Origin of the sequence: Microcoleus vaginatus HSN003 (genome assembly GCF_022701255.1) — a bacterium.
Lineage (GTDB): Bacteria > Cyanobacteriota > Cyanobacteriia > Cyanobacteriales > Microcoleaceae > Microcoleus > Microcoleus vaginatus_B.
The window spans coordinates 5,079,896-5,195,238 of the sequence record NZ_CP031705.1; the positions used below are offsets into that span (position 1 = coordinate 5,079,896).

Annotated in this window: 98 protein-coding genes and 5 pseudogenes (2 of these 103 running past the window's edge); 41 read left to right on the plus strand and 62 right to left on the minus strand. The window is 45.3% G+C overall.

Annotated features, from left to right (window positions below; genetic code table 11):
* From D0A37_RS21985 to D0A37_RS21995, 3 genes are all read left to right on the plus strand, one after another.
* Positions 1 to 4 carry the 3' end of a hypothetical protein gene (locus D0A37_RS21985; protein WP_242717532.1) on the plus strand. 221 nt of this gene lie to the left of the window's left edge, so 4 of the gene's 225 nt are visible here — the last part of the coding sequence; the start codon falls outside the window, past its left edge; its stop codon occupies positions 2 to 4.
* Between the two features lie 6 nt (positions 5 to 10).
* The gene (locus tag D0A37_RS21990) at positions 11 to 706 is read left to right on the plus strand and encodes an IS630 family transposase (protein ID WP_242717534.1); all 696 of its coding nucleotides are present in this window, start codon (positions 11 to 13) and stop codon (positions 704 to 706) included.
* 1,145 nt (positions 707 to 1,851) lie between these two features.
* Complete coding sequence (locus D0A37_RS21995; RefSeq protein WP_445242432.1) at positions 1,852 to 3,120, plus strand: cation:proton antiporter; 1,269 nt, start codon at positions 1,852 to 1,854, stop codon at positions 3,118 to 3,120.
* A 108-nt stretch (positions 3,121 to 3,228) separates the two neighbouring features.
* Here D0A37_RS21995 and D0A37_RS22000 read toward each other — a convergent pair whose 3' ends face one another.
* The 7 genes from D0A37_RS22000 to D0A37_RS22030 form a co-directional block, all read right to left on the minus strand.
* Positions 3,229 to 3,825 carry a ferric reductase-like transmembrane domain-containing protein gene (locus tag D0A37_RS22000; protein WP_242717536.1) on the minus strand — a complete coding sequence of 199 codons (597 nt, stop codon included), beginning with the start codon at positions 3,823 to 3,825 and terminating at the stop codon, positions 3,229 to 3,231.
* A 107-nt stretch (positions 3,826 to 3,932) separates the two neighbouring features.
* Positions 3,933 to 4,787, minus strand: coding sequence for an AraC family transcriptional regulator (locus D0A37_RS22005; protein WP_242717538.1), 855 nt, complete (start codon positions 4,785 to 4,787; stop codon positions 3,933 to 3,935).
* Positions 4,788 to 4,858: 71 nt separating this feature from the next.
* Entirely contained in the window at positions 4,859 to 5,494 is a 636-nt protein-coding gene (locus D0A37_RS22010) for a class I SAM-dependent methyltransferase (protein WP_242717540.1), read from the minus strand.
* A 6-nt stretch (positions 5,495 to 5,500) separates the two neighbouring features.
* Positions 5,501 to 5,962, minus strand: coding sequence for a cupin domain-containing protein (locus D0A37_RS22015; protein ID WP_242717542.1), 462 nt, complete (start codon positions 5,960 to 5,962; stop codon positions 5,501 to 5,503).
* Positions 5,963 to 6,114: 152 nt separating this feature from the next.
* Positions 6,115 to 6,492, minus strand: coding sequence for a HEPN domain-containing protein (locus tag D0A37_RS22020; protein WP_242717544.1), 378 nt, complete (start codon positions 6,490 to 6,492; stop codon positions 6,115 to 6,117).
* A 2-nt stretch (positions 6,493 to 6,494) separates the two neighbouring features.
* The gene (locus D0A37_RS22025; protein WP_242717546.1) at positions 6,495 to 6,983 is read right to left on the minus strand and encodes a hypothetical protein; all 489 of its coding nucleotides are present in this window, start codon (positions 6,981 to 6,983) and stop codon (positions 6,495 to 6,497) included.
* Between the two features lie 46 nt (positions 6,984 to 7,029).
* Positions 7,030 to 7,530: a hypothetical protein gene (locus D0A37_RS22030; protein WP_242717548.1), complete on the minus strand. Its 501-nt coding sequence runs from the start codon at positions 7,528 to 7,530 to the stop codon at positions 7,030 to 7,032.
* A 127-nt stretch (positions 7,531 to 7,657) separates the two neighbouring features.
* Between D0A37_RS22030 and D0A37_RS22035 the strand changes: the two genes are divergently transcribed.
* The 3 genes from D0A37_RS22035 to D0A37_RS22045 all read left to right on the plus strand — a co-directional run bounded on the left by D0A37_RS22035 (position 7,658) and on the right by D0A37_RS22045 (position 11,867).
* Entirely contained in the window at positions 7,658 to 9,112 is a 1,455-nt protein-coding gene (locus D0A37_RS22035; RefSeq protein ID WP_242717550.1) for a folate/biopterin family MFS transporter, read from the plus strand.
* A 129-nt stretch (positions 9,113 to 9,241) separates the two neighbouring features.
* The gene (locus D0A37_RS22040; protein ID WP_242717552.1) at positions 9,242 to 10,756 is read left to right on the plus strand and encodes a carotenoid oxygenase family protein; all 1,515 of its coding nucleotides are present in this window, start codon (positions 9,242 to 9,244) and stop codon (positions 10,754 to 10,756) included.
* Positions 10,757 to 10,967: 211 nt separating this feature from the next.
* The gene (locus D0A37_RS22045; protein ID WP_242717554.1) at positions 10,968 to 11,867 is read left to right on the plus strand and encodes a DUF8686 domain-containing protein; all 900 of its coding nucleotides are present in this window, start codon (positions 10,968 to 10,970) and stop codon (positions 11,865 to 11,867) included.
* A gap of 123 nt (positions 11,868 to 11,990) precedes the next feature.
* On the opposite strand, the gene D0A37_RS22050 is transcribed toward D0A37_RS22045, so the two are convergent.
* Positions 11,991 to 12,845: an SGNH/GDSL hydrolase family protein gene (locus tag D0A37_RS22050; RefSeq protein ID WP_242717556.1), complete on the minus strand. Its 855-nt coding sequence runs from the start codon at positions 12,843 to 12,845 to the stop codon at positions 11,991 to 11,993.
* A gap of 361 nt (positions 12,846 to 13,206) precedes the next feature.
* Between D0A37_RS22050 and D0A37_RS22055 the strand changes: the two genes are divergently transcribed.
* The 9 genes from D0A37_RS22055 to D0A37_RS22095 all read left to right on the plus strand — a co-directional run bounded on the left by D0A37_RS22055 (position 13,207) and on the right by D0A37_RS22095 (position 22,060).
* The gene (locus D0A37_RS22055; RefSeq protein ID WP_190658612.1) at positions 13,207 to 13,449 is read left to right on the plus strand and encodes a DUF7219 family protein; all 243 of its coding nucleotides are present in this window, start codon (positions 13,207 to 13,209) and stop codon (positions 13,447 to 13,449) included.
* Positions 13,450 to 13,557: 108 nt separating this feature from the next.
* On the plus strand, positions 13,558 to 14,091 hold the full coding sequence (locus tag D0A37_RS22060) for an RDD family protein (protein ID WP_242717558.1): 534 nt from the start codon (positions 13,558 to 13,560) through the stop codon (positions 14,089 to 14,091).
* Positions 14,092 to 14,129: 38 nt separating this feature from the next.
* Complete coding sequence (gene rpmG, locus D0A37_RS22065) at positions 14,130 to 14,318, plus strand: 50S ribosomal protein L33 (protein ID WP_172186750.1); 189 nt, start codon at positions 14,130 to 14,132, stop codon at positions 14,316 to 14,318.
* A 181-nt stretch (positions 14,319 to 14,499) separates the two neighbouring features.
* Positions 14,500 to 14,715 carry a 30S ribosomal protein S18 gene (gene rpsR / locus D0A37_RS22070; RefSeq protein WP_006631377.1) on the plus strand — a complete coding sequence of 72 codons (216 nt, stop codon included), beginning with the start codon at positions 14,500 to 14,502 and terminating at the stop codon, positions 14,713 to 14,715.
* A 312-nt stretch (positions 14,716 to 15,027) separates the two neighbouring features.
* Entirely contained in the window at positions 15,028 to 17,034 is a 2,007-nt protein-coding gene (locus tag D0A37_RS22075; protein WP_242717560.1) for a ribonuclease catalytic domain-containing protein, read from the plus strand.
* A gap of 453 nt (positions 17,035 to 17,487) precedes the next feature.
* Positions 17,488 to 18,930 carry a lysophospholipid acyltransferase family protein gene (locus tag D0A37_RS22080; protein WP_242717562.1) on the plus strand — a complete coding sequence of 481 codons (1,443 nt, stop codon included), beginning with the start codon at positions 17,488 to 17,490 and terminating at the stop codon, positions 18,928 to 18,930.
* A 157-nt stretch (positions 18,931 to 19,087) separates the two neighbouring features.
* The gene (locus D0A37_RS22085; RefSeq protein ID WP_242717564.1) at positions 19,088 to 19,975 is read left to right on the plus strand and encodes an ATP-binding protein; all 888 of its coding nucleotides are present in this window, start codon (positions 19,088 to 19,090) and stop codon (positions 19,973 to 19,975) included.
* A 235-nt stretch (positions 19,976 to 20,210) separates the two neighbouring features.
* Positions 20,211 to 21,671, plus strand: a complete 1,461-nt coding sequence (locus D0A37_RS22090; protein WP_242717566.1) for an IctB family putative bicarbonate transporter — start codon at positions 20,211 to 20,213, stop codon at positions 21,669 to 21,671.
* A gap of 251 nt (positions 21,672 to 21,922) precedes the next feature.
* Positions 21,923 to 22,060, plus strand: coding sequence for a hypothetical protein (locus D0A37_RS22095; protein WP_242717568.1), 138 nt, complete (start codon positions 21,923 to 21,925; stop codon positions 22,058 to 22,060).
* 729 nt (positions 22,061 to 22,789) lie between these two features.
* Here the strand turns inward: D0A37_RS22095 and D0A37_RS22100 are convergent.
* On the minus strand, positions 22,790 to 28,459 hold the full coding sequence (locus D0A37_RS22100; protein ID WP_242717570.1) for an ATP-binding sensor histidine kinase: 5,670 nt from the start codon (positions 28,457 to 28,459) through the stop codon (positions 22,790 to 22,792).
* Positions 28,460 to 28,664: 205 nt separating this feature from the next.
* Positions 28,665 to 29,408, minus strand: a complete 744-nt coding sequence (locus tag D0A37_RS22105; RefSeq protein ID WP_242717572.1) for a hypothetical protein — start codon at positions 29,406 to 29,408, stop codon at positions 28,665 to 28,667.
* 570 nt (positions 29,409 to 29,978) lie between these two features.
* Here D0A37_RS22105 and D0A37_RS22110 point away from each other — a divergent pair.
* Positions 29,979 to 30,167, plus strand: a complete 189-nt coding sequence (locus D0A37_RS22110; RefSeq protein ID WP_242717574.1) for a hypothetical protein — start codon at positions 29,979 to 29,981, stop codon at positions 30,165 to 30,167.
* Positions 30,168 to 30,197: 30 nt separating this feature from the next.
* Positions 30,198 to 30,365 (plus strand): annotated as a pseudogene (locus D0A37_RS22115) (IctB family putative bicarbonate transporter); the annotation flags it as partial.
* Positions 30,366 to 30,452: 87 nt separating this feature from the next.
* Here the strand turns inward: D0A37_RS22115 and D0A37_RS22120 are convergent.
* The 4 genes and pseudogenes from D0A37_RS22120 to smpB all read right to left on the minus strand — a co-directional run bounded on the left by D0A37_RS22120 (position 30,453) and on the right by smpB (position 33,935).
* A pseudogene (locus D0A37_RS22120) lies at positions 30,453 to 31,408 on the minus strand (IS630 family transposase).
* Between the two features lie 406 nt (positions 31,409 to 31,814).
* Entirely contained in the window at positions 31,815 to 32,042 is a 228-nt protein-coding gene (locus D0A37_RS22125) for an Osc7112_2153 family protein (RefSeq protein WP_242717576.1), read from the minus strand.
* Positions 32,039 to 32,725: a tetratricopeptide repeat protein gene (locus D0A37_RS22130; protein WP_242717578.1), complete on the minus strand. Its 687-nt coding sequence runs from the start codon at positions 32,723 to 32,725 to the stop codon at positions 32,039 to 32,041. Before D0A37_RS22130 ends, D0A37_RS22125 begins: the two co-directional genes overlap by 4 nt.
* Before the next feature lie 742 nt (positions 32,726 to 33,467).
* Positions 33,468 to 33,935, minus strand: coding sequence for an SsrA-binding protein SmpB (gene smpB, locus D0A37_RS22135; protein ID WP_006631384.1), 468 nt, complete (start codon positions 33,933 to 33,935; stop codon positions 33,468 to 33,470).
* 127 nt (positions 33,936 to 34,062) lie between these two features.
* On the opposite strand from smpB, the gene xrtO reads away from it, so the two are divergent.
* The 3 genes from xrtO (at position 34,063) to D0A37_RS22150 (ending at position 39,488) form a co-directional block, all read left to right on the plus strand.
* The gene (xrtO, locus tag D0A37_RS22140) at positions 34,063 to 35,649 is read left to right on the plus strand and encodes an exosortase O (protein ID WP_242717580.1); all 1,587 of its coding nucleotides are present in this window, start codon (positions 34,063 to 34,065) and stop codon (positions 35,647 to 35,649) included.
* On the plus strand, positions 35,627 to 38,530 hold the full coding sequence (locus D0A37_RS22145) for a TIGR02921 family PEP-CTERM protein (RefSeq protein ID WP_242717582.1): 2,904 nt from the start codon (positions 35,627 to 35,629) through the stop codon (positions 38,528 to 38,530). The genes xrtO and D0A37_RS22145 overlap by 23 nt, the downstream gene beginning before the upstream one ends.
* An 83-nt stretch (positions 38,531 to 38,613) precedes the next feature.
* Positions 38,614 to 39,488, plus strand: a protein-coding gene (locus D0A37_RS22150; protein WP_242717584.1) for an IS630 family transposase whose coding sequence is annotated in 2 segments (ribosomal slippage) — positions 38,614 to 38,943 and positions 38,946 to 39,488 — 873 coding nt in all. Because the reading frame shifts where the segments join, the coding sequence is not laid out codon by codon here.
* Between the two features lie 220 nt (positions 39,489 to 39,708).
* On the opposite strand, the gene D0A37_RS22155 is transcribed toward D0A37_RS22150, so the two are convergent.
* The 5 genes from D0A37_RS22155 to D0A37_RS22175 form a co-directional block, all read right to left on the minus strand.
* Positions 39,709 to 40,011, minus strand: coding sequence for a Rieske (2Fe-2S) protein (locus tag D0A37_RS22155; RefSeq protein WP_242717587.1), 303 nt, complete (start codon positions 40,009 to 40,011; stop codon positions 39,709 to 39,711).
* Positions 40,012 to 40,153: 142 nt separating this feature from the next.
* The gene (locus tag D0A37_RS22160; RefSeq protein ID WP_242717589.1) at positions 40,154 to 40,822 is read right to left on the minus strand and encodes an HAS-barrel domain-containing protein; all 669 of its coding nucleotides are present in this window, start codon (positions 40,820 to 40,822) and stop codon (positions 40,154 to 40,156) included.
* A gap of 153 nt (positions 40,823 to 40,975) precedes the next feature.
* Positions 40,976 to 41,167 (minus strand): NAD(P)H dehydrogenase subunit NdhS, encoded by a 192-nt coding sequence (locus D0A37_RS22165; protein ID WP_006631389.1) that lies wholly within the window; start codon positions 41,165 to 41,167, stop codon positions 40,976 to 40,978.
* A gap of 63 nt (positions 41,168 to 41,230) precedes the next feature.
* Positions 41,231 to 41,533, minus strand: coding sequence for a hypothetical protein (locus tag D0A37_RS22170; RefSeq protein WP_242717591.1), 303 nt, complete (start codon positions 41,531 to 41,533; stop codon positions 41,231 to 41,233).
* A gap of 146 nt (positions 41,534 to 41,679) precedes the next feature.
* Positions 41,680 to 42,750 (minus strand): Mrp/NBP35 family ATP-binding protein, encoded by a 1,071-nt coding sequence (locus D0A37_RS22175; RefSeq protein ID WP_006631390.1) that lies wholly within the window; start codon positions 42,748 to 42,750, stop codon positions 41,680 to 41,682.
* 190 nt (positions 42,751 to 42,940) lie between these two features.
* Between D0A37_RS22175 and hemF the strand changes: the two genes are divergently transcribed.
* Both hemF and D0A37_RS22185 read left to right on the plus strand, forming a co-directional pair.
* Entirely contained in the window at positions 42,941 to 43,984 is a 1,044-nt protein-coding gene (hemF, locus tag D0A37_RS22180; protein ID WP_242717593.1) for an oxygen-dependent coproporphyrinogen oxidase, read from the plus strand.
* A 57-nt stretch (positions 43,985 to 44,041) separates the two neighbouring features.
* Positions 44,042 to 44,404 (plus strand): STAS domain-containing protein, encoded by a 363-nt coding sequence (locus tag D0A37_RS22185; RefSeq protein ID WP_006631392.1) that lies wholly within the window; start codon positions 44,042 to 44,044, stop codon positions 44,402 to 44,404.
* A gap of 256 nt (positions 44,405 to 44,660) precedes the next feature.
* On the opposite strand, the gene D0A37_RS22190 is transcribed toward D0A37_RS22185, so the two are convergent.
* The gene (locus D0A37_RS22190; protein WP_242725694.1) at positions 44,661 to 45,281 is read right to left on the minus strand and encodes a chromophore lyase CpcT/CpeT; all 621 of its coding nucleotides are present in this window, start codon (positions 45,279 to 45,281) and stop codon (positions 44,661 to 44,663) included.
* A gap of 336 nt (positions 45,282 to 45,617) precedes the next feature.
* On the opposite strand from D0A37_RS22190, the gene psb29 reads away from it, so the two are divergent.
* Positions 45,618 to 46,331: a photosystem II biogenesis protein Psp29 gene (gene psb29 / locus D0A37_RS22195; protein ID WP_242725698.1), complete on the plus strand. Its 714-nt coding sequence runs from the start codon at positions 45,618 to 45,620 to the stop codon at positions 46,329 to 46,331.
* Between the two features lie 240 nt (positions 46,332 to 46,571).
* Here the strand turns inward: psb29 and D0A37_RS22200 are convergent, their stop codons facing one another.
* The 10 genes from D0A37_RS22200 to D0A37_RS22245 all read right to left on the minus strand — a co-directional run bounded on the left by D0A37_RS22200 (position 46,572) and on the right by D0A37_RS22245 (position 56,062).
* Positions 46,572 to 47,108, minus strand: coding sequence for a late competence development ComFB family protein (locus tag D0A37_RS22200; RefSeq protein WP_242717595.1), 537 nt, complete (start codon positions 47,106 to 47,108; stop codon positions 46,572 to 46,574).
* A 207-nt stretch (positions 47,109 to 47,315) separates the two neighbouring features.
* The gene (locus D0A37_RS22205) at positions 47,316 to 48,257 is read right to left on the minus strand and encodes a M23 family metallopeptidase (RefSeq protein WP_242717597.1); all 942 of its coding nucleotides are present in this window, start codon (positions 48,255 to 48,257) and stop codon (positions 47,316 to 47,318) included.
* A gap of 858 nt (positions 48,258 to 49,115) precedes the next feature.
* Entirely contained in the window at positions 49,116 to 49,343 is a 228-nt protein-coding gene (locus D0A37_RS22210; RefSeq protein ID WP_242717599.1) for a hypothetical protein, read from the minus strand.
* A gap of 52 nt (positions 49,344 to 49,395) precedes the next feature.
* A complete protein-coding gene (locus D0A37_RS22215; RefSeq protein WP_242717601.1) occupies positions 49,396 to 50,922 on the minus strand; it encodes a phosphomannomutase/phosphoglucomutase in 1,527 nt (508 codons plus the stop codon).
* Positions 50,923 to 51,254: 332 nt separating this feature from the next.
* Positions 51,255 to 52,160 carry a D-hexose-6-phosphate mutarotase gene (locus tag D0A37_RS22220; RefSeq protein ID WP_242717603.1) on the minus strand — a complete coding sequence of 302 codons (906 nt, stop codon included), beginning with the start codon at positions 52,158 to 52,160 and terminating at the stop codon, positions 51,255 to 51,257.
* Positions 52,161 to 52,188: 28 nt separating this feature from the next.
* Entirely contained in the window at positions 52,189 to 52,482 is a 294-nt protein-coding gene (locus D0A37_RS22225; RefSeq protein WP_242717605.1) for a hypothetical protein, read from the minus strand.
* A gap of 64 nt (positions 52,483 to 52,546) precedes the next feature.
* Entirely contained in the window at positions 52,547 to 53,284 is a 738-nt protein-coding gene (locus D0A37_RS22230; RefSeq protein ID WP_242717607.1) for an SDR family oxidoreductase, read from the minus strand.
* Positions 53,285 to 53,343: 59 nt separating this feature from the next.
* Complete coding sequence (locus tag D0A37_RS22235; RefSeq protein WP_242717609.1) at positions 53,344 to 54,405, minus strand: NADH:flavin oxidoreductase/NADH oxidase; 1,062 nt, start codon at positions 54,403 to 54,405, stop codon at positions 53,344 to 53,346.
* Between the two features lie 35 nt (positions 54,406 to 54,440).
* Positions 54,441 to 54,590 carry a hypothetical protein gene (locus D0A37_RS22240; RefSeq protein WP_445242557.1) on the minus strand — a complete coding sequence of 50 codons (150 nt, stop codon included), beginning with the start codon at positions 54,588 to 54,590 and terminating at the stop codon, positions 54,441 to 54,443.
* A 377-nt stretch (positions 54,591 to 54,967) separates the two neighbouring features.
* A complete protein-coding gene (locus D0A37_RS22245) occupies positions 54,968 to 56,062 on the minus strand; it encodes an acyltransferase family protein (RefSeq protein ID WP_242717611.1) in 1,095 nt (364 codons plus the stop codon).
* Positions 56,063 to 56,183: 121 nt separating this feature from the next.
* On the opposite strand from D0A37_RS22245, the gene D0A37_RS22250 reads away from it, so the two are divergent.
* The gene (locus tag D0A37_RS22250; protein WP_242717613.1) at positions 56,184 to 58,499 is read left to right on the plus strand and encodes a cation:proton antiporter domain-containing protein; all 2,316 of its coding nucleotides are present in this window, start codon (positions 56,184 to 56,186) and stop codon (positions 58,497 to 58,499) included.
* Positions 58,500 to 58,639: 140 nt separating this feature from the next.
* Here the strand turns inward: D0A37_RS22250 and D0A37_RS22255 are convergent, their stop codons facing one another.
* Positions 58,640 to 58,852 (minus strand): Hfq-related RNA-binding protein, encoded by a 213-nt coding sequence (locus D0A37_RS22255; RefSeq protein ID WP_242717615.1) that lies wholly within the window; start codon positions 58,850 to 58,852, stop codon positions 58,640 to 58,642.
* A gap of 312 nt (positions 58,853 to 59,164) precedes the next feature.
* On the opposite strand from D0A37_RS22255, the gene dapF reads away from it, so the two are divergent.
* The gene (gene dapF, locus D0A37_RS22260) at positions 59,165 to 60,007 is read left to right on the plus strand and encodes a diaminopimelate epimerase (protein WP_242717616.1); all 843 of its coding nucleotides are present in this window, start codon (positions 59,165 to 59,167) and stop codon (positions 60,005 to 60,007) included.
* A 215-nt stretch (positions 60,008 to 60,222) separates the two neighbouring features.
* Positions 60,223 to 61,368 carry a hypothetical protein gene (locus tag D0A37_RS22265; RefSeq protein WP_242717617.1) on the plus strand — a complete coding sequence of 382 codons (1,146 nt, stop codon included), beginning with the start codon at positions 60,223 to 60,225 and terminating at the stop codon, positions 61,366 to 61,368.
* A gap of 115 nt (positions 61,369 to 61,483) precedes the next feature.
* Here the strand turns inward: D0A37_RS22265 and D0A37_RS22270 are convergent, their stop codons facing one another.
* From D0A37_RS22270 to D0A37_RS22305, 8 genes are all read right to left on the minus strand, one after another.
* Entirely contained in the window at positions 61,484 to 62,911 is a 1,428-nt protein-coding gene (locus D0A37_RS22270; protein ID WP_242715793.1) for an IS4 family transposase, read from the minus strand.
* 281 nt (positions 62,912 to 63,192) lie between these two features.
* Entirely contained in the window at positions 63,193 to 64,374 is a 1,182-nt protein-coding gene (locus D0A37_RS22275; protein ID WP_242717618.1) for an aspartate aminotransferase, read from the minus strand.
* Positions 64,375 to 64,473: 99 nt separating this feature from the next.
* On the minus strand, positions 64,474 to 65,619 hold the full coding sequence (locus D0A37_RS22280; protein WP_242717619.1) for an iron-containing alcohol dehydrogenase family protein: 1,146 nt from the start codon (positions 65,617 to 65,619) through the stop codon (positions 64,474 to 64,476).
* 169 nt (positions 65,620 to 65,788) lie between these two features.
* Positions 65,789 to 66,118 (minus strand): type II toxin-antitoxin system PemK/MazF family toxin, encoded by a 330-nt coding sequence (locus D0A37_RS22285; protein ID WP_242717620.1) that lies wholly within the window; start codon positions 66,116 to 66,118, stop codon positions 65,789 to 65,791.
* Positions 66,105 to 66,512, minus strand: a complete 408-nt coding sequence (locus D0A37_RS22290) for a DUF2281 domain-containing protein (RefSeq protein WP_242717621.1) — start codon at positions 66,510 to 66,512, stop codon at positions 66,105 to 66,107. Before D0A37_RS22290 ends, D0A37_RS22285 begins: the two co-directional genes overlap by 14 nt.
* Positions 66,513 to 66,624: 112 nt before the next feature.
* Positions 66,625 to 68,097 (minus strand): WD40 repeat domain-containing protein, encoded by a 1,473-nt coding sequence (locus tag D0A37_RS22295; RefSeq protein ID WP_242717623.1) that lies wholly within the window; start codon positions 68,095 to 68,097, stop codon positions 66,625 to 66,627.
* Positions 68,030 to 68,985 (minus strand): IS630 family transposase gene (locus tag D0A37_RS22300; protein WP_242715677.1). Its coding sequence is split into 2 segments (ribosomal slippage): positions 68,030 to 68,652 and positions 68,652 to 68,985, totalling 957 coding nucleotides; the frame shifts between segments, so codons are not numbered across the junction. Before D0A37_RS22300 ends, D0A37_RS22295 begins: the two co-directional genes overlap by 68 nt.
* 98 nt (positions 68,986 to 69,083) lie before the next feature.
* The gene (locus D0A37_RS22305) at positions 69,084 to 69,863 is read right to left on the minus strand and encodes a hypothetical protein (RefSeq protein ID WP_242717625.1); all 780 of its coding nucleotides are present in this window, start codon (positions 69,861 to 69,863) and stop codon (positions 69,084 to 69,086) included.
* A 309-nt stretch (positions 69,864 to 70,172) separates the two neighbouring features.
* On the opposite strand from D0A37_RS22305, the gene D0A37_RS22310 reads away from it, so the two are divergent.
* The gene (locus D0A37_RS22310; protein WP_242717627.1) at positions 70,173 to 70,817 is read left to right on the plus strand and encodes a peptidase M15; all 645 of its coding nucleotides are present in this window, start codon (positions 70,173 to 70,175) and stop codon (positions 70,815 to 70,817) included.
* A gap of 78 nt (positions 70,818 to 70,895) precedes the next feature.
* On the opposite strand, the gene D0A37_RS22315 is transcribed toward D0A37_RS22310, so the two are convergent.
* Entirely contained in the window at positions 70,896 to 71,108 is a 213-nt protein-coding gene (locus tag D0A37_RS22315) for a P-loop NTPase family protein (protein WP_242717629.1), read from the minus strand.
* 137 nt (positions 71,109 to 71,245) lie between these two features.
* Positions 71,246 to 71,551 (minus strand): hypothetical protein, encoded by a 306-nt coding sequence (locus D0A37_RS22320; RefSeq protein WP_242717631.1) that lies wholly within the window; start codon positions 71,549 to 71,551, stop codon positions 71,246 to 71,248.
* A 447-nt stretch (positions 71,552 to 71,998) separates the two neighbouring features.
* Here D0A37_RS22320 and D0A37_RS22325 point away from each other — a divergent pair, with 447 nt between their 5' ends.
* The 4 genes from D0A37_RS22325 to D0A37_RS22340 all read left to right on the plus strand — a co-directional run bounded on the left by D0A37_RS22325 (position 71,999) and on the right by D0A37_RS22340 (position 76,970).
* Entirely contained in the window at positions 71,999 to 73,423 is a 1,425-nt protein-coding gene (locus D0A37_RS22325; RefSeq protein ID WP_242717633.1) for an aspartate ammonia-lyase, read from the plus strand.
* 172 nt (positions 73,424 to 73,595) lie between these two features.
* Complete coding sequence (locus D0A37_RS22330; protein ID WP_242717635.1) at positions 73,596 to 73,922, plus strand: hypothetical protein; 327 nt, start codon at positions 73,596 to 73,598, stop codon at positions 73,920 to 73,922.
* 125 nt (positions 73,923 to 74,047) lie between these two features.
* Positions 74,048 to 75,007, plus strand: coding sequence for an Npun_F2552 family protein (locus D0A37_RS22335; protein ID WP_242717637.1), 960 nt, complete (start codon positions 74,048 to 74,050; stop codon positions 75,005 to 75,007).
* A gap of 703 nt (positions 75,008 to 75,710) precedes the next feature.
* Complete coding sequence (locus D0A37_RS22340) at positions 75,711 to 76,970, plus strand: glycosyltransferase (protein WP_242717639.1); 1,260 nt, start codon at positions 75,711 to 75,713, stop codon at positions 76,968 to 76,970.
* A 36-nt stretch (positions 76,971 to 77,006) separates the two neighbouring features.
* On the opposite strand, the gene D0A37_RS29170 is transcribed toward D0A37_RS22340, so the two are convergent.
* Complete coding sequence (locus tag D0A37_RS29170) at positions 77,007 to 77,135, minus strand: hypothetical protein (RefSeq protein ID WP_278187102.1); 129 nt, start codon at positions 77,133 to 77,135, stop codon at positions 77,007 to 77,009.
* A 25-nt stretch (positions 77,136 to 77,160) separates the two neighbouring features.
* Positions 77,161 to 77,313 carry a hypothetical protein gene (locus D0A37_RS22345; RefSeq protein ID WP_242717641.1) on the minus strand — a complete coding sequence of 51 codons (153 nt, stop codon included), beginning with the start codon at positions 77,311 to 77,313 and terminating at the stop codon, positions 77,161 to 77,163.
* Positions 77,314 to 77,730: 417 nt separating this feature from the next.
* Between D0A37_RS22345 and D0A37_RS22350 the strand changes: the two genes are divergently transcribed.
* Positions 77,731 to 78,669, plus strand: coding sequence for a class I SAM-dependent methyltransferase (locus D0A37_RS22350; RefSeq protein ID WP_242717643.1), 939 nt, complete (start codon positions 77,731 to 77,733; stop codon positions 78,667 to 78,669).
* Between the two features lie 473 nt (positions 78,670 to 79,142).
* Here the strand turns inward: D0A37_RS22350 and D0A37_RS22355 are convergent, their stop codons facing one another.
* The 9 genes from D0A37_RS22355 to D0A37_RS22395 all read right to left on the minus strand — a co-directional run bounded on the left by D0A37_RS22355 (position 79,143) and on the right by D0A37_RS22395 (position 89,461).
* The gene (locus tag D0A37_RS22355) at positions 79,143 to 79,988 is read right to left on the minus strand and encodes a WecB/TagA/CpsF family glycosyltransferase (protein WP_242717645.1); all 846 of its coding nucleotides are present in this window, start codon (positions 79,986 to 79,988) and stop codon (positions 79,143 to 79,145) included.
* Between the two features lie 78 nt (positions 79,989 to 80,066).
* A complete protein-coding gene (locus D0A37_RS22360) occupies positions 80,067 to 81,149 on the minus strand; it encodes an NAD-dependent epimerase/dehydratase family protein (RefSeq protein WP_242717647.1) in 1,083 nt (360 codons plus the stop codon).
* Between the two features lie 59 nt (positions 81,150 to 81,208).
* Complete coding sequence (locus tag D0A37_RS22365) at positions 81,209 to 82,438, minus strand: glycosyltransferase family 4 protein (protein ID WP_242717649.1); 1,230 nt, start codon at positions 82,436 to 82,438, stop codon at positions 81,209 to 81,211.
* Between the two features lie 99 nt (positions 82,439 to 82,537).
* Positions 82,538 to 83,698, minus strand: a complete 1,161-nt coding sequence (locus D0A37_RS22370) for a glycosyltransferase family 4 protein (RefSeq protein WP_242717651.1) — start codon at positions 83,696 to 83,698, stop codon at positions 82,538 to 82,540.
* 1 nt (position 83,699) lies between these two features.
* Positions 83,700 to 84,608 carry a glycosyltransferase family 2 protein gene (locus tag D0A37_RS22375; protein WP_242717653.1) on the minus strand — a complete coding sequence of 303 codons (909 nt, stop codon included), beginning with the start codon at positions 84,606 to 84,608 and terminating at the stop codon, positions 83,700 to 83,702.
* A 62-nt stretch (positions 84,609 to 84,670) separates the two neighbouring features.
* On the minus strand, positions 84,671 to 85,924 hold the full coding sequence (locus D0A37_RS22380) for a glycosyltransferase family 4 protein (protein ID WP_242717655.1): 1,254 nt from the start codon (positions 85,922 to 85,924) through the stop codon (positions 84,671 to 84,673).
* A 24-nt stretch (positions 85,925 to 85,948) separates the two neighbouring features.
* Positions 85,949 to 86,890 carry a glycosyltransferase family 2 protein gene (locus D0A37_RS22385; protein WP_242717657.1) on the minus strand — a complete coding sequence of 314 codons (942 nt, stop codon included), beginning with the start codon at positions 86,888 to 86,890 and terminating at the stop codon, positions 85,949 to 85,951.
* A 19-nt stretch (positions 86,891 to 86,909) separates the two neighbouring features.
* The gene (locus tag D0A37_RS22390) at positions 86,910 to 88,127 is read right to left on the minus strand and encodes a hypothetical protein (protein WP_242717659.1); all 1,218 of its coding nucleotides are present in this window, start codon (positions 88,125 to 88,127) and stop codon (positions 86,910 to 86,912) included.
* A complete protein-coding gene (locus tag D0A37_RS22395) occupies positions 88,124 to 89,461 on the minus strand; it encodes a flippase (RefSeq protein ID WP_242717662.1) in 1,338 nt (445 codons plus the stop codon). Before D0A37_RS22395 ends, D0A37_RS22390 begins: the two co-directional genes overlap by 4 nt.
* Positions 89,462 to 89,922: 461 nt before the next feature.
* Between D0A37_RS22395 and D0A37_RS22400 the strand changes: the two genes are divergently transcribed.
* From D0A37_RS22400 to D0A37_RS22420, 5 genes and pseudogenes are all read left to right on the plus strand, one after another.
* Entirely contained in the window at positions 89,923 to 90,846 is a 924-nt protein-coding gene (locus tag D0A37_RS22400; protein WP_242717664.1) for a glycosyltransferase family protein, read from the plus strand.
* A 133-nt stretch (positions 90,847 to 90,979) separates the two neighbouring features.
* Positions 90,980 to 91,876 (plus strand): polysaccharide pyruvyl transferase family protein, encoded by an 897-nt coding sequence (locus D0A37_RS22405; protein ID WP_242717666.1) that lies wholly within the window; start codon positions 90,980 to 90,982, stop codon positions 91,874 to 91,876.
* A 300-nt stretch (positions 91,877 to 92,176) separates the two neighbouring features.
* A pseudogene (locus tag D0A37_RS22410) lies at positions 92,177 to 93,326 on the plus strand (ISAs1 family transposase).
* Between the two features lie 19 nt (positions 93,327 to 93,345).
* Positions 93,346 to 94,134 (plus strand): annotated as a pseudogene (locus tag D0A37_RS22415) (transposase); the annotation flags it as partial.
* Positions 94,121 to 94,597: a hypothetical protein gene (locus tag D0A37_RS22420; protein ID WP_242717668.1), complete on the plus strand. Its 477-nt coding sequence runs from the start codon at positions 94,121 to 94,123 to the stop codon at positions 94,595 to 94,597. The pseudogene D0A37_RS22415 and the gene D0A37_RS22420, both read left to right, overlap by 14 nt.
* 100 nt (positions 94,598 to 94,697) lie before the next feature.
* Here the strand turns inward: D0A37_RS22420 and D0A37_RS22425 are convergent, their stop codons facing one another.
* Together D0A37_RS22425 and D0A37_RS22430 are read right to left on the minus strand one after the other, a co-directional pair.
* The gene (locus tag D0A37_RS22425; RefSeq protein WP_242717670.1) at positions 94,698 to 96,044 is read right to left on the minus strand and encodes an NF041680 family putative transposase; all 1,347 of its coding nucleotides are present in this window, start codon (positions 96,042 to 96,044) and stop codon (positions 94,698 to 94,700) included.
* Positions 96,045 to 96,050: 6 nt separating this feature from the next.
* The gene (locus tag D0A37_RS22430; RefSeq protein WP_242717672.1) at positions 96,051 to 96,488 is read right to left on the minus strand and encodes a hypothetical protein; all 438 of its coding nucleotides are present in this window, start codon (positions 96,486 to 96,488) and stop codon (positions 96,051 to 96,053) included.
* Between the two features lie 224 nt (positions 96,489 to 96,712).
* Between D0A37_RS22430 and D0A37_RS22435 the strand changes: the two are divergent.
* Positions 96,713 to 97,669, plus strand: a pseudogene (locus D0A37_RS22435) (IS630 family transposase).
* On the opposite strand, the gene D0A37_RS22440 reads toward D0A37_RS22435, so the two are convergent.
* Together D0A37_RS22440 and D0A37_RS22445 are read right to left on the minus strand one after the other, a co-directional pair.
* Positions 97,635 to 98,345 (minus strand): hypothetical protein, encoded by a 711-nt coding sequence (locus D0A37_RS22440; RefSeq protein WP_242717674.1) that lies wholly within the window; start codon positions 98,343 to 98,345, stop codon positions 97,635 to 97,637. The pseudogene D0A37_RS22435 and the gene D0A37_RS22440 overlap by 35 nt on opposite strands.
* Before the next feature lie 836 nt (positions 98,346 to 99,181).
* Entirely contained in the window at positions 99,182 to 100,603 is a 1,422-nt protein-coding gene (locus D0A37_RS22445) for an O-antigen ligase family protein (RefSeq protein ID WP_242717676.1), read from the minus strand.
* Between the two features lie 205 nt (positions 100,604 to 100,808).
* Between D0A37_RS22445 and D0A37_RS22450 the strand changes: the two genes are divergently transcribed.
* The 3 genes from D0A37_RS22450 to D0A37_RS22460 all read left to right on the plus strand — a co-directional run bounded on the left by D0A37_RS22450 (position 100,809) and on the right by D0A37_RS22460 (position 105,426).
* A complete protein-coding gene (locus tag D0A37_RS22450) occupies positions 100,809 to 102,281 on the plus strand; it encodes a polysaccharide biosynthesis/export family protein (RefSeq protein ID WP_242717678.1) in 1,473 nt (490 codons plus the stop codon).
* Between the two features lie 120 nt (positions 102,282 to 102,401).
* Positions 102,402 to 104,738: a GumC family protein gene (locus tag D0A37_RS22455; RefSeq protein WP_242717680.1), complete on the plus strand. Its 2,337-nt coding sequence runs from the start codon at positions 102,402 to 102,404 to the stop codon at positions 104,736 to 104,738.
* A gap of 322 nt (positions 104,739 to 105,060) precedes the next feature.
* Positions 105,061 to 105,426: a response regulator transcription factor gene (locus D0A37_RS22460; RefSeq protein ID WP_039886668.1), complete on the plus strand. Its 366-nt coding sequence runs from the start codon at positions 105,061 to 105,063 to the stop codon at positions 105,424 to 105,426.
* A gap of 65 nt (positions 105,427 to 105,491) precedes the next feature.
* On the opposite strand, the gene D0A37_RS22465 is transcribed toward D0A37_RS22460, so the two are convergent.
* The 6 genes from D0A37_RS22465 to D0A37_RS22490 all read right to left on the minus strand — a co-directional run.
* Positions 105,492 to 105,989, minus strand: a complete 498-nt coding sequence (locus D0A37_RS22465; RefSeq protein ID WP_242717682.1) for a hypothetical protein — start codon at positions 105,987 to 105,989, stop codon at positions 105,492 to 105,494.
* Between the two features lie 328 nt (positions 105,990 to 106,317).
* Positions 106,318 to 109,236, minus strand: coding sequence for a response regulator (locus D0A37_RS22470; protein WP_242717684.1), 2,919 nt, complete (start codon positions 109,234 to 109,236; stop codon positions 106,318 to 106,320).
* 423 nt (positions 109,237 to 109,659) lie between these two features.
* Positions 109,660 to 111,132, minus strand: a complete 1,473-nt coding sequence (locus D0A37_RS22475; protein ID WP_242717686.1) for a sensor histidine kinase — start codon at positions 111,130 to 111,132, stop codon at positions 109,660 to 109,662.
* Between the two features lie 251 nt (positions 111,133 to 111,383).
* On the minus strand, positions 111,384 to 111,830 hold the full coding sequence (locus tag D0A37_RS22480; protein ID WP_242717688.1) for a response regulator: 447 nt from the start codon (positions 111,828 to 111,830) through the stop codon (positions 111,384 to 111,386).
* Positions 111,793 to 113,751: a sensor histidine kinase gene (locus D0A37_RS22485; RefSeq protein WP_242717690.1), complete on the minus strand. Its 1,959-nt coding sequence runs from the start codon at positions 113,749 to 113,751 to the stop codon at positions 111,793 to 111,795. The genes D0A37_RS22480 and D0A37_RS22485 overlap by 38 nt, the downstream gene beginning before the upstream one ends.
* Before the next feature lie 702 nt (positions 113,752 to 114,453).
* A protein-coding gene (locus D0A37_RS22490; protein ID WP_242717692.1) for a 4-hydroxy-3-methylbut-2-enyl diphosphate reductase crosses the window boundary here: on the minus strand, positions 114,454 to 115,343 show its 3' portion. It continues 316 nt past the right edge of the window; 890 of the gene's 1,206 nt are visible here — the last part of the coding sequence; its start codon lies beyond the right edge, outside the window; it ends in the stop codon at positions 114,454 to 114,456.

The following is a 115,343-nucleotide window of genomic DNA, read 5'->3' on the forward strand; positions in this document are numbered from 1 at the left end:
GTAGACCTTTTTGTCACCCCCCCAGTCAGACCGGAATCCTTACTTAAAAAGTAAATTAAAAATTCCCCGACCTCGCAGTATTTCTCAGAAATCTACGGCAATTAATAAATTCAAAAATAACTTGCATCAACAGATAAAAGCTCTACTAGACCAAGCTTTACCTCAAGTAAACAAATATAAAAAAGTCATCTTTTGGTGCAGTGATGAAACGCGGCTAGGACTGCATACAATTCGTCGGCGTAAGCTGACGCTTTCAGGCGTAAAGCCCGTCGGGAAGCATCAATGGAAATTTGAGTGTTTTTGGCTGTATGGGGCAGTAGCGAGCGCTACTGGAAAAAGTTTTTTTTGGGAGTTTTCCCATTTAGACAAAGTTTGTTTTGGAGCATATTTACAACTTTTGTCAATACAATATCCTGAGCAATTACACATCATTCAAGTTGATAACGCACCAGCTCATAAGTTGGACTCATCTGAATTACCAGACAATGTTATTTTACTATTTCAGCCTCCGGCTTGTCCGGAAGTAAATCCGACAGAAAGAGTGTGGGAATATCTGAAATATTTTTTAGCTTGGTCGGTGTTTAGTAATCTTGACGAACTCCGCATAAAAGTCCAGGAAATTTTGGCATCTTTCACCGAGCGTGTCATTGGTTTTCTCACCGGATGGTCTTGGATCTTACATTCTCTATCTCTATCACATCTTTAAAAAAATGGTATAATGTCTATCTCGTCTTCTTGTCAAGGGGGTTGAGCAATTACAATCGACTCAACATTTAACACTCAACCATTCAGTTTTTCGACCCGCCCGTCAACAGTCAACAGTCAACAGTCAACAGTCAACAATAATTCCGGTGCAGTTAGAGAGTCGATGGCAGAGTGTCCCCTACCATCTCTCCTACAAAACCGTGCTTGCGACTTTCACCGCACACGGCTCCTGAGTGGTGTAATCCTGGTTATGGATACAGTAAGATCGCATCATGATCTGATTGCTACGGCTTGATAGTTTTCCTTTTACCCCTACATCCCACCATCAGATTTTTCTGTGGCCGACGGCTTTTAAAGGGCTACTTGGTCTCTATCTTTTACACCACCCGGTGCTGTCAGCATATCTCTGTCATTACAACAAAGCATTGGCTTCTGCGACCATCCCTCACACTCACAGCTTACGGCTAGCAACCTACTTATTTTTAAGGGCTGTGAGAGCTTTACTTCGTTCCGATTACACATTGGTTGAACATGACAGCGTAATGCTTTCCACGCCCGTTTTTGGGCAGTGCTAATAAGTCAATCCGATAATTGCTTATGCCCTATCCTTGCCTTTTGGCGGGCGTCAGTCAGCCGTTTGACCATCTATCATAACGGTGGTTCAGACACATTTTTGCTTTCGCTACGCATAAGTTCTTGCTCGACAGCTACCCCATTCGGCTAGGAGTCTTCTGCCTTTTATCCCCGCTTTATCCTGTTAGTTGCTATCCAACAAAATAGGGGATATGCTTTTACCGCTGCACCTGCGGACTGGGACTTGACTTAATGCCTCACCCAGAAATGTAATCAGTTATCACTAACTCCTCGGAGTCAGGCTAACCGTCCCTGGATAGGAGAACCTATCCATTTAGGCTAAACGAATCGCACACCGGAATTGATATCATGAGTCATTAGTTATTAGTCAGATGAATGAAATAAACAATTCCGGGCGATTGTCAGTCACGGAGTTTAGGGGCCCCAAAGACCAAGCCCGCCGCCGCAGCCTAAAAGCATAAAGAATTTGGTATAACAACTGCAACTTTCGGAGGATAGGTGAATCTAGCGGGCGGTGGATGCGCCCGAAGCTTTTACCTGTCAAAATCGCACTTGGTAAACCTGATTAAAAGTGCGATCGCTATAGTGGATATTTACATTCTCGACTTGCTAGCTATTGGCATCCTCCTGCTGACCGTCACGTTGGGTTCCGGATGGATTTCGCGATTCCCTGTATCTTATGCCTTAATTTATCTAGTTGTCGGTATCGGATTGGGACCCTACGGCTCCAAGCTGATTAACTTGCGTCCCGAAGCTCAATTTGTAGAAAGACTTACAGAATTTGTAGTTATTGTTTCTCTGTATAGTTGTGGCTTAAAAATGAACCGCCCGCTGAAATTTTGGGCTTGGAATTCCACAGCCCGGTTAATCGGTTTTTTAATGCCAATTTCTATTTTTGCGGTGGCCGCTGTGGCTCATTGGTGTGTGAAATTAGATTGGGGCCCAGCGATTTTACTCGGAGCAATTCTCGCTCCCACCGATCCAGTTTTAGCCTCAGAAGTTCAGTTAGCTAATCTAGACGATCGCGATGAATTGCGCTTTGGTTTAACATCAGAAGGCGGTTTGAACGATGCTTTAGCTTTTCCCTTTGTTTATTTCGGCATTTATGCGCTAAAAGATAACAACTGGCAGAACTGGTTTGCGAAGTGGGTGGCAGTTGACTTGATTTGGGCGATCGCAGCAGGTCTCGTTATGGGTATTTTAGTAGCTAAAGCCGTCACCTGGATCGATCGCCGACTCCAACGCTATCAACCGGCCGATCAATTAATGGAAGATTTCATTGCTCTGAGCACAATTCTGATCACATATTCCCTCACAGAATTAGTCAACGGCTACGGATTTCTCGCAGTTTTTGTAGCAGGAATTGTCGTGCAGCGGACTTATAGCAACTCAGAAAAACCGCTTTCCCAACTGCACTTTACCGAGCGCATAGAAAAGTTAATGGAAGTAGCAACTATTTTACTATTAGGTTCGCTTTTGCGCTTAGAACCTATCTTGGCATATGGAGGCTACTCCCTCTTAGTAGCTGGATTGTTAATTTTTATAATCCGGCCTGTGGGAGCTTGGATTAGTACGATCGGCAGTCCTTTGCATCGCGCCAGCCGCTTGCTCTGCGGTTGGTTCGGGATTCGTGGTGTCGGTTCTATCTATTATCTTACCTATGCTTTCGGTCAGGGTTTGAAAGGCGAAACAGCCGAAAAAATCGCCTGGATTACCTTTACAACCATCGTAATTTCTGTGATTTTGCACGGCATTACTTCCACTCCATTAATGAACTGGTACGAGCGCCGAATCAAACCTAAAGTACCAGATTTAATTTAATTAAAACTTACGCATCGGGGTCAAAAAACCGGGTTTTTTACGAACATACTTCGTTATAGCCCCCAGATTAGGCAAAAAATCCGGTTTTTTGGTGGGAGTGGGTAAGTCCTAACTAACTAATTTTCTGTGTAGTCTAGGAGGAAGTAGGCGAATCATAATTGCTACAACTAGCAACATTGTCAAAGGTAAATATACGAGCATTGAGTTAAAAATCTTGGTACTGAATTCAAAGGTAAAAGCCAGCCAGAAATAGTGCATTCCAGCATGGTGCAAAATTTTCCAGGCTCGTTGACCTATCCATGCTGCCGATCGCTCAAAAGATGTTACAGTCATCGCGAACAGGAAGACATAGCCTAAGACTCCCAGAGGGTCAATATTAGGCAATGCTCCAGAGGTTGCAAACCACAAACCGCTCCACGCGATCGCGTGATACGTATGCGACACTGCCATCGAGACCCCCAAATAGCGACGATTTTTTAAGAGCCACTGTGTAAATGTAGTTGGCCAAAGCCTGCGAAGTGCAGAAGCAACAAAAGCAGTGAGAAATAAAATACACGAAGTACGAGCAGTTGCTCGAATAGCCATCCGCATCCCTTGTTCATCAACACCGTGAATCAGCCAGATAACAGCAAGCATAACGCCAACTATCAACGCAGACAAACCAACGATGCTCCATCCTTCAAAAGCAAATTTAGTACCTTTCATCCCTGGTTACTCCTTAAAAAAAAGTGTGGGTAGGTACTAAATTTAGCGATCGCACCTTGTCGCTGTCTTGCCCAATCTTCCCAAAAATGTCCTAATCTTCCCAACCTTCAAAGCCCATCTCTATATGCCTTTGGCGTAGTGTTGGCGTATTGGCGAAAGACTCTGGTGAAATGACTCTGACTTTGAAAGCCGACTTGGTGACAGATTTCTACAAGTGTCAACTCCCGGCGCCGGAGTAACTGCTTTGCTCTCTGTATTCGGCATTTCATTACATATTGATGAGGTGTCATTTGTGTAGATTGCTTGAATAAGCTAGCAAAATAATGCGGACTTATCTGGACGGTACTACTCAGTTTTTCCAAACTTAAATTCTGGTCTAAATGTTCGTCAATATAATTGAATACTTGCCTGAGCTGATACTTGCATAATCCGCCCGTATAGTTTTTAATCTCCTTTTGAAAGGAACAGTAGCGCCTCAGCAAATGCACAGAAAGCGCTGTTGCCATTGACTCTGCATAGAGGCGGCTGTCTGCACCTCCGGCTGCTAGTTCTTCCTTCAAGGCTAGCCCCATATGCTGAATTAATGGGTCGCGTAGCTGCAATTGTGGCACTAACTCAATGCGATCGGCATCCACAGATTCAAAAGCAGCGCGCGCAAGCATTGCAGGTTGGAGAAATAACTCAATTAATGGAACTTCCCGATCGACTAATGTTCTAGGAAAAGTTTGAGTAGCAGGAATAATAGCAATATCACCGTGGGCATAATCTACGTGCTGCCAACTTCCATTAAACATAAAACTAGCCCGAAAATCATTCTGAGCGATGATGATAAAGTGCTGACCTAAATCAGCTTCCGGCATTTCGTCAGCAGGTTCTAGTTCGTAGATGAGATTCAAACCATCCCATCCGGCTTCAAAGCTAGAAAGGAGGTGCAAGTGTGGTGCAGGTTCGTTATTAGACACGGCTAGTATCGAATTTGATTGACTATTTCCAATTTTAAAAGGACACGGCAGTTCCGTGTCCTTTTCCGCAGCTAAACTGGTTTCACCCCAACTAATAAAGCGAGTTCCCGCCACTTCCAATAACAGTCTGCATCGATAAAACCAATTTCTCTAAACCAGCGCAGTTGCGTTTCGACATCAAGCAATTTATTAGAGGGATCGTCGGGTCGATCGCCCATACCGACCGCCTCTAGAAACTTCTGATGCAAAGCCTCTGTTGCGGACGCTACGTGCTCGAAATTGCAAAAAATGCCTCCGGGTTCCAAAAGCTGGAAAATTTCGGTGTAAAGGGAACGTTTGCGATCGTCTATTACGTGATGAATCGCAAAACTAGAAACAACCGCATCAAACTTGCCCAAATCCGGTAGCGATTCATCAAAATTGTGCTCGATAATCGTGACATTCTGGTCATCAGCAAAGCGAATTCTGGCTTTTTCCAGCATTGTCGGCGAAAAGTCGATCGCCACACATTCCACATTTGGTCGATCGCACTTTAGCAAGCCCAACAAACGCCCGTCTCCCGTACCCACATCTAGAATTCGCTTGACAGTTTTCGGCACTTCCCCCAAAAGTACCGCTTCACCTTCAGTGCGCTGAGGAACGCTATCAGCCTTAGCAAGATACGACAAAGCGTGTTCGGCTGAAGTCCAAAGATTGACTTGACTCATAATTTTTTAATCCTCATAAATTTCGCCGTTTTTGTGCGTAAAAATCCAACCATTGTCGCTAGCCTTCGCGATTAAGTCATCATCTGGGTAATTAGCTGAATCACCAGAAGTGCGATCGCCAATTTCGAGATAAACAACATCTGCACTTGATCGGTTGACTAAATGATGCCCATCTGAATCACCCGCCGGAAAACCCACCGCCATACCCGGTTTCAGCACTTGCTCTCCAGAATCGGTAATCAGAGTAACTTCCCCTTCCAGAACATAGATTAACTCATCTTGACGAGTGTGCCAATGTCGAAGAGCAGAACAACTTCCCGGCGCAAGTCTCACCAAATTTACCCCAAAATTCTGCAACCCGGCAGCATCGCCCAAGCGTTTTTTAACTCTTCCCGCAACAGCCGATTGAAATTGTTGGGGATAATTCGAGCCTGTACTTTCCGGGACATTTTCAGGATTGAGGATCATATAGTCGCCTTAAATAAAATAGGAACATCTTCCCCACATTACCTATCAATTTTAGATGGTAAACGAACTAGGCTAATCCCAATTTGCCACCCGCTGAAATTAATAAAATAATTGTCGAAACAGTGGCTCGCTCAGGCTTAAAAGTTGACTTTTTATAGGTTGATTAACTGAGAGATCACCCGCTGCGATCGCTTGACTGCTATTTTGCTAATTTTGAAGAGTTCGGGTACACTATTGTTATAATCTGCTTCGTTTCGATCCCTTCTCAACTTTTCCAAGTTCCTCCCTATATTTTGACGCTCGGCCTCAGAACTCTGTTTGAACTGCTGCACCACATACTTGTGAGCATCTGCCGTTTTCGGAATAGAATGTCCTTCTGTTTCCTGCAAGTAATTTCTAGCACTGATAAAAGCTGCATAATATGCCCGACTGATAGCCGAACGCATTTTGGCTTCTTGATTTGCAGGAGGAGTAGGTTGACCGAGAAATTCTTTTGCTAGATTCAGGTACTGCGACCAGTCAAAAGTCATTATTAGCGCACGCCACAACTAAAAACTCTCCGCACCTCATACGGCAGAGGTAAATACCAATCCTCTGACAATTTTTCTTCTTTGTCAATTGCCTCGTCTATGATTTCATCGGCGTCACCATCAATAATAATATCCAGAAATAGCTGCGCGGAGTTAATAAATTCAGAGTCGGCCTCAACTTCAAGGCACAACTTTTTACCGGGGAAGTAATTGAAAATTTGGTCTGGTGCTTCCAGCAATACGGGCATCAAAAAATGATGTTTTTCCAGAAACTGTAATATTTCTGTTTTTCCCCGGAAGCTGTACAATTTTTCCAGAGATTCAATATCGGCATCAGCAACAGGCTTTAGCTCAGTTAAGCTTTCATGCAGCAGTATCTCAGCTAGGCTGTGGGCATCAAGTTGACGACGTTTCGCTTCTGCTAAAAGCCTTTCGCTGTCTTCAGGAGACAGTTGGATTGTCAGGGTTTGAGAATTGCTCGCGGTTTGCATATAAATTGTATAATCTAAGGTTTGTTTTTGCTGTTTCCCTTGTGCCTTATTCTAACGGTTTTAAAGTCGTGGGGTTTTCCCGAATCGGTTTAATAAAACGGCTGTTAGCCCGCACAAAACAATTGCCTTTTTGCGTGGAAACAGGCAGCCAACCCTTGCCTTGATTGTCAGAAATCATAATTTGATTAGCATTATTTCCCGTCACCGCTTCCAAGCGCTGTCCCCGCCGAAAAACAGTCACCACAGGCCACTGCGAAACATTATGTTTATTTTTTTCAAACAACTCAGCAGGCGCATCCAAACCGTCTACAGAAATTGAGCGAAATCTCTGAGCCATCCGGCAATTCAACCCTTTAGGATCAGAGTCAACAACCAACCAATTTACCTGCCTGTTGCCCCGCTGTCTCGCAGGTGGCACCGGATAATCACCTTGCTTATTAGCAACAGGTATTGCTGAGGCTAAATTAACCTGCATTCCTAAAATCCAAGCCGCTGCGAGAAAGACAATTCTAATTTCTGCTTTCATTGCTACCCAAAATCCTTTCATTCGAGCTCATCATAATTTTATAGTACGTGCCACCTCTCCTTCACTTTCGCATCCCACCTCCGACAGTTCCCGCAACCCATTAAGAATGTGTTATAAATATTGAGATTCATTAAGAAATATTGCTCAAATGCTCGTTTCCCCCTCCGGCGTCAGCAAACTCAAAGAATCTTTAAAAGAAAAAGTATTCTTTGGGAATGAGCCAACCCCCGAACTCATAGCCATCTTACTGATTTACTTCGTCCAAGGTATTCTTGGACTCGCCCGCTTAGCCGTCAGCTTCTTCCTCAAAGACGAACTCGGCATGAGTCCGGCAGAAGTCTCCGCCATGCTGGGCGTCGTAGCCCTGCCTTGGATTATCAAACCCGTGTTCGGCTTCATGTCGGACGGCTTGCCGATATTCGGCTACCGCAGACGCCCTTACATCGTCCTCTCCGGGTTTCTGGGAACGTCAGCATGGGTGAGCCTCGCAACAATTGTACACACACCGCTTGCAGCTACAGGCGCGATCGCCCTGAGTTCCCTCTCCCTCGCCGTCAGCGACGTAATCGCCGACTCCCTGGTAGTCGAAAGGGCCAGAAAAGAATCCGTTACCGACGCCGGTTCCCTGCAATCCTTGTCTTGGGGCGCTGCAGCCCTCGGCGGACTAATTACCGCCTACCTCAGCGGTTCCCTGCTGCAACACTTCAGCACTCATACTATCTTTTTAATCACCGCATCTTTCCCGCTAATTGTATCAGCAACAGCTTGGTTAATTGCCGAAGAAAAAACCCACAAAACCACCGACTTTGAAACGGTCAAAGACCAATTCAAACAACTGCGCCAAGCTATTACCCAAAAAACAATTTGGCTGCCCACCGCCTTTCTCTTCCTCTGGCAAGCCACCCCAAGCTCAGACTCCGCCTTCTTCTTTTTCACCACCAACGAATTAGGCTTTCAACCAGAATTTCTCGGCCGAGTCCGCCTCGTTACCAGCATGGCCGCCCTCGCGGGCGTCTGGCTGTTTCAACGCTTCCTCAAAACAGTTCCATTTCGAGTAATTTTTGGCTGGTCAACCGTCCTTGCGACTGCTTTGGGCATGACTACTTTATTATTAGTAACTCATGCCAACCGAGCATTAGGAATTGACGATCAATGGTTCAGCATCGGAGACAGCCTGATCCTGACAGTAATCGGACAAATTGCTTATATGCCGGTGCTGGTACTCTCCGCCCGGTTGTGTCCCCGCGGCGTAGAAGCTACTTTATTTGCGCTGCTGATGTCAATCACAAATTTAGCAGGACTTTTGTCCCACGAAGGCGGTGCACTTTTAACCCACTTGTTAGGAATTACCGATCGCAATTTCGATAACCTCTGGCTGCTAATTGTCATCACAAACCTCTCCACACTTCTGCCGCTACCGTTCTTAAATTGGCTGCCCGCCGATAGTACAGAAAGCGGCGATCAAAACAATCAAAAGTCTCTTCCCGTATTAGAACCAGAAATCGGCAGTTCCAAACCAGGTGGACAGCATTTCATGCCTGAATACTTTCCTGACTTAGTACCAACAGTAAGGTCACAAAGCCGCACCGCAGACAGCAAATAAAGGCAGGCACACAAGGATTTTGACACGGATACACAGATAAATTTAACTGTGTTTCCCCATTCTCCGAATTTCCTTCTCTCTGCGCCCTCTGTGCTCTCTGCGGTTAAAAAATTCGCTCCCCTAACACCAATGCAAAACTTACAACTTTCCGCATCTCAAACAGCCGCCCAAAACGTATCATACGATCGCACAGACTGGCAGCGCGGCTACGAATCCCAACCCAACGAATCCGACTACTGGATTGACGACATAGAAGGCGAAATCCCCGCCGACTTGCAAGGCACATTCTTTCGCAACGGGCCCGGATTATTGGATGTCAACGGCCAGCGCATCCACCATCCATTTGACGGTGACGGGATGATTTGTGCGATCGCAATATCCGAAGGCCGCGCCCATTTCCGCAACCGATTCATACACACAGAAGGCTATCTCGCCGAACAAAAAGCCGGAAAAATTCTCCACCGAGGCGTTTTCGGCACACAGAAGCCGGGCGGTTGGCTAGCCAACATCTTTGATGTCAAAATCAAAAACATTGCCAACACCAACATCATTTATTGGGGCGACAAACTGCTAGCGCTTTGGGAAGCAGCACAACCCTACAGACTCGACCCCCGCAGCCTAGAAACACTCGGCTTAGACACCCTAGACGGCATTTTACAACCCGGTGAAGCCTTCGCCGCCCACCCGAGAATTGAAAAAGGGAAAAATGGCAAAGGAGACAGATTAGTAAACTTTTCGGTCAAGCCCGGTTTGTCGAGTACCATCACGATTTACGAACTCGACGAAAGCGGCAAACTTTTGCAGCGTCACGCCCATGCAATACCGGGTTTTGCCTTCCTGCACGACATGGTAATTACCCCGAATTACTGCATATTCTTCCAAAATCCCGTCAGCTTCAATCCGCTGCTTTTCGTGTTAGGATTTCGCAGTGCATCCCAGTGCATTCAATTTTCGCCAAACAAGCCAACGCAAGCAATTTTAATTCCCCGCAACGGCACTGACGAGGTGAAGATATTAGAAACCGAACCTTGTTTTGTCTTCCACCACTGCAACGCCTGGGAAGAAGGAGACGAAGTTTTTGTTGACTCAGTTTGTTACGACTCATTTCCCACTGTAGAGGCGGACGGCGATTTTAGGGAAATTGATTTTGAGAGCGTTCCGGCGGGCGAATTGTGGCGCTTTAAGTTAAATTTGCAAGACAAAACCGTGCAGCATCAAGTTGTTGAAACTCGGTGCTGCGAGTTTCCAACTTTGCATCCCAATAATGTCGGACAACCTTACCGATATCTTTACATCGGTGCTGCTGATGCTCCCACGGGAAATGCTCCTTTGCAAGCTATCCTCAAAATTGATTTCGTGACTGGTGAAAGGCACATTTGGAGTGCGGCACCGCGCGGTTTTGCGGGGGAACCGGTGTTTGTTCCCCGTGGTTCAGGCGTCTCGCCTGAAGCTGCAACGGCTGAGGATGACGGCTGGCTGCTGCTTTTAATGTATGATGCAGCTAATCATCGATCGACCTTAGTGATTTTAGATGCTCGCGACATCACCAAAGGCCCGGTAGCGCGCTTGCATTTAAAACAGCACATTCCCTACGGTTTGCACGGAAGTTTCACACCAAATGTATTGCTTCCTATCGGTTCGTAGTTCGGCTACTATGGGCGGGCAGGATGCCCACCCCACAAAAAGGAAAATTCATCTCTTGTGGAACAGGCATCTTGCCTGTTCCTAAACAAGTAATTGAGAATGGTGCAATATCTCACTTTTAACCGACTTTAGCTAGGAGCCAGGGGTTTAAACCCCTGGCGGAGTGCGGCGACTGCTAACAACTATTCAATATGTAAAATATCCATAATAAATGCCAACTGTCAACACATTTAATCTCAAAAAAATACTTATTTTAATTTGCAGTCTGGTCGTAATTTTGGCAATTATCTTATCTATTTACTCTTACAATGCTAACGCCCAAGAGCCTTACAATCCCTCTCCCGAAAGCGCTGTAGCGTCCAAAGGCTTGGTTGAGGTCAAAATGACCGTAATTGCCGTTGATCCCATTAAAAATGAATTAGAAGCCCGCTTGCAGTTTGAACTCACAGGTATCTATAAAAAAGGGCCAACTTACCCCGCTCAAGACTTGTTAATGACAGTTAACGGCGCAAATGTACAGGATTCGGAAATTACCTTTAAAGAAGGCAAACCGATGATTGTCCCTGCATTGAAGTTTAACTTAGTCAAAGGAAAAATTAACAATTACCCGTTTGACCGGCACCTTGCTAAAGTAGCTATTTCGATTGACCCGCTGCCTTCAATTGGTAAAAAGTTTGCTCCATTTGAACTGAATCCCGTGCCGCTGGAATTTAAGTTTCATGCCGATGTTCCAGGTTTCGACATCAGTTATAAGCCGATGGAAGAGAATTCCTCTATCTTTATTTATATCGATGTGTCTGCAACTCGCTCCATCCCGGTGAAATTCTTTGCCTTAGTGATTATTGTCATCATGTGGGTGCTGTCAATTATGGCGCTTTTGCTAGCCTTAAAAGTGATGAAATCGGGGAAGTTGCCGGAAGTGGGAATGCTGAGTTGGACTGGTGTGATGCTGTTTGCTTTTCCCGCGATTCGCAATGCTCAACCGGGGGTGCCTCCGGTGGGAACTGCCAGCGATTTCCTTTCGTTTTTTTGGACGGAAATTATTGTTGTGGTAGCGTTGGTGATTATCGGTAGTTGTTGGTTGAAGCGGTATCATCCGCCAACGGAATGATTTTAGATTTTAGATTTGAAGAATTTAGCCCAGAGATAAATCAGGGGGCTTTTACCCTGGATACTTTCAATTAACAGTCAACAGTCCACAGCTAACCGTCAACAGTGAACTAAATTCACCAATTCACTTTTTGATTTCCAAATTCTCAATGTCCTTTGCGGGTACTCCCAAACCTCGCAAAATAGTAAAAGCCATAATTCGATACCCCGACGGATTCGGGTGAACTCCATCTGCAGCCAACAAATTCAGAGTTTTACCTGCGTGCTTTTGATACGTGCCAATAACTTCCTGAAAAGGTGCATTCAAATCGATAAATAAGCACTGATTCTGCACCGCAATTTCTCGCATCTCGGCAATATACTCTTGCAACCGGAGATTTGCTGGGCCGTCGAGAATTTCGCTTATCGGAGTAGGAGAAAGCAGTACAACTCGAATTCCTGCGGCTTTTGCCGCCAGCACCATTTGAGTTATTTTCTCCCGATATTCTGCCAGTGGCACTCCGGTGGGCAAGTTGCCTTGCGGATAAAACTGAAGGTTTTGGAAGTCAAAGAAAGCGTGCCAAACGTCGTTGACTCCGACATTAATCATCACTAAATCTGGCTTTTGGTCGATCGCATCTTTCTGGAAGCGGGCTTGCATATCAGCCGCCTTGTTACCGGAGATTCCGGCGTTGACGATTTCGATTTTGCGATCGGGATAAAGGGCATTCAGATAGCGTTGCAGCAGCCAAACGTAACCTCCGGGGTATTTCCCGGCCTCGGTGATGCTGTCGCCCACTATCACAATTTTGCGCTTGCCTGCGAGCACGTTCTGGATTTCTGGTGGCGGCGTTGCTTCGGATACGGATTCTTTAAACACGGGAATTAAGGAGTGAGGAATGTTCAAGGCGATAACAGCAGCAATTACGGCGATGGCAAGTGTGATTAAAACTTGCCTCAGCCGGGATTTGGGACGTGGCGATCGCGCATTTGCAGACATTATGCAGTTTTTTACTAAAAATATAACTATTGATGTCTGCAATAATATTATCCATTTTTGGTTTTTTTGTCACTTATTTCAATAAGTCAGTCCTGAAGTAACAAAAACCTGGTTTGGACGCCAAATCGGAAGTTATAAGCCTTAAGCCATAAACCTAGTTGTTGACCCCGCCTGCGTAAATTGTACAGGTGAAATTACTGAGGTTTTTGTTGCCCTGATCTGTCCGTGTAATTGCCATCACAAAAAAGTTCGCCCAAGGTCACATGATTTCTGCTACTTACAACACAACTTTAGCAGGTGATCGCGGTTTATAATATTATTGATTAGTTCAGGAAACAAGTTTTCATGCGAGGTTAAAGCAATGGTAGCAAATTCAAATTTTTTATATCCTCAAAATCGCTATTACGGTGAAGTAAAGCCAGAGAATTTGGTATTTAATGCGAATTTACAAGAGTTTTCTCAGCGAGTGGGTTACATCAGTTCCTTGACATCTAACGGTAAAATCTCTGTGGAACAGGCATTTACTCAGATCCAAACACTGTGGGAACAGGTGGAAAAGTCGAAAAAACAGTTGGGAATTGGCGAAAATCCATTTTCAGCTTGAATAATTAGCGGTTGGCTTTGACGTTGATTTACGCCGATTGCTGAAGATCGATTAATCCACAGCTTAAGATGATGAAAAAGTAGCTAGTGGCGATCGACCTTTTTGCCTATGAGTTCCGATTTAGTACCCCTCCTTCCCAAAGTATCAGTCGGCCGCCGCGCAGCGGCCTTCTGCATCGACGGAATCGCAGTTTGGCTGCCCAGTTTGCTTCTGGGCACTAATGCGATCGTCCAAACCATATTTTTTGTTTTGCTGTGGCTGGTCATGCGCGTAGCCATCGTCAGGAAAAACCAAGGTCAAAGTCTCGGGCGCTGGGCTTTGGACATGAAAATTGCCGATACCAGATTCCTACGGACTCCCGGAGTGCAAGAACTGTGCAAGCGCGAGGCATTGCTGGGCATTTGCGCCGCCTTAGCCTTCGCAGGTATAGCTGGGCTCACATCTACCAACGCCGCCGTCTTGCTGCTGATGCTGCCCCTGGCGATCGACTGTAGCGTTGCCCTCAACTCCGGCGAAAGGTTTCCCCAAGCTTTCCACGATCGCATCGGCCGGACGATGGTCGTCGGAACCCGCCGTGGCTACTCCCTCGACATCAAAGTTAGAAGATTGCTTGACCAAGTGCAGAGCAATGTGAGAAGATAATAAATTGTGTTTAAATTAGTCGAAATTTATTTAGAATTATGGCTAAAGGCGTCCGCATCATAATTACTCTAGAGTGTACTGAGTGCCGTACAAACGTAAGCAAACGCTCGAAAGGCGTGTCTCGGTACACCACCACCAAGAACCGTCGCAACACGACGGCGCGGCTGGAACTCAAAAAGTTCTGCCCTCATTGCAACAGGCACACTGCCCACAAAGAGATCAAGTAGTGATTAGTCATTAGTCCTTAGTCATCAGTCATCAGTTGTTGGCAACTGAATATTGACCCACAAAAAGCAGATAACTAACAAATGCTTTACTGACAGCTAGCAACTAACGGCTAATAACTAAAAACTAAGTCAACAGTAAACAGTCAACAGTCAACAGTCAACAGTCAACAAACAACAAACCATGACTTACTTTCGCCGGCGCGTTTCGCCCATCAAACCAGGAGACCCGATCGACTACAAAGATGTCGATTTGCTCAAAAAATACGTCACAGAACGCGGTAAAATTTTGCCCCGCCGGATTACCGGTTTGACTGCCAAACAGCAGCGAGACCTGACCAGAAGCATCAAAAGAGCAAGAATTGTAGCTTTGATGCCCTTCGTAAACCAAGAAGGTTAACAGGATTTGGGATTTTGGGTTTTAGATTTTGGACTGGGACTAAGACTTGCGCGAAAACAAGGTCTTTCTGCCATTAAGAGTGCAGCAAGAATGCAGCGAAATAATCGTGAAATAGGGTTAAGAGTCGCCGCAGCGCAAGTCTTAATCAAAAGTCAAAAGTTAAAAAATAAGGAAGGAAAAGAACAACTTTTTAGATTTTAACTTTCACAATTGACCAGAAAAAATGCCAAGATCCAAAATCTAAAATCGCAAGCTCGAAACTCGATAAGTGGCTATTGTAAAAATCCAAAATCTCAAATATAAAGCTGGCAAGTGGAGAAGGGAACGTTAGTAGAATTTAGAGTGCACGGCGACCGCCGTCTGGCAGTTGCCGATCGCCCCGACGGCAAGAAAAACTGGGTAGTGGTAGACGAAAACGGTCAACCGCACAGCATACCGCCCAAACAAATCACCTACGAAGTAGTCGGAGAAACTTACAAACCCTCTGATATTCCCAAATTTCTCAAAGAAGTAGAAGCATACTCAGATCCGTCGAGTCTGGAAGTCGCTTGGGAACTTTTAGTCGGTGACGGAGAAACAGCAGATCCCGAATCCTTGGCAATGCTGCTATTTTCCGATCGCAGTGCGGCGCAGTGTTACGCGGCTTACTGTTTGCTATCAACAGACAAACTGTATTTCAAACAAAAGGGCGATCGCTACGAACCGCGATCGGCCGCCCAAGTAGCCGAAATCAAACACCAGCAAGAAGTAGAACAGCAGCGGCACCAAGAATCCCAAGGATTTTGGGATCGAGTCAAACAGCGGCTGGCAGGGGAAAATGTAGATTGGGAACACAGCGATCGAACTCGCCTCGACGCCCTAGAACGCTTTGCCCTCCTCGGAGAAGAAGCAACGCACCGCACCCCAGCCTTAGAAACTTTAGCCAGCTTACAACGATCCGAAAACCCCGAAGCAGCATTTGGCCTCCTAGTCGATCTCGGCCTCTGGAGTACCCACGAAAACCTGTTTTTGCGGCGCAGCCAAATTCCCCTACAATTCTCCGCAAAGGTATTAGAAGTGGCCCAACGCTGCCTAGAAAATCCCGCAACCGACTCCGACACAAATCGTCTCGATTTAACTCACCTCAAGGTTTACACGATCGACGACGAAAGCACCACCGAAATCGACGACGGCCTCAGCTTAGAATTTCTCGAAAACGGCCAGCAGCGCCTGTGGATACACATCGCCGATCCCACCCGCCTGCTTTCCCCCGGAGACGAACTCGACCTCGAAGCCAGAAAGCGCACCACTACGGTTTATCTGCCAACGGGAATGATCCCCATGTTTCCCCCAGCTTTGGCCACCGGGCCAATGAGTTTAATTCAAGGCAAAGAGTGCAGCGCGCTCAGCTTCAGCGTCACCTTAGACGAAATCGGCGCGGCTCAAGATTACAGCATCCACATCAGCACCATAAAACCCACCTACCGCTTGACCTACGATGACGTAGACGAAATGCTGGAGTTGGGAATCGAAGCAGAACCAGAAATAGCAGCGATCGCCTCTGCGGCCAAACTGCGCCAAAAATGGCGGGAAGCCCAAGGCGCAATCAGCATTTTCATGCCCGAATCCGTCATCAAAGTCAACGGCGACGACATCAAAATCCACGTCATCGACGACTCCACAGCCCGGATGCTAGTAGCCGAAATGATGATTTTAGCCGGCGAACTAGCCGCCCGCTACGGTCAAGCTCATAGCCTGCCCATACCCTACCGCTATCAGCCACAGCCCGAACTCCCTCCCGATGAAGAACTGCTAGCCGTACCGGCAGGCCCCGCCCGCGCTTGCGCCGTGCGCCGGTGTATGCCCCGCAGCGAAATGGGCCTCACGCCCGGACGCCACGCAGGCTTGGGTTTGGAATTATACACTCAAGTTACTTCCCCGATCCGTCGCTATACCGACTTGCTGACTCACTTCCAAATCAAAGCCCACCTGCGGGGCGAACCACTGCCTTTTTCCGCTGAAGAAATACAGGACATTGTGATGTGTCTCGGCACCGCAGTTAAAGAAGCATCCACCGTCGAACGCCAAACTAACCGCTATTGGGGATTGGAATATTTGCGGCGCAACCCCGATGAAGTTTGGGAAGCTTTAATGCTGCGCTGGCTGAGGGAAGACAGCAATCTCGGATTGATTTTATTGGAAGATTTGGGTTTAGAATTGGCAATGCGATTTGGTCGATCGGTCGCCATAGGCGATCGGCTAGAAGTCAAAGTCACGCACTGCGATCCGCGATCGGATGTCATTAACTTCCAAGAAATGATCTTTGAACCGGCACAATAGGATTTTAGATTTTAGATTTTAGATTTTGGATTCAAAAATCTGTGTTGAAGGCTGAAACTGAGGATAAATCTCGTTTTTAATCCAGTTTCTGACCCCCTCGCATCCCCCTTGTCAAGGGCAGGGGGGTAAAAAAGATGATGGGTTTCTATCTAGTCCTGTAAAATAATCGTAATTCTTGTCAGGGGTAGTTCACCCCCGATCTGTAATATCAGCCAGAAATCCCGTAAACCCGCCCCGACCAAAATATTGGCGTCGATCGACTCGATATGATATCCGATCCAAGACGGGTAATACTTTTGACGTTAAATTGACACGCTTTGCTATCTCCTCTCTTCCTCCGTGTCCTCTGCGTCCTCTGCGGTTAATAAAAAAAACTTCAGCATTGTAAAAATTGGAAGTTTTTACCGCAACCTAGTAATCTACAATCTAAAATTTAAAATTTAAAATCGCAAAATGCCCAATTCAATTAGCCAAGTTCAGCCGCCGCTGGAATTCATACCCCCAGCCTACAACTCGCTAGTGATGCAAGGTTGTAAGCAAATATTCCCCTGGTGGCTGCGATTTCGGACAAATATCAGCCACATTCAAGCCGAAAACGTCGAAACCCTCGCCGAACTATTCCACCAATTTCAAAATCAGAAAGTTCGCTTCTTGCTAGCCTTCCGCCACCCCAACTCAGACGATCCCTACTGTTTGGGACAACTAATTTGGAAACTCGTTCCCCAGGCGGCGCGGGCCAAAGGCATTCCCCTGCAATTCCCGGTACATTCCCACTTTATCTACGATCGTGGCATTCCCCTGTGGGCCGGTGCTGGAGTCGGCTGGTTGTATTCCCACCTCGGCGGCACTCCCATTGTTCGCGGGAAGATCGATCGCGTCGGATTGCGATCGGCCCGCGATTTATTTGTCAACAGCCAATTCCCGATCGCCGCCGCCCCAGAAGGCGCTACCAACGGTCACAATGAAATAGTTAGCCCCCTCGAACCGGGAATTGCTCAAATGGGCTTCTGGTGCGTTGAAGATTTGCTAAAAGCCGGACGCACTGAAAAAGTTTTAATTGTGCCGATCGGCATTCAATACCGCTATGTCAATCCACCTTGGCAACCCCTAGAAAAACTTTTAACTCAATTAGAAATTGATTGCGGACTGCCACGCTTAGATCGCACTGAGATCGCAAATTTAGAGACAACAAATCCAGCTTCCGAAAACCAAAATCACCAATTCCAATATCTGCGCCTGATTCGATTGGGAAGTCATTTACTAGCAGTAATGGAAGAGTTTTACAGCCGCTTTTATCATAAAGAAATAAACCCAAAAACATCTATTTTAACATCATTATCGCTCCCCAACAAAACGGAAAATAATTCTGGCAATGAAGTAATGATGGCTCGACTGAAAGCACTGTTAGACGTGGGTTTGCAAGTAGCAGAAGAATATTTCAACTTAAAGCCCAAAGGCAGTTTAATAGACCGCTGTCGCCGTCTGGAACAAGCAGGCTGGGAGTATATTTATCGAGAAGATATCAAAGATATTGCAGCACTTTCTCCCTTAGAAAGAGGATTAGCCCATCGCCTCGCTGAAGAAGCAAGTCTTCGGATGTGGCACATGAGACTTGTAGAAAGTTTCGTGTCCGTTACGGGCAGGTACGTCGCAGAACAACTGACAGCAGAACGTTTGGCAGAAACAACTTTACTGCTGTGGGACGTACTGGCTCGCATCAAAGGAGGAAATCCTTTCGGCAGACCGAAGTTGGGCAAACAGCAGGTACAAATGACCGTGGGCGAACCCATATCAGTGAGCGATCGTTGGGAGGGATATCAAACCAGCCGCAGGTTAGCAGTTGCCCAACTCACTCAAGACTTGCAATCAGCTTTAGAAGCAATGATTAAATCTTAATTACTCAGATAAGGAAGAGCTTCTAGGTAAGAAGGAAGATATATTTTTCTTCACTACGTTTTTTTGTGGTGAATTATAAACAGATTGTTATAGACTTTTGGAATAGGTGTAATGAACCGCAAACGCTCGCTCGACACTGAACCAATAAAAACTACCGATGACTAACAAACCTATCGATTTGTCTACTAACTCAATTAAGGTAAAACTGCTGAATAATTTAGCGCAGGAATTGCTCACGCCGCTCACTTCTGTCCTCGGTATGGCAAGCGTGTTGAAACAAGAAATTTATGGCCCCTTAACGAGCAAGCAAAAAGAATATATTGACGTGATCCAAGACAGCAGCCGGTCTTTGCGATCGCTAGTTGAAGAAATTTTGGAACTGTCAGAACTAGATGATTCCGCTTTTACCTTGAAGCGAACCGCAGTCGATATAGAAACTTTGTGCCAGCAGATTGTGACAATCCTGTCGTCGGCGGCAAGTAGACGAGAGCAAGAAATTAATTTGTCGATGGGGCCCGGGCCCCGCATCTGGTTGGTAGATAAAGATAAGGTTCAGCAAATGCTGCACCACTTAATTTTTAGTATTATTCAATCTGCTGGGGCAGGCAGCGTGATTCGAGTCCACGTTTCTCGGAAAGAAGACGGTATCAACATCGGAGTTTGGGTTTTTCATCCTTGGTTAGGGGAAAGTTTGCCCCATGCTAAACTCTACACCGACTACTTGTTGAAGGCCGGGTCTGGTAGCGGTTCGCCCTCGATCTCGGAAACCGACTCCCTCGGGCTCGAAGGGCAACTCCCAACACAGGGTTCGCAGCGCTTAACGCTGGCGTTTTCTGAGTTGGCGGCTTTGGTGGCCCAGAATGCCGAGGATACCGCACCGGTGTTAGCTGGTTACGGGGCCAGGGAACGCTTGGGGCTGCTGCTTTGCTGCCAATTGGTGGAAATTCAAGGCGGCCAACTCTCGATTCAAGGAGCCCCGGAATCTGGATATCGCTACGTGCTCTGGCTGCCCTGCACAAATGCTACGGAATTGTTGGAAGGCTAAAGAAGGAAGAAGGAAGAAGGAAGAGGGAAGAAGGAAGAAGGAAGAGGGAAGAAGGAAGAAGGAAGAAACAGTGTATAGGACGTAACTACTGAAAGAAGGAAGAAAAATAACTCAACTTTTTTCAATTACCAATTCCCGATTACCAATTCCCGATTACCAATTCCCGATTAGCGATTAGCGCTTCCCAATTCCCAATTACCAATTACCCATTACAAAGTACAAATCTAAAATAGCAATGAATTCAGTTTGGCAACAGTTAACTCTGGCAAATTTGCCGCTATCTCAGTGGCAAAGTAGAAGTTATTTATTCAATTTGGCGATCGGCTCTTTACGCAGTTGGCGACAAAGTAGCTGGCTGATGCAGTGGGCAGAACCCTTGGGTTTTGTTTTGCTGGCGTTGACTTTCGGTTTTGCGCCGTTTGTAAACAATGCCTTGGTGGGGGTATTGATGGCGGCTAGCGCTGCATTTTGGGTGCTGCTGACTGTTTCGGACGATCGCGAGAGTCCCTTCACGCCGATTCACTTGCTGGTTCTGCTGTACTGGGGCATAGCCACAGTCGCAACGGCGATGTCGCCGGTGAAAGTCGCCGCTGCTAATGGTTGGAGCAAGCTAACGCTGTATTTGCTGTTTTTTGCGCTGATGGCTCGGATATTGCGATCGCCCCGTTGGCGATCGTGGTTAATTGCCGTATTTTTGAACGTCTCTTTAATTGTCAGTTTCTACGGCGTGCGGCAGTGGATTGACAAAGTGCCGCCATTAGCTACTTGGAACGATCCGACTTCTACTCAAGCCAATGTCACGCGAGTTTACAGTTTTCTTGGAAATCCTAACTTGCTTGGTTCCTATTTACTGCCAGCCATTGCATTGAGCGCCGCCGCACTTTTTGTGTGGAAAGGATGGGGAACAAAAATTTTAGCGCTGACAATGTTGGTGGTGAATTGCGCGTGTTTGCGCTACACCGATAGCCGGGGTGCTTGGATCGGTTTTCTGGCTCTACTGGTGGTATTTTTAGTGCTGCTGTGGTACTGGTACAGCCCTTCGATGCCTCGGTTCTGGCGAACTTGGGCGCTGCCGTTAGGGTTAGGAGGTTTGGCTGGAGCTTTAATTTTGGGAGTGGCTTTAGTGGAACCCCTGCGCGATCGAGTTTCGAGTATGTTTATCGGCCGAGGTGACAGCAGTAACAATTTTCGGATTAATGTTTGGACAGCGGTGATTGACATGATTCGCGATCGGCCAATTCTCGGAATTGGGCCGGGAAACACTGCTTTTAATAAAGTTTATCCGCTTTATATGAAGCCGAAATTCACTGCTTTGAGCGCTTATTCCGTGCTATTGGAAATTGCGGTGGAAACCGGTTTTGTGGGTTTAATGTGTTTTCTGTGGCTGATGACTGTCACCATCAATCAAGGTTTGTTGCAGATCAAAAATCTGCGGGATTCACAATTTAACATCTCTAATTTAGAGGAAGAATCCCGAAATCCCCAATCTAACATCCCAAATCTCAAATCGAATCAGGGGTTTTGGTTGATTGGGGCGATCGCAACTTTAGCCGGCATGATGGCCCACGGTTTGGTCGATACAGTTTGGTACCGGCCGGAAGTTAATATGCTGTGGTGGTTGATGGTGGCGATTATTGCTAGTTTTTACAGCAACTCGCAGCAGCAGCAAGATCCAGCTTTGACGGAGGGCGAGTAGATAGAATTGCTGGCGGGGCTTTCTCCCCGCCCGGTGCGGATGCGAGCAAGAGGGATGCTGTCAATGGCGACGCGAGACTAATTCCTGCCAAGAAAAAACGACTCCTTTAGGAGTTAATGACGATGGGGCTAGAAGGCAAGGGTATTCGTCGCCACCTTACCGATGCTATCAAAAGCTACATTGAACGGCATCGAGAACTATCAGAAAACAACCGCAAATGACTTTACCTTAATACCAGTCAACCAGTAACTTTGGTAGTGTTTGGACGCAAAGCCAAGAAATTAGCTGAGGAATTGGGTGTTGTTCCTGACAATCTTCGAGATGCTTGGACTCCCGTTGACATCCACCCCGACCTGAAGGTACGGGGATTCCCAAACCTCACGATTTGAATTTCTGCTTCTTCGCAACTGCCTCCACCCTCAAAGAGATTTGGTCTTATGTTCGCTCCACAGACTAACCCCGCAAGAGAAAGCGGTTTTTACGTGTCGAATACCAAACGGAATTCTTCGTAGTTTTGATTTTAGGGATGTTTACCATTGCCCTATCCTCTTTTCCCGGTCTACCGATTTTGCTTCGCCGTCAGCACAAAGCTGAACTTCGCTCGTATAGGCTGTTTGATCCATCGTCTCGGGTGGGTCGTTGACCAATTATATTGTAACACAAAGCCGTCCTAAAAGGACGGGGTTTCTACCCAATTTCTGGATGAATGGATTCTGCTTCAAGAATTAGAAGATAGGGGGGTGCGATTAATTGACATTCAGGATAGGCACCCTAATGATGCCATTCCACAAAGCGCTGAAAGATTGCTGATTCAGGTACAAACAAGAGCCTCGAAGCTGAAGTAATGGTTTCACGCTAGCTCGCATACTCTGAATCGCCTTCACACTCCTTCAACGTCCACCCGCAACTCATACACTCGCTCTCCTGGGATGTTTGCCAATCAGCGGCCAGCAATATCCCTCAGCGGTTGGTGAAGGTCGCACTCCCTAGCGGTACAGGAACATGACCCAGAAATAGCCCCGCTGACACCATCCGCTTTCGTAGCACTTGAAACCTTTGTCCAGCAAGGATTCCAGCCCTTATTTCCCAAATACCGCTCCTCCAAGCCCTACGAATACTCAGTTAGCCACGGCAGTACAGTCACTACTGCTTTGGCTAACAGGAATTTCAATCGAGAATTCAGCCCCTTGACCGGGTTCAGAAAAGCATTGGAGGGAGCCACCATGTTTAGCAACTACAATTTGATAGCTAATTGACAGTCCTAATCCAGTCCCTTTACCAATAGGTTTTGTGGTGAAGAAGGGGTCAAACAACTGTTGTCTAACCTGTTGCGTCATCCCCGAACCGTTGTCTTGAATTTGAATCACCACTCTTTTAGAATGACTAGGCTGAGTATTGTTAGTCAATAACTTAGTCCGAATTGTGATGCAACGGGGATTATGGAGTGCGTCTTTCGCACAACGCTGAGCGTTGTAGTTATCTAAAGCATCAAGCGCGTTTGCCAGAATATTCATAAATACCTGGTTCAACTGGCCTGCATAGCACTCTACCCTTGGTAAATCGCCGTATTCTTTGATAACTTCAATGGCAGGACAATCGGGTTTTGCTTTCAGCCGATTTTGCAAAATCATGAGTGTGCTGTCAATTCCCTCATGGATGTCAACAGGCTTCATTTCTGCTTCATCCAGTCGCGAGAAGTTTCGCAGGGATAGGACAATTTGACGAATGCGCTCGGCCCCTACTTTCATTGAACTCAGTATTTTGGGCAAGTCTTCAATCAGGAAGTCCAAGTCGATTTCTGTAATCTTCTCCTCAATTTGGCGGTTGGTCGCTGGATAGGTCTGTTGATAAAGCTCCACTAAGTCCAGTAAATGCCCCGTATACTCAGCAGTATGGATCAGATTGCCGTAGATGAAGTTCACTGGATTGTTGATTTCATGAGCCACTCCAGCCACCAGTTGCCCCAACCCTGACATTTTCTCAGTTTGAATTAATTGGGTTTGCGTGCGTTGCAGTTGCTCTAGGGTGGCAGAGAGATGTTGATTTTTCTCGTGCAATTCCTGAGTTCGCTGATCCACTCGCTCTTCCAGCGTGTGGTTTGCTTGCTCCAGTTGCGCTTTTGCCACGGCAAGCTTGTTGTATAGCATTGCATTTTGCAGCGAGATCGCTGCCTGCGCCGTGAGCAACCGCAGAACTTCCAGACAGTTGCGGGTGAAAGCGGCGATGGTCAAATTATTTTCCAGATACACCATGCCAATCAGGTTGCCGCGATTACAGATTGGCATACACAGCAAGCTTTTGGGCTGTTGTTGAATCATGTAGGGATCGGTGGCAAAGGTCGTTTCCAGTCGGGCATCATCCAGCACTAAAGGCTCGGCAGTGCGGGAAACATAGTTGACAACGGAGTGGGGAATGTCGCGGCTCGATCGCAGGGGTCGCGAGCGCAAGCCAAACGCCGAATTTTCACCGAGTTGGGAGCGCTGGGTCGCCAGTTCTAACCGAGTTTCGATCTCAACATTGGTCGCGGTTTGGGCCGCAATCACCCAATTTTCCTCATGTCGCAGCAGCAGTACACATTTTTCGGCTCCGGCATTTTCAACCACTACCTGCATCAACGTTGCCAGTAGCTTCTCCAACTCAATTTCTCCGGCCAGCGCATGAGATGCTTTGATCACCGTTGCCAAATCTAGAGCTTCGGAAATGCTGGAACTGCTACTACGTCCCGCCCCGGTGGTGGTGGAGCGAACGGCCCGGATGGGAGAGCTTGCGTCCTCGCACTGCATGATCGGAGCCAAGAGTTGGGGATAGCGGTGTTCCAGGTCATCTAGCTTTGCCTTCGCGCCCCAGCGTCCGTAGGCATAATAGGCATTCGTCAGGTAAACCTGAGCGATCGCTTCTTTGCCCCAGTCTAGATAGAATCGAGCTGCAAGTTCGTTGGCAAGGGCTTCTTCTTGCGTGTATTCGTTGGCTTTGGCGGCCGCGATCGCGCGATCGTAGTGATTGAGCGCGACCGCCGTTTGACCCAACACCCGACACCGTTCCGCTGCCACCAACTCAAATTTATGCAGATAATTCATGGGCGCATGACTGGCCAAGGTTTGCATTTTTTGCTGGTTCTCAGTCACTCGTTGCAGCAATTCTGCCTGTTCAAACGGTGTAGCAGTAGGATAGGCAGCCAGCGCAGTGAGCGAATCATAAAACTCAAAGACCGGAATCGTGGCGTATCCGGTGCCTGCTCCTAGATACTGTCTGGCTTGAGTAGCAGTTGCGATCGCCAAAGACAGATCCCCAAACAGATAGCAGAGAATTAGTTTATGAACGTAGAAATAGTGAAGTCCTGTAAATTCATTTGCAGCAATTAGCTGAGGTAATAATTCTTCCTCGTTCAATGCTTGACCAGTCAGAACACAAGCATTCTGGGCCTTGCCTAGTAAGTTAAGAACCGCTTGATGATAGATCCGGCAGTAGTTGAGGGTGGTAGTTAGTTGGAAATTCTCCAGGACAAGACTATAAGCCTGCATATCTTCCTCTAGCCGAGGCAGTTCCCGCCCCAGGAAATAGGAATACTGACAAATATCTTTCGCATTGAAGCCGACGTAGTAGATATTTCCCGTGTCGAGCGCAATTTTATAGCCTTCCAACATCAACTGCACAGCATTCTGGAGATGAGATTTCAGATACATGATGAAAGCACCCACGACATATAAAACCGTGGGCTTGATGACGTTGATATTCAACTTGGCATTCAACCCTAACGCCAATTTGCCCACCCGAGCGGCCACTTCAACGTCTTGCAAAATCCCGTTTAGAAGAATTCCGTAGCAGGCATAGCAGAACGCAGAAAAGGGCGCATTACCATACTGAATCGAGGCTTTCACCTGCGACAAAATAAGCAACGGAAACAGATTTGGGGCGGCAATATAAACAGCGGGAGCCACACTAGCCACAATTTGAACAACCGCCAGTTTGTCTGCCGCCGTCATCATCGGCAAATCGACCAGTTCTTCTGGATTACGCCCGCCCAGCAGAACAGCCGTTTCTTGGAGGGCTGCCTGAATGTCAGCCGGGGTGGGTTCAAGAGGAAAAACGAGGCCGAACTGTGCCATCGCTTGCCGAGCGATCGCGATCGCAGCCAGCACATTATTTTGGGCTGTATAGGCCTGAATTTTGATGTCGTAAATGCCCACGCGATCGAGCAAAGTCTTGGCTTGCCGCATCACGGCCTCACCCAGTTCCTCCATCTGCTCATAGGCTCCGCAGAGATAAGCCGCTTCAGCCGCTGACTCATGCAGAGACAAGGTTAACGCATACTGACTATGCCAGCAGTCCGATCGCAGCAAGCGGATTCCCCCGGTCAAATACTCAATAGCAGCTTTGTGTGCGGTGGAAGCGAGGGCTTTTCGTCCTGCGATCAGGTTGAGTTGAGCGAGTTGCTCCCGTAGCGGAGCGGGGCGCAAGCCATCGTCCTGCGATCGCATCAACTCGATACCGATATTCAGGTGATTCACAATCTCAAAAACGTTGGCTTCTCGCTCGGCTTCGGGCACATTGTTCAACAGCCGTTGCCCGATTTTGAGATGAGTCGCCTGTTTGTCATCGTCTGGAATCAACGAGTAGGCTGCTTGTTGGACGCGATCGTGAAGAAAGTTGTAGGAGACGATCGGTTTTTCCTGAGTGCTAGGGATGGGTGCATTTTCTGTCACAAGTGTCCAACCATCGGTCGGGAATAATTTGTATCCCTCGCCGCCCAAAGGCAAAATCACTCCTTCTTTGAGGGCTGGCCACAAAGCAGCAGCCGTCTCTGTGGGAGATTGCTCATACACGATCGCCAACGTTTCCAGGTCAAACTGGTTGCCAATACAAGCCGCCAGTTTCAAGACATTTTGGGTTTCCAGCGACAACTTCTGCAATTGCTTGGCCACAAATTCCACCACATCCTCAATCAAGCTCATAGCGCGGATTGGGGCGATGTCATAATCCCAACGGCCCACCGAGGCATCAAATACAATCAGTCCATCGTCATAAAGCGATTTAACAAATTGATTGCTGAAAAAAGGATTCCCCTGGGTCTTTTGATGCACCAACTTTGTCAAGGAAATTGCTTGCTCTGGTGAGGCATTTAGAGTATCGGCAATCAAGTAATTCAGGTGGATGGGGGTCAAGGGAGCTAGAGCAATTTTATTGACAGTGACCGATGCCTGCAGCAGTTCTTCGATCATCTGCATTAACGGATGCGCGGGCGAAACTTCGTTATCCCGATACGCAGCCACCAGCAGCAAATAGTGGCTTTTTGCTTCGCTCATCAGCAGTTGCATCAGCTTGAGCGAGGCGGAGTCTGCCCATTGCAGGTCATCCAGAAAAACCACCAGGGGATGCTCTTGCGTGGTGAAAACCTGGATGAACTTTTGGAACAACAGATTAAAGCGATTTTGGGCTGCACTGCCGGACAGTTCCGACGCAGGAGACTGTTCGCCAATGATTCGTTGGAGTTCTGGAATTACTTCGACGATGACCTGGCTATTCTCGCCCAGTGCAGCCAAAATCTTGGTCTTCCATAGATCGATCTGGGCATCGCTCTCGGTCAGCAGTTGCCCCATCAAGTCGCGGAACGCCTGCACCAACGCCGAGAAGGGGATATTGCGTTGGAATTGATCGAACTTGCCTTTGATGAAGTACCCGTGTTGGCGCACGATCAGCTTGTGCACTTCGTGGACGACGGCCGTTTTGCCCACGCCGGAAAAGCCCGCCACCAGCATCAGCTCGGTGGCACCCTGCTGCACCCGCTCAAAGGCTGCCAGCAGCATGGTCACTTCCGCTTCCCGACCATACAGCTTTTCAGGAATCACGAAGCGATCGCAAGTATCCCGGTGTCCCAGCTTAAACGGCACAATGATGGCCGTTGCGTTCCATTGATGCAAACAGGTTTCCAGGTCGTGCTTCAGTCCCCAGGCGGTCTGATAGCGATCTTCGGCATTCTTCGCCATCAGTTTGCTCACCACCTCCGAGAGGAGCGGTGGCACGGCAGGATTCAGGTTATGGACGGCGGGGGCTTGTTTGGCGATGTGGCAATGTACCAGTTCGAGCGCATCGTCCGATTGAAACGGTAACTGGCCAGTGAGCAATTCGTAGAAGGTGATGCCTAGCGAATAGAAATCGGTGCGGTAGTCAATGCCCCGGTTCATCCGCCCGGTTTGTTCGGGGGATAAATACTCCAGCGTCCCTTCCAGCACTGAAGGACTGGTCAAAAGTTGCGTTTCTCTGGGTAGCAGGGAAGCGATGCTAAAGTCAATCAGCTTAATCTGCTTGGTGGTGGGATGAATAAGAATATTGGCAGGCTTGATATCTTTATGAATAATGCGATGACGGTAGAGATTGTTGAGCGATTGGGCGAGGGCGATCGCAATCTGCAAAAATTCGGTGAGAAACAGTGGCTCGTAGCGAGGAGCCTTATGAAGTGAGGTGTTCACTTCAGACTGCTGGCCCCAAAGCGCTGCATACTCCTTGAGTGAAATTCCTCCGAAGTCCTCCATAATTAGAGCAAGCTGATTTTGGTAGGTCTCCAGACTATAGAAACGGACACCATCAGTCATGTTCAAAATTTGGGCGATCGCATATTGGTTCTTGAATTGTGCTAATTCAACCAGGCTGGGATAAGCCGTTTTTAGAAGTTTGATCACAACGGGGGTTTGATCCCACTCTCGCCAGCCCCGGTAAACCACCGTTCTGGAACTGGTGTAAATCGTTTCATGAATTCGATACCCTGGAATTCCCATCAAGCTCTTTAGCATAAACCCTGTTCAAGACAATGGATTCATTCTATCCACTCTCAAGGTTACTTTCACACTACACTCATATTTTTTTCAGCATAAACCGATCGAATAGATAGAGCACAAGCCATTTGTAAGTATAAACGTAATACTACTGAAAAATGATGGTAGAACAGAAGCGTTATCCCCTCTACCATCGCTACAAAAACTGACAAATTGCAATAAATTAGACGGCGCTCAACGCTCGCTCTGAAAGAGTCGTCTTGCCAAACTGATTTTCGTAGGAATGAGTTTTGATGTAAACCAAAAATTCATTGACCAGCTCTGCAAAATAGTCAAAGGCGACATCAATCAACTCCATCGCTTGTTGGCGAATCTCCTCTGGAACTTCAATATCTCTGATGGCTTGCAAAGAAGCTGGAGTATGGAGCGTGTGGGTATTTTCAATGTGATTGTGACACATACCAAAATAGCGGAACTCATGGCAGGTCATGGCTTGCAGTTGCATTGCCACCGGATTGGTTGCCCGGAAAAAAACATTGGCTGTGACTTCAGAAACCTCGATCGCCACCAGCTTCATGATCGGATCGGCTTGGTAGGTGTAGCGTTCAAACAGAGGAAGCATGGAGCGAGATACCTTGGTGTGATCACTCCAAATGAATCGTACAAAGTCGCTGAAAGGCATGGAATAATTCATGCCCATCTTCTCCATGTCTTCCAACAGCCATTGCCAGTGAAAATGTTCTTCATAAGTGTGCCGATTCACCATTTCTTGAATCTTGTTTGTCGTGGGTTCCTGTCGCAAAACCCGCTTGCACAACTCGCTGAACTCCAGCGCCAGTGGGGTAATCACTGGCGCAAATGCCAGTTTTTGGCGAGGCTCAACACTTTCATCTTTCATATACTCGAAAAACGGCAACTGAGCAAACTCCTGATTTTTTTTCTCTATTATATCTAGAAGGGTTTTCATCTCAATTTTCCTCAAGTAATGGACAACAAGTTAGTAGTTGAATTTAGCTAGAGCCGAATTCCACCTCTTCCAAGTAATTTGAAGTAGGGGCTTATCCCTAACATGGAATTCCTTAAAATCTCCTCACATTGATGGCAACCAGTCAAAGGAAATCAGACTGCTGCGGTCACAACTTGGAGTCCCTACGAAAGAGTGAAGGTACTTTCATCACCGGAATCAAATCGTAACTTAAAAGTTTTGTTATAGCAATCGGCAAAACTACTGTTTAGCCAACTCTCAAAACTGCTCATTCAATACTCAGTATTTCTCAGTATTTCTCAGTATTCAGTAATTAGAGTGAGACTACTGATTGCTTTTTATCTATCTGAAGCACTTTGAAAATTAGAGTCTCTCCGTAAAATTTGAATTTCTAATTTATATAATTCAGTTGCCGTCTAGGTTGGGTTCTGCCTTAATTTGTTAGCCTAACTAAGTAAATCTACGATTCTGTAGATTTACTGACACGGACTACTCTGATAGGAGGACAGAGACTTTTATCCTAGAGCAGACTCAAAAAAAAAAGTCTGGGTCATGTCAGATATTACAGTAAAATATAGAGTCTTAAAGGCCGTAGAGGAAATGCCACCAGAGATTACTTTTGAGGAAGTTATGAAGAGGGTTTACTTTCTTGAGAAAGTTGACCGAGGTTTGAAGCAAGTTGAAGCCGGTGATATTATTTCCGGCGAAGCAGCGAAAAAAGCGGCTCAGAAGGTGGGATGAGTAAATTTGACAAATCAGCCTTTAGCGGATATCGAAGCGATCGCAACTTTAGCCGGCATGATGGCCCACGGTTTGGTCGATACAGTTTGGTACCGGCCGGAAGTTAATATGCTTTGGTGGTTGATGGTGGCGATTATTGCTAGTTTTTACAGCAACTCGCAGCAGCAGCAAGATTCAGCTTTGACGGAGGGCGAGTAGATAGAATTGCTGGCGGGGATTTTCTCCCCGCCCGGTGCGGATTCCAGCAATAGCCGATACAGCAATGATTAAGAGTTATAGCCTTTCTCAAAAAGATGAGGTACAATAACAGCAGTGTGTAAACCAGTTAAAAATATTTGACGATGTAACTTGTCCGAACGCAAAATCTATGGCTTTTCCTAATTCTTGATAATTAGTAGTCTTGATAGAACGGAGAATGATTTTAAGTTTTGACCACAGATTTTCAATTGGTGAAAAATCTGGTGAATAAGGTGATAAGTATATTAATTTTGCCCCTGTTTTTTCGATCGCTTTTTTCACTTCTTCTCCCAAGTGAATGGGACAATTATCCATCACTACACAAGCACCTTTCCAGAGTTTTGGCACAAGTTTTCTGATAATAAAAGCTTCAAATGTAATTGCATCAGTTCCGCCTCTTAGATTAACCGATGTCAAAATCTCATTGACTGACATTGCTCCAATTATTGAGACATTTTTGCCACGTTTAGTTGGTTTTGACCCCTTGGCTCTTTCACCTTTTTGCATACCTAGCATATAACCTAACCATTGCCAAATTAACTCCCGATTCGTCAATGAATATTAAGTCTTTCAAACTAATCTCTTTAATTGTTTTCCAGAACTCACATCGCAGGATTTGAACTCGCTCTGTCCCTTTCCCTGAAGGGAAGAGAGTTTTTTTTGACAGTAATGTCTAAGAGTTTTATCATTCTTCCTATTGTTGCTCTACTAACAGAAAATCCAATTCTCCCATAAAGTAAATAACGGAGTTCTTCAAGAGTTGCATCATTATTTCCTTCAATCAATTCCGCCAAGATGAGTAGTTGCTCCGCATTCAGTTTGCCTTTGACTCCACATCGGTCAGTTCTCGGAGTAATGTTTTTTGTTTCACGATATTGTTTAAGCAATTTTTGTACAAAACTCAGGGCTACAGAAAAACGCTTAGCTATTGCTTTTTGTGAAATGGGTTCAGTATGATAAGTATCAAGGATTTTTTGCCTAAAATCAATCGAATAAGCTTTCATTTTTAACAATGTATGAAGTTTGGTACAAGTAAACGTGTTGTGAGTCAAGCATCGTGTGCTTTCAAAAAAATGCTATTATGTGTGGTATCGCTTTCGCGTGGCTTTACTCAACCATGTAATTATAGTTCATTTGATCTTATCTTCTCTGTTTGACCCTCACGAGTGAGTGTCAGTAACATCATACCTCATCTTTCTGAGAAAGGCTATATATCAGTGCAAAAAAAGAATGCAGCTTTATGCAAGCTGCAAACCCTTATAGCCATAAGTTATTTCCAATTCTTCAATTCTTAATTTCAAATCTCAAATGCTATAAGGTGCGGACGGCGCACCCTACATACTACATACTACATACCTGTTTGTGTAAAGTTGTGATGGTACACTCTACAAAATTTATTGAAAATAACTCTTATTCTTCGCTCTCCGGAGGCATGATGAATCTCGGACACGCATATTTTCCACCATTTTTATCTTTGCACTGTCGCATCGACTGATTCGAGTTGAACAGCATCTCGACTGATTCATTGACGGCAGATTTAACAGTCGGAGGAGTTGGCACTGCTTTTGGGGCTTGACTTAGCTCCAGTACCGTTATAATTGCCAGTATGGTTGATGAAAGCAAAACTGTGCGTTTCATTTATTTGTTTTTTCCTCGTTTAATCGTTGACGCGCCATTCCTATCCATATATCCTCATCGAACTCTTGGGAATCCGCATACTTTAGACAAATTTTCCACTGCGGTAGCGCTGCCTTAGTATTTTTCATCTTTTCTAGGACTTGCGCTTTTAAGCAGTAAGTTGCTGGCCCTTCACTATCAAGTTTAATCGCTTCATCCAGATGTTGCAATGCCTCTGAATATCGCCCCTGTTCCAGGCGAGCCCATCCCAAGTTTTTGAGTAAAGAATATTTGACCCGATCGTCCTCAGCTAATTTCAAACCTTGCCACAGGAAGTGAACGGCAGCCGGATAGTTTTTTTGATCAACTATATATAATCGAGCCAGATTGCTGTAAGCAGCAGGCAGACCGAGTTTTGCAGCTTGCAAATATTTTCTTCGGGCGCAGTCTAAATCTTGCACCTCTTCGCAAAGCCATCCTAAATTGTAAAGAGCTGTTCGGCTTTTTGGATCTACCCAGAGCGCTAACTCATATGCTTTTTGAGTATCCGCCAATCGATTGGCTTTGTAGTTTTCAAACGCAATATTATTAAAAAAAGATGCCAGTTCCGGCAAAGCAATTTTCCAGCCGCCAAAGCCTACTGCTAGCATCAGCAAGAAAGCTCCCCACTTGGAATTCTGATGCTTTTTTGCTGGCTCTTTCATGGCATTGAAAATGTTAGCTAATGGTGTCATTTTTAGCATTTTTTAACTTGAGAGTTGAGCGATATTTTGTTTGCCAGATTTAATTGCCACCCTAATGGCATCAGAATCTTACGAAATGACTCAGGTTTGAGCTTATTTCTCATAAGAGTTTGTCAGTCCACAGCCAAATGCTTGGGTAATGCCCCACTACCCAGATGTATTCGAGCATAGGTTAATCATTCATGGGGCTCCACAAGCCATCCGGATATTTGTAGAAAAAAAGAACCAGGAGGTCGGAACCCCGAAGAAGGCACGACCGTGGGCGGTCGATAAGTAATAATACTTACTGTGGAGGCGAGGATCGCCAATAGGCGACTGTATTAGGAGATAAGATGGCTCACCTCAGTTTTAGGCGATAATAAAAATAAAACTTCTTGTGGTACGAGTCCGACAGCCTGGGTGAGGGAGACGCTCACACGAGCGTTTCCAGCACAACCCGAGGAGAGCAGATGGGATGGACTCCGGTGAAATAACTCTAATTAAGTTCGTAGTGACGATGGAAGCCCTCAAAATCCTAAACGGGAGATATTGAGAAATATTATGATGAGTAATTAACCGAACGCGAGCTAAAATAATCAATCACCAATTACTAATTACTCGTGACTAATAAACATCTTCCGAAATTAAATTTCAACCTTTTAGTAGCAAAGGTTTCAGTTTCTTTTCCGGAGATGTCTAATAACTGATGACTAATGACGGATGACTAAAATTGCTTCATCGCTCTTTCCATATCCCGCTTATCTTCGCGTTTCTTCAAATCTTCGCGCTTGTCATACAGTTTTTTCCCTTTACCCAAACCGATATCAAGTTTTACCCAGCCACCTTTCAAATACATTTTTAACGGCACTAAAGTCAACCCTTTTTCTTCGACTTTGCCGATTAATTTGCGAATTTCCTGCTTGTGCATCAGCAATTTACGGGTGCGGCGGGGTTCGTGATTAAAATAGTTGCTAGCACTTCTCCAAGGCGAAATGTGAACGTTGATCAGCCACAGTTCCCCGTTCCGAACTAAGCCATATCCGTCCCGCAAATTGGCTTTTCCTTCCCGAATTGATTTGACTTCGGTTCCCTTCAATTCGATTCCCACTTGATAGGTCTCTATAATTTCATAGAGATGGCGCGCTTGTCGGTTATCGCTAACAATTTTGTATCCTGGGCTTTTTTCGCTCATTTTTACCTCCGATAAAATTAATTATTATAACGCTAGCCTCTCTGTAGAGAAAATCGAAGCTTGACAAAACTTAAATAATCCGTCTAGACATTACCAATTTGGCTGAGCTAAGATCTCACCAACGTGAATGTCAAGCGGTATCATGCAGCGCACCAATATAACTGATTCTGCAATTCCCGATTCTGTTACTCCTCATCCTACGGTTAATTTGGTTTGGCTGGCTCCTTTTTTGCTGGCACTTGCTTGGTTTTGGGCCAATATCTCGGCTGTTAAGTGGCTGTTATCCTCGTTTGTTGAGATACCCACACTGTACAAGATAGTAATTGGTTTTTTGATTGTAGCATTAGTAGTGCGATCGACTGGGAACTCCGTTAGCGCAGCCCTCGAAGAGGATCGCCCGCCGGGATTTTCCCCAAATTTCGTTTTGAGGCGATATCCGCTGCTGTTGATGTTGGGTGCGGGTATTTGCTCGATCGCCCTTCAGTACATAATTGATATCAAACAAGTTACTGTCCTGCTATTTATCCTCGGAACTTACGGGCTGTGCGGCTTATTCGTCGAGCAGAACTTTTGGCAAAAAAACTTGCCTGTGGCGGGCTTGCTGGCTTGTATTTTACCATTCAACAGTCAGTTTAATAGCGGCTTAGGTTTGCCGGCGCGAGTGCTGACTGCTCAGGTAGTAGAACAGTTGCTCTCAATGCTGCACGTTGGCGCTATTTCTTCTTACGATATTATCGTTTTGGAAAACGGCATCGCTCACGTTGACGTGCCTTGTAGCGGCATTAAAACCCTCTTAGTCGGAACGCTATTTTTGCTCGCTGCTACCTGGCTGGAAGGGCGTAAATTAAGTTTAAGATGGCTAGCAGTCGGCGCTGCTAATCTCTTAATGTTAGTGTCTGCTAACGCTTTGCGGGTGGCCGTGTTAGTCCTGGTTTCAGAAGTGTTTAACCAGCCAAACATAGCAGAAATTATTCACGTTCCTCTGGGAATTGTCGGTTTAGTAGGTGCTTCTTTTGTGACCTGGTTAATGCTGCAACGAGTACCGAAATTTCAGCCAGAAAAAACCAGCGGTATTTCTGCAAAAGCCAACTCAGAAATACTCCTGAATCACCCTTTAGCCAAACCAGGAATAATTGCAGCAGTCACAGTTTTGGCAGTCATGGCTCAACTGTCTCATGTAGAAACGTCAAAAATGGCGATCGCACCTTTAAGATTGCCTGAATATATTAAATCCGAGTCGATTCCCTTGAATCCTAGCGAACAAAAATTCTTTGGCAACTATCCGGACACGCAAACACAAAAAATCAGATTTGTCGCCGGCAACTTGCGCGGTTCCATGCTCACAGTAGCCAGCACATCCTGGCAAACTTATCACGCCCCCGAGTTGTGTTTTGTAGCGAGCGGAATTCCCGTCAATCGCATAGAAAAAAAACAGCTAACTCATGCTGTAACGGGGCGCTGGCTGTCTCTCCAAGACAACCAACTATCCGCTACATACTGGCTGCAATCTGCACAGCAAACTACCGATAACTTCTTGTCGCGCATCGGCAGCGATCTCACTCACAAAAATCACAATTGGGTGCTAGTTTCTATTTTATTTGACAGTTCCCTAAAAGCAGAAAATCATGAAGTAAAAGAGTTTGCGGGTAACGTATACGATACCGTTAAACAAAGCTTACAAGGAGAAATTAATGAAAATCAAACAGGTATTTGATGGAATTTTTGAAACAATTTTTTTGGTGTGGAATTTGACATTTTTATCGATTGTTTACTTGGGGATTTTGCCGATTATAGGAGTGCCATTAGTTATGGCGACAATCGATGGCATCATCCCGCTAGAGTTTTCATTGACGATGGCAGCTACGATCGCAGTACCCACTGTATGTACAGTAATAGGAGTTGGGCGTTTTAGCGGCGAGCAACCCCTACAGCTAATGCGTTGGTTTTACGGCGTAGAAGCACCGCTATTTTTGCTGTGTTTGCTCCGCTTGTTCGTGCTGCGAGAACTCACCCCAGCTAGTTATCAAATCATCGCTACTATTGCTTTGTGCATTGCAGCATTTTCAGTGGAAATGCTGTACGGCTATCTGGGTAAAAAAGAAAATGTTCAAAATATCTCAGATTCTCAAACTTCCCATAATAAACAGCCTCTTTTTTTAAGGTTAATCGGAGAAAAGCGAAGTGCGTGGCTGCAATTAGGATGTCACAGTTTAATGGTAGTAGTTGGCATTTGGGCGGCAACATTGCTGCTTTATTACGCTGTACCTGTGGCATGGTATACACTTTATGGATTCTTCACTGTAGTCATTGAATTTTTCAAGTTTACATGGGTATCAGCATTTTGGGATATCTTTAGATACGGGGAGTGGATCTGGGGTTTAATTTGGATACCGCTATCCTTTATATTGTTTGGTTTAACCTGTAGCTTGTTCGTTGTCATGCCTTCGCTGTACGGCTTTCTCTACATTCATTCCGGGCGGAAAATATGGCAGAGTTTTGCTGCACAATACGGGAAAAATAAAGCGCTAATCGGAAGTTTGGGAGTCATAGCAGCTTGGCTGGCTATTTTCTCCGCTTTGCAGCAGCAGCCGCAAGTTGCAGCGCTGAAAATGCTGGCAACTCCCCCCGCAAATGACACGGTTCGCCAAACTTTATTAGCCAAGTCTGATATGATTCGATCGGGCTTAGTGAATGCTTATTTGTCCCCTTACCGCTACCTCAGCACTGTAGGAGAAAACAACCACATTTATGAGATGTACAAAAACACTTTGAATTTGCCTGACGGAGCGGCTCACACCTTGCAGAACAGCTATAATTTTTTAATGTCGCCGTTTTTGTATCAAGGCTCTAGTGCTGATGTGGAAAAAGCCGAAAAACTCTACGGCGAATTCTTCGATACGGAACTGCAAAAAGGCGACACAGAAGCAGTAAAACACGCGGTGCAGTCAACCTCAAACCAGGAAGAAGCAAAAGCTGGTTTGCTGAATGTCAGTGAGGAAAAAGTATGGTTGCAGTCGCAAGAAGTGACAGTCAAAGAAAACGGCGACTGGGCTGACGTTCAACTCTACGAAGTTTACAAAAATCAAACGCCGAACTTGCAAGAAGTATTTTACTACTTTTCCCTGCCTGAAAGCGCCGCAGTTACAGGAGTTTGGCTGGGCGATACTGGCGATTTAAACAAACGTTTTGTATTTACCGTATCGCCTCGCGGTGCAGCCCAACAAGTCTACAACCAACAGGTGAGAGAAAGAGTCGATCCGGCTTTGCTAGAACAAATTGGCCCCAAACAATACCGTTTGCGGGCTTTTCCAATCCCGGCTAAAAGAGAATTCCCCCCAACTGGCGGGCCAACGGAAATGCACCTGTGGCTTACTTACAAAGTCATGCGGCAGCCGCAGGGTTGGGCGATGCCTGTTTTGGCTGAAAAACGCAACATTTTTTGGAACCCAAATACTCGCCGGACGATCGCCGGAAAAGAGGTAAAATACAGCGGGAAAGAAGCAAGAGAAACTTGGCTACCACCCTTTTTGCCCGCAGTCGCACAGCAACCTCTAACAGCGCAGCAGGCGATTCTACCGGGAGGAAATATCATTTCTGCTAAGCCGCTGGCTGATGCAAATTACTCCCTACCGCAAGGCAAGAAATTTGCAGTTATTCTGGATACTTCCCGCAGCATGGCGGCGGAAAGTAAGGAAGTAAAAGAGACTTTTGAATGGTTGAAAGCTAATGCAGCAGGCAAAAATGGTGTTGATTTGTATGTCGCCAGCGCTGCGGGAATGCCACCTAAGTTGGTGGAAGATGTACGCAATTTCGATGCCGCAAAGGTGACGTTTTACGGTACAATCCAGCTCAAAGATATGCTGCAACAGTTGGCACAGTTGCGTGGCGATAAAAGTTACGATACTGTATTTGTGGTGAGCGATCGCCACAGTTACGAATTATCGGACGATCGCAAACTTAAACTTTCCATCTCTGCACCCCTATGGACAGTGCATTTGGGTGGTTTGCCCCCCGGCTACGACGACGCAACTTTAAAGGTGATTCAAGATAGCGGCGGCGGAGTTTCTACAGATATGAAAGAGGCAATGCAGCGAGTAGCAACCACAGCAGCTTCGGGCAAATCTACAGTTAGCGTTGTTGACGGCTATGTTTGGAGTTATGCCAAAACCCCGCCGTCGAAAAAAACCGCCAAATCGACGCCAGTTGCAGAGTCCAAAAATGCCGGAAATGAAGGCTTTAAACCGATAGCTGCGCGGCAGTTGATAACTGCACTTAGCAAGCAGAAAAGTTCAACTCAACTGACGCAACTGGATGCCATGCACGCAGTAGCTAAAAATTTCAAAGTGGTGACGCCTTATTCTTCGATGATTGTGTTAGTTAATGACGCGCAAAGGGAGCAGCTAAAAGCAGCGGAAGCTAAGAGCGATCGATTTGAACGCGAGGTAGAATCGGGTAAGGAACAGTTGAGTAAGCCGAATAATCCTCTGAATGTTTCGGGGGTTCCTGAACCCGAAGAATGGCTGCTTTTGGCAGTAGGTGCGATCGGGCTTTTGGCGATTTTCTTCCGTCAGCGGCGCGCGAAAATGGTAGGTTGAAACATATAGCAACCGCCAAGGCGGTTAAGCCCTATACTGGAAGTATTTCTTAATCTTGCTCCGGCTGTACCGGAGCGAAATCCATGCCCAAACCCTACAGTTACGACCTCCGTCAAAAAGTGATCCAAGCAATCAAGCTTGATGGCTTAAAGATTAGTGAAGCTTGCCTTATATTTAGCATTAGTCGTAACACTATTCGTTTATGGTTGAAGCGGGAAGGCGAGACTGGGGACTTTCAAGCCTTGCCTAATCAACCACCTGGTAATGGACACAAAATTACTGATTGGGAAAAATTTACCAAATTTGTCGAGGTTAATGGAGATAAAACTCAAGTAGAGATGGCCAAACTATGGACGGAAGAAATTAGTGATCGCACTATATCACGGGCATTAAAAAAGATTGGGTTTACGCGTAAAAAAAAACTTATGGTTATCAAGAAAGAGATGAAGTTAAACGACTTCTCTTTAAACAAGAGATAGGGCTGTATGTACCACAGGATATAGTGTATATAGATGAGTCTGGGATGGATAGTAGAGAAGATTATAGCTATGGTTGGAATGCTAAAGGGAGCCGCTTTTATGCTTTAAAAAGTGGCCGAAGACAAGGGCGAGTTAATATGATTGCTGCCTATTGTCATGGTGAGTTATTGGCTCCATTTACTGTTGAGGGTTCTTGTAATCGAACCGTGTTTGAAACCTGGCTAGAAACTTGTTTAATCCCAACGCTAAAACCGGGACAAATAGTCCTTGCAGATAATGCCACCTTTCATAAAGGTGGGCGGATTCTTCAATTAATTGAAGCTGCAGGTTGTCAGTTAAAATACTTGCCCCCCTATTCACCGGATCTTAACAAAATTGAGCGATGCTGGTCATGGTTAAAAAGTCGAATTCGTAAACAACTAATTAAATTCGACTGTCTCAGGGATGCCATGGAAGCCGTGCTTCGCACAGCGGCTTAACCGCCTTGGCGGTTGCTATAGATCGGCGCTTGAAACTGCTTAAGAGTCAAAATTTAGTCCGCATAAGCGCTTCGCGCCAGCTACGCCAACGCGGACTAAAAGGGCGAGGGGCTATTTAAGCCGGATTGAATATCCAATATTAATCTACAGTCGTCTTTAGACGACTTTAGCTATGAGACAGGGGTTTAAACCCCTGTCGGACTTAACGAATAACCAATAACTAATCTATTTCCACAAAAACCCGATCGCCCTCAATCTTTACCGGATAAGATTCCAGAGAATCGCTGGGTGCATTCAAACACTTACCCGTATCTAATTGGTACTGATATTTATGAAACGGACAGGTAATAATGCCGCTGCTTACCTTACCCATGTCGATCGGATATTCTAAATGAGTGCAAGCATTACGGTAACAAGTGACATTCATGCCTTGACGATTCAAAATCACTGAAGTTTCGTCAACTTTTACCTTCAACACACCCCCTTCGGGAACTTGATTTAGCGCTGTTACCTCTACCCACATAAAATATTTTGCCTCCAAAAAACCTGATCGGGACTGACGCAGAACCTAATTATCTAGGGTGCACATTGCACACCTTACTGCTATCCGTAGCGTGTCAAACCACTTTTTGCGTAAGTCCAGATTATCTTATTCCAGCTTTTCCCTACGGATGAATCTGACTCAAAATCACCCTCAACCTGTCATAATCATCCTTCAACAAAACACTCAAACTCCTCCCCGCTTCCACCAACCAAGATCGATCGCGCATCCGCAACTGATAAATCTCCCGAATCGCCGCCGCCGTCAGCGCCTCCACCGGCGCATTAGCCACCCCCAGCAGCGTCCTCAAAAAATCCAACTGCACGGTAAAATCAACCACCTCATCCGGTTCGCAGCGATAAACCGCCTGGTGAATTTGTGGCGGGCGCGGCGGCAAATACTGATAAATTTTACCCCTCGATGGGCCGTGACCGTTGAACCTTTCCGGCGCAGCCTCAAACCCCACAATCGCCACTCGAAACTCGGTTTTGAGCATCGCAAAAATCTGTGGTTGTTCTTCCCGCAACTCTTCCAGCGACAAACCCAAAGCGCGAGCTCTGTGCACCGAGTCGATCGGGCTAGTCGTAGCGTAATAAACCACGCCGTAAATTTGATTTTTTGACTCTTCATCCTCGGCCTTCACCCAACTCCCAAAAGGCGGCATCACAGGAAAGCTTAAGTCTTCCGGTTCCAAACATTGAGCCAAAAACTCCGAAGTTGCCGTCTCGATTACCTCAGCAATGCGATCGGGATGGCGCTCTTTTGTAGCAAATTGGGGTAGAGGTAAACGCATAGTTTTAGTGATTAGTCATTAGTCATTAGTCATTAGTCATCAGTTATCAGTCATTAGTCATTAGTCAAGGGTTTTCATTTAGTAGCCGGGTCTGGGGTACTTTACCAATTACAAATTACACATTAACCCTTACCAATGACTAATGACCACTGACTATTTCACGCGACCAGCCGTCGCATCCACAAGTTCCAATTGCGACAGCCGGAACGTGATCAGCTTGTCCCAATTGCCACCTTCAAACAGTACCGCGACCTTCCCATCGCTAACTCGCTGAACTTGTCCTTGAAAGGCGTAGTAAATCTCACCCTTATCTTTAACTCGAACTGCCGAACCTGGAAAAATCATAATTGTTTGAATGTTATGTTTGCTGTTTATAGTTTACCTTTTCTTGGCGATCGAGACTTGATGCTAAAACAGGCATCTTGCCTGTTCCACAAACCAAACAGGCATCTTGCCTGTTCCACAAACCAAACAGGCATCTTGCCTGTTCCACAAACCAAACAGGCATCTTGCCTGTTCCACAAACCAAACAGGCATCTTGCCTGTTCCACAAACCAAACAGGCATCTTGCCTGTTCCACAAACTAAACAGGCATCTTGCCTGTTCCACAAACCAAACAGGCAAGATGCCTGTTCCACAAACTAAACAGGCATCTTGCCTGTTCCACAAACCAAACAGGCAAGATGCCTGTTCCACAAACCAAACAGGCAAGATGCCTGTTCCACAAACCAAACAGGCAAGATGCCTGTTCCACAAACCAAACAGGCAAGATGCCTGTTCCACAAACTAAACAGGTTTCTTGTGGGGTGGGCGTCCCGCCCGCCCATCAAAAGCTGATTAACAATGCAAGATGTGAGTTAGGCTAAGGCTGCTACGGAAACTTTACCGGCGATGCGGCCCGCGATCGCCCGCAACTCCCTAGCTGAAGCAGAACCCGGTTGCCCCACTACGATCGGCACGCCCGAATCGCCACCTTCCCGCAACGGAATTTCCAGCGGAATGCGGCCTAAGAGGGGCACTCCCAACTCAGCAGCAGTCTTTTCCCCGCCACCAGAACCGAAAATATCGTATTGCTTGTCGGGCATATCCGGTGGCACAAAATAGCTCATGTTTTCCACAATTCCCAACACCGACACTCCCAACTGCTGGAACATCTTTAAACCCTTGCGAGAGTCCAACAAAGCCACAGTCTGTGGGGTCGTCACGATCACGACACCAGCCATCGGTACCGCTTGCGCCATTGTCAACTGCGCGTCTCCAGTACCCGGAGGCATATCGACAATCAGATAGTCTAAATCCCCCCAATTCACCTGATAGAGGAACTGCCGGATGATCCCGTTCAACATCGGGCCGCGCCAAATCACGGGTTGGTCTTTGTCAATTAAAAACGCCATCGACACCAATTTGACGCCGTAATTAAACGCGGGTTCGAGGCTTTCCCCGCTTTTTCCGTCCCTAACCATGACTTTCGCGTCCCCCAGACCCAACATTGTCGGGTCGTTGGGCCCATAGATATCCGCATCCAGCAAACCCACCTTAGCGCCGGTTTGCGCCAGCGCTACTGCCACATTTACCGCCACCGTGCTTTTGCCGACGCCGCCTTTGCCGCTGGAAATTGCGATAATATTTTTAACGCCTTCAATGCCTTGGCGATCGACCACTCCCTTCTGCTGTGGCGTCTCGGCTGTCACCTCCACCGCCACTTTTTCGACTCCTGGCAACTGTTTGACCGCTTTTTGGCAATCTTCGACAATAAATTCTCGCAGCGGGCAAGCAGGCGTTGTCAGCACTAAAGTAAAACTGACGACACCGCCGTCAATTTTTATGTTACGAATCATGTTCAATTCCACCAAACTCTTTTGCAGTTCGGGGTCTTGCACGGGTCGCAGGATTTCTAAGACTGAACTAACATCGAGTGTATTGGGCATTGTGTTCTCCACCATAGCTCTGCAATTGGGTTAGCGAATTTTCGATCGCAGGTTTAAGTATATTTTTATTGCTATTTTTTAATGTAACTTCATAGCGATCATTTGCCGACCTACGGTGGCATAATTACATGACGACTGGATTTGGGATTCATCGCCCATCTAAAACTCAAATCTGACAACAGAAAATTTTATGACAGTTTCTACAACACTTAAAACCGCCACTTCCCCGTTTTTGCCACCCGCTGACTCTAGAGCTAGAATCAGCGAATTTATGAAAAGCCTACAAGACGAAATTTGTCAATCCCTCGAACAGCTCGATGGCTTGGGCAAATTTAAGGAGGACTCTTGGGAACGCTCCGAAGGCGGCGGCGGACGTTCTCGCGTCATGCGCGAAGGCGATGTGTTTGAACAAGGGGGAGTCAATTTTTCCCAAGTGTGGGGCGAAAGTTTGCCGGCTTTGATTCTGGCAAAGCACCCAGAAGCTGCGGGTCACGATTTCTATGCAACGGGCACTTCGATGGTGCTGCACCCCCGCAATCCCTACTTGCCTACGGTTCACCTGAATTACCGCTATTTTGAGGCTGGGCCGATTTGGTGGTTTGGTGGCGGTGTAGATTTGACTCCTTATTACCCGTTGGCTGAGGATGCAGCTCATTTTCACAAAACTCTGAAAGCAGCTTGCGATCGCCACCATCCCGGATATTATCCGACCTTTAAACTCTGGTGCGACGAATATTTTTACCTCCCCCACCGCCAAGAAACCCGCGGCGTGGGCGGCCTGTTTTTTGACTACCAAAGCGCTCAAGGTGCGCTTTACCGCGACCATCATGTCAAAGGCAAGGCCGCTGAGTGCAGCAACAACATCGGCGTGCCGGAACCGAGGACTTGGGAGTCGCTGTTCGCCTTCGTACAGGACTGTGGCCGGGCATTTTTGCCGGCTTACACCCCAATTGTGGAAAAGCACCGATCGAAAGAATACGGCGAGCGCGAGCGTAATTTCCAACTTTACCGCCGCGGCCGTTACGTTGAATTTAACTTGGTGTACGATCGAGGCACGACCTTTGGCTTACAGACCAACGGACGTACCGAATCGATTCTGATGTCCCTGCCACCTTTGGTACGCTGGGAATATGGCTACGAGCCAGAACCCAACTCTCCTGAAGCCGAACTCTACTCCAAGTTCTTAAAACCGCAAGATTGGGCGAATTGGATGCCTCAGCAGTCACCGACCTGAGTTAAACTACTGGGACAGTAACCACCGCGATAGATAATAAATTTGAGGGAAGGGTCAGTGATTCATATTGATCAAAAAACCCACACGCTTCAAGACGGTACAACAGTTATCGTCTTAGCACCGACAGGACGGTTGGACATCACTACAGCTTGGCAATTCCGCCTCAAGTTGCAAGAGTGTATTTCCAAACTCAGCCGTCATGTCGTAGTGAATCTTGGTCAGGTTAACTTTATCGATAGTTCTGGCCTGACCTCACTTGTAGCAGGTATGCGGGATGCGGATAAAGTTAAGGGAAGTTTCCGCATTTGCAATGTTCATCCCGAAGCCAAACTGGTGTTTGAAGTCACCATGATGGATTCTGTGTTTGAAATCTTTGAAACGGAAGAAGAAGCTCTAGAGGGGGTGCCGCGCGCAAGTTGACCACCAAGCTTGCATCCGTTGCGGTGTAAGCCCAATTCAAGCTTGAGGCTCACAAAATGCGCCGGCGCCCTGCACAAGAACAGGAAGCAGGTAAATTCTTGCCAGCTTCCTTATGCTTTCTTCCTTTGTAGAAAGGTTGAGAGGTTCACCAAAACACTAAAGTAGAAGAAAAAGTAGAAGAATAGGTCAAGGTAAAGTCTTGCCTTCTATCCTAGATAGCTAAATCTTTCTTTCTTGTTTCTTGTTGCTTCTTGCTTCAAACGCATATCTCAGCAGCAAAATCCTGACGCTTGACAAATCTAAAAGGGCCCATTAAAGCTCCCCAGATAGCCTTACCTGTCGTGGGGCTTATTCCTTTGTCGTAGCTGAGAAATTCCTCGCCTGCGGCTTCAAATCCCAAGTCTACTTGGTAATTTTGCCCCCCGTAGGCAAAGCCGCAGCGAGTGCCCTCCGGCAAAGATGCGCGAAAGCGATAGCCATTTGAGGCTAAATTTTGCACTGCAACCGAGAGGGTGCAGCCGGGAAGGAGTTGGATTTGCTCGTTCGTTAGCTTTCCAAGCAAGTCGGGGTTGCAACCGGCTCCTTTGACGGCTGCGATATTCTTGAACATATAATACTGAGCTTCAATCAGTCCTGGCGCTATCGGTGAGTGCCTCAGTTGCACGATGCGGGGGCGGTATGGCTTGTCTAATTCCAGAATGTTGGCTTGTTCGGCAAACAGGGCAATGCTGGGTTCGGAAAATAACCGAACCGGCAGGGGTCTTTGCCACAAACGAAGGTGGACGTACCAAGCCGGGTCTGCTAGCGCTTGTTCTCGGTTGTCAAATTCGCCCGCCATGTACTGGGCTAAAGCTATTAATTCTGGAGAAATTGTCATGTTTGTTGGATTTTTCACGATTATGACTTGACAAAAAAACTTAATTATGATATAGGGCTAGCGGATCTGGGCAAGTCAGAAGATTAGATTTATGAGCGATCCCAGAAGAGCTATGATTGTAAAGATACTGGGGTTTTACCCTCCTATTGCGACATATTAATTGTTGCTGCCGATCGCGCGTAAAATCTTTTTGATAAAATTTTGTCTCGCAGGGAGGCGGCAACGCTTAAAAAACTGGCAATCTTTGTCAGCCCGATCGCAAAATTGACTCCCCGACTTTACTCACGCCGCGCTGGCACGCCCGCTACGGCAAAATTATTTATCTATAAGACTCAGGTGAACAATAACCGTACTGTTTCAGATACTAAGCGAAGTTTCTATACGATTCACACTCGACCGATCAACTCAATTTACCGTCGAGTGGTGGAAGAGTTGATGGTAGAAATGCACTTGCTTTCGGCGAATGCCGATTTTCAATACGACCCGATTTATGCTTTGGGTGTAGTCACAGCTTTCGATCGATTCATGCTTGGGTACGCCCCAGAAGCAGACAGAGTTTCGATTTTTAACGCTTTGTGCAAGTCCCTAGAAGACGATCCAGAGCGCTACAAGCAAGACGCTCAGCGATTGGAAAGCTTGGCAGATAGACTTTCCGGGCAAGAGTTGCTCTCGTGGATCGATCGCTCGACCAGCTATGGAGATACAGCAGATTTGCAAGCGTCTTTAGGGGCGATCGCCAGCAACCCTCAATTTAAGTACAGCCGCTTGTTCGCGATCGGTTTGTTCTCGCTATTAGAAAAAGCTGACCCTAATTTGGTAAAAGACCAAGAAACGCGAAACAACGCGATCGCCAAAGTCAGCGCGGCATTGCACCTCCCAGAAGACAAAGTTAGCAAAGATTTAGATTTGTACCGCAGCAATTTGGAAAAAATGGCTCAAGCGCGAATAGTGCTTCAAGATGTCATCCAAGCGGAACGGAAAAAACGCGAAAAGCGAGAAACACAAGTTATCGCTGGCCCTTCGGCAGACTCTTCTGACAGCAACAATTAATCGTTTGAGGGAAGAAGGAAGAGGGAAGGAGGAAGAGGGAAGAAGGAAGAGGGGATTTTTTATTTGATGTAACAAATAAAGAAAACTCTTAAATTTTAATTTTTTTTCTTGAATTCTGGCTTCGGTCTTGTGCCTTCTGGCTTCGGTCTTCAGATGAATCTTGCTGACTCAGAAACTAAAAATCCCGCTTTCTGAATTGAGCGGGATCGACTTAATCAAAATAGAGGTGTTGGGGTGGTACTAAGGCTGTGGCTCAAAATTAGTGGCGTTGGCTTGCAGCCAAGTGCTTAGCTGTGAAAGAACTTCGTTTCCCGAAGACTTGCCCAAAGCTGTGGGGTTTGGGGTGTCAGGGCGATCCAAGTTGCGGGCGATCGCTGCGTTGACTTCTTTGGAAATCAAATCGTGAAGTTGCTCTTTAGCCCTAGCCCTTTGAAAGTGAGCTCCCTCTTCCGTCGTAGCGTACAGAGGTGGCAGCCTATTTAAAGCATAAGCTGCAATATCTCCCACATCCAGACTTAGGTCGCTCGTCGCCTCAATTTCGGCCACCCTAGCGATCGCCTCGCTCAGCACCAATTCTTCCATCACGTTGATGAACTGTTTGCGTGGCAGAACCACAACTTCGCCAGTCAACAAAGATCCCATCAGACGATCGAGAGCCATGTACTCTTCGATCGACAATTCCGAAGCCGTATTGCAGATCCGTCCCACCTCAGCTTCCATAGACGGCGTTAAATAGCCATCCTGCAAAGCCTGTTCAACAATTTTTTCAATACTCATATATGCGTCCCCACTCAACGGCATCATCAATAAAGTTTTGTTAAGACGCGATTGTTAGCGTCTTGAGATTCGAGTTTGGAGGGTTGAGTTGAGAAATTTTATACAAATCCTAACTCAATACTGATAACCCATAAAGTTATCTGCACACCCCCGCCACAAACTTACCCCATAATTGACTGATAAATCCGTCAAAACCTGTAAAAACTCCTACTCAACTCCCTGAAGCCGCCAAGGTACAGGATCGACGGACTGCCCATGCACGTAAAGTCCCCAATGTAGGTGAGGGCCTGTAGAAGCCCCTGTTGACCCTAGAGTACCAATTACTTGACCAGCTTTCACCACATCGCCCTCCTTGACCTCAATCCGGCTGAGGTGCATCAAAATACTTGCTACCCCCTGACCGTGGTCGATACCAACCACGTTCCCGTGAATTTTGAAGCCTTGCGATTCGCGTCCCACTAGAGACACGCGACCTGCTGCTGGTGCGACTACAGGGGAACCGTAAGCACCCGCGTAATCAACGCCGCGATGGTAGTAGTCTTGAGCAAATACCCCATTATAATAACGTCGCACCCCATAAATAGTAGTAATTTCGCCGGAGTTGGGGCGCAACAATTTGCCATCCCAAAATTTTTCGGGTGTCACCAATGCTTTAAATGCGTCTACGCGATCGAATTCGGCATCTGTACCTTCGCTGTCTTTCCCAGGCGGTAGCCAGATAGATTGAGTGGGAAAATTGCGCGATCGAACTTGTACGCTCAATTTCTGCACTTGTCCGTCACCTGCGACTTGAAGAAGGCGGGCACCGGGTTTCTCTAGCGGCGTCGTCGGTAGCAAGGCCCGAAAGCGGCCGTTGCCGATGGGAAACGCGGGGTAGTTTTTTTGCTGTAGAGACACTTTGGGATTTTCCCCGCCGTTACCATCAACCTGAATTATTACTGACAGGGTATCTCCCAGTTGGGGATTTTGCGGCGTCACAACTACCTGCAAAGCTTGTACCGGCAGGGCAAAACTTAGAAGGCCAGCAACAATTCCCCCGATCGAACTGGCGGTTAGCTTGTTGGCTTTCAACTGCCCCCACCGCAAAATCCGACCTGTAATTATTTCCGTACTTAGCCCGCAATTGTCTCGATTTACAGTCATTACCATCACTAGCTGTCCTTAACCTTTCTCTCGCTGAGATATTTTCAACTATCTAGACTAACTATAGCAATCCTCAATCGGTCGATAGAAACAGCCCTAGGTAAAAAGCTTGGGAAACTCAAAAATTTGGATAGGACATCAATTCCGATTATATCGGAATGATTAAACCACAGAGGACGCAGAGAAGACAGAGGAAGGGAAGAGAGATGAATAATTCCGATGAAGGGCGGATTTGATATAAGAGACTAACTTAAATAAATACTTAACTTCAGGTGATAATAATCATAAAAATTACCGCAGTCCCAGAAGGCAAGCCCGCTTGAGCCAGACTCTCACACTACTGTTTACAACACAAATCCACGAGAGGCGAAGTTTTAACATATAGCAATCCTCGCATCATTTGTGAGTTTCTTACTTTCTCAGAGCGGGTTCGGGGAGGGTTGGGTGGGGTAAAAAATTTACTACTCCTGCAAGGATTGCTATAAACACTCTTCATCTATAAGCGGATGGGATTATATTTTATCGGGCTACGGTTGAATAACTTTTAAAAATTACTATTAGTTTTATTTCGCTGTTTTTACCAATTTTTTTTTAACTTGTCGGCTGTTAAATTAATTATTTCTTAGCCGTTCACTTTTCTAAAAATTCGTCGCAATCTCTAAGCTAATCCGCCTTTAAATTGGATAGTAAAATAAATTTTAACTTTTGTGACGTGGACAGGATGCCCGCGCTCAACACCCAACTTAAACGCACAACAGCTTACTTATTGTAGCCGGATTATAGTATTAATTACCAAGTTTTTAATCTCACATCTAAAATGGTAGGAGATAAAAATAGAGAAGGGCTATAATCTATCACCTAGAATTATAGAGATTCAAAGGTACCGGTGAAGCCATTTAAGGTTAAGCATTCTTCTATAAATTCCTCTACCTCATTCACATCCTCAAGCTGATATTCCATGATGCGTTGAGCATCACCTTTCATCTTTTTGGAAGAAAGAAGCGTGGCAGGATATTTGGCAGCAATCGCTTTGAAAGTTTTGGAATGGATCTCCCAGCTTTCAGCAGAACATTTTATGGTTAAACGCCACATAATTAAATTACTCCTTGGGTTTGGTTTACTAATAGTCTGACGACAGTGAAAGTTAGCTCAATAGTGCCGACAAATCAAGGGATTCTGTTGTTTGGAAAAAAGTTAAAAGCCGAGCCACTATGTGAGCGACACCACCCTTAACATTCGACTCCACATTCAAAGGCATTACGGGATCGTGGAGTGATAAGCGTAACAGAAACCAGCCGGATTCGCTAGCTGAGGTGCAGGAAATTCGCAAACCTTCGTAGTTATTGGGAACTATTTTCCAGTCTGCTTGGGTTGAGACAAATTCTTGCAGTTGTTCAATAACGCGCTCGCCGTGAGCCTTGAAATCATCTACACCAAGTTTAATCCTAAATTCTGCACTTTCTTCGGGTTCTTTTAAATTCGCAATTAAATCTGGCAAAGATTGATTTGCTAGCTTTGACTTAGCCAATTCAATCAATAATTTGCTGACCAAATAAGCGCCATCATCCAAAAAGTAATTTTCTTTCAAAGCTCCATGTCCAGAGGTTTCAATCGCCAGCCATGATTCCTGTCCGGCTTCATTGAGGCGAATCGACTCGTCAATCACATTTTTGTAGCCTCGTTTAAAGCGATGGTGAATCCCTTTTAGATCCTGTTCGATGAATTGTGTCAAGCCATCGGAGGTGATAGAATCGGTAACAATGGTAGAGCCTGGATGTTCTTTTAAGACGATCGCAGAAATCAAGGCAATTAAGCGATTGCGATTGAGTTCCTTGCCCACTTGATCGACGGCTGCGCTGCGATCGACATCGGTATCAAAAATAATCCCAAAATCAGCTTGGTGTTCAATTACCGCTTGACCAATTGACTGCATTGCCTGTTTATCTTCGGGATTTGGCACATGATTCGGGAAAGTACCATCTGGTTCTAAAAACTGACTGCCCGTAGTGTCTGCACCTAAAGGTTTTAAGACTTTATCAACATAAAAACCGCCAGCACCATTGCCTGCATCCACAACAATTTTTAGTCCTGTTAGTGGTTCCTCAAAATTATCGGGATGATTGACTGATTCCCTAATCTTGGTGACAAATTGGTTAGCATAAACTGAGATAAAATCATGCTTTGTAATCTTACCGGGCGAGGCGGCTGGCTCAAAGTAATTGCTTTGGGCTAGTGTTAAGATATCTGTAATATCCTGCTTTTGTAACCCACCTTTGGCCGTGAAAAACTTTAAGCCATTTCGATTAAATGGCAAATGGCTAGCAGTGAGCATAATCGCGCCGTTGCAATCAAAACCAGGGGTAATGGTACTCATAAACATGGCGGGGGTGGAGGCCATTTCAAAGTCGTACACGGTTGCACCAACTGAGACGATTCCCTCCATGACTGCTTGCATTAAGGTTGGCCCTGATAGGCGACTGTCACGCCCGATCGCGATCGTTAATTCTGCCGCTGGCTTATTGACTTTTTGCACCAGCCAACTGACAAAGGATTTACCTAAGATTGTCGCAATTTCGGGCGTTAGGTTGACTGTTTCATTGGGAACGCCTTCGAGGGCGATACCGCGAATGTCTGAGCCATTTTGAAGTTTTGTCCAGTTGAAGATTTGCATAATAATTGATGGTAAGTAAAAAGATCGGAGTCGGCGCTTGAAACCGATCATACAAAGTTTTTTCTGTGGCTATACGGTTCGAGTCAGCTTAGCCGAACGTCTTTCGCGGACTCAGAAATAAACAGGGGAGAAATTGGGGATTTGGTATTATTAGTCATTAGGGTGACAGAGTTTTTCAATTCAATCAGCTAATCGGCATTTAAGTTGTATTTAAAGAAACAATCCCAGTCTTGTGGATGGGATTTCAGCTACGCCAAAAATATCCAATTGAAATGTTGAACAGCTTACTGAGAATTTTTGCCCCATCACCGCTAAGATTAAGCTCTAATTCCTTAGTCGCGTTCAACGCTGTAAATTGCCTGCAAGCGGAACTCACCATGAGGGGGAACTTCCACAATATCTGTAGCTGCATTGGTCGTTTCTACGCAGAGTAAACGCTGATAATCTGCATCATCAAGGTCGGCCATATTTGCAGAAATTGTCACCCAGGGATTCCACACTACGACGGATTTACTACCAGACGATTTAATGCGAATCCGGCGATTGAGGGCGCTATCGTCAATGACTAATTCATTGGTGACATCCAGATAAATGCGATCGACTTCACCTGTTACTACCACTGCACCCACTTGAGTTTTTTCCACACCACCATCAGCTTTATCAAGATACTGGCTATTTTCTAAGCCTAAAACCTGCACGCGGTTGATATCGCCGACTTGGAAATAGGTGTGCAAAGCTTGGGTGAGGGGAAATGCTTTGTCGCCTAGATTGCGGGTGATTAATTCTACAGTGAGGCTGGTGCCGATCGTAATTGCGATCGCCAGTTCAAAGGCTTGGGGCCAAATTGCTCTAGTTTCATCGGTATCCTTGAGTCCTAGAGTGACTTGGGTTGCGCCATCTGGGGTTGTGGCGGTTTCGAGCACATTCCAGAGGCGATTCCGCACAAACCCATGACTCGGACGCCCCAAGGCTTCGGGATCTGGGCCAAACCAGGGCCAACAGATGGGTATACCGCCTTTGATGGCTTTCCCTTCGGCGTAGTAGGCTTTGTCGCTGACGAACATCAAGTCTGTGGCTTCGGTGGCTGGTTGAAAGGAGAGCACTTGACCGGAATACACAGAAATTAAGGCTTTGGCTTGACCGTTGTCGATGTGAATCATCGGGAAACCACCGTTTCCGGTGGCGAAGGTGAGGTGGCCGGCAATGCCGTAGTCTGTGTTTAATTGGTCAATACTCATGCTTTTGGCTCGGTGAATTGCTTTACAATTATCCGATATTATGGTTGCGATATTGATTAGATTGTTGGGTTTGACGGGGGAAGGTGCGATCGACACAACCATGCCCTCCGACAAACAGATTGGAAGTGCCAACTGATCGCGAGGGGATGTGCGATCGAACCCACCGACGCGCCTTGCGGAGTTCTTCGTAAGCAAGCTGATCCTGTTTAGCAGCGAGCTCGTTGAGGATGGGATGCCCCGATCGCCAGCTTCGGGCCAAACTATGAATCAGCAGTAACGGCTTACCTGTGCAACCTCGAATGTAGTGCTTTTCACCAGCCATTCGGTCTCCAGTTCAGCCGTTAGGTTAAATTCAGTTGAGTCGATCGACTCTCAAGCGCGCAACTTCACAACTCCTGACGAGTCGGACGGATGATCATTTCGTTGACATCCACATCACCGGGCTGCTCAATGGCATAGGCAATCGCCCGGGCGATCGCATCCGCATCAATGGCGACTGAATACAACTGATCCACCCCTGATGCCGTATCACCATGAGTGATGGTACTGGTTAACTCAGTCGCAACCGCACCGGGTGAAATGTTGGTAGAACGAATTTCACCGTTTGACTCCAGCCGCAGCCCTTCGGAAATCGCTCGCACCGCATATTTGGTAGCACAGTAAACTGCCCCCGCCGGAAATACTTTGTGTCCTGCAACAGATGACAAGTTGATTACGTGGCCAGACTTCTGTTGGCGCATAGTCGGCAGCACTGCTGCGATGCCGTAAAGTACGCCTTTAATGTTGACATCAATCATTTGATCCCACTCATCGACCTTAATCTGGTCAAGGGGAGACAGTGGCATTAAACCCGCATTGTTGACCAGCACATCAATGCGTCCATAGGTTTCAAGGGTTGCGTCCGCCAATGCTTGCACTTGGGCGCGATCGGCAACATCGGTGACTCGATAGGCAACGGTGCCACCTGTTTTTTCGATTGCAGCCACCAAGTCCTTGAGTCTATCTTCGCGGCGGGCAGCAAGCATCAGTTTGGCTCCGCTGGCGGCTAAACGATGAGCGGTGGCTTCACCTAAACCGCTACTTGCTCCTGTAATGATGACAACTTTGTTTTGAATTTCAGACATATTCACTCCTGTTAATTGATTAAATCGGCTCACCTAAAATCGATCGCAAATTCGCTTAATTACCAAGCGCGATCGTATTGAATTGGAGCAGGCACGGATTGACGTAGTTGCTTCGCAGCCCGCATCGGCCAATAAGGATCGCGCAGCAGTTCTCTGGCAAGTAATACCATATCTGCTTGACCTGTACGGATGATGTGATCGGCTTGGGCGGGTGCAGTAATCATACCAACTGCTCCGGTGGCGATGTTCGCGGAGCGTCGAATGCTCTCAGCAAAGGTAGTTTGATAACCTGCACCCGTCGGAATCTTTTCACCCGGTACAATTGCGCCTGAAGAACAATCGATTAAATCAACGCCCAGTGACTTTAATTTATAGCTGAGTACAATACTTTGTTCAATGTCCCAACCATTTGGAACCCAATCGGTTGCAGAGATGCGAACCCAAAGCGGTGTTTGATCCGGCAAAACATTTCGCACCGCTTCTACGACTTCACATAAAAACCGGATGCGATTCTCAAAAGTGCCACCATAGTCATCAGTCCGTTGATTGCTCAAGGGAGACATAAATTCATGCAGTAGGTAGCCGTGAGCGGCATGAATCTCTATTACGTCAAATCCGGCTTCGAGGGCGCGTTGAGCTGCGTTGACAAAGGATGCCGTCAACTTTTGAATGTCTTCGATACTCAGAGCGACTGGGGCGGGGCTATCGGGAGCAAATGGAATGGCGCTAGGGGCGATCGAAGTCCATCCTCCGTGAGATTCCGAAAGCACATCCCCGCCATCCCACGGAGGTGCTGTACTGGCTTTTCGACCTGCATGAGCAAGTTGAATTCCAGCAACCGCACCGTTGCTGTGAATTAACTCGACGATTCGCGCCAACATTTCAATGTGAGCATCTTGCCAGATTCCCAAATCTTGCGGCGTAATTCGTCCTTCAGGCTCTACTGCCGCTGCTTCAGTCATGACAAGCCCTGCCCCTCCTACGGCTCGACTGACGAGATGAACCAGATGCCAATCATTCGCGAATCCATCAACGCTTGAATATTGACACATGGGAGAAACTGCAATGCGATTGCGGAAGCTAACGCCACGTTGATCGAAGGGCTCAAATAAATGCGGCATGGTTGTAAACCCGTGAGTTATAAAATGCACAGATGTCAAGTACAGACTTTCTTGACACTGGGAAGTTGACTGACTTCATTCCACCAAGTCCGCAGTTTCGGAGTTTGAGCGATCGTTGCTTCGTACTCTGGGGTCTGCGATAGGCAGGTGAAGACCGGAATTAGGTAGAAATCGGCCCTACTCAGTTCGTGACCGAGCTAATACGGGTGTTTTACACTTAGGGACTCGATCGCCTCTAGCGCAGTCTTTACAGGTGCTACGGCAGCTTTCACCTAATTCTCGTCAGTTTGACTTTCCTGGCTGGACACAATCAGACGTTCAATGGCAATTGACTCGATCGCCAGTGCATAGAGATGGCTGTGCATAATCCCCATAATCTGGGGCATCCGAGGGCTTGTCACTATAGAGTTCAAATATCTCAACTGAGTGGGTTTTTGAGGAATAAAATCACAGTTTAGGCTTGGGAGTCCGAAACTAACAATAACCCGTTAGAAGGAGATTAATTTCACAGCAGACAGTATCCGAATTCTTAGCTTCCAAGGGTGGCTAACCTTCGGATTTTTTAAATTCCGCCTTGTACTTTGGGACGAAACATTTTTTCAACAATATTTTTCCGCAGAAAAACTGTTAATGGTTTTTCTATCAGAGAGTAGAATATACAACCGAAAACTACGGCGAACAATGCCAGTAGAGCCGGAGCAAAGAAACCGTCAAAATATTTTCCTAAATTCGCCTTTTGCAGAATTTTTGTACTTGCTGAAATCAGCGGCCCGTGGGTTAAAAATATCGAGTATGAGGCATCTCCCAAGAAAATTAAAAAAGCAGGAAGTTTTGGGGAATCCTTGAGGTCTATGGAAGTGGCAGCAATGATTAACAAAGCTGCTAGCACTGCAAAAGTAGTGACGCGCTCCAAGTCTGTGTTTCCCCATGCGACGAACATTCCTAAAATAACATATCCTACATTTGCTATTCCAAATAATATCCACCTGTACTTGCTGATCTTATTATTATATTTAATCACAATATAGGCAGCCAAGCAGCCCAAAACAAATTCTAGATTCATATTGCCAAATACTTGATTTAGCAAGAAAAAAGATTTGGGAAAGTTTATAAGTTTACAAGAATTTAAAATCGTTACCAATAACCAAGCCGAAAGTATAGGCGCAGAATGTTTGGGTTTCAGCCAAATAGCTATGCTGAATAATATATAAAAATATATTTCGTAAATTAAAGTCCAACCTACATCGAGAATGGGCTTGTCCTTTTGAGGAATCAAGAGCAGCGACAAAATTAGCTGTCCCAAACTTAAATCTTTATTGTTAGCAAAACCGGGAATTACGAGAAAGAAACACAAAACTGTTAGAGTAATTATCCAGTAGATGGGGTAAATTCGCACGCCACGTTTGACTAAAAACGATTTTAACTGGTCTTTTTTACCGATCGCCGATCGGTGAACGTACACCATAATAAAACCGCTCAATACAAAAAAGTAATCAACACCGCTCCACCCAGCCTGAAATAAATTAAAAAAAGTAACTTGATTTAATCTCTCGGCGCTCATCTCGTTGAGGTGAAACATTACCACTAATACAGCCGCAATCCCTCGATAAACTTGCAAGAGGTTAAGCTTTTTGTGAGGAGTTGAACTCTGTGCCATGAGAAAATACCTGGGTCAAGGGTGGCCGTTGTGCTGGTTTCTCAACTATAGTCAACCCACTAAACATAATCAACACATTAGACACTATAATAATATAACTTTATATTTTTTTCATAAAGTTGTGCAAGAAGACTTCCGACTGATCGTTGACTTAGTTGTAGTTCTCGCTGCTGCCGCAGCAGGAGGACTCTTTGCATCGCTGTTGCGACAGCCGGTAATTCTCGGCTACCTGCTGGGAGGGATCGTAATTGGGCCGGCAGGTTTGGGGCTGATTAAAAAATTAATTCAGGTAGACACCCTGGCTGAATTCGGGGTTGCCTTTCTGTTATTTGCCTTGGGAGTGGAATTTTCTTTCGCCGAACTCCAGAAAGTTAAAACCATTAGTTTGGGCGGGGGGGGCTTGCAAATTGTACTGACGATCGCCATTACTACTGCAATTTCCTTGGCTGTAGGCTGGGTAGAATCCCCCGCTCAAGGCGTGTTTTTAGGAGCGATTCTGTCGCTTTCTTCGACAGCAGTTGTACTGAAATGCTTGATGGAGCGCAATGAAGGCGGTACTTCCCACGGTCAAGTCATGCTGGGAATATTAGTAGTTCAAGATTTGGCCTTGGGGCTAATGCTAGCAGTTTTGCCGGCACTCAATCAGCCAGCAGAAGAGATCGGCATGACGGTAGCGTGGGCCCTGCTGCGGATCGGGTTATTTGCTGTCGGTGCTGTAGTCGCGGGCATTTGGCTCGTACCCCAGTTGCTGCGCTACCTGGCGAAAACAGAAAGCCGCGAACTGTTTTTGCTGGGAGTTGTGGTTTTGGCTTTAGGGATTGCGCTACTGACAGAATATTTGGGTTTTTCGATCGAGATGGGCGCATTTGTGGCGGGTTTAATGATTTCGGAGGTGGAATATGCCGACCAAACTCTAACTTACGTCGAGCCTTTGCGAGATATTTTTGCATCCTTATTTTTTGTCACCATCGGAATGTTAATCGACCCGGTGTTTCTGTGGAACCATCTAGAAGTAATTCTGGGACTGGTATTTATAGTATTTGTCGGCAAATTCTTGATCATCGCGCCGATCGTCCGACTATTTGGCTATCCGTTAAAAACAGCATTAATCACAGGTTTGGGCTTAGCTCAAATAGGAGAATTCTCCTTTGTACTCGCTAGTTCCGGCCAAGTTATGGGGCTGGTTTCGCGGGACGTTTACCTGTTAATTTTAGGAACGACGGCAGTCACCCTCGTGCTGACTCCGTTTGTGTTGAGAAGCGTGCCACAGTTATTGAAATGGGCGGAAAATTTCGGGCCTTTGCAGCGCTATTTTGACGAAACATCTCAACCTGTAGCAATAGCTGAAAATTTGCCGGAACAAAATTATGTTGTGGTTTGTGGCTACGGGCGAGTCGGCAGAATTTTAGTCAAAATGCTGCAAAGCCGCAACTGTTCAGTTGTGGTGATCGACGAGTCAGAAAGTAGAATTCAAGAGTGCAGAATGCAGGGAATTCCTTACATTTACGGGAATGCTGCTAGCTTGCACGTATTGGAAGCCGCCCGGGTGGAACGGGCAAAAGCAATGGCGATCGCCCTTCCCGATCCCATGAGCACTCGCTTGTGTCTGAAGCGGGCTTTAGAATTAGTCCCGGATTTGGATATTGTGGTGCGCGCCAACCAAGATAAAGACATCGAACTGCTTTACCAACTGGGGGCGTGGGAAGTCGTGCAGCCGGAGTTTGAGGCGAGTTTAGAACTGTCTGCCCACTTGTTAGCTAGTATTGGCATCTCGGCAATGGCGATCGGGCGGGAAGTGCAGCAAATTCGCAGCAGCCGCTATCTGGAATTGCGGCCACCGCGCGAACCTTTGGCGATTTCGCGGGATTTGAAAGTGGCGGTTCGAGATATGAACAGCGAGTGGTACAGCTTGCCGTCGGGTTCTCCCATCGCCAGCATGACTCTGGAAGAAACTAACCTGCGCCAGTTGACAGGCGTTAGCGTGATGGCGATCGTCCGCGAGAATGGCGAGGAAATTGATTATCCCAACGGGAAGACAGCTTTGCAGTCGGGCGATCGACTTTTTGTAGTGGGAGAACCGGAAGAACTCATCAGTTTTGAGTTGCTGGCGAAGGGGGAAGTTGCAGTGCCGCAGGGCGACAGTTCTTGCCAGTGGCTGAGGTTGCCAGCAAACAGCCCTTGGGCGGGCAAAAAACTGTCAGAGGTAGATGTGCTGGCCCAGTACGGGGTGCAGGTTCGGGCGATCCGCCGGGAAGGGAAATTTACTCGCTGGCCCGACGGAACTACGAATTTGCAAGAAGGCGATCGTTTGCTGCTGTGTGGCGGCTTCTACGAGCTCGGCTTGATGCAGCGGACGGCCTCACCACCGGTGCCGCAACCTGCTTTAAAGCTGCCTTTGGTCAAGGCCCAAGTCATCGAAAAGCTGTTTAGCGATTAGGGAAGGAAGAGGGAAGAAGGAAGAGGGAAGAAGGAAGAAGGAAGAGGGAAGAAGGAAGAGGGAAGAGGGAAGAAGGAAGAGGGAAGAGGGAAGAGGGAAGATTTGTTCCACTGTCTCCCTCTCCCACTCTCCCCGTCTCCTCAGCCGTTGGGTTTGAGATAAGCAATTGCTGGCCGCGAGATCAGAATTTGTGTTTCTGAGGCATCGACGAGGCAAATGCAGCTATTATCCTGCCAAAAAATTCTACCCGCTAGTGAGTCGCCGGTCAGGAGTTTGATCTCCACCTGTTGTTTGTCTTTGATGTAGCTTTGTATTAAGCGAACGCTGGGCAATCCGGTTTCAAATTCAGACATAGTTCAGAAAAATATAGTCAAATATTACCTTAAACCATATTCTTCTGTTTATACCGTTTAACCGATACTGGCGCAATTACAAGCGCCTCTACTGGATGAGAGAGAAACCCCTTGGCCGCTACTTTTCGACGGATATTCAGTGAGCCATTGACATCAGCATTAATTAGATATCCCTGGCGAGTTATAAAAATTATATTTGTTTATATTTTACTAGAAAGGACTATAAATTGCATAAAGTTTTATAATAGTGGGAAATGGGTAATTTGGTCATCAAATTATCTAATCAGTTTTAACCAAAAGAGGTTTGTTTTTATGCCGATCGAGTTTGCGAAGTATCACGGACTGGGAAATGATTTTATTCTGATTGACAACCGCCACTCGTCAGAACCGGTGATCACGCCAGAACAAGCTGTGGATTTGTGCGATCGACATTTCGGGATTGGCGCAGACGGTGTGATATTTGCTCTTCCGGGTCAAAACGACACTGATTATACGATGCGGATTTTTAACTCCGATGGTTCGGAACCGGAAATGTGCGGCAACGGGATTCGCTGTTTGGCTAAGTTTATCGCCGATTTGGAAGGGTCACAGGCGAAAACTCAGTACCGCCTCCACACTCTGGCTGGTGTGATTAGCCCGGAATTGCGATCGGACGGTCAGGTGAAGGTGGATATGGGGGTTCCCCGGCTGCTGGCTGCGGAAATTCCGACAACTTTGGCTGCAGCGGATGCCAAAGCTATAGATGTGCCGATCGAAGTTGCTGATAAATCTTGGTCTGTTACCTGTGTCAGCATGGGTAATCCTCACTGCATTACGTTTGTAGAGGATGTTGCGGCTATTGCTTTAGAAACTGTCGGGCCTCAATTCGAGCACAACAAAGCATTCCCGCAGCGTACCAATACGGAATTTATTGAAGTGGTACGTTCGGACTATGTAAAAATGCGGGTGTGGGAAAGAGGCGCGGGTGTTACTCTAGCTTGTGGGACTGGTGCTTGTGCTGCTGTGGTAGCTGGGGTGTTGGTAGGGAAGTGCGATCGGGCAACTGCGGTTGAGCTCCCCGGTGGCGTTTTGGAAATCGAATGGGCAGAAGTTTCTGGACGGATTTACATGACTGGGCCGGCACAGCGAGTATTTACTGGTTGTATTAGTGATTAGTGATTAGTCATCAGTCATCAGTCATCAGTCAGAAGGTTTTTTTGGTGGAATTCACAAACAATAAAAATTATTGACTTCCAAATTTTTATTGAATTCTGACCAAGGCCTTCGGCCTTCACAAATTATTGACTGCCGACTGAAGACTGAAGACTAATAACTAAGCCTGAAATCTAAAATCTAAAATCTAAAATCTAAAATTAAGTAGGTGGGCTTGCATGGCTGGAGGTATTTATCTCATTCAGGACGACGACAGGCTGGTAGAAATGATGGAACAGCCCTACGACTCGGAAGACCAGTTACAAGACTTGCTAGTAACTTATCCTAATTTGATCGCGGGAGACCAAATCGATCGCGCGACGGCGCGCAGGTGGCTGTTAATTTCGCGGGAAGCAGCAGTGGCCAGCGATGAGGAAACAGCGGTACAGTGGTCGCTGGATCATTTGTTTATCGACCAAAATGCTGTTCCTACTTTGGTGGATGTGCGGCGAACTCCGAATGCCGAACTGCGGCAAAAAGTTTTGGGTCAGTCGATCGACTATGCTGCTAATGCGTTGTTTTACTGGCCCATCGATTCAATTATTGCTCTGTTTGAAGCTAATTGTCGCGATCGGGGTCGCGATCCTGAACAGATTTTTGAAGAGTTTCTCGGTGCGGATGCTAATGAAGACCGATTTTGGCAGAAGGTTAAAACTAATTTGCAAGCGGGTAAAGTTCGCTTAGTGTTTGTAGCTGACGAGATTTCCGCTGAAATGCGCCGAGTTGTCGAATTTCTCAACGAACAAATGGACCCGGTTGAAGTTTTGGCCTTGGAAATTAAGCAGTATGTAAGTGAAGACGGTTTAAAAACGCTGGTTCCCAGAGTGATCGGTCAGACAGCCGAAGCACAGCAGAAAAAATCCAGCGCAACGCGCGAAAGAAGGCGCTGGGATGAATCTTCATTTTTTGCAGAAATCCAAGCTAGACGAGGCGCGGACGAGGCGCATATGGCAAAAGCAATTTACCTGTGGGCGAAAAGTCAAGAACCCGAAGTTCAAATCCAGTGGGGAACGGGGGACGCCTACGGCGGTTTCGCCGCTCAATTGCCTCAAAAGGGCAGAAAACCCTATCAGTTATTCACTGTAGATATTGCTGGCAGAATGGAGATTTCTGCTGATAATTATGGTTCCCAGCCGCCTTTTAATGTGGAACAAAATTGGCTGGAATTGAGAAGTAAGCTAAGTTCGATCGGTCTGTCGCTACCTACAGAACCGGGCGAGAGAAGGTCGCCGAGTCTGCCTTTGTTTACTTTGCAAGACGAATCGGATCTCAAGCAAGTTCTAGAAACTTTTGACTGGGTGATTAAACAAATTAAAACCTTATAGTCAGTTGTCAGTTGTCAGTTGATAATTGGTTATTATCACCAACAAATAACCAATAATACCAATTTAATGTGAAGTTGCACATATCTCGATCCCCCTCTAAATCCCCCTTAAGAAGCTATGCCTTACTCACATCTTTCTTAACAAAATCAGGCTTGACATCCGGGGGGGAATGGGTGGAAACTAATTTCCATGTACCAGCAATGTCATGCAAACGTTGCCAGCCTCGCCACAGGGTCTTGACACCCGGTTCACCATCACATGAACGTCCTAAAAATCCACCTAATTTTGCAATCCAACGAATGCAATTACTTAAAGTTGGGGGTGATTCACTAGGGATAGGAGTCCCATGAATTGTGCAGTAAAGTGCTTGCCATTCATGGGTTTCGAGAATGGTGTCCCCTCCCAGCTCAGGATGATGACGAGATTCGTAAATCATCCACAATAACCGCCATGCCACAATTGTGTAGGTTGAGATTGCCCGTTCGATGCGCTCGGCAGTTTCTAATTGTAGCTGTTCTAAACCGCATCCACTTTTAAGAACGTAATGATAGCGTTCGATTAACCAACGGTAACTGTACCAGCGTAAGCACTGGACAAGATCAGAGAAACCATTAATGGGCAAGGTGGTCAATAACAACCAGCTTACAGGCTTCTCTGTGGTCGGTGGGTTGTTTTCACTAGCCAGAATCACTTGCACTGTCAGCGGCTGTAAATTTTGGTGGTGAGGGTGGCTTTGAGGAGGTAGAATTTCGACTGTTGTAGCCTGCAGGTTCAGAGTCGCTTTACGAGCTTCTCGCTGCGGATTAGCTCGCAATTCCAAGTCCAGTTGTCCGGCGATCGGTACTTTGGCGATCGCACCTTGTAGTCGCTCTACTTCTTTTGTACCATCAGAGTTCTTGACTTGACGGTTGTGATAGGCGCGAATTAACAACTGAGAATTCTCAGGTCTTTCAGTCGCTAAAAAGTCATAGATGTCGGCTTCGCGATCGGCTACCGTTAGTACAGTAATTGATTCTGGCATCACCTTCTGGGTCGCATCAAGAGCTGTTAACCAACGTTGGCTTTCTTTGTCTTTGGTTTCGGTTTGATTTCTGGAATGCTTCTTACCAATAGTCGCAGGATCTCGCGCCCATACTTGTTGGTGCAACACTCCTAATGGTACTCCATTGGCAGAGCTACAAAATACTGAGTGAACTTTCAGACCCCGACTGGTGGCACTATCCAAGTGTCCCATTCCTTTCTTGCTGGGATGGTGGGTGAAATTCAGTTCTGTGGTGTCCTGAATCGCCAGAACCATTGGGTGTACTTTGATTCGTTCGATGGTACTTCTTTGGTGGGCTTGGCGAATCGCATCTGACGAGACTCGTGGAGATGACCAAAAGTCATAAGCCCCTTGGGTGGCTGCCCAATCCCCTGATGCTTGTGGCACAGTGGCATGGGGCTGTGAGGCTAAGTCTGAGACAATTCGCACCAGTCTTTTCTGGCGACGCCGATCGCCTAAACAAGCAAATTGTAGTTCTGCTACTGCCCATTCTGCCGTCATAGTTCCTCACTCGCCTCTGATACCGTAATTTCAGGCTTACTTGATTCGGTTCCTGGTTGTCAATCCTACTCCAAGGGAGCGAGCGCCCGGAGGTCGCTCCGGCTTGAGCCGGAGCGCCTTTGTTAAGAAAGATGTGAGTAAGGCATAGCTTAAGAAGGGGGACTTTGAGCGGAATCTTGTCCCCCCCTTATTAAGGGGGGCTAGGGGGGATCTGATTCTATGCAGCCTCATAAAAAATTGGTATAACAACTAACCAATAACTACTGACTAATGACTATTGACTAATATCGAATATTAGCTTGTTTCATGCGCCGCAAGGCTTCTCCCAGTCGATCGCAATCTGCAATTAAACTAATTCTCACATATCCTTCGCCGCCTGGGCCAAAAGCATTGCCAGGAGTCACCACAACACCCGTTTGCTGCAAAACATTCAGGGCAAAATCAGTAGAACTCATGCCGCGAGTGCAGGGAACCCAAAGATACATTGCAGCCAGAGGTTTAGGAATATTCCACCCTAATTCTGCCAATCCTTCCACCATGAAATCCCGGCGAGTCCTGTAACGATTCTGCACTTCGTGCAAGTAACTATCGGGCAATTGCAGTGCTGTTTCGGCTGCTGTTTGCAAAGCCGAAAATATACCGTAATCTAGGTTAGTTTTTAATGTCCGCAAACCTTGAATAATTTTGCTATTTCCTACTACAAAACCGACGCGCCAGCCGGCCATATTGTAGGTTTTTGACATCGTGTGAAATTCGACGCCGATTTCTTTACCGCCGGGAATTTCTAATAAACTTGTCGGTTGATAGCCGTCAAAGGCTAATTCCGCATAACACAAATCGTGAACCAGCAAGATTTGATGTTTGTGTGCGAAAGCCACAATATCTTTGTAAAATTCGCGGGGTGCAGTTGCTCCAGTCGGATTACTGGGATAATTAAAGTAGAGTATTTTGGCTTGTTCGGCTACGCTGTCGGGAATGTCGGCTAAGTCAATTACCCAGTCATTTTCGGGTTTGAGGAGGATGTTGTGAACTTTTGCACCGGCGATAATTGGGCCGCGAAATAATACGGGATAAGCAGGACTGGGTACTAATATTAAGTCCCCTGGATTGATATAGGCGATCGCAAAATGTGCTAAACCTTCTTTAGAACCCAACAAAGGCAATGCTTCGCTTTCTGGATCGAGTTCAACATTGTAGCGGCGGCTGTACCATTTAGTAATAGTACGGCGAAAACTGGCAGTTCCTTCAAAGGGTGGATAGCCGTGATTTGCAGAATTTTGGATGGCTGCGACAGCGGCTTCTACTACTGGTTGAGGAGTGGCACCGTCGGGGTTTCCCATTCCTAAGTCTATTAAATCGAGTCCTTGTTCGCGGGCGCGGGCTTTGAGTTCGTCGAGACGGGCAAATACGTAGGGCGGTAGTTTTTGCAACCTGTCAGCAGGGGTAATCCAATCCAAGGTCATTTATTTTTTGTCAGTTGTCAGTTTTCCTGGTTTGTAGTAAGGACTTTCGTCCTTGCTAGCACAGCCTTTTCAGGACTTTAGTCCTTACTACAAACTGTTTTAATTCTTAATCTTTAATTCTCCCACAGGTGCGGTGGTAGAAACCATCGCTGCCATTAATTGTTGGGGAACAACTTTAAAAGGCAGTCGGTGGATGTCGGAATTGGGATTGCAGGCGATATCGGCGGCGCGCTGCAATTCTGTGATGGTAATGTCTCCGAGTCCGAGGTTGTCTAAAGTTTGAGGCAATCCAATCTCGCTGTAGAATTTTAGCAGTTGCTGTCTGGCGCTAGCGGCGAGTTGATTGTTTTGCAGCATTTCTTCTAGTCGCAGTTGTACTAAAATGCCGTAGGCAACTTTTTCGCCGTGCAATGTGCCGTGACTTGCTAATAGATGAGTTAGGCCGTTGTGGACGGCGTGGGCGGCGACGGTGCGACATTGGGCGCCGCCAATTCCGCCGATTACTCCTGCTAGCAATACGGCTGCATCTGTGACTTCTTGCCAGGTTTCGCTACCGGGTTCTTTGAGGGCGGTGGCTGATTTTTGGAATAATATATCGCGCAGTATTCTAGCTTGTTGAACGGCGGAAATGATCAGGGTTTGTTCGGAGTGTCCGCTGCTGACTGATGCTTCGTACCATTTGGCGATCGCATCTCCAATTCCTGCTACTAATGTCCGCTGTGGTGCGGTTTGAATTAAGCCGTAGTCGAGTATTAATAAGTCGGGACATCTGGCTAATGTGACATCGTATTGGAATGCACCTTGTTCTGAATAAATGTTAGAAAGGGCTGTCCAAGCGGCACAGGTGGCGGCTGATGTGGGTATGGTGACGATCGGGATTTTGCACTGATGGGCGAGGAGTTTGGCTGCGTCTAAGGCTTTGCCGCCGCCGACACCGATGATGAAATCGGCTTGATGGGTTTGGGCTGCTGCGCGGAGGGTTTCGAGGCTGGTTTCGCTGCAATCCTTGCCGTATGCTGTTTCGGCGGATTTTAACTGCTGCTGTTCGAGGATTGGTTGCAGGTAGGGTTGGGCGGCGGCGAGGGAGTTACTGCCGCCGACGATTAGCGGCCGCTTTCCGAAACGGGCGATCGCATCTCCGGCTTGTGCGATGGCCGATAGACCTCGCAATACACAGGCGGGAGCAATTGTCAACGAATAAATTGCAGTTGGGGTGGCGGTTTTAGTGCTTTGGGTTTGAGTCATCGAACCACTGGATAAGTGACGAGAAGGTTGACGCTTTGCAGGATTGCTGGATTTTCTAGGATAACTCTAATCTATGCGAAATGGTAAGTTTTATAAACTTTTTATTAAGTATTGTTGGGCTGTTGGGGGATGGGAGGGCCCAGTTGAGCGGCGGGCGATCGAACTATCATTAGAATTGAGGCTTAACGTACAAATCCCAGACTCGTTTCACTTCTGCTACATCCGGTTGAGAAAATTGCCCGATTTTCGCTAGCAACAAAGACTTTTCCAAACAATCTAATCTAGACAAACGCACTGTTGAAGCAACGCGCAAACCGCTGACAGACCAATCATTAAGAAATACATCAGTTTGGCTGCGGGGTTTTGCAGAGGTGACGACTGCTGCTACCACATCCTCGCCATCCAACCACAGTAAAAGTATGGGGCGTTTTTTAGAGCCTGCGCCGCTTGTAAAGGGAATATTTGCTACCCAAAAATCACCAGGCTCAATAGTCGTCATAAAGTCCTTCGTCTTCGGGTGCGTAACCTTTCAAAAAAGCGTCGTGGCTGCGAGTAGTAGCTGGGTCAATTAAATACTCCTCGCCATCGAGTACCGAAAACTCGCTTAATTCAGGATATGTCAAAAAATCTTCGGCTGTAGCAGGTATAAATGCTGCTAGTATTTTATGGCGTTCTGCTATTGGCAGGGTAGCAATTTCTCTAAGTGATAGCTTGAGAGTAGGTTCGGTTATTGACGAACTGTTAGACTCACAACTTTCGCTGGATAACTGCTGTTTCTGTTCCGCTTTTTGCACGAGGAATTGTGCAAAGTCGAGCAATTCTTGTTGTTTCTCCCTTGGCAACTGTCGCAGATTATCTAACACTGCTTGCTCAAAATTAATTGTTTCTGACATTTGAATTACCTTTCTTAAGTGTTTATCGGTTGATTTCTCACGCAGTCAAGTTTTGTAGGGCCATACTTGCAAATAGCACAGAGCATAATTTTCATCTTTCCCTGTTAGTAGTTCACTCATCACGCCGCCAAATTTTGATAGTCCCATCACAACTGCCACTAACTAGAGTGTTTCCATCTGGGTTAAAGGTGACAGAAATAACCCAGTGCCCATGTCGAGCAAGAGTACAAATTTCCTGTCCAATTTTCAGATTCCACAATTTGATAGTATTATCCATGCTGCCACTTGCAATAGTTTCTCCATCCGGGCTAAAAGCCACAGAATTAATACACTTTGAATGACCAGGAAAAGTAAAAGTTTCCCGTCCAGTTTTCAGATTCCACAGTTTGAGTTTTCCGTCATCACTGCCACTCACAATGGTTTCTCCATTCGGGCTGAAAGCAACAGAAGTAATGCAATCTGAATGCCCTGTGAGAGTGCAAAGTTCCCGTCCATTTTTTATGTTCCACAGTTTGATATCCTCATCACTACCACTCGCAATAATTTCTCCATCCGGGCTGAAAGCCACAGAGTTGACACCCTTTGAATGCCCATTAAAAGTAAGAATTTTCCGTCCAGTTTCCAGATTCCACAGTTTAATTTTTTCATCGTCACTGCCACTTGCAATAGTTTCTCGATCCGGGCTGAAAGCCACAGAGCTTACACCCTTTAAATGTCCATTAAAAGTAAGAATTTCCCGTCCAGTTTTCACATCCCACAGTTTAATTCTTTCATCATCACTGCCACTTGCCATAGTTTCTCCATTCGGGCTAAAAACAACAGAAATAACGCTGTCTGAATGCCCAGTAAAAGTAAGAATTTCCCATCCCTTTTGCAGATTCCATAGTTTGACTTTTCGGTCATAACTGCCACTCGCAATAGTTTCTCCATCCGGGCTGATGGCAACAGAAGTAACGCAAGCTGAATGTCCCTTGAGAGTGCGTACACATCTCCATTTCTGCTCTTTAATCCTGAATACCTTTGCTGCTTCTGCTTCAGCCAATTTTTTCAACTCTTGTTCATACACTTCTCGCTGCCTCAATCCTTCTAAAGCTTGTAGTTCAGCATCAGCTAGCTTTTTTAACTCCTCTTCATACACTTCTCGCTGTCGCCTATGAATATCCTGAAGAATATCAAAATAAGGTTTCACCCACTCTTCTGCTAATCCATATTCAGCCAATTCATCCTTTAAATTAAATAACAAAGGTTCATAGCTAGGGTCAATATTGATATAATACAAATCTGCTAAAAATCCCGCCAGTAACTTGTGAATCGCTACAATCAACTGCCGAATGATGCGGAGGGCTTTTTTCTCACTTACTCCCGATGCTAAAAGTGCATCTTTCGCCTCTTCCCAGTCAAAAACTTTGGTAGAAAACAGGGAGACTTCCTGATTATTCAGGAATCCCCAAAACCCGACGCGGAAAGTTACCGCATAGTCGCTGATATCGCTATATAAAATTGTAGTATAGCATTTCTTACAAAGGTGAGGTACAATAACAGCAGTGAGTAAACCAATTCCAAATATTTGCTGATGTAACTTCACTAAATGCAAACTCTATGGCTTTTGCTAACTCTTTATAATTAGGTGTCTTGATAGAACGGAGAATATTTTTAAGTTTTGACCATAAATTTTCAATTGGGGAGAAATCCGGCGAATAGGGCGACAAGTATATTAATTTAGCCCCTTTTTTTTGGATGGCTTTTTCTACTTCTTCTCCGGTATGAATAGTACAATTATCCATGACTACACAAGCACCTTTCCATAACTTTGGCACTAATTTTCGGATAATAAAAGCCTCAAATGTAATTGCATCAGTTGTACCTATTAAATTAACTGATGTTAGGACTTCTTTGACCGATATAGCTCCAATTATTGAGACATTTCTTCCGCGTTTATTCGGTTTTGATCCCTTGGCTCTTGAACCTTTTAGAGATCGAGCATATAACCTAACCATTGCCAAGTTTACTCCACATTCATCAATGAATATTAAGTCTTTGAAACAAACTTCTCTAATTTTTTGCCAGAACTCGTATCGCAGGTTCTGAACCCTGTCAGTGCCTTTGTCTGACGGGAAAAGAGTTTTTTTTTCAAAGTCATGTTTAAGAGTTTTGCCATTCTTCCCATCGTTGCTACGCTGATGGTAAAACCAATTTTTTGGTACAGTAAATAACGGAGTTCTTCGAGAGTTGCATCATTGTTTGCTTCAATCAATTCCGCTAAAATTAGCAGTTGTTCTGCATTCAGTTTTAATTTGACTCCACATCGCTCAGTGCGAGGAGCAATGTTTTGGGTGTCACGATACTGTTTAACCAATTTTTGGACAAAACTTAGGGCTACACAAAAACGGTTAGCTATTGCTCTTTGTGACAGCGGTTCATTATGGTACACATCCATAATTTTTTGTCTAAAATCAATCGAATAAGTTTTCATTTTTACTAATGCGTGATCCTTGCTAAAATTTGAGATAGTTGTCATTCTAGTGACTGCTGCGGGTCGAGGGACTACTGCTCGAAGATCGCCCTATTTAATTAGAGCTGTATAACATTTTGAAGTTCTATATTTTTCACTCCGTTTAAGTCAGTTATATTATACCTCATCTTTCTAAGAAATGCTATAGGAACCGGAGATAAAATTCGCTGTAAGCGTTCCACATCAATATCACCAATCGACTCAGTGAAATAGTCGCTATAAAACTTAACTGGGCGTAAGACATCCTGTTGAGGATAATGCTGTCTGAGAAAATCTCCCACACTTCTCATCTCAATGGGCAAATCTTCACAGAAGGTTTCCGGGCATCGCTTGCTAATTTTGGGCGGTGATAGTAAGATTAAGAGGCGATGTTGCTGCTGAAGTAAAATCTGCTTAGTTTCCTCTCGATTCAACTTAGAAAACCAAGTATCTTTATCCCAAATCGTTTGAATTTCCGCCAGCTTGATCTGAATATCCTTTGCTTGCAATTCCCGCATCAAATCCCGCTGCAAGGCTGCCAGCTTCAGTCTGTCTTCCTGTTCCTGTGCCTGCAACTCAAGGCGGCGTGCTGTTTGTGCTAATGTCAGGTTTAACAATTCGTTATCTCTGGCATCTTTCGCTTTGGCGTATTCGAGCAGTTCTTGGGAATAACTCTGTTTTGCTTGCTCTATCTCAGTCGAATCGGAGGATATCTGATTGGGATCGGGAATCAGAAATTCTACCCATTCTTGAGATTTATTGCCGAGGGTTTCTCCTAGTTTGTGGCCGATATTGCTGGCAATGAGTGAGAGCACTTCCGAGATGTAGGGAGCGATAGCGCGGATGGCGTTTGCGAACATAAATGTGGTTGAAGATACGGTTATTAATAGTGTAGCAGGATGTTAGAGAGTATAATTCGGATGGTTGCCAGATGTTCTGCACTTGTTGATTTTTAAATTTAATTTCATCATTGATACTCCTGGACGCAGAAACCAGGTTTTTTACGGACATACTGCATAACAATATTTTTAGACTTTATCATGTATTGTACCGCAGATGCGGTACAATTATCAGTTAGCTGGCTTCGCTTTGGGCTGAAACAATGCTTCTAAATTATCTGTCAGTGTTTAACATTAAGCTATTCACCTCTAATTGCTGTAGTTCATTTTATGAGAAAGCCACAAACTGTTAAAGCTTTGGAAGATCTAGGACGGGTTCAACTCTCTAAGAGTTTTTTCATGCGTGAGTTTCTTTATTCAGAAATCTCTCAAATTGAAGGTATCCCTAACATTCCTAGCGATCCTGACTTGGCGATCGCAGCAGGAAAGAATTTGTGTGAGAGGGTGCTTGAACCAATTCAAGATGCGCTTGGTCGGATTAGTATCCGCTCAGCCTATCGTTCTTGTGCGGTGAACGCCAAAGGAGCAGAGAATAAAAATCAGTACAACTGTGCCAGTAATGAGTCCAACTATGCAGAACATATCTGGGACGTAAAAGATTCAGATGGGTATATGGGAGCAACAGTATGTATTATTGTTACATCATTCATCCCTTACTATGAACGCACTCACGATTGGACAGCATTGGCATGGTGGATACATGACCACATTGATGCTTATGCAGAAATGACCTTTTTCCCAAACTATGCAGCGTTCAACATTCGGTGGAGCGAGAATCCTAATGTTTCAAAAGTAATTTATAGCTACGTAAAAAACCCGCACACTGGTAAGAAGAGCGGGTATCTGACAAAGGAGGGGATGGATAATTTCTCAGGTTTGCATGAGCAGTTTTACCAAGAATTTATCGATCGCTGACTAAACATCTTTTTGAACTTCTATGCGATAGTTGTAGCCCTGTTCGGTGAGGAATAGTTGGCGGTGTCGGGCAAAATCTTACTCGCAAGTTTGTAGCGAGACTAATGTATAAAAACTCGCAGTATGTCTGTCAGATTTCGGGCGTAGAATTCGTCCGAGGCGCTGCGCTTCTTCTTGGCGAGAACCATACTTTCCCGATACTTGAATTAACACATCGGCATCGGGTAAATCGACGGCAAAATTGCCCACGCGAAACAGAACGTAGAGTGCGTCGCTACCAACAATCTCCAAGCAGCTTGAATATCTCGTGGCGACGCACTCTACAATTAGTCGATCGAAACTGACAGAGTGTAACTGGCGCCTCCTCGTTCTGTACCGACGACTATCTGATATTTACCTGTCTGGGGCAATTCTCCAGACCAGCTTTTTTATCCTTCAGCTACGGCGTTTGTATCCGGTTCGACAACCTTAAAAACAGCATTTCCCTCAACTGATTGGAGCTCAACATTCATGGTTTGACCTTCTTTGGCGTTAATCAGATAAATCATGACTTCGCCACGCGCTACTCCTCCTGTTACTTCCGCTGAACTAGCACCGCGCTTAAACTGAATCTCCTGCTGGCGCTGACTCATTAAAATCGCCGGTTTTTCCGGGATGGCTGCGGTGGGAACAATGCTGGATATAGCCTTTACTGAAGCCGGAAAAATCGCAGAGGCACTTAAGCCGATTATCAAAATATTTAGCGGGTGTTTGAAAGTTTTTGCTGGTTTGTTCGTGGGAGTTTAACACTATGAGTGAAATGGATTTACTTGTATGATTATAGCTGACTCGCCTTGTGTGCGTGCGCTCGCCCTTGCCGATCGACTAATTTTAGCTTTTGCAAACTGTCAATCGATTTTAGATTTTAGATTTTAGATTGAAGCCTAAGATGTGGGATAATTTTGTACGATCGGGACTTACGCATTACTGTAAAGTTGCCGGCGCGCGCGGAAAAGTAAGATCGCCCGTCAGCCGTGTTACCAAAAAAATTGCCAGTCCAGGACCCACAAAAACCTTCAGAAACCGGGTTTCTTGACCAAAAACTACGCTTTCAAACAGATTCCCCGACAAGAAACCCGGTTTTTGACCAACTGTGCGTAAGTTCTGTTTGCACAATTCCTAATTATCACAAACCAGACAATATGACTCAAAAGCCAACCACAACCTATCGCACTGAAAGCGACTCGATGGGAGACAAACAAATCCCATCTAATGTCTACTACGGCATCCAAACCCTGCGCGCAGTTGAAAATTTCCCGATTAGCGGCATTAAGCCTTTATCAACATACGTTGATGCTTGTGTTTTAATTAAGAAAGCAACGGCGATCGCCAATGGTGAACTCGGCTGCATTCCCCAAGACATCAGTCAAGCAATTCTCCAAGCAGCAGATGAAATCCTAGCGGGCAAATTGCGCGATCAATTTGTAGTTGATGTCTACCAAGCCGGCGCCGGAACTTCTCACCACATGAATGTTAATGAAGTTCTTTCAAATCGCGCTTTAGAAATTATGGGCGACGAAAAAGGCAACTACAAGCGCGTCAGTCCTAATGATCATGTAAACTACGGTCAATCGACAAATGATGTGATTCCGACTGCGATTCGGATCGGCGGATTATTGGCGTTAGAAAAGACTCTTTTTCCGGCTTTGTCGGAGGCCGTAGTCGCCTTAGAAAACAAAGCAGAAGAATTCAAAGATATTGTTAAATCTGGCCGCACTCATATGCAAGATGCTGTGCCGGTTCGACTGGGCGACACCTTCGGGGCTTGGGCGCAAATTCTCAGAGAACATACCTTGAGAATTGACAGGGCATCCGATGATTTGACATCCCTGGGATTGGGGGGAAGTGCGGCAGGAACAGGCTTAAATACTCACCCTGAATACTGTCAAAAAGTTGCTGAAATTCTCTCAGAATTAATCGACCACCCCCTGAAACCAGCAAAGCATTTAATGGCTGCTATGCAGAGTATGGCACCGTTTGTAAATGTCTCCGGTGCACTGCGAAATCTCGCTCAGGATTGCGTTAAAATGTCCCACGACTTGCGTTTGATGGACTCAGGGCCGAAAACGGGTTTGAAAGAAATTCAACTGCCTCCTGTGCAACCCGGTTCGTCAATTATGCCGGGAAAATACAACCCTGTGATGGCAGAAATGACATCGATGGTTTGTTTTCAAGTTATGGGTTACGATAGCGCGATCGCCCTGGCAGCCCAAGCGGGACAATTAGAATTAAACGTGATGATGCCCCTGATTGCCTACAATCTCATTCACAGCATCGAAATTTTGGGCAATACCATCAGCGCTTTGACTACACAATGCCTCGCCAAAATTGAAGCTAAGGGCGATCGGTGTCTCGCTTATGCTGAAGGTAGTCTCGCCCTCGTTACCGCCCTCAACACTCACATCGGCTATCTCAACGCCGCCGCTGTCGCCAAAGCATCCCTAGAAACTGGCAAATCTCTGCGGCAAATTGTGTTAGAACAGGGTTTAATGAGTGCAGAAGAGTTGGCAAAAGTTCTAGATTTAGAGAAAATGAGTGCGATGCCGACATCTTCTGCTAACGTTTAGGATCTCGCAGGTATCAGCTAGAAACTAGAAGGCTGAACTCGATTTAATTCTGCCTTCTGCCTTCTGAGTTCTGCCTAACGGCTGTCACAGGTTAAAGTTAAACAATTCAGGATTCAATTTTTTTAGATTTAATTCTGGATTTTTTATAGTCTAAAGTTTGGGAGCAAGATTTATGCGCGCAAGTTCTTTTGCAAAATTAACTCAAGATAAAGAGAACACAACTCAAGTGACATTTCATTATGTGGAAGGTCACGCAGAAACGTTTACTATTCCGATGCCTGCACATGAATTCCAAGAGGAAGTGCTGAATTTGTTAAATCAACCTTGGTTGACTTTCCATTTAGCCGATCAAACGGTTTTTATCTGTACTGCCCGGGTAGTAAAAGTAGAAGTAAAACCTGCTATCCCGGCACTTCAAGGTCAAGGAATATTCTCTAACTCGCTGCGAGTTAGTACCATGCAGCGGGCTGCCGTTGGCAGATTGCCGATGGATACTTAGGGTTCATTTGTATTGAGATTATTTTTGGTAACGCACGCGCGAACCACGCTAAGCAGGGTGTTCCGCGCGTGCGTTATATTTAGATTATTCCCGAGCGATAACCAATTACCAATTAATTCGTAATTATGTCTGCTGTTAGTTTAATTCAGGCCAATTCATACGATCGCCAAATCTTGCAAACATCTTTAGAAAGTTTGCTGGCACCCTTGGGCGGAATCTCGGCTTTTGTCAAATCGGGCGATCGGGTTTTACTCAAACCCAATCTCCTGACCGGTTCTCGCCCTACAAAAGAATGTGTCACCCGCCCGGAATTGGTTTACTGTGTGGCCAAAATGGTGATCGAAGCGGGAGGAAAACCGTTTTTAGGCGATAGTCCGGCTTTTGGCAGCGCAATGGGTGTAGCCAAAGCCAACGGTTATTTGCCGCTGTTGGAAGAACTGAATTTGCCAGTAGTTGAGTTTCAAGGAAAAAGCTACGAAACTGTCAGCAAAGATTTCAATCATCTGCGAATTTGCAAAGAAGCAATGGAAGCGGATGTAGTGATTAATTTGCCAAAACTCAAATCTCACGTTCAATTAACTGTCACAATGGGCGTAAAAAATTTATTCGGCTGCGTGCCTGGTAAAATGAAGGCTTGGTGGCACATGGAAGCTGGCAAAGATAGCGCCAGATTCGGTGAAATGCTTGTAGAAACTGCCCGGGCAATTAACCCAAATTTGACGATTTTGGATGGAATTATCGGCCACGAAGGTAACGGGCCAAGCGGCGGCGAACCTAAGTTTTTGGGAATTTTGGCCGCGTCTGATGATGTGTTTGCTTTGGACAGAACTTTAGTGGAAATTATTAATGCTGATCCGGCGGCGGTTCCCACTGTAGCTGCAGCGATGAGATTGGGACTGTGCTCGAATTTAGAGGATCTTGATTTTCCGCTTTTGCAGCCGGAAAATCTCAAGGTTTTGGATTGGAAGTTGCCGGAAAGCATGATGCCGATCGACTTTGGTATGCCCCGCGTGGTGAAGTCGACCTTTAAGCACCTTTATATCCGGTTTATTAAAGAAAAGTTCAGCATCAAGGCTTCGCATTAGCGAAGAGAGAAGGGATAAAATTTCTTTTTTTTATTCCTTCTGCTTCGCCTTGAATTGTAAAGAAATATTATTATGTTACAACATATCTATTTATGTAAACTTTTACTAAATTTGTTAGAACTCTATGATTTCAGTAGGTATGCCGGATTAAACCGCATACCGTAACAGTATGTAAACAGGTTTAAGTCAGCCAGTAGAGATCATTTGGAGACTTTGCCCTCGTTTACCTATGGGCGTTTTTTCGCGCCGATTTACTTAAAGCATGGGTCTCGCCGTATTCGCAACTCGCGCTCATTCTTCCTAGGTAGAACCAGTTAGAGGTTTTTACTTAAGTATAAATACTTATAAGAGCCCTTGTTTTAACCAAATTCAGCCTAAAATTGCGCTCTTCTTTATATTTGACCGCTCCATTATAAAGATTGAGTAAAGCTCGGAAAAGGTTATTGACACTTATACGGAGATCGCAGATGATTGCGAAATATCAAACAGACCCCACCTTAAATAATAAAGGTCTAATCCAATTGCGGACTCCATCTTAAGTATGAGATATCTCCGCAACAGAGTCTGAAATGCTTCTCGTATCAGGCGGGGAAATTTAAATTCGGTCGATGTCGGTTATATCGATCAACAGCCCTTGCCAATTACACCAAAGATTCACTACCGCATCAACAGTAAAAACTTAAAATCAGGGAGCACCTAACCTATGCTTACTAACAACAATCTGACAATCGTACAGCCACTAAAAGCCAAGTTTTTGCCAAACAGTGAAGTTTTACTGACCCGGAAGTTAATAGAAGCAGTTGGTGAGTTAGCCACCTATTGGTCTGGTTCAATTACTGTGATGATGGAAGAAACGAAAGAAGACAACGACCAGATGGATGCAAAAATATTCAAACTTGATGAATTGCCATTCAAACTGGAAATAATTTCTTTTGATCAAATCACCCCAGCTTTACTACATCAGCATCAGAGTGCGCTGGTATTGGCAGCCCCGGAATACAGACAGAACCATATCAGTCAAGTGTGTAAAATAGCGGGAGTACCGTGTATTTACGTTTCCGAATACAGTCTGAAAACTCGCAAACAGATCGTGAATGTGAGTACGAGCAATCCCTTGATCCGCTTGCGGAGAATCATCTGGACCTACAGTCAGGAATATAAGCAGCGCAAGGCGATCGCAATGGCAGAGGGATTGCAGTGCAACGGCACTCCTACCTACCAAGAGTACAAGCATCTCAATCGCAATCCACAGTTTTTCTTTGACACGCGGATTAGAGAGGATATGTTAGCAACAGAAGCTAACATTGAAGGGCGCACTAAAAACCGCTCTCAAGATATGCCTCTGCGGCTAGTATTCTCAGGTCGCCTAATTAAGATGAAAGGAGCCGATCATTTACTTGAGGTCGCTAGAGAACTCAAACAACTGAAGGTGAAATTTGAAATGTTCATCAGCGGTATTGGTGAATTAGAAGAGATGATGCACCAGCAAATAGCTGCCCATCAACTTAATGATTGTGTAAAAATGCTCGGAGTGCCTGACTTTAAAACAAAGTTTTTCCCCTTTGTGAAGAACAATATTGATTTGTTTGTTTGCTGTCATCGGCAGGGCGATCCTTCTTGTACTTACATAGAAACTATGGCGGGTGGCGTGCCGATTGTTGGATATGCTAACGAAGCATTCCAGGGAATTGCAGAAATGTCACAGACAGGATGGGTTGTGCCAATGAATCAGCCTAAACAGATGGCGAAGAAAATTGCAGAACTTAGCCACAACCGGGAAGAAATTAAATCGATGTCGTTCAAGTCGCTGAAGTTTGCTCAACAGCACACATTTGAGAAGACTTTTCAAGCTCGCGTCAAACATATGCAGGCTATTGCCTACTCAAGACGGCCTATTCAAGTCCCCGAAACTCAAGTATCCGATGCTCCAGATATGGTTTTGGCGTACAGTCAACAGTCTTAAGAATCCTTCTGCCTATGATGATTGAGACAGGTTTCATTAAGGTAGCCACGGAAATCGGAGGTCTGGTAAAGGCAAGGGTTGAGCTGAGCGATCGCCATTAGAATTAGATGTCTTTTTCAAACTTAATAGCACTAAACTCGACTGGGCGATCGCACTTCTTTCCATAGGTTCTCAAGTCTCCTTTAACGGGTTACATTTTCTGGGCAACTACCAAATCCCACAGCAACTCTAAATCCTTGAGCGACCAACTCATTTTCCTTCCCACCGGAACTGGCAAAACTAACAGTGGTTTGAGTTTAAATTTTGTTAAATCAACGGCTTCATTATTTAGGTATATGCACAACTGCTTTTATTAGTATCATAGCCTAGAAACCTACCCTGTTGATAACTGAATATATCCTTGAATTATTGCTGAGTTATTGACAATATAAAAAATTACTCACACCCAGCTAGTGGAAGGTGTAGTTTTTTCTCAAAGTAGTTTTTTCTCAAAACTGATAGAGTAAGTTAAATGCGTTAGCTTAAATTCGATGTTACCTGAAAATTACGCCTTAGCAATTGTATTCCCAAAACTTCATAAGTTTTAGGCATTCATCTGCTGTGTTTAGTATCCCGCAATTATCACTGACGCATAATGTCCCAGATTGATCTAACCTGATTGGTTATTAGTACGTCCAGTACCTAAGTAAGGAAAACTAAAATGCAGCAAAGTCCAACGTGCTTAAGCCCTACCGTCGTCTGTCCGATATCGGGACAGAGTATGAAACCGTGGCTATTCATACCCGGTGATTGGCGCAGACCTGGCCACAATGAGTCATTTCAATTGTACTGGTGTGAAAAGTCACAACTTGGATGCATTGATCCTCTACCCGAACTCAACAAAATCGCCAGCTTCTACGACATCGATGAGTATTATACTCATCATATAGACTTTACAGGCTTCGTATCTGCCTCTTCTATTTCCTTCTTCGATAAATTGCGTACCCATCTAGCTTGGCGTTTCGATCGCGGAGTAGATGTCACAAGTAAATGGTGGAAGCAACAGTTCGGGACTGCTTCCTCCTCGATCTTAGAAATTGGTTGTGCCAACGGGCACCTGCTGCAGGAACTGCAAGCAGATGGTCACAAAGTCTGGGGCGTAGAACCCGATCGACAAGCTTTGGTTTTGGCCCAGCAGCGAGGCCTTAACGTATTTTATGGTACTGCTGAATCTTTGCCCCCGGAAGCCAAGTCTAGACAGTACGACATAATTGTGATGAACCACGTACTCGAACATACCAGAGATCCTTTACTTGCACTCCGCAATGCCATGCAGTTGCTCGTGGATGGCGGCAAATTGGTGATGGAAGTACCAAATAACTCTTGTATTGGACTGAAGTCATCAGGGATTGCATGGATGCATCTAGATGTACCAAGGCATTTGTATTTCTTCACACCGCAGAGCTTGCGCGCTATCTGTGAAAAAGTAGGATTTGAGATAATTTCTACCCAGTTTAATGGCTACTATCGCCAATTTGACAACACTTGGATCACTGATGAAAGAAAAATTTTCACTGTGTTCGATTCAATGGACTCTCATCAGATAGTAAAGCCCAAAGAAAACAGTAAAGTCCAAGCTTGGAAGCTACTGCTGAAAACAATTTTGGCTGCTGATGAAAACAAGTACGATTCGATCCGGATTGTGGTACAAAAGCCCTAGCAATATCGAGGTAAGAGCAATAAACTTTTGACTTGATTATCAAGTTTAGCTACACACTCACCATGCTTTTGCGATCCCTCCGATCATCGCCCATGCCAGGAGTACAGTCCAACGAAATTCGACTATTGACGCAGTAACCCACCTGACTCGATCGAGACTGACGCACAAAATTTGTATGTAAGGTGTGCAGTCGGCAGCTTACCACATAGATAATGTAAAAATTGTTTTCTGGGGTAATATCGTTTCCGGTGGCATCGGAATAATATATTTGGATCATGTCAGTGGGAGCTTAAGAGCTCGCTACCCAAATCGCGAGCTCTTAAGCTCCCACTCTAATTCGGATGCCACCGGATTTGATATAAATTTTCTTGAATATGCGATCGCAGTTGCACCCCAAAAGGATTAGTTACGATGTGTTTCCTTTTTTACTTTTTTCTGGTGAGCACCCATAATTCACAAGAAACTTTTAAATTTCAACCATATAATACTTCTTCTACAGGCTGAGTGGCGTCTGTGGGGTCGAAGTGTTTAATTTTCAAAGCTTGTAGCAAAAACAGCCAGATATAAAGCGGATTCAAAAAAACATACCGCTGCCAAAGGCGCTTAGGTTCCTTAATCATCCGAAACAGCCATTCCAAACCTATTTTAGATAAAAAGTCAGGAGATTTAGCCAAATTACCCGCATGAAAATCGTAAGCAGCACCTACAGCAATCAGTGGCATTGATAAGTCGTCCCGGTATTCGTAAGCCCAGACTTCTTGTCGCGGACACCCCAAACCGACAAAAGTAATTGCTGCACCGCTGTTGCGAATTTGCTGGGCAATTTCTTGTTTCTCTTGGGGCGAAACTTGCCTAAATTTAGAAGGCTGAGTTCCAGCAATAATTAATTTGGGAAAACGCTGGCAGAGATTGCGAGATAAAGCTTCCAGTACAGAAGCTTGAGAGCCGTACAAATAGATAGGTAATCCTTCTTCTGCCGCACGTTCGCAGATTTGTAACATCGCATTCGGTCCGCAAACTCGATCGGGCAATTCCGTATGGTATAGCCAATTTAACGCCCACCTGACCGGCTGTCCGTCTGGCAATACTAAGTCAATGTGATTAATCCGATAACGATGAGTGCTGTCGAGAACCCCAGTCATTACCCCGTGAACCGCTAGAGCAGAAACTGACATTGGTTTTCCGGCGCTGGCTGCCGCAATAATTTTGCTAACAGCAGCTTCATAATTAACGGCATTTACTAATATGCCGAGTACATTCTTTTTCCCTTTATCAATCATGGAACACCTCTTTAAGTCAACGCTCGCAGTTACAGTCATAAATCTCCCCTAAGATTTGTTTAATCTTGTATTCTTCAATCGTTTACCGAAATTCCCAGCACATTCTTTTTACCCCGCTCAATCATTGGAATCCTCTTTCAGCCAACGCTCGCGGTTACAGTCATAAATCTCCTGTAAGATTTGTTTAACGTTATATTTCATTTTCCAGTTGGGGTAGTGACTGGAAAATTTGGAATTGTCGCTAATCCACCAAATGTGATCGCCAATGCGATTCCCTTCAGCATAAGTCCAATTAAATTTGCGTTCTGCAATTGCCTCGCACATCTGGATCGCTTCTAACATCGAACAATTGCTGTACCTGCCTCCTCCTGTATTATAAACTTGGGCACTTCGGGGAGCTTTATAAAATTCATAAAATGCCGAAATTAAATCTGCGCTATGAATGTTATCGCGAACTTGCTTGCCTTTGTAGCCAAACACGGTGTAAGGAGTTCCCGTGACAGCACACTTCATCAAGTAGGCGAGGAAGCCGTGCAATTGAGCTCCCGAGTGATTTGGCCCCGTCAAACAGCCACCGCGAAAACAAGCGGTGTTCATATTAAAATATCGACCGTATTCTTGAACTAAAACGTCAGCAGCTACCTTAGAAGCACCAAACAAACTGTGCAGGCACTGGTCGATTGACATATCTTCCCGAATGCCACCATCGTAAGTATGCCCGGGTTCAATTTCCCACCTGTGTTCTAATTCAATTAAAGGCAGACTGTTAGGCGTATCGCCGTATACTTTGTTTGTAGAAGTGAAAATAAAAACAGCTTTGGGACAGTACAGACGACTTACTTCTAGAAGATTGAGAGTGCCGTTGGCATTGACGGTAAAGTCTATTTTCGGAGCACGGGAAGCCCAATCATGGCTGGGCTGGGCTGCTGTGTGAATTACTAATTCGATCGACTCGCCGTACCGCTGAAAGATATTGGTAATCGCTTCATAGTCGCGAATGTCCACATCTAAGTGATAATACTTGGTACCCAAGGACTTTTCGAGCAGTTGGCGGTTCCAGTTTGTAGAACCATCAGCACCAAAAAAGAACTGGCGCATATTATTGTCGATGCCAACTATATCTAAGCCTTGTTTGGCAAAGAACTGACACGCCTCAGAGCCAATTAAACCCGCCGAGCCAGTAATGATTGCAACGCCCACGTTTCACCGCCTGAAAAAATATAGTTTTCTTTGTTTTGCCCGATCGCACAAATCAGAAGTTATCCTGATTTTCCATCGAATACATCTTCGCACAATTGGGCAAAGAATAGACCTTTAACATCCCAATCATAGATTTCCCTGACGCGCGTTTGACCCGATCGACCCAAGCGATCTCGCAATTCACGATCTTGGGCTAAACACACTATAGCTTCTGCTAGACCTTGCACAGCGCTATCGGGGTCCGTAGCAGCCACTTTAATCCCCGTTTGCTCCGTCACTTGAGTAGCCGGTCCCCCCAAATCCAAACAAATCGTCGGACGGCCAACGCCCATCATTTCCGTGCACACAAAACCGCCAGAGTCATGCAAACTCGGATGGAGGAGAACGTGAGACTCCCCCATTTTAGAAAGAGTTTCAGTGCGAGATAAAGTTCCCCAAAAAAATACTTTATTTGCCAGTCCCAATTCTGTGGCCAAAGCTTCCAAACGCTGTCTTTCCGGGCCGTCTCCGATAATCCAGTATTCCGATTGTTCCAGCTTCGCCTCCGCAAATGCACGGAGTCCTAAGTGCACCCCTTTCCAGTGTAAGAGACGACCGACACTGATGAATCTAATTGGTTGCTCCGGCGGGGTAGGAAATTTCTCTAGTTCTTGAATTTCCTGCTGCGATAAACCGACTTGCGAGAAAATCTTCACGTTTTTTGCTTTGAGAAATCGCAGTCGGGCAGCGGTTTCTTCCGTAGTTGCCAGTGCCACGGCACTGCGGCGCGCCGTCAGGCCCACAAACGGATCGCGTTCTCCTACGCTTTGAGCTAATGCTCGGAGCGTTTCGTAAATTTTGCCCCGGCGACTAAAATCTTGCCAAAAAGGCTTTGGTGCTGCTTCGGCCCCACCCACCGGCCCCCAAATAAAAGGATGCGGCAACAGCGCTAGGAAACTGGGAGACCAATGTTTGACGTAAGTTACGTGATGTACTACGTCAAAACCAATTTCGCGATCGAGCTTCCGAGCGATAAAATAAGCCCAGATTTGCCACAAATAGTAGTGAAGTTGCAGCAATCCTTGTTTCCCCTTCCAATCTTCGCTCCACCCAAACGGATCAAAATAAACAAAGTGCAGGTTGGGCACTGGGTTCCGCTCTAGTTCTGCTTCAATGTACGATCGACAAAACGTGCGAGTAAATACCCAACTTTCGTGATGTTTAGCCGATTGGATAACAGTATTCCATCCTACTCCCTCTTCGGAACCCAGATTCGGTTCGCAAGCAAACGCAGATAATAAAACTTTCATGGCTAAGTAGTAATTGCTAAGTGGTAATTGCTAATTTTTCCCTCTTCCCTCTTCCATCCCTCCGTTAAATCCTTTAAAAAATCCGTTGCCCAACTTGCTTCACTTATTCTCCATCAAAAAAGATGTAACTTCGACGTAAGCTTTAGCTGCTGTTTCTGGCGTTTTTTGAGAAATTATCTGTCGTGAACGCTCTCCCATCGAATGAATCAAATCAGGATTATCTAGAAAAATTTGCATTTTATCCGCTAACTCTTTAGCACTGCTAGGATCGAAAATATAACCGTTCTCACCTGACATAATTAACTCACAGGAAGCTGCACCATTTGAACACAACACTGGTTTTCCGAACACCATCGCTTCCGGTACAACCATACCCCAGACATCCTCAAAAGTAGGAAACACAAAAATATCAGCTTGCTGAAAATAAGCACCTAAATTTCCATATTCTACCCATCCCGCCCACGTTACTTGCTCTTCAAAATCGCACTCTTTAATAAATGCTTCCAGTTCTTCGCGCTGATCTCCCTTGCCAATAATCAACAGCGAATAATCCACATAACCTTGATTTTTAAGAATAGCACAAGCTTCTAAAAGCGTTTTAATTCCCTTTCTCGCGGTGATGCGCCCTACATACAGAAAAATCGGGCGTTTTAACTGCAAATTGGAAGGCTGAGTCTGATCCAATCGTTTCAGCAAAGCTCCCGCATCAGGTACGAGATAGGTTCGGGTAAAAACTTTATCCTCCGGTACGTCGAGAACTTCTATCAGATATTTTTTCCCCGCATTGCTATTGGCAACAAAAGCATCGGCAAACCGCACCAGGATGCGGCGCACAAACGTCCTAAAACTGGAATCTCGAAAGTCTGTATTTGGGGAACTACCATCGTAAATAATCGCAATTTTCCACCGCAGTAGCGGTTTTAAAAACGCAACAATTACAGTCCACAAAGAGAAAGCTTGGGGAAACACCACATGAGGTCTAAATTTTAGCAAATAGCCGATAATACTAGGCGATACTACAATGAATCCGCGATCGTATCCTGTTTCTATCTTTTCCGTCTCGACAAATTTAGTCTCCCCTACCAACTGAATTGCCGATGCTCCCGGCAGGGTCGGATCGAACCCAGACCACACACGACCAGTATAAAATACAGTATTCTTAAAAATTGTCGTAAATTCCCTCAAAACAGGCTGCCAGTAAGCACCCAGTTCCACTTCCGGGACAAGCCAAGCAATGCGGAGTTCATTTCTATCAACCATCCTATTCACCTTGAGTTTTGTTTTTAGTCAATCCCAGTTTACTTAACACTGAAAGCCAAACTAACCTGCGATAAGGTAGCAGCCAATAAATTGGCCACAACCAGCCACCATGCCGCTGAGTAAATACTTTCCATTCTTGAGCCGGTTGCAGGGTAGTATCTTTGAACGATAAACCTTTCGGTTGGCTCATTTTATCCAATCCTTCCCTTAAATTATCAGCAGCCGTTTTGGTCACCTGGGGGTTGAGAGAACAAGTGCCTAAATAGCCAGGAGCAATCCAAACTGTACATCCTTTCTGTCTGGCTCGTAAACCATAATCCCAATCGCCAATATAATGGACAAAAGCCGGATCGAGGTTGCCGACCCTTTGCACAACACTGCGGGGAATTAATACGCAGTTGCCGTGCATAGTATCGCACATCTGAGGCTCTTTGGTTGGTTCTAGGACACCATATCGGAAGGGGTGCAAAGGGTTATTTCGCACCACACCGCCGTATGTTGTTTGACCCGTTTCGGGGTCGCAGGTTGAACCGCCAATGATTGCTTTGGTTTCTCCTTTTTCTGATAACTTTTGAGTGGTTTCTAGCAAGACACTTACGGTTTCTGGATAAATAAGAGTGTCATCATTTAACCATAGGTAGTAGTCGGGATCATCTTTCATTGCTTCGGTGAAAGCCCCACGCATTCCCCCGTTCCAAAATAAGTTTCCATCGCCGGAAAAAATCTTGACTTGAGGGTAGGTTTGACGAACTGCCTCGCTGGTTCCGTCCGTGCTGGCATCATCGACTAGATAAGCTAAAATATCAACATCGGCTGGAAGTGCCTGCTTAAAAAGAGCATCTAAGCAAGCTAATGTTTTCTCTTTGCGGTTAAAGCAAGTTAAAAGGGTGGCGATTTTAGTACGGTTCATTATTCCCAATGTGGTCGCTTTTAGGGATAGTCAGGTGAAATTTACTACGTAAAATCTGATTTTTACTTTGGAGTTGACAAAACCTCGTTAAAAATAGACAAATAGCGATTTGCTTGTATGTCTAAGGTAAATTCTTGTTCCACTTTTTGGCGGGCGCGAATACAAAGTTTTTGATGCCGATTGGGATCTTCTAAAACCCAAGCAATCCCTCGCGCTAAGTCTTCTGTTTCATAAGGTTTAGCTAAATAGCCATTTGAGCAGTGTTCGATCATATCGGGCAGTCCCCCAATATTGAATGCGACGCTGGGGATGCCGCAAGCAAGAGCTTCCATGACTGTATTTGGCAAGTTATCTATCACGGAAGGGGCGACAAAAATATCTGCTGCGGCATAAACAGTGGCTAGGGAAATATCATCTGCGAGTCTCCCCAAATAGTGAGTTTTAAAACCAAGTTCAATGGGATTTTCTGGTTGAGAAGAGCCAAAAACCAGCAACTCTATCCTATTTTTCCAGCCTGATTTACTGAGGCTTTGTAAAGCGGGTACGAGCAAGTTAAATCCTTTCCAGCGATCGCCCGTTCCACCTGCACCTCCAAAGAGTACAATTTGTTTATCTTGAGGCAAGTTCAGGATTTCTCGCGCCCAGTGACGATTTATGGGTTTGTACTTTTGAGTATTGATGCCATTAGGAATTATTTCAACTCGAAAATCTTTGAATAAAGAACTAGAATGAGCGCATTTCGCTAACCAAACACTAGGGCTAACCAAAGTTAGGTTAAGCTTATCCCAAGCTTTAGCTTTTCGCTGCCACACCCACCGCGACAGATCCGAATCTTTATTACTGTGAAGTTGCGGACAGCTACCACAAGATTGAGTGTAGTGATTGCAATCTTCACTATAGTGACAGCCACCTGTAAAAGGCCACATATCATGCAGCGTCCAAACTAAGGGCTGCTTAAACTTGGGAATACTTTCTACTTGTAAATAACCTCCACAAACCCAGTGTAAATTAATAATATCAGGAGCGAGTAGCCCAACTCTATCCGATAGAGCATCTGGCAGCAATTCTGTAGAAAATATAACGGGGTCTCTCTGAGGGTAGAGCCGCAATGGTGCATTAGATAAAGTTGATATCATCTTGTCAAACTTAGCCCCAATACTATTTGGTGACGAAATTACATTGGGATCGCCACTACTCTTATTTTTTACCAGCATTTGCGAAGATACACCAATCCCCTGGAAACCTTGGTGCAGTCGATAAGCGGCGCGGGCAGCTCCCCCTTCACTATCAGAACTATTGAGAAGTACAACCTTCATTTCCCCTGCCTCTCCTCTAGATTTCTAGCTGACTTTGCCTGATTTTTTCAAAAGCTTATTGACTTTTTTTTGCACCTTTCTTAGCAATGGCGGAGCGTAATCATATAAAGTGTTTTCAGTAAAATTATCTGCTTGCACATTCCGAATTGCAAAGGCTGGGTGTTTCATCGGAAATGTTATAGCTTCTACAGGCAGATTACTATAAGGACTGTTGACATCCTCCGTATTAGTTCCCCCTACACCATGTCCGATATTAGAAGCCAAATTGACATTCGTAAGAATATTCATACCATTTTGAATAAAACTAGCCAATGTCCACTGAAAAGCCCAACTCTGTAATTTTTTTTCATAACAAATCTGAAAAGTATTTGTCCAAACTTTTACAGGATGGGAGTCTCCCAGCACATCCATCAAAAAATTACCATCCCGAATTTCCTGCCACAACTTCATATCTAAATCATAATGCTGCCAAGCTCGCCTCCAACTCGCCCAGCTCCAGCAGTGATCATAGCGAGAAAAGTAGTAACTATAATCAGTTCTTTTTCGCCCCAACTGAACATTTTGACCAGAGATTGACAGAATCCGCTGAACGTCTCGGTAACGCTCCGGCAATTCTTCAGCGAAGCGGAAAAAAGTAGGATGAGGGAGACAGTCATCCTCAAGAATAATTGCCTCTTCAACTGTATCAATAACCCAATTCATACCGCTAGAAACCCGCAGGCGACAACCGAGATTTACGTCTGCGTAATTCTTCAAAGCTTCGCAGTCCCAATCTACTGGGTCAATAATAGCTCTAGCGGCAGCACATTCTTGATCTTCTCCAGGCCTATCTGGACGTCGGCCGTCAGCAATTACTAGCAATTTGGGAGGTTTGACCTGACGAATTGCCTCAAATACTCTAGCCGTTGTATCTCGACGTTTGAAAATGATAAAAGCGAGGGGTGTTTGGATTTGGTAATTGAACATTTCTTAGACTCTACTTTTCCTAGTAGTCTTCTACATCTGAATTAACAAGATCAGCAGTCATCTGCGATTTAAAATTAAACCACTTCTGAAGCATTACAGCCGCTATGAATGCCAGTGTATCATTGCTAGTCTGATAGGGCAAAAATCTATAGCGAAAACTAGCCATTCTCGGGTCACCTTCTTGGTATAAAATATCTTGGGCAAAGTTCCCCCAACGCTCATCTATCAAATCAATTGTCATACCAGCATGAGCCGAAGGTAGCAACATATTAGAGCCGTGAAGACCAATTACTAAGCGGCTTTGTGAATAAACCTGGCATATTTCCTTTTCAACTTTTTTATTAAAACTATCCACTCTGTAATCTTCAATCCATGCTGGAAACTTGGTTTTTGTCCCCAAACCAGCTACTGCAAATTTTGCTTCTGGTACTTGCAACCTGATTTTCTCAAATAACTGCTGAATTTTCAAATTTTGCAATGGCAATGCCCTTTCTCGTTGATTGAGTTTTTTCAGAACTCGGAACAGCCCACTGTTAACTAATAAACGATCTTCCCGCCAAATAAAAGTAATTCTTGTTTCTGGTTCATCAAATTTGTGTTTGGGAACTCTAGTAAACCGCGTAATGTCAAACTGACTAGGATGAGAATGGGCTTCGCTGACATAAATTTCATCAAAGCGTTTAGTTTCTTCCTCAACAAACTCGGCGAAGCTAGGATAGTAAGTTTGACCATTTTTTAAAGAAATAGGTACTGTCCAGACTTCTGCAACTTCATCAGGAACCATCCACCTTAGAAACTTAGGAACTATCACAACTAACCCGCAGTCAGAGTTGCATTCTAAGTGCCTTTGTGCATTTAGCAACTTGAGCAGAGAGTGACCATAAAGATGATCGATACAGTTTAAGATAATTGCCCGATTGCAGGGTTTAAAAATTTCCTTGACTATATCAAGTTTATCGGGTTGAGGATTTTGGAGTGAATTGAGTAATGGTTTGCCTAACCATTCTTTTCTGTAAGCAACCGCCGCAAAAACTTCTTCTTTGATTAAATTAACTTGAAGGTAGTTGTTCACTCCATGACCTACTCTCAAATCGTCGATGATTTCGCTGCCACATACCGCGCACTTACAGTCCAGAACAATATGTATCCCTTGCCACAAAATATTTTTTGCATGGAGCTCTGTCCCGCAATAGGGGCAATTTGAGCGCTGTTCGATTTTAGGTTTAATTTGAATCACTTTACTAATCCTCGGATTCTACAAGCTGCCTTGTATAAGTTAAGGGATCGCCAGATGAAATTTCCGAATGGGCGCAATTCCTTAATCAAGAAATTGACTAATATAATCACGTAAAAATAAGTTATCAGAGTAGCCACCGTTGCTCCAAAAGCTCCATACTTAGGAATCAGCAAAAAGTTTAACCCTACGTTAAAAATAGATCCGACTACAGTCAAGTAAAGACCGTAACGCAACTGACCTTCTATGTTCAAATATGTACTCCGTGCTACTCCAAAGTTACTGCCAAATTGGGCCCAAACATAGATTGCCAGTACCGCTGCTGACTTCGCATAGTTTTCACCGTAAAGCAGATGCACTATCCAGGGAGAAAGTAATGAGATCGGTAGGGCCACTCCCAACCATAAAAATATCATAATATCCGAGTAAATTTGAAATTTATTTAGATATTCTTCATAATTTGTCTTTCTCAAATTCGCTAATTTGGGAAAAAGAGAGCTTGATATGATCATCGGCAAAAAATCGCAGATTTCCGAAATTTTAACAGCGGCAGCATAATAGCCCAGTTCCGCATTTTTATTCATCGCACCGAGCATGATCTGATCGGTTTTTGAGTACACATAAATGGCCAATCCCGACAAAATTATCGGCCAACTCTCCGATAGGAGTTCCTTACACCGCTCCCAACTGAATTGCCAATCCTTAATTTTATTCCCAGTAAGCTTATAAAAATATACATAAGCCATTCCTACCAATGCCACCTCTGCCAATCGAATCCAGGCGAAGGCAAGCAGGGGGGCTTTAATTGTCACTAACCCAATTCTGACAGCAGCAACTAAAAAACATACCGAATTTTTCGCCAACACTGTATATTTTGACTGGATTTGCGACTGAAACCAAAAATTGATTGCCTCAAAAGCATTAAAGATAGTTCCTGCAGCGATGATACCTACCAGCCACCGAGTCAGAGTGTCGTTGGGCTTGAGTAGCGCAATCACCGTGACAGTTAACAACAAAGTGATGCAGCCACCAGTAAATTGCAGTCCGAAGGCAGTTCCCAGGGTCTCATTTTTGCATTCTGGGTCGCGAGCGATATTCCTCACTACCAGAGTACCCAACCCCATCGTTGCCACCGAACTAAACAGCGACACAAAAGCCATCGCGTAGTTGAGCAATCCAAATTGTGTCGGACCAAGATAGCGAGCCACCCAAAGGCCTACAAACAGACCTAGACCCATCTGCAAGATTTGGTCAGTGAACAGCCAAGCTATGTTGCTGATTACCTGGCGCAGACCCGGACCAAGCTTTTGACCTATACCAGCCAACTTGTCTAACATCGGCAATTTTAAAGTTTTACCAAATAAAAATACATTTTTTGAACTTTTTGCAATCTAGCCAGAGTAGTAATGATTTATAGTATATCATAAGATTAGCACTTATGCAGGATTTATACCAATCACCCTAACTACAACTTTTACCACTATGTATTCTAAAATTTCAAATACCCTACGATTCGTTTAACCTAAATGAGTATTATTACTCACTTAGGTTAGTAATTAGGTTAGTTTAGCTCATTTGCCAGAACAAGTGATGAGATTTGTAGGTGGGGTTTAACCCAACTCCTATCCCTACAAATGCAAAGGTGAAAGCATAATCCCTAGTTTCCTGGGTATGATCCACTCTGCTAAAGCAGGATTAAAAGGCAGAACTGAACTACTGAGAGCCAAACTTGGTAAATGTTGAGCAAGCAGTCTAGGCGTAGCGAAAGCAAAAAGGATGATAAGTTGGAGTTTAATATATGAAAACACCTGTGGCTTTTTTTGGATTTAATCGCCCTCATACAACAGAGAGGGTATTTGCAGCGATTCGGGAAGTTAAACCGCCTAAACTTCTACTCGTGGTTGATGGGCCACGCTCTGATAAGCCAGAGGAAGCTGAAAAATGTGCTGAGGTAAGGGCCATAATTGAAAAAGTGGACTGGGATTGTCAAGTTTATAAAAATTATGCTGAGGCTAATATGGGCTGTAAGCACAGGGTAGCTAGTGGGTTAGATTGGGTATTTAATACAGTAGAAGAAGCAATTATTGTGGAAGATGATTGCTTGCCAAATCCATCTTTTTTTGAATTTTGTGAAGAAATGCTGGATTTATATAGAAATGAACCCAGGGTAATGATGATTAGTGGGACTAATTATTTGGAGGAATGGAAATCCGATAGGCAAAGTTATCATTTTTCTTATTATGGAGGTATTTGGGGCTGGGCTTCTTGGCAGAGGGCCTGGCAATTTTATGATATTAATATGCAGGCTTGGATCAATCCTGACGTGAAAGCAAAAATTAAAGCTATACTGGCTGATGAGGCTCAGTATAAAATTAGAGCGCGGGATTTGGAAAATACTTTTCAGGGTAAGGTAGATACGTGGGATTTTCAATGGAGTTTTGCTCGCTTGGCTCAAGGGGGCTTGTCGATCGTGCCTTGTGTCAATTTGGTGGCTAATTTAGGTTTTGGCTTAGCGGCTACTCATACTGGAACTCTCAATAAGGAAATAGCAGAAATGAAACAATTAGATTTAAGGTTTCCTCTTGAAATCAATGATAATCTGATGGGTGATCGAGAGTACGATCGATTAATGTTTGAAAAACTCTTTATCACCCATGAGAGTTTGATTAATAAGGTGATCAAACACTTAAAAAAAATCCCCGATAAACTCTGGTTAAAATGATTTTGGCGATTCTTAATGAAATGATACGAAATGTCACTGTCAACTTACTCAAGTTAATGAAAAATAGGCTATGAAAACTATTTCCGTCTTGGATACCTCAATCTGTAGCTCTAATTTAGGAGACCAGATCATTATGGATGCAGTGAATAGCATTTTATATGAGATGTTTCCCGATCGACTATTTATTAATTTTCCTACCCATGATGTCATATCGAGCGATTCTTACCGCTTGATGAGTAAAAGCAGTTTAATTTTTGTCGGTGGGACTAATTTATTGTCTTCTAACATGAACTCCTATAATCAATGGAAGGTCACTTTAATTGACTCTCTATTTATTACAGATATTACGCTAATGGGTGTGGGATGGTGGCAATACCAAAATCAGCCTAATTTATATACCAAAATTTTGTATAAACGGCTATTAAGTAAAAAATATCTGCACTCAGTGAGAGACAGTTACACAGAAAAACAGCTAAAATCGATCGGGATTAATAATGTAATTAATACTGCTTGTCCTACTATGTGGAAATTAACAGAGGAACATTGTGTCCAAATTCCTCAAGGTAAAGCAGAGTCAGTATTAGTTACTTTTACTGAGTATAATCAAAATCCTAGTTTTGATAAGGAGTTAGTGGAATTACTGAAACAGGAATATAAGTTAATTTATTACTGGACGCAACAGCCCAAAGATTATCAGTACATGAAAGATATATGTGGCGAGCGAGCAATTTATCTTAATCCGAGCTTATCAGCTTTAGATATGGCTTTGTCTCGGTATCCGGTTGATTATGTAGGGACACGATTACACGCTGGGATTAGAGCTTTACAATATAAAAGGAGAACTTTAATTCTGTCAGTTGATAATCGCGCTACAGAAATTTCTAAAGATACTAATTTGCCAGTCGTACAAAGAGATGATTTAAACAGTGTGGCTAATTGGATTAATGCTAAAGAAGAAACTTTAGTAAAAATCCCTTTAACAGCCATTAAGGAGTGGAAAAAGCAATTTTTAGCGACTGACTGTCAATAATTATTAGGTAACCTGTTACGCATTTAAACTGTATATTCTAGCAAGCGAGGACGCTTACACTGCAAGGATTTCACGGTTACCCAATAACCTATTTAGATCAGGGTAAGCTCATCTAATTTGGTATAAATTGTACTTGACAAAACAAACAAAATATACAAAGTAGCCCGAGCGTCAGTAACGGTTCTATAATGCCTCAAAAGCTAAGTCATCAAGGTAAGGAAAAGTTTATGAGTATGAGTAAAGGATTCGCTCCCTCTTGCGCGAGCGGAAAAATCCTCAGATCTCAACAAGCCAAAACCAATCTCTATCGAAGATTTACAAGCTGGCTTTTCAAATTATTTTGATGACGTACCAGACCCAAGAGTGGAGCGAACCAAACACCACTTACTCAAAGATATTCTCGTCATTGCCTTATTAGCTGTGATAGCCGGAGCCCATGGGTGGGAAGACATGGAAAATTATGGAATCAGTAAGCTTACCTGGTTACAAAAGTTTTTAAAGTTACCCAATGGCATCCCAAGTGACGATACATTCCGTCGGGTCTTTGAAAAGCTAGAGCCAAAAATTTTCGAGCAAAAATTAGCTCAATGGATTAACCAATTAATCGGGTCAATTGACCAAGAAGTGATCCCGATTGATGGAAAAAGTCTGAGAGGGTCTTATGACCGAACAAAAGGGGTGAAAAACTTACATTTAGTGACGACGTGGGCGAGTGAACATCGGTTAGTCTTGGGACAAGTCAAAGTTGAAGACCATTCAAATGAAATCACAGCGATCCCGGCCTTATTGGAATTAATTGACATCACCGGAGCCATTATTACGATTGATGCGATGGGGACGCAAACCGAGATTGTTCGGTTAATTCGTCAGAAAAAAGCCGATTATGTAGTCACCTTAAAAAGTAATCATCCCACTCTTTATAATCAAGTAAAAAACTGGTTTGAGATGGCTAAATCTCAACAGTTTGAGGGAATTGAAGTGAGTCAGGATTCCCGAACAGAAAAGGGACATCATCGCGTCGAAATTAGAAAAGTTTGGGCGGTGCCAGTGGCGGCATTAGGAGGAGTTTATAAACAAGAACAATGGACAGATATTCAAACGATTGTTATCGTCGAAAGAATCCGTCATCTTTGGAATAAAACCACTCACGAGGTGCAGTTTTACCTAAGTTCTTTACCAGTGGATGCTCAGCTTAATGGGCGTGCAATTCGTCAACATTGGGGGATTGAAAACCAAGTCCATTGGACTTTAGATGTCACCTTTAATGAAGATCAATGCCGCATTCGGTCGTTAAACAGCCCTCAAAACTTGGCTCTTCTAAGACGAAGGGCACTTAATGCCATCAATCAAGAAACTACTCAAGGAGCGTAGTGTGCTACAAAAAAAGAAACGAGCGGCGATGAATGATGACTATATGATGCAGATTCTCAAGTGCTTGTGTCAAGCCTGATTGAGATGCTCTTACCCTGCATATTGAACAGCTAATAGAGTTAGGCGCGACCCTAGAAAATCTGAATAAAAAGCAATATAAAACCTTGCTAGTCCTCGCCGAAGTCTATCGCCAACAGCAATGGTTATTTGAGAATAATAAACAGAGTATAGAAGATAGAATAGTAAGTTTAAGCCAACCCCCCATCCGTCCCATGGTCAGAGGGAAAGCAGGAAAAAATCTAGAGTTTGGAGCAAAACTGTCAGCGAGTTGCTTTGAAGGATATGTATTTTTAGACCGGATGAGTTGGGATAATTTTAACGAATCGGGAGACTTAAAAGCCAAAATAAAAGCATTTAAAAGTTACACAGGATACTATCCAGAATCAGTCCATGCATATCGCATTTATCGAACAAGGGAAAACCGAGCTTGGTGTAAAGAAAGAGGAATTAGAATTAGTGGGCCTCCGTTAGGAAGACCACCAGCAAATGTCACTAAGGAAACAAAGAAACAAGCCTGGGAAGATGAGAGAATTCGTAACTCTATTGAGGGCAAATTCGGACAAGGTAAACGAAGATTCAGCTTGAATCGCGTGATGGCAAAACTTGATAATACTTCTGGTACAGCCATTGCTATTACTTTTTTAGTAATGAACCTTTCTACCTGGTTAAGACGGGTTTTTTGTGTGTTTTTATGTCAGAAACCGAAAATTACACCTATTTACAGGTCCGTTATTATCAAAAACTATAACTGGACAAGTTATAGAAAAAAAAAATTATGTTTCGCCGAACTTGAATCATTCCTCAATTGCGATCGTGATTTTTCTTAACTTATTCAGCAAGCCCTATTTAAAGGATGTTCAAGTTACGAAGCAAAAAGGGTTTGGCAAATTTGATATTGCAGCTTATTGGAAGCGTCGATATAGAGGTCATGGGGAAGACGAAGGTTGGTATCTGCTCACCAATTTCGGAACTCTGAAAGAAGCTGTCACCACATTTAAATGTCGGAGTGGAATCGAAGCTATGTTCAAAGATTGTAAAACAGGAGGCTATAATCTTGAAAAAAGTCACGCTTCTACTGAGCGCTTGAAAACTTTAATTTTATTGATAGCTTTTGCGTACAGTTGCGCCACTTTACAAGGGAAAGAAATTCAAAAGCTCGGTATTCAAAAATATGTGGATCGCCTAACAGAAAAACCGCGAACTATACGCCGACATAGTAGTTTTTGGATGGGATTGTATGGTCATTCTTGGGTAATAGGAATAGAATGTTGTGAAAAAATGATTGAGTAATTAATGGCAATAAGACGGAATTGGAGTTTAGACTAAGCACAAATTGACTCAGCATGAGCTGAGTGGAAAAAATGGTTGATCAGCTAGAGAGTTCTCAAGGTTAACTTACGAATTTTGTTGATTTTTGGAACCGACCTTTACCCTTTTTCACCACAGGATAGCGACATCTTTGAGTGCGAGGTTTTCCTGGTTGCCATCCATCTGAATTTCCTCGGCGTTTGGGAGCAACAGTGGGAGTCCCAATCTTGATTAAAAGTGGAAGCATTGATTGTGCAACCCTTCCACGAGTCAATTCAGGGAGAGACTTTTGCCAGGGGAGACGAGTTTCTCTCACTAAATCTTTAGCTAACCATAATTGCCAGGTCACTAATGGCATCAAATCGCTCCATCGTTGACATTGTTCAGGGGTACTCAACTTCGGTACAGTCCAATGCAAGGTTTGTTTCGCTAAGCGATACCAGTGCTCGATGGAAAAACGACGTAGATATAGTTGCCAAATTGCTGTCAGATGTGGCATTTGGAGACCAACCCAAACTAACCACAAAGGTTGACTATTTAATCGACCTGTTACAGTTTCTAAACGTTCGACTAAAATCAAGGTCATGGGATGTTTGGGACTGCCTCGAAAATGCAAGTCATCCCATTTTCTTAACCGAATTTTTCCGAGTTTCGCCTCAACAGATTCGAGGGTTTGTTCTGGTTCCCACCAACTTTGAGAGTCGTTGAGCTTAAACTGTTGACCGTGAATTTTCGGCCGTCCTCTACCAGTAGAAGCGGTCGGTGCTGACCACAAGCAACGATTAGAACGAATACGCATTAGTTTATCAGCGGCGATCGCAGCGGTTGCTTTGATCAAAGGAGCACACCCATACTCACTATCAAATAAGGCGATCGGTCTATGCTGAAGATATTCACACACTTGTGCCAATTGTTCAGCGCCTTTACTGATCGGGTTGTCCCAACTGGTAATACGTTCGTGGCTTAAGGGCAGTGCCCAACTACCGATGGTTGAAGGTATCCAGGCGATCGTACTATAGCCTTGACCGATACCAACAGGTATGCCATGAGGCAAGGCGGTGGGTTGATGTTCGTAAGTACGCTCTTTGAGGGTAGGTGCATGGGGCCTTAACCATGCTGTATGATCGATCGCCAATACTGGACGTTCAACTTGAGACATCTGTTGGATGTATAGTTGCATCAATTTTGCTCGGTCTGGTCTACAATCTTGCACCGCCTCGTAGACGCTTGACCACTCACGTCGAAATAAAGGACTGAGAGCAAAATCTCCTAAACATGAGACGTGGCGGGTCGTCATCGCTGCATCTGCCAGCTCAAATGTGGCATCTTTGGCATTGCCGAGACATTCATAAGCTTGTTGACGAAATTCGTATAATTGTTCAAACAGAGATTGCCGGTAGATTTGAGATTTTTTGCTGGGGGGTGACAAAAAGGTCTACGAGATAGACTGTATAAGGGTTGCGGCCCGCATACCTTGTTGATAAAAGCGGCGTTTATTTGGAGTTAACTTCATTAACTGTTCTACCTCGTCAGAATATTGTTCTAGATAATTGACCCACTTTTCTCCATCTAAACCAACACCAAATGTACTCCGTCTTCGATATCTTTTTTTAGGTTCTTTGCGGCGAGATACATATTTGTGAACCTGCTTTTTTCTCATTTCAGTGCCTTGAAATATTACCGAACTGTAGGCGAGCGTCATGAGCAAAATCATGTTAATAAGCCGGTCTCCTTTTAAGCTAGTTCCTTCAAGATCGTAGCCTCCTGTTTTACAGTCTCGGAACATTTCTTCAATACCCATCCGCTGCTTATAAGCATTGATGGCTGCTGGTAATGAGCCTAAATCTGTGAGAATAAACCATGCTTCATCCACCTTCCATCCCCCGTAGTTCCTTTTCCACTTACAAGCAATATAGCATTTCTCAGAAAGATGAGGTATGATATAACTGACTTGAACGGAATGAAAAATATAGAAACCTAAAATGTTATGCAGCTCTAATTAAATGGAAGGCTCTTCGAGCAGTAGTCCCTCACCCCATAGCAGTCACTCGAATGACAACTATCAATAATTTTAGCAAGTATCACACATTAGTAAAAATGAAAACTTATTCGATTGATTTTAGACAAAAAATTATGGACGTGTACCATAATGAACCGCTGTCACAAAGAGCAATAGCCAACCGTTTTTGTGTAGCCCTAAGTTTTGTCCAAAAAATAATTAAACAGTATCGTGAGACCCAAAATATTGCTCCTCGAACTGAGCGATGCGGAGTCAAATTAAAACTGAATGCAGAGCAACTGCTGATCAAGCGCGAAATTGATTGAAGAAAATAATGATGCGACTCTCGAAGAACTCCGTTATTTACTCTACCAAAAAATTGGTTTTACCATCAGCGTAGCAACGATGGGAAGAATGGCAAAACTCTTAAACATGACCTTAAAAAAAAACTCTTTTCCCGTCAGACAAAGGCAGTGAAAGAGTTCAGAACCTGCGATATTAGTTCTGGCAAAAAATTCGACAAATTTGTTTGAAAGACTTAATATTCATTGATGAATGTGGAGTAAACTTGGCAATGGTTAGGTTATATGCAAGGGAGGCTAAAAGGTTCAAGAGCCCAGGGGCCAAAACCGAATAAACGGGGCAGAAATGTCTCAATAATTGGAGCTATATCGGTCAACGAAATCCTAACATCCATCAATTTAACAGGTACAACTGATACAATTACATTTGAGGCTTTTATTATCCGAAAGCGAGTACCAAAACTCTGGAAAGCGGTTTGTGTAGTGATGGATAATTGTACTATTCATACCGGAGAAGAAATAGAAAAAGCCATCAAAAAGAAAGGGGCAAAATTAATATACTTGTCGCCCTATTCGCCCGACTTCTCACCAATTGAACATTTATGGTCAAAACTCAAAAACATTCTCCGTTCTATCAAGACGACTAATTATCGAGAATTAGCAAAAGCGATAGAGTTTGCGTTCAATCAAGTTACATTATCCGATCTTGGGAATTGGTTTACTCACTGCTGTTATTGTACCTCATCTTTCTGAGAAACGCTATATCAAATCCGGTCGCAGGTCGAGTTTTCCTCACTCTTTTTCCCTGACAATATAAAGAGGTTCCTGGTACTATTCCTAATTCATCTAACCGTTGCCAAACTAAATGTTCCGTTTCGATACAATGATTCTTTTTCAGTCTTAAACAAAAAGATACACCCTTTTCCCTTAGCCAGTTTCCCAAATCAACAGAACAAAATTCACGGTCTCCTAAAACGATGACTTTATATTCTGAAAATAATGGTAAAACTTGCTGTAAATTGGTAGTCTGTGACTCGAAGCTACTGTTTCCCAATTTGGGCAAGAGTGACCAGTATAATGGAATTGCTCTTCGCTCCCAGATCAGGCTAACCATAAAGAGATTAATGCGCCCCCATTGACTGCGGTCGATTGATCTTGATAAACGAGTACCAATGGGGCAATAAGTGGTCAACCAATAAGTAATTAATGGGAACCAAATTAATGAGATAGTTAAATTTGGTAAATCCAGAAATATTTGTAGTTTTCTGCGCCGACTTTCGGTTGTAATTGGATAGGGAAATACCCGGGAGAGCCGTTCTAATCTCACTTGTTTTTCTGATTGTATCAAGGGTAGCAAGATTCCAATCAGTTTAAATTGAGCTGAACTTAGTTGGTTTTTTAAATGAATGAGGTAGAATGTTGGTATCATTATTTTTTAGATAGGCAAGCGTGTAACAATTATGCTGCCTATTTTTTTTTAGCACACATTGGCTCAATCCGTACAAAGGTATGGGTTTCAGGCTGGTTGTTACCCCCCCAGGATTTTTTGCTGAATTCTCAATTTTCTACCCTTACGCTGTCTGTTGAAACTATCGCAGACAGTTTTTTTCTCTTGTTGCAAGTCTCCGAGAACGTCAACGGTCGCTGGCATCTATCTTCTGGTTGAACCTGATAGCTTGTCGCCAGCGACCGTTCCCGTTCTTGATAAACGTTCGCCAGTCTCACCGCGAGCGCACTTTTTGAACTGCTTAGTCTAAACTCCAATTGACCACTCACGTCGAAATAAAGGACTGAGAGCAAAATCTCCTAAACATGAGACGTGGCGGGTCGTCATCGCTGCATCTGCCAGCTCAAATGTGGCATCTTTGGCATTGCCGAGACATTCATAAGCTTGTTGACGAAATTCGTATAATTGTTCAAACAGAGATTGCAGGTAGATTTGAGATTTTTTGCTGAATTCTCAATTTTCTACCCTTACGCTGTCTGTTGAAACTATCGCAGACAGTTTTTTTCTCTTGTTGCAAGTCTCCGAGAACGTCAACGGTCGCTGGCATCTATCTTCTGGTTGAACCTGATAGCTTGTCGCCAGCGACCGTTCCCGTTCTTGATAAACGTTCGCCAGTCTCACCGCGAGCGCACTTTTTGAACTGCTTAGTCTAAACTCCAAGACGGAACAAGCTACCATTTTTTCAGAGGGGTTTGAGGGCTAGATCCCTGATGATACGGACGTTTTGACGGGGTTGTCACCCCGTGAAGAACTTTACTTCAGTCGACAGTGCGAGCTACAGAACGCCTTTGAGGGTTGCTGCTGCTACTGTTGGAAGTGTTACTAGCATTGTCTATGGCAAGTCTAACTGTCAACATTACATAACTCAGCCAAGCATTTCCGATTCCCAGGATCTGAGCTTCTGTGATGTTGCTCATAATAATAGACACCAGAAAACAAATAGGCATTCCCGCGTCTTCCAGCTTGCTACGACTCAAATACCGGACTGCGTAAGCCAAATTAAGAAGCAGGGAAATCATCATTAAGATTAATCCCGGCCAACCGAAGGCTAACAATATTCCGATCGCGCCATTGTGAGGATTTTTCGGTTGAAATCCGTTAGTAGTATAAATAAAATAAGCAGGAGTAGCGGGGCCTAACTTATCTTGTTGAAAAAATCCCTCGTATCCGTAGCCCAACCAGGGGCGCTGATTGGCCGCAGCTATTAACTGCGGCCAGAATTCGGTCCGCCCAGTTAGAGTCAAGTCCTTGCCTAACCCACCTACAACAATCTCCTCTAGGTTGTCTACTACAAAAACCGTCATAATTATGCTGACCACCAGGAAACATATAATCGCAGTAAATGCCCACTGAAAACTTAATTTTTTTAGAAAATTTAGTGACGACACGGCCATTATTAATATGATAGTAATCACTAGAGCCGCTCCCGACTTATTAGCTCTCACCAGGTAAAAAGAAAAGAACATCATTCCCAAAGAAATCCAGCGTTCTTTCTGAGTTTTAGCTCCTTGAAAATAATGCAAATACCAAAATGCCGTACATAAAGCTAGGATTCCACCGAGGGAATTTTTAGCTTGCGTCAGGCCTACAAAGTCGCCTGCTCCCGGTGGTTTCATTATAAAACTTGCCAAACCCAGTGCCGTGTATCCCCACCGCCAAAAACGAGATAGATCATCCCATTTATATTGGGCTGCTAAGTAAAATCCGAAAGCAGTAAATCCTGAAAAAGCTAGGCCTGATCTTAGCGTTTCTTCAGGGACTACGGACCATAATGTAGACAGTGATGGCAGTAATGTATAAAATAAAAAGAAAGGATTCATGATCAATACTTGGGCAAAAAAATCTATAAATTTGCTACCAAAAGCCTTAATTCTAGAAAACAAAATTAATACTATCCACGGGTAAAAAACATAAGGTAGCATTGTTAAAATACCGCCGTCTGTGGATTTCAAATTACTAAAATGCAAGTAATTAAAAGGAGGTTGTGTGAGAGAGGGAGAGATGAAAATATAAAAATAAGCAAAGGTTTTTTCTAAAGCCAAACCTATTTTTTTGCTACTGGATAATTGAAATAATAGCAAAGTCGCGATTGCGATTATAGCAATTAGCATCCATATAAATAAAGAATTACCTAAAATCAGCTCTTTCAGCATAGCCGCTTTAGACACTGGTTGAGTCATAATTGCTTTCCTTTATCAAAAACAAGCTCAAGTAATCTAGATAGAAAATATAGCCGTCAACCCGCAACCACGCTAACACAGAAATTAGCCATAAAGCAAAAATACAGCAACCTTTTTTCGGCGCTCGCTTAAAATAATGAGCTTTTTGCCCAGCACTAAAAAGGCTACACTTATATAAATCATAGTCAATAAAATTAGGTGGCTTATGGTTAACACCAATTTTCCAAGACAGATAGCCCCGTCGGTCGTGGGTCTTGTCTTGTTTGCTTCCAGTGTCCTCGCTGACGCCAGAAGCACCCCGGCACAACTTCCCATCCCGCTAGGCGCAGAGCAAGCCCAGAATGTTGCGCCCGTTACGAGATCGCCGGAAAGCTATAAACTCGGTGGCGGCGATCGCATTCAAGTAGAAATACTCGAAGTACCCGAACTCAGCCGCGGCTACGAAGTCCTTTCCGACGGTTCAGTCAACCTGCCCCTAATCGGCTTGGTTTCCGTCCGTGGCCGCACCTTAGTAGAAGCCACCAACATCATCCGCAACGCCTACCGCCGCGTCCTCAAAGACCCCATAGTCACAGTCAGCCTCGTCGCCGCCCGCCCCCTCAACGTCGGCGTCATCGGAGAAGTCACCAGGCCCGGAAACTTCACCATCACCCTAACTCCTGGCCCGGGAGCCACGCCGAGTGTCCAGTACCCCACCGTCACCCAAGCGATCAGACTAGCAGAAGGCGTCACGGGTGTCGCTGACATCCGCAACATCCGCGTCCGCCGTCCCCAACGAGACGGGCCGGATCAAGTGCTCAACGTCAACCTGTGGAAATTCTTGCAAGAAGGAGACATCTCTCAAGACATCATTTTGCAAGACAGAGACACAATCGTGATTCCCACAGTCGCCAACTTCAACCAAGCAGAAGCTCGTCAATTTGCGACGGCTAACTTTTCGCCACCCCCAGAAAAACCTCGATCAATCTCCATCGTTGGCCAAGTCACCCGCCCAGGGGCTTACGTCGTGATCGGCGGCAACACCACAAACGACCTCAGCCGCGAAGGTTTTCCCACCGTCATCCGGGCCATTCAGCTAGCTGGCGGCATCACCTCGGATGCCGACATCCGGCAAATCCAAGTGCGGCGCGTCACCAGAAGAGGCGAACAAATTATCCCAGTCAACCTGTGGCAGTTCCTAGAGTCCGGCGACGGCGCCCAAGATACCATCCTCCAGGAGGGAGACACGATCATTGTGCCCAAAGCCACGATCGTCAACCCTGCTGAAGCTGGTGTGCTCGCTAGCACTAACTTTGCCCCCCTCGGCATTAACGTTTTTGTAGTAGGAGAACTCAGAACATCCCTCGATCCGTTGAGGCTCCCAGCTAATGCCACGCTGAATCAAGCTTTAATTTCCAGAGGATTTTTTGGCTACGAGAATACCAGAGCTAGAAGGGATCAAGTTGAGCTAGTGCGCCTCAATACCGACGGTACAGCTACTAAACGGACGATCAAAGTCAATTTAAGTCAAGGAATTAACGAAGAAACCAATCCTCAACTTCGCAACAACGACATGATTATCGTATCTCGCAGGGGTCTCGTCAATTTTGTCGATCGCCTGAACGCTGTCATCGGCCCTGTCGGGCCAGCTACGGGAGTGTTAAATTTTATAAACGTTCTCCGATTTTTATTCAGGTAAGAACGCGGCGGGTGAGGTGGATAATTCGTGGCAAAGGCTAGAATAAACTAAACAATAAGATTAACCCGCCGCGAAGTCGCCGCTTCAAAAATATCAACCTCACACATACCCAGGCTGAATATGGATAGCAGACAAGATTACCAACCCTTCACACCCAAATCGAATGGCAAACTGCCACAGTTCTCGGCTCAGAACTACAGAGAGCACTTCGTAGAGGAGAGAGAAGAAGAAAAGCTAGACTTGTCCTGGCTCTTAGGCGTCGTGCGCCGTCGCTTTCTGGTTATGGCAGCAGCCACCATAGCTTTGAGCGCCCTGGCAGGAACAGCGATCGTCGCCACTTCTAAAAGCATAACGGTCGAGTATGAAGGCTCCTTTTCCCTGTTAGTAGAACCAGCCACGGCTGAAGGTTTGCAATCCAAACTATTAAACAACACCCAAGCTGCCGACTTCGCAAGAATTAATATAGAAGGAATTAGCCTACTAGACTACGAAACCCAAATTAGGATTTTGCGAAGTCCCAAAATGATGCAGCCAGTGATTGAGGAATTGCGGGCTTCGTATCCCAAAATGAACTATAGCGAACTGATCTCCAAAATGTCGATCCAGCGCATCAGCTACACGAAAGATGGCAAACAGCAGGGTACAAAAATTTTACAAGTTCGCTACAAAGATTCAAACCGAAAAAAAATTTACCGCGTATTGGAAAAAATTTCTAAAGCTTATCTAGATTACAGCTTGCAGCAACGGCTGATGGGCATTAATCAAGGTATTAAATTTATAGATACGGAGATGCCCAAGCTCCGAGAAAGAGTGGAAGTTCTGCAACTGCAAGTCCAAAGATTGCGGCAGCAGAGCAACTTGTTTGAACCCCAGATGGAGGGAAAATCTCTGTCTGAACAAGTTCAAAGCCTTCGGGGCAAGCAAGTAGAAATTAGAGTTCAGCTAAAAGGGATGCGAAACCTCTACCAAAGCTATGAAAAACTACTCAACGAAAATAATCCCCAGGGGGTGCTGATGACCCAAGGGCAAGCTTACGGCGGACTCTTAGGTCAAATTCAGAGAATAGACTCGGAATTGTCATTAAAATTAGCTCAGTACAGAGAAGACAGTTTGCCAGTTTTAGCGCTGCGAAAAAGTCGGGAAGAACTGATTTTAACCGCCACTAAACAAGCAAGAGAAGTGGTGATGGGGAATTTAGAGAGTCAAATCAAAGAAGTTGAAGCGCGCGATCGCGAAATGACCGCTTTGCAAAATGCTCTCAACCAAAAAATTAGAAACTTTTCAGTTACAACCCGACAATACGACAATTTACAGCGGGAACTGCAAGTAGTTACTAAGAGCTTGTCGGACTTCTTGGCAAAACGAGAAGCCTTGGGGATTGATGCGGCTCAGCAGCAAATACCCTGGGTGCTGATAAATCCTCCGGAAATTCCGCTAGACAAATTCGGCAACCCTATAACAGCTACCGTCAAACAAACCAGAAAACAGTTAGCGCTGGCAGTAATTTTAAGCAGTTTGCTGGGCATAGCAGTCGGCTTGCTCGTAGAGGTACTAAATACTGTTTTCCACACTCCAGAATCACTGAAAATGGCCACACGATTGCCAATACTCGGGGTGATTCCGTTTACAAAAAAAATCAAGCGCCGACCGCCAGCTAGACAGAAGAAACTAACATCGGCTCGCTCGAACTCCAAAGTGGAAGTAGTCGCACCACTCGAAGCTAGACATACTGGTTCGATGAGCGGGGGACCAAGTATTTTGAGCGACTTGGACTATCAATTTTTAGAAGCATTTCGATCGCTATACACGAACATTCACTTGCTGAGTGCAGGCACGCCAATTCGATCGCTCTTAGTCGGCTCGGCAGTAGCCGGAGACGGCAAATCTACAGTAGCTTTGCACCTGGCAGCCACAGCAGCAGCAGTCGGACAGCGAGTATTGTTAGTAGATGCAGACTTGCGCTGCCCGCAACTGCACGCTAAGTTAGGACTGCCAAACGTGCGTGGCCTGGGCGATGCCATCTCCACTGATCTCAGCCTCAACGACGCGATTCAACGAGCCCCGAACCAAGAAAATTTGTTCGTACTCACCGCAGGCCAAATTCCCCCCGATCCGATCAAGCTTCTTTCTTCCAAAAAAATGCAGTATCTGATGGAGCAATTTCAAGCATTTTTTGACTTAGTAATTTATGACACCCCGCCACTAGCAGGCTTGGCAGACACCCACTTGATCGCAGCTCACACAGACGCTACGATTATGGTCGTCCAAATAGGGCAAACAGACCGATCGCAAGTTCGCAAAGTTTTAGAAGAATTAAGAATTTCTGGAGCTTCCGTCTTAGGAATGGTTGCTAACGGCTGCAAAAACACCGGTCATAGCTACCGCCAGCGCCCGGTCGTTTTAGAGACGCTCTACGACCAAAAAGTATCCACTTTTGGTACGAAAAATCCTAATTAGACAAATGTTGATGCAGGCGGCCGAGCGTCGCCGTCCTCAACCGGAAACGCACAACCAAGCTATACACTCATTTTTGGATAATAGTACCATTTGAGAAAGAAAATGATAGACTAACGGACATAGCCTCGTGTGTCAACCGAGATTGCGCGGATCTTTAAATTTTGCGGTAATTACTCAGAAAATGATGGAGAAATCAGCAAAAGTGGGTAAACTACATTTAGCAGAGCGCAATCTCAATCAGGCAAAGACACCTTTGAAGGTGAACGTTAGTGTAAACGTTAATGTGAACGTTTCAACCCAGAAACTTGGTAGGGATTATTCTATGAGTACAGTTATGGTTGTTGATGATAGCGTCACTCTGCGGGAGATGATCGCCGACTTGCTCAAAGGTAGAGGACTCAACGTCACAGTAGCGAGTGATGGCGTAGAAGCTCTAGAGCAAATCAAGGCTAACCGCCCAGATTTAGTCGTTCTGGATATCGTCATGCCCCGGATGAACGGCTACGAAGTCTGTCGTCGGCTCAAAAGCGACCCTAAAACCCAAAATTTGCCGGTGGTAATGTGTTCGAGCAAAAGCGAAGAGTTCGATCGCTACTGGGGAATGAAACAGGGAGCCGACGCTTACATCGCCAAGCCATTTCACCCTCAGGAATTGGTCGGCACTATTAAGCAACTGCTGCGAGGTTGAGGTAGAGGAATAGGGACAGGAAAAAATTGTCTTGAGTGCTTATTATTTCTGCTCCCACAGCCTCTCTAAACTACTCGATTGACAATAGTCCAAACATCCCCGTCCGATCGCACGTAGGGAACAGTAATACTCTTAAAACCAGTAATAAAAGGCTTGTAATAAACCTGCCAGTAGCTGGGACTAATTTGGTCGGCGATAGCTTTGAGTCCCTTCACTTCCGCCGCCAGTTCCGTCGCCAGTTCATTAATCCGTGCCGCGTGTCCCTGAGCGAGCGCTCTTCCTTCTTCAACTTGCTCCTCCATCGGAGTGATTCTTTGCAACTTTACCGACTGCTGCTGTTTCTGCCTCAGTTGAGCAGACAGAGCCGCGATCGCGTCATCTATCCCCTTGACTTCGGCCGACACTTGTGCTATCTCCCTCGCATGACGCCGATAAGCATCGGCGATCGCTTGGGGCGAATCACCGGCTGGGACAGCATCGGCAATACTAAGCTGCTGTCGTTCCAGGCGCAATTCCTCAATTTTAGAGTAAATTGCCTCTATATCTGTCTGAAGTTTGTCCACCTAATTACCGCGTGGTTGTTGAATATTTTAGCATATTAACACAAACCAATCACCTAATCGGCATAGAAATTGCATATTTTAGGCGAGCTAGAACCAAGGCCCCCCAAGAATAAGTTGAAGAGTTTGAAAAATACAAATTTTTATGTTTCTCAGTTGAGCGATTGCCGTCGATATCGAGTCCGGTTAATCAGCTCGTGTCCGATAAAATCAGCATTATACATTGGTAGTGAGGAATGCAAGTCCGAGCGAGTTTTACTAGGATTAAAGTCGTCACTACAAACACAATTCCCAATTCCCATTACCAATTATCAATTATTAATTGAATTTTTTAAGTTGTGATCTCTTGCTGCCTCCACTTGACTATACTCTCCACCAACACATCGGGTTGCACAGGTTTAGACAGATGTCGGTCAAAACCCGCAGCAAAAGCACGATCGCGGTCTTCATCCCTAGCATAAGCCGTCAGAGCGATCGCCCAAAATTTCCCTGTCTGCGTGTTCACAGAACGCAGCCTTCGTACCAGCGAATAGCCGTCTTCCTCCGGCATTCCGATATCGCTGACCACAACATCCGGTCCAAACTGCGAAGCCACCTCAAACGCCTCAGCAGCAGACGATGCAACCCTGACAGTGGCCCCGGAATCTGTCAAGACAAACCTCATAAATTCCCGCGAATCAACCTCGTCATCAACCAGCAAAATCTTAACTCCGAGTAAATTACCAGCGCCAGCCAAAACCTGCGCTTCCTCGTCGGCGATCGAATTTACCTGCATCGCAGGGAGACGGAAAGTAAAAGTCGATCCCATATTCAGTCCCGGACTCTGGGCCCAAACCGTGCCGCCGTGGAGTTCCACCAACTGCCGGACGATCGCCAGGCCCAGCCCCAAACCGCTATAATTGCGAGTAATCGTAGCATCCGCTTGGCGGAAAGAGTCAAACACGTAAGGCAAAAAATTCGGTGCAACCCCAATTCCCGTGTCGGTAACAGCCAGCTCAACCTCCGAATCAACTCTCGAAAGCCGGATTTCAACTCGCCCCCCGCGCGGCGTAAACTTAATCGCATTCGTCAGCAAATTCCAAATTACTTGCTGCAAGCGGCCAGGGTCTCCTGATACCCAAAATCTCGGATTTAACTCAGATTCAGGATTGCCAGAAACCTTCCCAAGTTGGGAAAATTCAGCAGTCTCTAAGGCCAAATCTCCAATTGCAAACCGCAAATCGATCGACTTAGCATCGGCAGCCAACCGCACCGTATTCACCGCTGCTTCCACCATCGAAATCAAATTTACCGCAGAAGGATTCAAAGTCAACTTGCCGCGAATTATTCGCGAAATATCCAGCAAATCATCAATCAATTGAGTTTGCAATTTAGCATTTCGCTCAATAGTGGACAAAGCTCGCCCAGTAGCAGCCGGACTCAAACTGCGTTGCTGCAGCAGTTGCGCCCAGCCCAAAATCGCGTTTAAGGGCGATCGCAGCTCATGAGAAAGAGTTGCCAAAAACTCATCTTTCATGCGATTTGCTTGCTGAGATTCCTCGTAAAGTCGGGCATTGTCGATCGCCGCCGACACCGCCTGAGCCAACTGCATTAAAATAGTTTCATCATCTTCGGCAAACTCCCCCTCGTACTTGTCCGACAACTGAATCAATCCCAGATTTCTGCCCTCGCGATCCGTCAGCGGTACCGCCAGCCAGCCCCGCATCGGCGGGTGCTTCCCTGCCGCCTTGCCGAACTCCCGCCATCTCGGGTGAGCCTCTAACTCGCTTTGAGTCATCCGCATCGCCTGTTGGTGCTGGCAAACTTCCTGGTAAATACCTGTACCGTCTGGCTCTTCGCAGTAATCTTGCCACGCGGCGTATTTTTCTGACATGGAAAACTTGCTAATTCCCGCATCCCAGGTGGCGGCAGGGTCGAGGTTGACCGCTACCTGGTGGACTTCGAGAATTTGGCGGGCGCTATCTGCTGCTAACTGAAGTATTTCTCCCACCGACAGCGTGGAGTTAATAGCTACTGACGCGGAGGTTAACTTTTGCAGGCGGCGCAAATACGACTGCTCGCGGGCCAAGGCGCGCGCGCGATCGTATTCTAACTGTTTGCGATCCGTAATGTCGATCGCCACGCCGAACAACCAAAGGGGTGTGCCGGATGTGTCAAAAACCACCCGCCCTTTGTCGTGAAGCCAAATCACTGAGCCGTCGGGTCGCACTTTGCGGTATTCCGACTCGTAAACTCCCGTGCCCCTGAATGCGGCATTTAACTCTGCCAAAAACCTTTCGCGGTCTTCTGGATGCACCGCATTCTTTTTTTGCTCAAAAGTACCAGAGGTGCTTTCTGGGCCCAAACCCATCTGTGTTTCGGCATTGGACGAACGGCGGACTTCCCCCGATGCCACATCCCAGGTAAAAGCGATCATGTTAGCTGCTTCTAGAGCAAAGCGCAAATTTTCCTCGCTTTCTTGCACCCGCGCTTCCGATAATTTACGCTCGGTAATATCCCAAACCAAGCCGATCGATCGCACCGATTTACCCGTCTCATCATCAAAAAACTTGCCCCTACCCGCGATCCAGTGCAAGCTGCCATCGGGCCAAAAAACTCTAAATTCGTACTTGTATTCTATTTTGTTTTCTAAAGCAAAACCAAGAGCCTGGGCGATCGAGCTTTGGTCATCCGGGTGTATGCAGGCCAAAAACGCTTCGTAAGTTCCCGGAAAACTGCCTTTTTCCAACCCGAATAAGAGTTCGTGTCCCTCCGACCAAACGACCTCGCCAGTTAATACATTCCAATCCCAAATTCCCATTTTCGAGGCTTCGATCGCCAATCTCAGCCTTTCCTCCGAAATTGCCAACTGCGCCGACGTTTTGGTGTAGTTCTCGCGCAACTGCTGTTTTTTCAAGCTTTCGCCCACGGCCGCCGCCAGGCGCTTTAAGTGCCGCCCTTTGAATACGTAATCGCTCAAACCCGCTTTCATAGCTTCGACTGCCACTTGTTCACTGCCGCTGTCAGTACACATAATTACTGGACAATTTGGGTAGCGGCTGTGAACTTTTTGGAGAATAGTTAATCCGTCGCTCCAGTGTAGTTGGTAGTCGGTAATTACTATATCAAAACCCCCGGCTGCCAGCATTTGTTCGAGAGTTTGGAAATCAATAACCGACTTAATTTCTAAATCGGGAAAAGTTTTCCTCAGTTCTCGATCGATCATCAGGCGATCGTTCGGGTTGTCGTCGATTAACAGAATAGATAGCATTAGCCGTTGAGTTTTGGTATGAGCGCAAACATTCTTAAATCTAACAATATGTTATTGAGCAATCTCGACAATTTAAATATGTACTTGGTGGGTTAGTTAGACTTGCCCATAAATTTATTGTATTTGCTTGGGTTTTATTATACTTTACAGCTTGTAATATCCTCAACCCGCCTTTTAGGGGCGTGTCCACAAGCAAATTAATTAAGTAAGTTGTTGTAAAACAGATCAGAAAGCCTGCTGAGGCGGGAAAGGTGCAAGAGATGAGTTAACTATCACTATACTAATTCTTTATTCTGTCTTCGGGTGTACACAAGCGGGTTGATTGATTCTTGGAGCTACAGCAGAATATTGCTGTTCAAACCCTCGTGCCTAGAACCTTATCTTTTAAATCCCGATTCACTGCGCGTTGCCGAACTTGCTTCCTCAACTCTCGCACTTGCGTAATTTTACCCAGAAGCGGGTACCGATTCCCGTCGATTTCAGCCCGATCGCACCGCCCATCTGATCGACTCCTTTGTTCGCTATCGCCAGCCCGATTCCCGTCCCTGGATACACTTCTTGACCGTGCAGGCGATCGAACAACCCAAAAATCCTCTGTTGAAATTTTTCTTCAATACCAATGCCGTTGTCTTCTACCCAAAGATATATATATTCCTCCTCAGCTTCTGCATAAACTCGCACCTGGGGAGCTATCCCAGGCTGCACGAACTTAATAGCATTGGAGAGCAAGTTAGCCAAGACTTGCTGCAGCGTAGGAGGATGGGCCAACACTACAGGTAGGGGTTCGACAACCGTTATGCGAGCTTGTTTTGCGGCAATCTCAGCCTCTAGTTGCGCGATCGAGCGAGCCACAATTAAATTAAGAGAGACTGCTTTTAGTGGCAAGTTAGCTTTGCTGAGGCGGCTGTACTCTAGCAAATTTTCGATTAAAGTATTCATCAGACTTGCAGCATCCGTAATCCGGTACAAGTAATCTTGTGAGGTAGCATCCAAGTTGCTAACTTGATCGTTGAGCAACATTTCAGCAAAAAACGAAATTCCCCGCAAAGGAGCGCGCAAGTCGTGAGAAACTGAATAGGTAAATGATTCTAGCTGTGCGTTAACTTCTTCTAACTCAGCAGTACGCTCTCTCACCCGCTCTTCCAAAGTTTCATTAAATTCGCGCAAAGCAAGTTCAGCTTGCTTGAGTTCCGTAATATCTTCCACCAATCCGTCGATCGTACTTTCACCTTCTGCGCTGTAGAGATATTGAGTAAACCGAATCCATTTTACTCGACCGTCTGCCAAAGGAAATGTAATTTCTAGATTTTGACACCGAGACTCCCCTGAATCTACCGGTTGCAAAAACAATTGCTGCCGATAAATTCCTTGGACATCTGCTAAATTGCTGGCATCAAACAAGCGCAAAAAAGCTTGATTGCTTTCCAAAAGCTGCCCCTGGGAACTCGCTCGAAAAACTCCGACATTTAAGCGTTCTAGCAGAGAATTAAGTTGATTTTCTAGCCGGGCGACTCGTTCCCAGGCGGCAACTTGATCAAGTACCCTGCGAACCGCAACGCAAAGGCGGACGTAGTGCTTCGGCGACTTGATAATGTAATCGTCCAATCCAGATTTCATCGCCTCTACAGCAATTTCTTCATTGCCAGTATTCGTAAACATTATAATCGGGCATTGTGGATAACGCGCTTTGATAGTTTTAAGCACATCTAAACCGTTCGTCCAGCGCAGTTGGTAGTCGGTAATTACCAGATTGAATCGACCTTGATTTAGTGCTTCCACCAACAATCTATTGTCAGAAATTTCCGTTACTTCCAATGCCGAAAATTGCCTCTCTAATTCGCGTTTGACGAGCAGCCGATCAGTGGGGTTGTCGTCAATTACTAAAATGTGTAACACTTTAACAATTTATAATTTTGCTGTTAGTTAGAGTGCCGAGCAATCACTCGGAATAAAAATGTGGGAGGTGACCTCTTGAAGATGATAGATGACGCGATTCCTCACTATAAACTTAATTTCCTCGTTATCAGAAATCTCCGGGTAACGAGGAAGCAAGCAATAAAAATGGGAAAAACGCCACTACCAGACAGAGCTTGGTAACCAGGAAACAAGCAATAAAAATCGAGAAACTTCCCCTAAAAACCAGAAAATTATAGACTTTCAGGGAGTTGGGTATAGTTGAGCCAATACTCGCTAAAACTCTGCATCATTTCTACTAAAGAAGCAAACCCGACCGGTTTAACCAAATAAGAATTTACCCCTAAATCGTAAGCTCGCTTGACATCAAGTGTTTGGCTAGAAGAAGTAAGCATAACCACTGGCAAGCGTTTTAGTTCCGGCTGCTGCTTGAGCCAAACCAGAACCTCGTGACCGGAGCGCCTAGGCAATTTCAAATCCAGTAAAATTATCGCAGGTAAAGGATAGCGATCGCGATCGCTGTACTCTCCGTCACCATTTAAATAAAAAACCGCTGCATCTCCATCTCGGACAATTTGCAGCGAAGTATTAGCAAAAGTCTCATTGCGAAAAGCCCGCTGCATTAATAGAATATCAACGGGGTTATCTTCCACCAGCAAAATCGTCTGCGTTTGGCTCATGCTTCCTCAGTTGTATCCAAAATCGACTGCCTTGTCCTACTTGAGATTCCACTCCCACTTGACCGCCCATGCGATCGACTCCTTTTTTCACAATAGCTAATCCTATACCAGTTCCCGGGTAAGATTCGATACCGTGGAGCCGTTCAAAGACGCGAAAAATGCGTTTTTGATGTTCTGGAGCAATACCGATCCCGTTGTCTTCTACCCACAGACGGATAATGCGGAGTGCCAATAGGCTAGTGGGCATCAGTAACTGGGAATGCTCCCACTGTCCCACTGTCCCCTTTGTCAATTCTTCCACTGTATTGCTCTCGGTCTCTCTCTCTTGAGGCTGCTCAATTTCCTCAGCCCAGATCTGCACTTGGGGTGGTGTTCCTTCCACAAATTTTATAGCATTGGTGAGCAGATTTGCGATTACTTGAACTAAAGTAACGCGGTGGGCAATTACCGCCGGCAAGGGCGAGCCAACACTGATTTGAGTGTGCCTGGATTTAGCGTCAGCTTGTACCATAGCAATTGCCTCGGCGACAGCAGATTCTAATTCTACAACTTGCATCGATAAATCTGTGCGGCTCAGGCGGCCGTAAGCTAGCAAATCTTGGATCAATGCTTCTAATTGTTGCCCAGAATTAACAATTTGCTGGGCATATTCTTGACCAAGTTCGTCGAGGAGTTGGCTGTAATCTTCTAATAAAGCTTCAGCCAATCCCTGCATTCCCCGCAGAGGAGCACGCAAATCGTGGGCAACGGTATAGCTGAAAGCTTCTAATTCTTCGTTAGCTGCTTGAAGTTGATTGGTGCGGAGTTCTACTCGCCGTTCTAAGGTAGCGTTGAGCATCCGAATTTCCGCTTCTGCTTGTTTGCGCGCAGTTACGTCAATTGCGGTACTAATTACTAAACTTCTGCCGTCGGAAAGCTGGCCTAAAGGTGCGGAATAAAAGTCCCAAATTCGACTTTCGCCGCTGGCTGTGGCAATCATATATTCGCCTTCAGAAATGCGCGCGTTTAATCGGTGCAGCCGATCGATATCTGCTTGCACTAGCGATTTGCGGCTGTGGTAAGCTTTTTCTGTCCAATCTTCAATTGTAGGAATTTCTGAGTATTCGTAGCCTGAGAGTTCTGTCCAAGCGCAGTTAATTTGCAAAACTTCTCCGTTTTCAGCGTGCAGCATAATTGGCAGCGGTGCGTTGAGAATGGCGCTACGGAAACGTTCTTCGCTTAATTGTAGGGAGTGGCGATCGTGCTCTAGCTGGTCTAAAAGTTGATTTTGCTTAATTTCGGCATTGTCGCGCAAAGTTCGATCGCGCTTCACCAAATAGTAAACCAACACCATCAACAGGAAATTTACTAAAGCAGCAACGGTAAAACTCAGGATTGTCCAATGAGCGCTCCTTTTAGATTCTCGGGCGCGCTGCTGCAATAGCTGAGTTTCTTCGGCAGTCATGGCGGCTATCTGCTGCCGAATGCCGCCCATGATTTGCTTTCCCCTACCGGATTTTACTTCCTGCAGCGCTGCTTCTAAGTGTTGTGTGCGTCGCAGATTGATGGTTCCTTCAAGTTCGGCTAATTTAGCATCGATCGCAATTTTCAAATCGCGAAGGCGCTGTTGCTGCCGCTTATTGTCAGCCGTTAGCTGCTGCAATCCGACTACTTGTTTGTTGATGCGGGCGATCGCGCTGTGATACGGTTCTAAATACCGTTCTTCTCCCGTCAGCAAATAACCGCGCTGTCCGGTTTCAGCATCTTTTAAGGTGGAAAGCGTAGCTTCGAGTTCGGTTAAAACTTGGTGAGTGTGGCTCACCCAGTGTTCGTTTTCGAGTAATTTGAGAGTGTTGCGGTAGGAAGTTGCCGCATTGAAAATTAGCAGCGCCACCACCATTCCGATACCTGCGGTTATTTGGGGAGTCAGTGATTGTTTCATGAAATAGTCGGCGTGCGAGTCCTGCTTTTTTTTATTTTAGCTGGATACAGACTACTCGAATTTTTGGCGCGGGCCTATAGAGCGACTAAAGACTATAAATTTAAGGCTCAAATGTGCGATCTATTCTGTTTACTTTAGTCGGCTTCCTCCTTGCATCCCCCTTAAGTCTGAAATTCTAGAAATCGCGCTCTGGCGTCTCGTGCTTCAGGCAGACACCAGACAATCTAGGATAGCCTGCAAAGCTTAATTCCCCTTTTTTCTCATCGATTTTTGTATCGTTCGTTTTCCTTTGGCAGTTTCAAATTGCCGCCCAAAGAAAGGAGTCTTTACCTATTGATTTAAGTTGATTTTTGGGGTATACTTTAGATAATGGGAGTGGTAACATAAATTTTATTTTGGTCACTATTACCATTATCTAAAATATACATTATCCATCTGCATAAGTCAAGATTTTTACCCCAAAAAAAGGCGATTTTTTAATATTTTATTTAAAAAATAACCTATTAGAGGCAGGGGAGAAATTTACAAGAGCTAGGATACAGATAAATAGTATCAAAAATGCGAGCGATCGGGTAATTGCGGAGGATTCATCGATTGAAATTAATTTAATATCAAATCCCGTAACATCGGAATTATCTGTTTGCGAGACGATCGCACTGCACTCGCAAAAGGATAATTCCGATGGCCGCGAAAACGATATAATTAGGCAACCACAGCGGCTTTCATCGCCAAAATGCGATCGATCGCATCTTCAACAACCTTATCAGGCGTAGAAGCACCCGAAGTCACGCCCACCACAATTTTACCCTCCGGTAGCCAACCTTCAGTTACGACCAAATCTGCCCCCAAAGGCTTGTGTTCGATGCGATTTCCCGGTAAAATGCGCTCCGCACAATCAATGTGATAAGAAGGAACAGTTTTGTCGATCGCAATTTCCTGCAAATGCGTAGTATTAGAAGAATTAAAACCCCCAATCACCAGCATCAAATCCAACTTTTCCTCAACCAAACTCAACATAGCATCTTGCCGTTCCTGAGTCGCATCGCAGATAGTATTAAAACTCTGAAAATGCTCGTTCAAATTCTCAGGCCCAAACTTCCGCATCATCGTTTTTTCAAATAACTTGCCAATGGTTTCTGTCTCAGTTTTGAGCATAGTAGTTTGGTTAGCAATACCAACACTTTCCAAATCCACATCTGGGTCAAAACCAGCAGAATAAGCCTTGCTAAATTTAGCAAGAAATTCATCGCGGTCGCCCCCATGCAAGATATAATTGCTGACATATTCAGCTTCCTGCAAATTCAATACAATCAAATACTTATCAGCAAAAGAACTCGTAGCAACAGTTTCCTCATGCTTGTATTGACCGTGAATAATCGAAGTATAATTCCTCTTCTTGTGCTTCTCAACAGTATTCCAAACCTTAGAAACCCAAGGACAAGTAGTATCAACAATCTTGCAGCCCTTATCATTAAGCAACTGCATTTCTTGGACGCTCGCCCCAAAAGCTGGTAAAATTACCACATCGCCGCTATCGACAACCGAAAAATTTTTCTGCCCATTTTCAACAGCAATAAAACCAACTTCCATAT

Bases quoted from the DNA above. Each gene is read 5' to 3' on its own strand.
- D0A37_RS22155 (WP_242717587.1), bottom strand. From the start codon at position 40,011: ATGTGGGTAGAGGTAACAGCGCTAAATCAAGTTCCCGAAGGGGGTGTG.
- D0A37_RS22440 (WP_242717674.1), bottom strand. From the start codon at position 98,345: ATGATACCAACATTCTACCTCATTCATTTAAAAAACCAACTAAGTTCA.
- D0A37_RS22085 (WP_242717564.1), top strand. From the start codon at position 19,088: ATGACTAACAAACCTATCGATTTGTCTACTAACTCAATTAAGGTAAAA.
- D0A37_RS22210 (WP_242717599.1), bottom strand. From the start codon at position 49,343: ATGTGGCGTTTAACCATAAAATGTTCTGCTGAAAGCTGGGAGATCCAT.
- D0A37_RS22220 (WP_242717603.1), bottom strand. From the start codon at position 52,160: ATGAGTATTGACCAATTAAACACAGACTACGGCATTGCCGGCCACCTC.
- D0A37_RS22050 (WP_242717556.1), bottom strand. From the start codon at position 12,845: ATGTCTGCAAATGCGCGATCGCCACGTCCCAAATCCCGGCTGAGGCAA.
- D0A37_RS29170 (WP_278187102.1), bottom strand. From the start codon at position 77,135: ATGGAAAGAAGTGCGATCGCCCAGTCGAGTTTAGTGCTATTAAGTTTG.
- D0A37_RS22175 (WP_006631390.1), bottom strand. From the start codon at position 42,750: ATGCCCAATACACTCGATGTTAGTTCAGTCTTAGAAATCCTGCGACCC.
- D0A37_RS22040 (WP_242717552.1), top strand. From the start codon at position 9,242: ATGCAAAACTTACAACTTTCCGCATCTCAAACAGCCGCCCAAAACGTA.
- D0A37_RS22400 (WP_242717664.1), top strand. From the start codon at position 89,923: ATGAAAACACCTGTGGCTTTTTTTGGATTTAATCGCCCTCATACAACA.
- D0A37_RS22125 (WP_242717576.1), bottom strand. From the start codon at position 32,042: ATGAAACGCACAGTTTTGCTTTCATCAACCATACTGGCAATTATAACG.
- D0A37_RS22205 (WP_242717597.1), bottom strand. From the start codon at position 48,257: ATGGTAATGACTGTAAATCGAGACAATTGCGGGCTAAGTACGGAAATA.
- D0A37_RS22450 (WP_242717678.1), top strand. From the start codon at position 100,809: ATGGTTAACACCAATTTTCCAAGACAGATAGCCCCGTCGGTCGTGGGT.
- D0A37_RS22265 (WP_242717617.1), top strand. From the start codon at position 60,223: ATGGCTGGAGGTATTTATCTCATTCAGGACGACGACAGGCTGGTAGAA.
- D0A37_RS22190 (WP_242725694.1), bottom strand. From the start codon at position 45,281: ATGACAATTTCTCCAGAATTAATAGCTTTAGCCCAGTACATGGCGGGC.
- D0A37_RS22215 (WP_242717601.1), bottom strand. From the start codon at position 50,922: ATGCAAATCTTCAACTGGACAAAACTTCAAAATGGCTCAGACATTCGC.
- D0A37_RS22165 (WP_006631389.1), bottom strand. From the start codon at position 41,167: ATGATTTTTCCAGGTTCGGCAGTTCGAGTTAAAGATAAGGGTGAGATT.
- D0A37_RS22485 (WP_242717690.1), bottom strand. From the start codon at position 113,751: ATGAAACAATCACTGACTCCCCAAATAACCGCAGGTATCGGAATGGTG.
- D0A37_RS22015 (WP_242717542.1), bottom strand. From the start codon at position 5,962: ATGATCCTCAATCCTGAAAATGTCCCGGAAAGTACAGGCTCGAATTAT.
- D0A37_RS22025 (WP_242717546.1), bottom strand. From the start codon at position 6,983: ATGCAAACCGCGAGCAATTCTCAAACCCTGACAATCCAACTGTCTCCT.
- dapF (WP_242717616.1), top strand. From the start codon at position 59,165: ATGCCGATCGAGTTTGCGAAGTATCACGGACTGGGAAATGATTTTATT.
- D0A37_RS22290 (WP_242717621.1), bottom strand. From the start codon at position 66,512: ATGTCAGAAACAATTAATTTTGAGCAAGCAGTGTTAGATAATCTGCGA.
- D0A37_RS22340 (WP_242717639.1), top strand. From the start codon at position 75,711: ATGCTTACTAACAACAATCTGACAATCGTACAGCCACTAAAAGCCAAG.
- xrtO (WP_242717580.1), top strand. From the start codon at position 34,063: ATGTCAAGCGGTATCATGCAGCGCACCAATATAACTGATTCTGCAATT.
- D0A37_RS22110 (WP_242717574.1), top strand. From the start codon at position 29,979: ATGTCAGATATTACAGTAAAATATAGAGTCTTAAAGGCCGTAGAGGAA.
- D0A37_RS22350 (WP_242717643.1), top strand. From the start codon at position 77,731: ATGAAACCGTGGCTATTCATACCCGGTGATTGGCGCAGACCTGGCCAC.
- D0A37_RS22305 (WP_242717625.1), bottom strand. From the start codon at position 69,863: ATGTTCGCAAACGCCATCCGCGCTATCGCTCCCTACATCTCGGAAGTG.
- D0A37_RS22235 (WP_242717609.1), bottom strand. From the start codon at position 54,405: ATGCCGCATTTATTTGAGCCCTTCGATCAACGTGGCGTTAGCTTCCGC.
- D0A37_RS22255 (WP_242717615.1), bottom strand. From the start codon at position 58,852: ATGTCTGAATTTGAAACCGGATTGCCCAGCGTTCGCTTAATACAAAGC.
- D0A37_RS22455 (WP_242717680.1), top strand. From the start codon at position 102,402: ATGGATAGCAGACAAGATTACCAACCCTTCACACCCAAATCGAATGGC.
- D0A37_RS22330 (WP_242717635.1), top strand. From the start codon at position 73,596: ATGCGCGCAAGTTCTTTTGCAAAATTAACTCAAGATAAAGAGAACACA.
- hemF (WP_242717593.1), top strand. From the start codon at position 42,941: ATGACAGTTTCTACAACACTTAAAACCGCCACTTCCCCGTTTTTGCCA.
- D0A37_RS22045 (WP_242717554.1), top strand. From the start codon at position 10,968: ATGCCAACTGTCAACACATTTAATCTCAAAAAAATACTTATTTTAATT.
- D0A37_RS22030 (WP_242717548.1), bottom strand. From the start codon at position 7,530: ATGAAAGGATTTTGGGTAGCAATGAAAGCAGAAATTAGAATTGTCTTT.
- D0A37_RS22375 (WP_242717653.1), bottom strand. From the start codon at position 84,608: ATGAACCGTACTAAAATCGCCACCCTTTTAACTTGCTTTAACCGCAAA.
- rpsR (WP_006631377.1), top strand. From the start codon at position 14,500: ATGACTTACTTTCGCCGGCGCGTTTCGCCCATCAAACCAGGAGACCCG.
- D0A37_RS22035 (WP_242717550.1), top strand. From the start codon at position 7,658: ATGCTCGTTTCCCCCTCCGGCGTCAGCAAACTCAAAGAATCTTTAAAA.
- D0A37_RS22130 (WP_242717578.1), bottom strand. From the start codon at position 32,725: ATGAAAGAGCCAGCAAAAAAGCATCAGAATTCCAAGTGGGGAGCTTTC.
- D0A37_RS22000 (WP_242717536.1), bottom strand. From the start codon at position 3,825: ATGAAAGGTACTAAATTTGCTTTTGAAGGATGGAGCATCGTTGGTTTG.
- D0A37_RS22325 (WP_242717633.1), top strand. From the start codon at position 71,999: ATGACTCAAAAGCCAACCACAACCTATCGCACTGAAAGCGACTCGATG.
- D0A37_RS22365 (WP_242717649.1), bottom strand. From the start codon at position 82,438: ATGAAAGTTTTATTATCTGCGTTTGCTTGCGAACCGAATCTGGGTTCC.
- D0A37_RS22470 (WP_242717684.1), bottom strand. From the start codon at position 109,236: ATGCTATCTATTCTGTTAATCGACGACAACCCGAACGATCGCCTGATG.
- D0A37_RS22200 (WP_242717595.1), bottom strand. From the start codon at position 47,108: ATGAGTATTGAAAAAATTGTTGAACAGGCTTTGCAGGATGGCTATTTA.
- D0A37_RS22445 (WP_242717676.1), bottom strand. From the start codon at position 100,603: ATGACTCAACCAGTGTCTAAAGCGGCTATGCTGAAAGAGCTGATTTTA.
- D0A37_RS22275 (WP_242717618.1), bottom strand. From the start codon at position 64,374: ATGACCTTGGATTGGATTACCCCTGCTGACAGGTTGCAAAAACTACCG.
- D0A37_RS22355 (WP_242717645.1), bottom strand. From the start codon at position 79,988: ATGACTGTAACTGCGAGCGTTGACTTAAAGAGGTGTTCCATGATTGAT.
- D0A37_RS22280 (WP_242717619.1), bottom strand. From the start codon at position 65,619: ATGACTCAAACCCAAAGCACTAAAACCGCCACCCCAACTGCAATTTAT.
- D0A37_RS22310 (WP_242717627.1), top strand. From the start codon at position 70,173: ATGAGAAAGCCACAAACTGTTAAAGCTTTGGAAGATCTAGGACGGGTT.
- D0A37_RS22145 (WP_242717582.1), top strand. From the start codon at position 35,627: ATGAAAATCAAACAGGTATTTGATGGAATTTTTGAAACAATTTTTTTG.
- D0A37_RS22225 (WP_242717605.1), bottom strand. From the start codon at position 52,482: ATGGCTGGTGAAAAGCACTACATTCGAGGTTGCACAGGTAAGCCGTTA.
- rpmG (WP_172186750.1), top strand. From the start codon at position 14,130: ATGGCTAAAGGCGTCCGCATCATAATTACTCTAGAGTGTACTGAGTGC.
- D0A37_RS22230 (WP_242717607.1), bottom strand. From the start codon at position 53,284: ATGTCTGAAATTCAAAACAAAGTTGTCATCATTACAGGAGCAAGTAGC.
- D0A37_RS22020 (WP_242717544.1), bottom strand. From the start codon at position 6,492: ATGACTTTTGACTGGTCGCAGTACCTGAATCTAGCAAAAGAATTTCTC.
- D0A37_RS22285 (WP_242717620.1), bottom strand. From the start codon at position 66,118: ATGACGACTATTGAGCCTGGTGATTTTTGGGTAGCAAATATTCCCTTT.
- D0A37_RS22060 (WP_242717558.1), top strand. From the start codon at position 13,558: ATGAGTTCCGATTTAGTACCCCTCCTTCCCAAAGTATCAGTCGGCCGC.
- D0A37_RS22370 (WP_242717651.1), bottom strand. From the start codon at position 83,698: ATGGTTGATAGAAATGAACTCCGCATTGCTTGGCTTGTCCCGGAAGTG.
- D0A37_RS22105 (WP_242717572.1), bottom strand. From the start codon at position 29,408: ATGAAAACCCTTCTAGATATAATAGAGAAAAAAAATCAGGAGTTTGCT.
- D0A37_RS22245 (WP_242717611.1), bottom strand. From the start codon at position 56,062: ATGGCACAGAGTTCAACTCCTCACAAAAAGCTTAACCTCTTGCAAGTT.
- D0A37_RS22270 (WP_242715793.1), bottom strand. From the start codon at position 62,911: ATGACGGCAGAATGGGCAGTAGCAGAACTACAATTTGCTTGTTTAGGC.
- D0A37_RS22090 (WP_242717566.1), top strand. From the start codon at position 20,211: ATGAATTCAGTTTGGCAACAGTTAACTCTGGCAAATTTGCCGCTATCT.
- D0A37_RS22380 (WP_242717655.1), bottom strand. From the start codon at position 85,924: ATGAAGGTTGTACTTCTCAATAGTTCTGATAGTGAAGGGGGAGCTGCC.
- D0A37_RS22405 (WP_242717666.1), top strand. From the start codon at position 90,980: ATGGATGCAGTGAATAGCATTTTATATGAGATGTTTCCCGATCGACTA.
- D0A37_RS22100 (WP_242717570.1), bottom strand. From the start codon at position 28,459: ATGCTAAAGAGCTTGATGGGAATTCCAGGGTATCGAATTCATGAAACG.
- D0A37_RS22395 (WP_242717662.1), bottom strand. From the start codon at position 89,461: ATGTTAGACAAGTTGGCTGGTATAGGTCAAAAGCTTGGTCCGGGTCTG.
- D0A37_RS22460 (WP_039886668.1), top strand. From the start codon at position 105,061: ATGAGTACAGTTATGGTTGTTGATGATAGCGTCACTCTGCGGGAGATG.
- smpB (WP_006631384.1), bottom strand. From the start codon at position 33,935: ATGAGCGAAAAAAGCCCAGGATACAAAATTGTTAGCGATAACCGACAA.
- D0A37_RS22480 (WP_242717688.1), bottom strand. From the start codon at position 111,830: ATGAGCCAAACGCAGACGATTTTGCTGGTGGAAGATAACCCCGTTGAT.
- D0A37_RS22055 (WP_190658612.1), top strand. From the start codon at position 13,207: ATGGTAGCAAATTCAAATTTTTTATATCCTCAAAATCGCTATTACGGT.
- D0A37_RS22160 (WP_242717589.1), bottom strand. From the start codon at position 40,822: ATGCGTTTACCTCTACCCCAATTTGCTACAAAAGAGCGCCATCCCGAT.
- D0A37_RS22010 (WP_242717540.1), bottom strand. From the start codon at position 5,494: ATGAGTCAAGTCAATCTTTGGACTTCAGCCGAACACGCTTTGTCGTAT.
- D0A37_RS22335 (WP_242717637.1), top strand. From the start codon at position 74,048: ATGTCTGCTGTTAGTTTAATTCAGGCCAATTCATACGATCGCCAAATC.
- D0A37_RS22385 (WP_242717657.1), bottom strand. From the start codon at position 86,890: ATGTTCAATTACCAAATCCAAACACCCCTCGCTTTTATCATTTTCAAA.
- D0A37_RS22080 (WP_242717562.1), top strand. From the start codon at position 17,488: ATGCCCAATTCAATTAGCCAAGTTCAGCCGCCGCTGGAATTCATACCC.